Origin of the sequence: Kitasatospora sp. NBC_01250 (assembly GCF_036226465.1) — a bacterium.
Lineage (GTDB): Bacteria > Actinomycetota > Actinomycetes > Streptomycetales > Streptomycetaceae > Kitasatospora.
The window spans coordinates 2,565,178-2,680,520 of record NZ_CP108476.1 but is presented as its reverse complement, the minus strand read 5'-3'; the positions used below and the strand labels follow the sequence as shown (position 1 = coordinate 2,680,520).

General features: G+C 73.2%; 60 protein-coding genes, 3 rRNA genes and 1 pseudogene (2 of these 64 only partly in view). 35 read left to right on the top strand and 29 right to left on the bottom strand.

Translation table 11 applies throughout. The features are described 5' to 3' along the window. Both OG500_RS10925 and OG500_RS10920 read left to right on the top strand, forming a co-directional pair. Positions 1–7,940, top strand: partial view of a type I polyketide synthase gene (locus OG500_RS10925; RefSeq protein ID WP_329579192.1) — the 3' portion only. Its footprint begins 2,554 nt before the window's first position; the window shows 7,940 of its 10,494 coding nt (coding positions 2,555–10,494); the start codon falls outside the window, past its left edge; its stop codon occupies positions 7,938–7,940. Between the two features lie 332 nt (positions 7,941–8,272). After that, positions 8,273–9,856: an IS1182 family transposase gene (locus OG500_RS10920; RefSeq protein ID WP_327071662.1), complete on the top strand. Its 1,584-nt coding sequence runs from the start codon at positions 8,273–8,275 to the stop codon at positions 9,854–9,856. A 59-nt stretch (positions 9,857–9,915) separates the two neighbouring features. On the opposite strand, the gene OG500_RS10915 is transcribed toward OG500_RS10920, so the two are convergent. Continuing rightward, positions 9,916–12,837 (bottom strand): helix-turn-helix transcriptional regulator, encoded by a 2,922-nt coding sequence (locus tag OG500_RS10915; RefSeq protein WP_329579189.1) that lies wholly within the window; start codon positions 12,835–12,837, stop codon positions 9,916–9,918. A 627-nt stretch (positions 12,838–13,464) separates the two neighbouring features. On the opposite strand from OG500_RS10915, the gene OG500_RS10910 reads away from it, so the two are divergent. From OG500_RS10910 to OG500_RS10865, 10 genes are all read left to right on the top strand, one after another. Further along, positions 13,465–18,897 carry a type I polyketide synthase gene (locus OG500_RS10910; RefSeq protein WP_329587489.1) on the top strand — a complete coding sequence of 1,811 codons (5,433 nt, stop codon included), beginning with the start codon at positions 13,465–13,467 and terminating at the stop codon, positions 18,895–18,897. Beyond that, complete coding sequence (locus OG500_RS10905; RefSeq protein ID WP_329579185.1) at positions 18,897–23,660, top strand: type I polyketide synthase; 4,764 nt, start codon at positions 18,897–18,899, stop codon at positions 23,658–23,660. The genes OG500_RS10910 and OG500_RS10905 overlap by 1 nt, the downstream gene beginning before the upstream one ends. 69 nt (positions 23,661–23,729) lie before the next feature. Beyond that, on the top strand, positions 23,730–39,170 hold the full coding sequence (locus OG500_RS10900) for a type I polyketide synthase (RefSeq protein WP_329579182.1): 15,441 nt from the start codon (positions 23,730–23,732) through the stop codon (positions 39,168–39,170). After that, positions 39,167–43,078: a type I polyketide synthase gene (locus OG500_RS10895; RefSeq protein WP_442907020.1), complete on the top strand. Its 3,912-nt coding sequence runs from the start codon at positions 39,167–39,169 to the stop codon at positions 43,076–43,078. The genes OG500_RS10900 and OG500_RS10895 overlap by 4 nt, the downstream gene beginning before the upstream one ends. 245 nt (positions 43,079–43,323) lie before the next feature. Continuing rightward, entirely contained in the window at positions 43,324–44,124 is an 801-nt protein-coding gene (locus OG500_RS10890; RefSeq protein WP_327066350.1) for an ABC transporter ATP-binding protein, read from the top strand. Beyond that, entirely contained in the window at positions 44,124–46,637 is a 2,514-nt protein-coding gene (locus OG500_RS10885; protein WP_329579179.1) for an FtsX-like permease family protein, read from the top strand. Before OG500_RS10890 ends, OG500_RS10885 begins: the two co-directional genes overlap by 1 nt. 414 nt (positions 46,638–47,051) lie before the next feature. Continuing rightward, positions 47,052–48,266 carry a sensor histidine kinase gene (locus OG500_RS10880; RefSeq protein WP_327071500.1) on the top strand — a complete coding sequence of 405 codons (1,215 nt, stop codon included), beginning with the start codon at positions 47,052–47,054 and terminating at the stop codon, positions 48,264–48,266. Then, positions 48,230–48,874 (top strand): response regulator transcription factor, encoded by a 645-nt coding sequence (locus tag OG500_RS10875; RefSeq protein ID WP_327066348.1) that lies wholly within the window; start codon positions 48,230–48,232, stop codon positions 48,872–48,874. Before OG500_RS10880 ends, OG500_RS10875 begins: the two co-directional genes overlap by 37 nt. A gap of 223 nt (positions 48,875–49,097) precedes the next feature. Further along, on the top strand, positions 49,098–52,109 hold the full coding sequence (locus tag OG500_RS10870; RefSeq protein WP_329579176.1) for a non-ribosomal peptide synthetase: 3,012 nt from the start codon (positions 49,098–49,100) through the stop codon (positions 52,107–52,109). A 162-nt stretch (positions 52,110–52,271) separates the two neighbouring features. After that, positions 52,272–52,847 carry a DUF5994 family protein gene (locus tag OG500_RS10865; protein WP_327066346.1) on the top strand — a complete coding sequence of 192 codons (576 nt, stop codon included), beginning with the start codon at positions 52,272–52,274 and terminating at the stop codon, positions 52,845–52,847. A gap of 379 nt (positions 52,848–53,226) precedes the next feature. On the opposite strand, the gene OG500_RS10860 is transcribed toward OG500_RS10865, so the two are convergent. The 3 genes from OG500_RS10860 to OG500_RS10850 form a co-directional block, all read right to left on the bottom strand. Beyond that, positions 53,227–53,598 carry a CBS domain-containing protein gene (locus OG500_RS10860; RefSeq protein ID WP_327066345.1) on the bottom strand — a complete coding sequence of 124 codons (372 nt, stop codon included), beginning with the start codon at positions 53,596–53,598 and terminating at the stop codon, positions 53,227–53,229. 114 nt (positions 53,599–53,712) lie between these two features. After that, positions 53,713–55,236, bottom strand: coding sequence for a DEAD/DEAH box helicase (locus tag OG500_RS10855; protein WP_329579172.1), 1,524 nt, complete (start codon positions 55,234–55,236; stop codon positions 53,713–53,715). A 369-nt stretch (positions 55,237–55,605) separates the two neighbouring features. Next, positions 55,606–55,809: a cold-shock protein gene (locus OG500_RS10850; protein WP_030918248.1), complete on the bottom strand. Its 204-nt coding sequence runs from the start codon at positions 55,807–55,809 to the stop codon at positions 55,606–55,608. Between the two features lie 397 nt (positions 55,810–56,206). Between OG500_RS10850 and OG500_RS10845 the strand changes: the two genes are divergently transcribed. Beyond that, entirely contained in the window at positions 56,207–56,428 is a 222-nt protein-coding gene (locus tag OG500_RS10845) for a hypothetical protein (protein WP_327066342.1), read from the top strand. Here OG500_RS10845 and OG500_RS10840 read toward each other — a convergent pair. The 7 genes from OG500_RS10840 to OG500_RS10810 form a co-directional block, all read right to left on the bottom strand. Then, the gene (locus tag OG500_RS10840; RefSeq protein WP_327066341.1) at positions 56,418–57,737 is read right to left on the bottom strand and encodes an LLM class flavin-dependent oxidoreductase; all 1,320 of its coding nucleotides are present in this window, start codon (positions 57,735–57,737) and stop codon (positions 56,418–56,420) included. The genes OG500_RS10845 and OG500_RS10840 overlap by 11 nt on opposite strands. Next, positions 57,734–58,855, bottom strand: coding sequence for an LLM class flavin-dependent oxidoreductase (locus OG500_RS10835; protein ID WP_327066340.1), 1,122 nt, complete (start codon positions 58,853–58,855; stop codon positions 57,734–57,736). Before OG500_RS10835 ends, OG500_RS10840 begins: the two co-directional genes overlap by 4 nt. Before the next feature lies 1 nt (position 58,856). Next, the gene (locus tag OG500_RS10830) at positions 58,857–59,651 is read right to left on the bottom strand and encodes an ABC transporter ATP-binding protein (RefSeq protein WP_327066339.1); all 795 of its coding nucleotides are present in this window, start codon (positions 59,649–59,651) and stop codon (positions 58,857–58,859) included. Further along, entirely contained in the window at positions 59,627–60,517 is an 891-nt protein-coding gene (locus tag OG500_RS10825; RefSeq protein WP_327066338.1) for an ABC transporter permease, read from the bottom strand. Before OG500_RS10825 ends, OG500_RS10830 begins: the two co-directional genes overlap by 25 nt. A 2-nt stretch (positions 60,518–60,519) precedes the next feature. Further along, positions 60,520–61,587 carry an ABC transporter substrate-binding protein gene (locus OG500_RS10820; protein WP_329579166.1) on the bottom strand — a complete coding sequence of 356 codons (1,068 nt, stop codon included), beginning with the start codon at positions 61,585–61,587 and terminating at the stop codon, positions 60,520–60,522. A 106-nt stretch (positions 61,588–61,693) separates the two neighbouring features. Continuing rightward, a complete protein-coding gene (locus OG500_RS10815; RefSeq protein ID WP_327066336.1) occupies positions 61,694–62,644 on the bottom strand; it encodes a TauD/TfdA dioxygenase family protein in 951 nt (316 codons plus the stop codon). 433 nt (positions 62,645–63,077) lie between these two features. Next, positions 63,078–64,265, bottom strand: a complete 1,188-nt coding sequence (locus OG500_RS10810) for an ROK family protein (protein ID WP_327066335.1) — start codon at positions 64,263–64,265, stop codon at positions 63,078–63,080. A 385-nt stretch (positions 64,266–64,650) separates the two neighbouring features. Between OG500_RS10810 and OG500_RS10805 the strand changes: the two genes are divergently transcribed. The 3 genes from OG500_RS10805 (at position 64,651) to OG500_RS10795 (ending at position 69,948) form a co-directional block, all read left to right on the top strand. Beyond that, positions 64,651–65,985 (top strand): lipase family protein, encoded by a 1,335-nt coding sequence (locus OG500_RS10805; RefSeq protein WP_329579163.1) that lies wholly within the window; start codon positions 64,651–64,653, stop codon positions 65,983–65,985. Positions 65,986–66,177: 192 nt separating this feature from the next. After that, complete coding sequence (locus OG500_RS10800) at positions 66,178–67,653, top strand: lytic transglycosylase domain-containing protein (protein WP_329579160.1); 1,476 nt, start codon at positions 66,178–66,180, stop codon at positions 67,651–67,653. Between the two features lie 123 nt (positions 67,654–67,776). Next, a complete protein-coding gene (locus OG500_RS10795) occupies positions 67,777–69,948 on the top strand; it encodes a hypothetical protein (RefSeq protein WP_329579156.1) in 2,172 nt (723 codons plus the stop codon). Positions 69,949–70,163: 215 nt separating this feature from the next. Here OG500_RS10795 and OG500_RS10790 read toward each other — a convergent pair whose 3' ends face one another. From OG500_RS10790 to OG500_RS10780, 3 genes are all read right to left on the bottom strand, one after another. After that, the gene (locus OG500_RS10790; protein WP_329579154.1) at positions 70,164–71,534 is read right to left on the bottom strand and encodes an MFS transporter; all 1,371 of its coding nucleotides are present in this window, start codon (positions 71,532–71,534) and stop codon (positions 70,164–70,166) included. Between the two features lie 147 nt (positions 71,535–71,681). After that, complete coding sequence (locus OG500_RS10785) at positions 71,682–72,038, bottom strand: ArsR/SmtB family transcription factor (RefSeq protein ID WP_327066315.1); 357 nt, start codon at positions 72,036–72,038, stop codon at positions 71,682–71,684. Between the two features lie 136 nt (positions 72,039–72,174). Next, entirely contained in the window at positions 72,175–73,077 is a 903-nt protein-coding gene (locus tag OG500_RS10780; protein ID WP_329579150.1) for a helix-turn-helix domain-containing protein, read from the bottom strand. A 163-nt stretch (positions 73,078–73,240) separates the two neighbouring features. On the opposite strand from OG500_RS10780, the gene OG500_RS10775 reads away from it, so the two are divergent. From OG500_RS10775 to OG500_RS10745, 7 genes are all read left to right on the top strand, one after another. Next, a complete protein-coding gene (locus OG500_RS10775; RefSeq protein ID WP_329579146.1) occupies positions 73,241–74,479 on the top strand; it encodes an MFS transporter in 1,239 nt (412 codons plus the stop codon). Positions 74,480–74,542: 63 nt separating this feature from the next. After that, positions 74,543–74,764, top strand: coding sequence for a type II toxin-antitoxin system VapB family antitoxin (locus tag OG500_RS10770; protein ID WP_327066312.1), 222 nt, complete (start codon positions 74,543–74,545; stop codon positions 74,762–74,764). Between the two features lie 740 nt (positions 74,765–75,504). After that, positions 75,505–77,026, top strand: a 16S ribosomal RNA gene (locus OG500_RS10765). A 277-nt stretch (positions 77,027–77,303) separates the two neighbouring features. Continuing rightward, positions 77,304–80,423 (top strand): 23S ribosomal RNA (locus tag OG500_RS10760). An 87-nt stretch (positions 80,424–80,510) separates the two neighbouring features. Further along, positions 80,511–80,627: ribosomal RNA gene (gene rrf, locus OG500_RS10755) — 5S ribosomal RNA — on the top strand. The 16S, 23S and 5S rRNA genes sit together here, the layout of an rRNA operon. 326 nt (positions 80,628–80,953) lie before the next feature. Next, complete coding sequence (locus tag OG500_RS10750) at positions 80,954–82,399, top strand: glyceraldehyde-3-phosphate dehydrogenase (protein WP_327066311.1); 1,446 nt, start codon at positions 80,954–80,956, stop codon at positions 82,397–82,399. A 189-nt stretch (positions 82,400–82,588) separates the two neighbouring features. Continuing rightward, the gene (locus OG500_RS10745) at positions 82,589–83,641 is read left to right on the top strand and encodes a TIGR03617 family F420-dependent LLM class oxidoreductase (RefSeq protein ID WP_327066310.1); all 1,053 of its coding nucleotides are present in this window, start codon (positions 82,589–82,591) and stop codon (positions 83,639–83,641) included. Positions 83,642–83,703: 62 nt separating this feature from the next. On the opposite strand, the gene OG500_RS10740 is transcribed toward OG500_RS10745, so the two are convergent. The 4 genes from OG500_RS10740 to OG500_RS10725 all read right to left on the bottom strand — a co-directional run bounded on the left by OG500_RS10740 (position 83,704) and on the right by OG500_RS10725 (position 89,833). Further along, positions 83,704–86,457 (bottom strand): FtsX-like permease family protein, encoded by a 2,754-nt coding sequence (locus OG500_RS10740; protein WP_329579141.1) that lies wholly within the window; start codon positions 86,455–86,457, stop codon positions 83,704–83,706. Beyond that, positions 86,454–87,230: an ABC transporter ATP-binding protein gene (locus tag OG500_RS10735; RefSeq protein ID WP_329579139.1), complete on the bottom strand. Its 777-nt coding sequence runs from the start codon at positions 87,228–87,230 to the stop codon at positions 86,454–86,456. Before OG500_RS10735 ends, OG500_RS10740 begins: the two co-directional genes overlap by 4 nt. A 121-nt stretch (positions 87,231–87,351) precedes the next feature. Continuing rightward, on the bottom strand, positions 87,352–87,870 hold the full coding sequence (locus OG500_RS10730) for a hypothetical protein (protein WP_327066307.1): 519 nt from the start codon (positions 87,868–87,870) through the stop codon (positions 87,352–87,354). A 49-nt stretch (positions 87,871–87,919) separates the two neighbouring features. After that, the gene (locus OG500_RS10725; protein ID WP_329579136.1) at positions 87,920–89,833 is read right to left on the bottom strand and encodes a putative Ig domain-containing protein; all 1,914 of its coding nucleotides are present in this window, start codon (positions 89,831–89,833) and stop codon (positions 87,920–87,922) included. Between the two features lie 466 nt (positions 89,834–90,299). Here OG500_RS10725 and OG500_RS10720 point away from each other — a divergent pair, with 466 nt between their 5' ends. Then, on the top strand, positions 90,300–91,244 hold the full coding sequence (locus OG500_RS10720) for a hypothetical protein (RefSeq protein ID WP_329579134.1): 945 nt from the start codon (positions 90,300–90,302) through the stop codon (positions 91,242–91,244). Between the two features lie 115 nt (positions 91,245–91,359). On the opposite strand, the pseudogene OG500_RS10715 reads toward OG500_RS10720, so the two are convergent. Both OG500_RS10715 and OG500_RS10710 read right to left on the bottom strand, forming a co-directional pair. Then, positions 91,360–91,467: pseudogene (locus OG500_RS10715) on the bottom strand (VapC toxin family PIN domain ribonuclease); the annotation flags it as partial. 50 nt (positions 91,468–91,517) lie between these two features. Then, entirely contained in the window at positions 91,518–91,718 is a 201-nt protein-coding gene (locus OG500_RS10710; RefSeq protein ID WP_329579132.1) for a type II toxin-antitoxin system VapB family antitoxin, read from the bottom strand. A 250-nt stretch (positions 91,719–91,968) separates the two neighbouring features. Between OG500_RS10710 and OG500_RS10705 the strand changes: the two genes are divergently transcribed. The 4 genes from OG500_RS10705 (at position 91,969) to OG500_RS10690 (ending at position 96,568) form a co-directional block, all read left to right on the top strand. Then, positions 91,969–92,328: a hypothetical protein gene (locus OG500_RS10705; protein ID WP_329579130.1), complete on the top strand. Its 360-nt coding sequence runs from the start codon at positions 91,969–91,971 to the stop codon at positions 92,326–92,328. Further along, positions 92,325–94,142: a GMC family oxidoreductase gene (locus OG500_RS10700; RefSeq protein ID WP_327066302.1), complete on the top strand. Its 1,818-nt coding sequence runs from the start codon at positions 92,325–92,327 to the stop codon at positions 94,140–94,142. Before OG500_RS10705 ends, OG500_RS10700 begins: the two co-directional genes overlap by 4 nt. Further along, on the top strand, positions 94,139–95,029 hold the full coding sequence (locus OG500_RS10695; RefSeq protein WP_329579127.1) for a hypothetical protein: 891 nt from the start codon (positions 94,139–94,141) through the stop codon (positions 95,027–95,029). Before OG500_RS10700 ends, OG500_RS10695 begins: the two co-directional genes overlap by 4 nt. Positions 95,030–95,098: 69 nt before the next feature. After that, positions 95,099–96,568 carry an MFS transporter gene (locus OG500_RS10690; protein WP_329579124.1) on the top strand — a complete coding sequence of 490 codons (1,470 nt, stop codon included), beginning with the start codon at positions 95,099–95,101 and terminating at the stop codon, positions 96,566–96,568. Here OG500_RS10690 and OG500_RS10685 read toward each other — a convergent pair. Continuing rightward, positions 96,510–97,139, bottom strand: coding sequence for a TetR/AcrR family transcriptional regulator (locus tag OG500_RS10685; protein WP_327066299.1), 630 nt, complete (start codon positions 97,137–97,139; stop codon positions 96,510–96,512). The two genes, OG500_RS10690 and OG500_RS10685, sit on opposite strands and share 59 nt — an antisense overlap. Before the next feature lie 315 nt (positions 97,140–97,454). On the opposite strand from OG500_RS10685, the gene OG500_RS10680 reads away from it, so the two are divergent. Then, positions 97,455–99,107, top strand: a complete 1,653-nt coding sequence (locus OG500_RS10680) for a hypothetical protein (RefSeq protein ID WP_329579120.1) — start codon at positions 97,455–97,457, stop codon at positions 99,105–99,107. A 129-nt stretch (positions 99,108–99,236) separates the two neighbouring features. Here OG500_RS10680 and OG500_RS10675 read toward each other — a convergent pair whose 3' ends face one another. Both OG500_RS10675 and OG500_RS10670 read right to left on the bottom strand, forming a co-directional pair. Continuing rightward, on the bottom strand, positions 99,237–99,929 hold the full coding sequence (locus OG500_RS10675; protein WP_327066297.1) for a response regulator transcription factor: 693 nt from the start codon (positions 99,927–99,929) through the stop codon (positions 99,237–99,239). Further along, on the bottom strand, positions 99,926–101,215 hold the full coding sequence (locus OG500_RS10670; RefSeq protein ID WP_442789136.1) for a sensor histidine kinase: 1,290 nt from the start codon (positions 101,213–101,215) through the stop codon (positions 99,926–99,928). The genes OG500_RS10675 and OG500_RS10670 overlap by 4 nt, the downstream gene beginning before the upstream one ends. A 214-nt stretch (positions 101,216–101,429) precedes the next feature. Between OG500_RS10670 and OG500_RS10665 the strand changes: the two genes are divergently transcribed. Next, a complete protein-coding gene (locus OG500_RS10665; protein ID WP_327066296.1) occupies positions 101,430–102,158 on the top strand; it encodes an ABC transporter ATP-binding protein in 729 nt (242 codons plus the stop codon). Next, complete coding sequence (locus OG500_RS10660; protein WP_329579116.1) at positions 102,155–104,620, top strand: ABC transporter permease; 2,466 nt, start codon at positions 102,155–102,157, stop codon at positions 104,618–104,620. The genes OG500_RS10665 and OG500_RS10660 overlap by 4 nt, the downstream gene beginning before the upstream one ends. Positions 104,621–104,661: 41 nt before the next feature. On the opposite strand, the gene OG500_RS10655 is transcribed toward OG500_RS10660, so the two are convergent. Together OG500_RS10655 and OG500_RS10650 are read right to left on the bottom strand one after the other, a co-directional pair. Further along, positions 104,662–105,591 carry a hypothetical protein gene (locus tag OG500_RS10655; RefSeq protein WP_329579113.1) on the bottom strand — a complete coding sequence of 310 codons (930 nt, stop codon included), beginning with the start codon at positions 105,589–105,591 and terminating at the stop codon, positions 104,662–104,664. A gap of 78 nt (positions 105,592–105,669) precedes the next feature. Next, entirely contained in the window at positions 105,670–106,041 is a 372-nt protein-coding gene (locus OG500_RS10650; RefSeq protein ID WP_327066293.1) for a DUF4190 domain-containing protein, read from the bottom strand. A gap of 136 nt (positions 106,042–106,177) precedes the next feature. Here OG500_RS10650 and OG500_RS10645 point away from each other — a divergent pair, with 136 nt between their 5' ends. After that, positions 106,178–107,440 (top strand): sensor histidine kinase, encoded by a 1,263-nt coding sequence (locus OG500_RS10645; RefSeq protein ID WP_329579110.1) that lies wholly within the window; start codon positions 106,178–106,180, stop codon positions 107,438–107,440. Further along, complete coding sequence (locus tag OG500_RS10640; protein ID WP_329579107.1) at positions 107,437–108,117, top strand: response regulator transcription factor; 681 nt, start codon at positions 107,437–107,439, stop codon at positions 108,115–108,117. The genes OG500_RS10645 and OG500_RS10640 overlap by 4 nt, the downstream gene beginning before the upstream one ends. Positions 108,118–108,326: 209 nt before the next feature. Here OG500_RS10640 and OG500_RS10635 read toward each other — a convergent pair whose 3' ends face one another. The 3 genes from OG500_RS10635 to OG500_RS10625 form a co-directional block, all read right to left on the bottom strand. Beyond that, the gene (locus OG500_RS10635; RefSeq protein WP_329579104.1) at positions 108,327–110,093 is read right to left on the bottom strand and encodes an ice-binding family protein; all 1,767 of its coding nucleotides are present in this window, start codon (positions 110,091–110,093) and stop codon (positions 108,327–108,329) included. Positions 110,094–110,410: 317 nt separating this feature from the next. Continuing rightward, positions 110,411–110,890, bottom strand: a complete 480-nt coding sequence (locus tag OG500_RS10630) for a hypothetical protein (RefSeq protein ID WP_329579101.1) — start codon at positions 110,888–110,890, stop codon at positions 110,411–110,413. 28 nt (positions 110,891–110,918) lie between these two features. Next, positions 110,919–111,365 (bottom strand): ATP-binding protein, encoded by a 447-nt coding sequence (locus OG500_RS10625; RefSeq protein ID WP_329579098.1) that lies wholly within the window; start codon positions 111,363–111,365, stop codon positions 110,919–110,921. 259 nt (positions 111,366–111,624) lie between these two features. Between OG500_RS10625 and OG500_RS10620 the strand changes: the two genes are divergently transcribed. Further along, the gene (locus tag OG500_RS10620) at positions 111,625–112,521 is read left to right on the top strand and encodes a DUF5753 domain-containing protein (RefSeq protein ID WP_327066287.1); all 897 of its coding nucleotides are present in this window, start codon (positions 111,625–111,627) and stop codon (positions 112,519–112,521) included. Continuing rightward, a complete protein-coding gene (locus OG500_RS10615) occupies positions 112,490–112,711 on the top strand; it encodes a DUF397 domain-containing protein (RefSeq protein WP_327066286.1) in 222 nt (73 codons plus the stop codon). Before OG500_RS10620 ends, OG500_RS10615 begins: the two co-directional genes overlap by 32 nt. Positions 112,712–112,843: 132 nt before the next feature. Here the strand turns inward: OG500_RS10615 and OG500_RS10610 are convergent, their stop codons facing one another. Next, positions 112,844–115,343, bottom strand: the 3' portion of a protein-coding gene (locus OG500_RS10610) for a BTAD domain-containing putative transcriptional regulator (protein WP_329579094.1). Its footprint extends 788 nt past the window's final position; only the last 2,500 of its 3,288 coding nucleotides appear in the window; the start codon falls outside the window, past its right edge — the gene reads right to left on this strand; it ends in the stop codon at positions 112,844–112,846.

Genomic DNA, 115,343 nt, shown 5'->3' with positions numbered 1-115,343 from the left:
GCTCGCTGCGCCGCGAGGAGGGCGGTGCGGAGCGCTTCCTGACCTCGCTGGCCGAGGCGCACGTGCACGGCGTCGCCCTCGACTGGGCGGCGGTCTTCGCCGGGACACCGGTGCGCACGGTGGACCTGCCCACCTACGCCTTCCAGCGCGAGCGGTTCTGGCTCGGCAGCTCCCAGGCGGTGGGCGATGTGACCGCGGCCGGCCTGGTCGCCGCCGGACACCCGCTGCTCGGCGCCTCGGTCACGGTCGCCGACGGCGGCGGCATGCTCTTCACCGGGCGGCTCGCCACCGCCACCGCGCCCTGGCTGGCCGACCACGCGGTGGGCACCGCGGTGCTGCTGCCCGGTACCGCGTTCGTGGAGCTGGCCGTCAAGGCCGGTGACGAGGTCGGCTGCGGCCGGGTGGCGGAACTGACCATGGAGGTGCCGCTGCTGCTGCCCGAGCGCGGCGCGGTCCAGCTCCAGCTCCACCTCGGCGAGCCGGACGAGGCGGGCCGGCGCCCGCTGACCGTGCACTCGCGCCCCGAGGGCGGCGAGGGCGAGTGGACCCGGCACGCCAGTGGCCTGCTGGAGCCCGACACCGCGGAGGCCGGCTTCGACCTGGCGGCCTGGCCGCCGGCCGGTGCGCAGCCCGTCCCGGTGGACGGCGTGTACCAGGCGCTGGCCGAGCAGGGCTACCACTACGGCCCCGCCTTCCAGGGGCTCAAGGCGGCCTGGCGGCGCGCCGAGGAGGTCTTCGCCGAGGTCGAACTCCCGGTGGAGGACCAGCGGTTCGCCCTGCACCCGGCGCTCTTCGACGCAGCCCTGCACGCCGCGGGCCTGGGCGGCGGCCAGGAACCGGAGCAGGCCCGGCTGCCCTTCGTCTGGAACGGCGTCTCGCTGTACGCCTCGGGTGCCAGGGCCCTGCGCCTGCGGATCACCGGCACCGACGCCCTGACCATCCAGCTCGCCGACACCACCGGTTCCCCGGTGGCCTCGGTGGACGCGCTGACCACCCGCGCGGTCGACCCCGCCGCGCTCGGCGCGGCCGGCCGCGCCGACGCCCTGTTCCGGCTCGACTGGCCGCTGCTCGCGGTCCAGGGTCCGGCACCCGAGCACGCGGTGCTCGGCGAGGGCGGTCCGGCGCAGCTGGCGGAGCTGGCGACCGTACCGGAGTTCGTGGTCCTGCCGGTGCGGCAGGACGGGGATCCGGTCACCGGCACCAGGACCGCCGCCGCCCGGGTGCTCGACACCCTGCGGCAGTGGCTGGCCAGCGAGAAGGTCGCCGCCTCCCGCCTGGTGGTGCTCACCAGGGGAGCGGTGGCGGTGGGCGCCGAGGGCGTCCAGGACCTCGCCGCGGCCGCCGTCTGGGGCCTGGTCCGCGCCGCCCAGGGCGAGAACCCCGAGCAGTTCGTCCTGGTGGACGCCGACCGGGACACCACCGTCGAGCAGGCCCTGGCGGCGGTCGCCGCCTCGGGCGAGCCCCAACTCGCCGTGCGCGACGGCAAGGTGCACGTCCCCCGGCTGGCCAGGAGCGTGCCGCAGGGCACCGCAGCCCCCCTCGGCGCCGAGGGCACCGTGCTGATCACCGGCGGCACCGGCGTGCTCGGCGCACTGGTGGCCCGCCACCTGGTGGCCGAGCACGGGGCGCGCCACCTGCTGCTGGCCGGGCGCAGCGGCGTCGCGAGCGAGGACTTCGCCGACCTGGACGCGGAGATCACCGTGGCCGCGTGCGACGCGGCCGACCGCGAGCAGCTCGCCGAGCTGCTCGCCACCGTCCCCGCCGACCGCCCGCTGACCGCCGTGCTGCACCTGGCCGGCGCGCTGGACGACGGCCTGGTCACCTCGCTCACCGCCGAGCGGCTGGACGCGGTGCTGCGCCCCAAGGTGGACGCGGCCTGGCACCTGCACGAGCTGACCGCCGGTCTGGACCTCAAGGCGTTCGTGCTCTTCTCCTCGGCCGCCGGCACCGTGGACGGCGCGGGCCAGTCCGGCTACGCGGCGGCCAACGCCTTCCTCGACGGTCTGGCCCAGCACCGCCGGGCGCTCGGCCTGCCCGGCCTCTCGCTGGCCTGGGGCTTCTGGGAGCAGCGCACCGGGATGACCGCCCACCTGAGCGAGGCGGACGTGGTGCGGATGGCCAGGTCCGGGGTGCGTCCGATCACCACCGCCGAGGGCCTGGCGCTGCTCGACCTCGCGCTGGCCGGGGACCGGGCGCTGCTGGTGCCGATCGGCCTGGACCTGCCCGCGCTGCGCTCGGCGGGCACGCCCTCCCCGGTGCTGCGCGGCCTGCTCCGGCCGGCTGCCCGGCGCACGGCGGCAGCGGCACCCGCGGCACCGGGCGGCGCGCTGGACAAGCTGGCCGCCCTCGGGCAGGCCGAGCGCGACGCGGCCCTGTTCGAGCTGGTCCGCACCCATGTCGCCGCGGTGCTCGGCCACGACCCGGACATGGTGCTCGACCCGCGACGGGCCTTCCGGGACTGGGGCTTCGACTCGCTGACCGCGGTGGAACTGCGCAACCGGCTGGGCCAGGCGGTCGGGCTGCGGCTGCCGGCCACCCTGGTCTTCGACTACCCGGACCCCACCGCCCTCGTCGGCCACCTCAGGACCGAACTCTTCGGCGCCGCCGAGCCGGTCCCCGCATCCGCCGCCGGCGCGCAGCAGGCCGTCGACGAGCCGATCGCGATCGTGGCGATGGCCTGCCGCTTCCCCGGCGGCGTCAGCACCCCCGAGGAGCTGTGGCAGCTGTTGGCGGAGGGCGGTGACGGGATCTCGCCGTTCCCGGCCGACCGCGGCTGGGACATCGAGGGGCTCTACGACCCGGAGCCGGGCAAGGCCGGTCGGACGTACGCCCGCGAGGGCGGATTCCTGCACGACGCCGCCGACTTCGAGCCGGACTTCTTCGGCATCTCGCCGCGCGAGGCGATCGCGATGGACCCGCAGCAGCGCCTGCTCCTGGAGACCTCCTGGGAGGCGCTGGAGCGCGCCGGCATCGACCCGTACTCGGTGCGGGGCAGCGCCACCGGTGTGTTCGCCGGGGTGATGTACCACGACTACGGCAGCAGGCTCAGCAACGCGCCGGAGGACGTGCGGGACTACCTGGGCAACGGCAGCCTCGGCAGCGTGGCCTCGGGCCGGGTCGCCTACACCCTCGGCCTGGAGGGTCCCACCCTCTCGGTGGACACCGCCTGCTCCTCCTCGCTGGTGGCCCTGCACCTGGCGGCGCAGGCGCTGCGCGGCGGCGAGTGCACGCTCGCCCTGGCCGGCGGCGTCTCGGTGATGTCCACCGTGGACACGTTCGTGGACTTCAGCAGGCAGCGCAATCTCGCCGCCGACGGCCGGGCGAAGTCCTTCGCGGACGGCGCGGACGGCACCACGCTCTCCGAGGGCGCCGGGATGCTGCTGCTGGAGCGCCTCTCCGACGCCCGGCGCAACGGGCACCAGGTGCTGGCCGTCATCCGTGGCTCGGCCGTCAACCAGGACGGTGCCTCGAACGGGCTGACCGCGCCCAACGGTCCGTCGCAGCAGCGGGTGATCCGTCAGGCGCTGGCGAGTGCGGGGCTGTCGGCGACCGAGGTCGACGTGGTGGAGGCGCACGGCACCGGCACCACGCTGGGTGACCCGATCGAGGCGCAGGCGCTGCTGGCCACCTACGGCCAGGGCCGCTCGGCGGACCGGCCGCTCTGGCTGGGCTCGGTCAAGTCGAACATCGGTCACACCCAGGCCGCGGCCGGTGTCGCGGGTGTCATCAAGATGGTCCAGGCGATGCGCCACGGCGTGCTGCCCAGGACCCTGCACGTGGACGAGCCCTCCAGCAAGGTGGACTGGTCGGCCGGCGAGGTCAGGCTGCTGACCGAGGCCCAGGACTGGCCCGAGGCCGAGCGCCCGCGCCGGGCGGGGATCTCCTCCTTCGGGATCAGCGGCACCAATGCGCACACCATCATCGAGGCCGTCACCGAGCAGCCCGCCGAGCCGGCGGGCACCGAGGCGCCGCTGCTGCCCGTGCTGATCTCCGGGGCCACCCCGGAGGCGCTCGCGGCCCAGGCGGCGAAGCTGACCGCCCTGGTGGACGCGCCGATCGCCGACCTCGCCTTCTCGCTGGCCACCGGCCGCTCCGAACTCGGCCACCGGGCCGCGCTGATCGCCCGCGACCGGGACGAACTCGCCGCAGGCCTTGCCGCGTTGGCAGCCGGTGAGGCGGCACCCGGGGTGCTGCGCGGCAAGCCGGCGGCCGGCAGGCTGGCCTTCCTGTTCACCGGCCAGGGCGCGCAACGCCCCGGCATGGGCGCGGAGTTGTACCAGCAGCAGCCGGTCTTCCGGCGCGCCCTGGACGAGGTCTGCGGGCAGCTGGACCCGCACCTCGACCGGCCGCTGCGGGAGCTGCTCTTCGATCAGGACGCCGAGCTGCTCGACCGGACCCGCTACACCCAGTGCGCCCTGTTCGCCCTGGAGGTCGCGCTCTTCCGGCTGCTGGAGTCCTGGGGCATCAGGCCTGACTTCCTGGCCGGGCACTCCATCGGCGAGCTGACCGCCGCCCACGTCGCGGGCGTGCTGAGCCTGCCGGACGCCGCCCGCCTGGTCGCGGCCCGGGGCCGCCTGATGCAGGCGCTGCCCGCCGGTGGCGCGATGCTGGCCGTGGACGCCACCGAGGAGGAGGTGCTGCCGCACCTCGGCGCGTCCGTGGGCATCGCCGCCGTCAACGGGCCGAACGCCGTCGTGGTGTCCGGGACCGAGGAGGCGGTGGCCGCCCTGGAGGCCGCCTTCACCCACCGCAGGACCAAGCGCCTGCGGGTCAGCCACGCGTTCCACTCGCCGCTGATGGACCCGATGCTGGCCGAGTTCGCCGAGGTCGCGCGCACCCTCGCGTACGCCCCGCCGAGCGTGCCGATCGTCTCCAACCTGACCGGCCTGCGCGCCACCACCGAGGAGCTGACCTCCCCCGAGTACTGGGTGCGCCACGTGCGCGAGGCCGTCCGCTTCGCCGACGGGATCCGCACCCTGGAGGCGGAGCAGGTCCGCACCTTCGTGGAGCTGGGCCCCGACGCGGTGCTCTCCACCATGGGCGCGCACTGCCTGGCCGACCCCGAGCGCTCGGCCCTGGTCTCCGTGCTGCGCCGGGACAAGGATGAGCCCGTCGCGCTGGCGACCGCGCTGGGCGCGCTCCAGGTGCGCGGCGTCCCGATCGACCGGCAGGGGCTCTACGGCGGTACGGCGGTGCGCCGGATCGACCTGCCGACGTACGCCTTCCAGCGCCGGCGGCTCTGGCTGGAGGACGGACCGTCAGGACCGGGCGAGGCGGCCGGCTTCGGCCAGGCGACGGCCGGGCACCCGCTGCTCGGCGCCGAGCTCAGGCTGGCGCAGAGCGACACCGTCGCGCTGACCGGACGCCTCTCGCTGAGCACCCACCCGTGGCTGGCCGACCACGCCGTCGCCGACGTGGTGCTGCTGCCCGGCAGCGCCTTCGTGGAACTGGCGGTCCAGGCGGGCGACCGGGTGGGCAGCGCGCTGGTCGAGGAGCTGGCCATCGAACGGCCGCTGGTGCTGCCCGCGCAGGGCGGGATCCAGCTCCAGGTGGTCACCGGCGCCCGCGACGACGCCGGGCGCCGCCCGGTCACCGTGCACGCCCGCACCGAGGAGAGCGGTGCCGCCTGGACCAGGCACGCCACCGGCGTCCTGGCCGAGCCGGCCGCGCCGGAACCCGCCGCGCTCCCGGTCTGGCCGCCGGCCGGTGCCGTGCCCGTCGACCTCGACGGCAGCTACGACCGCCTGGCCGACCAGGGGTACGGCTACGGCCCGCTGTTCCGCTGCCTGCGGGCCGCCTGGCGGCTCGGCGAGGAGGTCTACGCCGAGCTCGCCCTGCCCGAGCAGGCCGAGCAGGCCGGCTTCGGCCTGCACCCCGCGCTGCTGGACTCCGCGCTGCACGCCATCGACCTGCTGGACGGCCAGGACCCGACGGTGATGACCCTGCCGTTCTCCTGGGAGGGCGTGACGCTGTACGCGGCGGGCGCCTCGGCCCTGCGGCTGCGGCTCACCCCGCAGAGCACCGAGCAGCTGAGCCTGCAGCTCTTCGACGGCGTCGGCGCACCGGTGGCCGTGGTCAGCGCGCTGCGGATCCGTCAGGTGTCCGCCGAGCAGCTGAACGCGGCCGCGGCTGCCACCGCCGGGGCCACCGGCTCCGGCGACCTGTTCGAACTGCACTGGGAGCCGGTGCCGTTGGCGGCTCTCCCGCAGGACGCGCGGCTCGAACCGGACACCGTGACCATCACCGTCGACGGCCCGGACGAGGCGTACGCCCCGGCCCGGGCGAGCAGGGCCGGGCACCGCGCGCTGGCCGTCCTGCAGCAGCGCCTCGCCGAGGACCGCGCCGAGGGCGCGCCGCTGGTGGTCCTCACCCGGGGAGCAGTGGGCGTGGACGGCGCGCCGGACCTCGCGCAGGCCGGGATCTGGGGCCTGGTGCGGGCGGCGGCCGTCGAACACCCCGACCGCCTGGTCCTGGTCGACCTCGACGAGGACCCCGCCTCCGAGGCCGCGCTCGCGGCGGCGGTGGCCACCGGGGAACCGGAGCTGGCGCTGCGGGCCGGTCAGGCGTACGTCCCGAGGCTGGCCGAGGCCACCGCCACCGGAAGCGTCCGCCCGCTCGACCCGCAGGGCACCGTGCTCATCACGGGCGGCACCGGCAGCCTCGGCCGCCTGCTCGCCCGGCACCTGGTGGGCGAGCACGGCGTCAGGCACCTGCTGCTGACCAGCCGCACCGGCGTCCTGCCGACCGAGCTGGCGGACCTGGCCGCGCTGGGCGCGACCGTGACGGTGGCCGCCTGCGACGCCGCCGACCGCGAGGCGATGGCCGCGCTGCTCGACGCCGTCCCCGCCGAGCACCCGCTGACGGCGGTGGTGCACGCCGCCGGGGTCCTGGACGACGCGCTGGTCTCGGCGCTCACCGACGAGCGCCTGGACGCGGTGCTGCGGCCCAAGGCCGACGCGGCCTGGCACCTGCACGAGCTGACCGCGGGCCTGGACCTGGCCGCCTTCGTCCTGTTCTCCTCGGCCGCCGCCACCCTCGGGGCCGCCGGGCAGGGCAACTACGCGGCGGCCAACGCCTTCCTGGACGCCCTGGCCGCCCAGCGGCACGCGGCCGGGCTCCCCGCGCTCTCGCTCGGCTGGGGCCTGTGGGACACCGGATCCGGGATGGCCGGCTCGCTCGGCGAGGCGGAGCTGCGCAGGCTCTCCCGGGACGGCATCCAGCCGCTGCCGGTCGACCGGGCGCTCGCGCTCTTCGACCGGGCGCTGACCTCGGAGCAGTCGCTGCTGCTGCCGATGCGGGTGCAGCCGACCGAGCAGGCGCCCCCGATGGTCCGCGCGCTGGCCGCCCGGACCCCGGCCCGCCGCACCGCCCAGGCCGGGCCGGCCGCGACCGACCGGCCGCAGCTCACCCCGCTGCCCGAGCGGCTCGCGGCGCTCTCCCCGGCGGAGAGCCGGCAGTTGCTGCTGGAGACCGTGCGCGGCCATGTCGCCGAGGTGCTCGGACACCCGGGTGCCGAGGCGGTGGACCCGGAGCGCGGGTTCGGTGAGCTGGGGGTGGACTCGCTCTCGGCGCTGGAGCTGCGCAACCGGATCAGCGCCGACACCGGCCTGCGGCTGTCCTCCACCCTCACCTTCGACTACCCGACCCCGGTGGCCATCGCCGACCACCTCTTCGACGAACTGGTCGAGGACCTGGACGGTGCGCCGGATGTGGAGGCCGAGGTGATCCGCCTGGAGTCCCTGCTGGAGGCGGCCGTCTCGGTCAGCTCGGTCAACGAGGAGCAGCGCTCCCGGGTGGCCCTGCGCCTGCGGGCCCTGACCGCCAGGTGGACCGGCGACCTGCACCCGGAGCCCGCCGACCAGGGCGGCCCGGAGCTGGACACGGCCACCGCCGACGAGCTCTTCGACCTCCTGGACGACGAGCTCGGCAAGTTCGACTAGCCGGCCCCGGGGCCTGCCCGGCGCAACCCGCCGGGCAGGCCCCGTGCCCCGATCGACCCCCAGCTGTCCCGACCCCCGGCCAAGCCCGTCCCGCCCCCAGCTCATCCCGACCCCGAAGGGAGCCCTCCCGATGCGCCAACGCCGAAGCCGCCGCCGACTGCCCGCAGGGCAGTTCGGACGCGGCGGCTTCGGCGCCTCGCAGCGGTTCCTGGGTCGTGTCTCACAATTCGCGTGCCTGGCGCGAATTGTGAGACACGGCCTAGGAGGCTCGTGAAGATCTTGGGTTCTGGCCTCGCCGCGCGAGCGGCGGGGCCAGACTGTTTCTTGTGGCGATGGGTGAGTGGTCCGGGGAGACGGTCGGGCCGGATGTCTGGGAGACGTGCCGGGGGTTGATCCCGGTGGGCAGCGTGTTCGCGTTCCTGGCCGAGCACCGTGGTGAGTTGTTCCCGGCGGTGATGTTCGCGGACATGTACCCGTCGGCGAACGGGCGGCCGAGCATGCCGCCGCAGATCCTGGCCGCGGCGATCGCGCTGCAGGCCCTGCACGGCCTGTCGGACTTCGAGACGGTCCAGGAACTGCGGTGCGACCTGCGGTGGAAGGCCGCGTGCGGACTGGGCCTGAACGACACCGCGTTCGACCCGTCGCTGCTGGCCTACTTCCGCCGCCGGCTGGCCCGCTCTCCCCGGCCCAACCGGATCTTCGAGGCCGTGCGGGAGGTCGTGCGGGCCACCGGTGTCCTCAAGGGCAAGCACCGGCGGGCGCTGGACTCCACCGTGCTGGACGACGCGGTGGCCACCCAGGACACCGTCACCCAGATCATCGCCTCCGTCCGGGCGGTGATCCGCGAAGTCCCCGGCGCGGATGCGGTCGCGGCCGTGCACTGCACCGCCCACGACTACACCGACCCGGGCAAACCCCGCATCGCGTGGAACGACGAGCAGGCCCGAGCCGACCTCGTCGACGCCCTGGTCGGCGACGCGCTGCGGCTGCTCGGGCACCTGCCCGAGCAACAGCTCGGCGAGAAGGCCGCGAACGCGGTCGGCCTGCTGGCCCTGGTCGCCGGGCAGGACGTCGAGCCCGCCGAGGACTCCGACGGACGCGACGGACGCTGGCGCATCACCCGGGGCACCGCCCACGACCGGATGGTCTCCACCGTCGACCCCGAGGCCCGGCACGTGCACAAGACCCGCACCCACCGGCAGGACGGCTTCAAGGCCCACCTCGCCATCGAGCCCGAGACAGGGTTATACACCGCGGTCGCCCTGCGGCCCGGCGCCGGAGCAGAACACCACGAGGCCGCCGTCGGACTCGACCTGCTCGCCGACGAGGACGCCCCGGTGGACGCCTTCGCAGACACCGCCTACTCCACCGGCGACGCCCGCCAGGCCCTGGAACAGCAAGGGCACCGACTGTTCCTCAAACCCGCCCCACTGCGGGCAGCCGTCCCCGGCGGCTTCACCCTCGACGACTTCACCATCGACACCACCGCCGCCACCGTGACCTGCCCCGCCGGACACACCGTCCCGCTCTCCGACCCCGGCGGCCGCCACCAGCAGCGCAAGGCCACCTTCGCCGGCCTGTGCACCGGGTGCCCCCTGCGCGAGCGGTGCACCAAGGCCAGGGCCGGACGCACCCTGACCATCCGCCCGCACCACGACCTCCTCACCGCCGCCCGCCGCCAGGCCGCCACCGACCCCGACTGGCAAGCCGACTACCGCCGCTGGCGACCACCCGTCGAACGCGCAGTCGCCTGGATCGTCCACCGGGGCAACCGCAGACTCCGCTACCGCGGCACCATCAAGAACGACACCTGGCTCCACACCCGAGCCGCCGCCCTCAACCTCCGCCGCCTGATCAACCTCGGACTCACCCACACCGGCAGCACCTGGCAACTCACCCCGGCAACCAACGCATAACCAGAGGGGCAGCCCGGCCTACGGCCGGACAGCCCCTCAACAAGATCTTCACGAGCCTCCTAGAGCGCCAACCGGCGCCAGAGCGGGGGGAGTTCCTTGGTGACCACGGGGTGCTGGCGGGGCCGGCGATCGCCGGCCGGCCGGTGCTTGGGCAGTGCGGGGATCTGGCGGTCCAGCAGCTTGGACGGCAGCTCGGTGCGGCTGGCGACGTTCAACTTCCGGTACACGCGGGTGAGGTGCTGCTCGACCGTGCTGACCGTCACATGGATGCGGCCGCTGATCTCACGGTTGGTGTATCCGAGCGCGGCCAGGACGGCGACCCGGCTCTCCGCGTCGCTGAGCAGCGAGGCGGAGTCGGCGACCGCGGGGGCCGCGGGGCCGGGGGAGGGGCTGGCCGGGGCGGCGGGCGAGGGGGCGACAGGCGCGTCGGTGGGCACCGGCTCGCTCTGCGGCAGCTCCTCGTCCGCCGGCTGCGGCTCGCCGTCGCCGGTCTCCTCGGCGGCCTGACGCGCCACCAGGCGGGCTCTGGCGTAGTCGCCCAGCTCGTAGTAGGTGGCGGACAGGTCGGCGAAGGCCAGCGCGAGTTCCAGCCGGTCGCCGCAGGTCTGCAGCAGGTCGATCGACTCGCGCAGCAGCGTGGTGCGGTGCCGCGGCTGGCTGGTGCCGGCCAGCACCCGCAGGGCGATCGCCCGCGAGCGGGTGCCCAGCGGGTGGCGCTGCCCGGCCTGCTCCTCCGCCAGCTCCTTGGCGATCCGGGTCTTGCCGATCTGCAGGTTGGCCTGGGCGAGGTCGGTGCGCCAGGGGACCAGCGGCTGCAGGTCGGGGTTGCGCTCGCGCATCAGGTGCCCGCAGGTCTCGAAGTCGTTCAGCGCGGCGAACGGCCGGTCGGTGGAGAGGTAGTGGTGTCCCCGGGCACGCAGGTACTGCACGCCGAAGACGGTGTTGAACATGCCGTCCGGCACCTTGCGCCGCAGCAGCTGTGTCGTGGCCTCGTGCCGGCCCAGGGCCGCGTTGGCGAAGATCGCCGTCGCCAGCGGCAGGCCGATCAGAACCCCCCAGGCCTGGGAGTTGAGCAGTTCGAGCGCCTCGGCGGCCTTGGCCGCCGCGGTGCCCGGATCACCCTGCAGCAGGGCGATCCGGGCCCGGACGCTGAGCAGCAGCGCCTGCCAGGTCGTCCAGCCGCGCCGCACGGAGTCGTTCAGCAGCGCCTCGCAGACCTCGATCGCGGTCTGGGCCTGGCCGGTGACGGCGATGACCAGCAGCGAGACGACCGTCAGTTCCAGTTTCAGGTCACTGACCTGGCCGCTCTGCAGGGCCTCGGTCACCTGCGACACCGACTCGGCGCTGATGTCTCCGCTGGCCAGCAGCGCCACCGTGGCCCACAGGGTGTTCACCTTGCCCGTGGTGGCCCGTTCCAGGGCGGCCATCTTGGCGAGGTCACCGCGGTGGCTGACCCGGGGCACGCCGTAGAAGCAGTGCCGGACGAACTCCACCTCGGCCAGCACATGGGCGTCGCCCGGGTCGAGCGAGGCGGCCAGCGCGGTCACCGCCTCGTCGGCGAGGCCGGTCTCGCCGTGCCAGAGCATGTGCCGCACCACGGTGGCCGCGTCCCGCGTGTCCAGTTCCCCGCCCACCACGCTCCGGTGGAGCGGTTGCAGGTGCGGGGTCACCGCGGCCGGGTTCACCCGCCACTCCGCCCGCGCCAGCGCGGTGGAGAGGGTGTGCCGCTCCTGCTCGTCGGTGGACTCGCGCAGGGCCAGGCGCAGGTAGCCGGTGGACTGTTCGACCTCGTCCGCGGCCAGCGCCTGTTCGGAGGCCAGCCGCAGCACCGACAGGCCCCAGGGCTCCTCGACCTGGCCCGCGGCCATGAGGTGGTTGGTCACCACGGGTGCGGGCGCCCCGTCCAGGTAGAGCAGCCGGGCGATCTCGCCGTGCAGCCGCGAGCGCTCACCGGGGGCGAGGTCGCTCAACACCGCGCTGGCGCCGGCGGGCAGGCGGAACCGGTAGCCGTCGAGCAGACCGATGGAGCCCAGCAGGTCGGCCACGACCTGCACGGCGTCGGGGCTGATCGACAGCAGCAGCGCGGCGGTCCGGGCGCCGGCGTGGTCGCCGAGCGCGGCCAGCGCCCTGGCGACGGAGAGGTGTCTCGGCTCGCCCCGGTAGAGGCAGGCCAGCACCGCCTGCCGGTAGGCGATGCCCGGGACGGGCTCACCGAGTTCGGTGCCGAACTGGGTGCCGTCGTCCAGCAGGGCGTGCACCAGCATGGGGTTCCCGCCGGTCACCTGGTGGTAGGTGGCGCTGAGTTCGGCGGGCAGCGCCCCGGTGGCCTGGGCGGCGAGCATCCGGGTCACGCCCTGCTCGGACAGCGGCGCCAGCCGGACCCGGTGGTGCGGCTGGCGGCTGAGCCCGTCGTGGATGAGCGGGTCCGCCAGCGCGGACTGCTCCCAGCCGGCGCAGACCACGATGATCCGCTTGTTCCTGATCCGCCGCAGGAGGTACAGCAGGGTCTGCAGGGACTGGGTGTCCAGAAGATGGGCGTCGTCGATCACGATGGCCACAGGACGCTCGTGTGCCAACTCCAGGACCGGTCCGGTCACCGCCTGGAGGAGGGTTTCCGGGGCGTATTGTGCGGCGCCGTGGTCCAGTCCAACCGATGCCGCCCGGTAACGGGTGCTTGATGCAGGGTTGACTCCGGCATCAGGCGATAACGAGCCCTCCAGGACTTCTGCCGAGAGCTCGCCGCTGTGCAGGAGTTCCCGGACGGCGCTCATCGGCCGGCGCCGCCCGCGCGCGCAGCCGCTGGCGGTCAGCAGCCGGGCACCGGCCTTGCCTGCGGCGTTCGCGAACTCGTGGAGCAGCTCGGTCTTGCCGATCCCCGGGCCGCCGGTGATGATGACAAGCTGTCCTGCTCCGGCGACGCACTCCGCGAATGCGTCGCGCAGGGTCTCAAGTTCTCGGTGGCGCTCGAATAGGCGCACCATGACCTCCCCCCGTGGCCAGGATTCCTGAAATGAATCCGCAAATGACTTTATCGGGGCAGCCCCGCCCCCACGGGTCCCCTGGAACACTATCTCCGCTGCGCGACGACGACCGGTGGTAACGTGGCAGCGAAATCCGCTCTACATCAAAAATTCATGCCCATGTCACAATGGAAATCGCCTTGCCCTTTCGGGCATTTCGCGTGGCGCGGGCGGCAGTGCTGGCGCTGTTGAATTCTCGGAACTGGTCCAGACCTCCCAGGGGCCGGGCGGGCTTGCCCGGAGTCCCCGGGGCGATCGTGGACTTGTGGCTGCTCAGAGGGGCTCTTCCCGTTCCCCAGAGCCAACTTGACGTTATGTTGGGGCTGCCAACGTTGTCAACATCGGTCTCGCTGGACGGTCCTCGGCGGCGGTCCCTGCAGGTCCGTCGATCGTGGCCGCCACGTCGGCGGCCCAATCGGCGGGTCATTCGGCGTGCTTCGGAAAGCGGCGGCGGGTCCACTCCAGGGGGCAGTAGGGGGATGACCCCGAGACCCCCTGCTCCCTAGCCTCACAAAGGCGGGGGCATGGACCGACGAGCCGGGATCCCGCGTTTCCGAAGGCTTCGATCCCGATCGGATGGCTGCGTTGGTGAACAACGAGGACCGACTGCTCGACTATCTCAGGCGAACCACTTCGGATCTGCGCGAGACGCGGCGCAGGCTGCGCGAGTCGGAGTACCGCGCGCACGAGCCGATCGCGATCGTGGGGATGGCCTGCCGGTACCCCGGAGGGGTCGCCACACCGGAGCACCTGTGGGACCTGGTGGCCGCCGGCGCCGACGCGGTGTCGGACTTCCCGGCCGACCGGGGCTGGGACGTCGAGTCGCTGTACGACCCCGACCCCGCGCGGGCGGGCAAGACCTACGCCCGGACCGGGGCCTTCCTGCACGAGGCCGCCGACTTCGACCCGGACTTCTTCGGCATCTCGCCGCGCGAGGCGCTGGCGATGGATCCGCAGCAGCGGCTGCTCCTGGAGACCTCCTACGAGGCCTTCGAGGACGCGGGCATCGTCCCCGCGGCGCTGCGCGGCTCCCGCACCGGCGTCTTCGTCGGCGTCATGTACAACGACTACGCGACCCGGCTGCTCTCGGTGCCGGACGACCTCGACGGCTATCTCGCCAACGGCAGTGCCGCCAGCGTCGCCTCGGGCCGGGTGGCCTACACCTTCGGCCTGGAAGGGCCCGCCGTCACCATCGACACGGCCTGCTCGTCCTCGCTGGTGGCGCTGCACTGGGCGGTGAAGGCGCTGCAGTCGGGCGAGTGCACGCTGGCGCTGGCGGGCGGTGTGACCGTGATGTCCACCCCCGAGACCTTCATCGACTTCAGCCGGCAGCGCGGGCTGGCCCCCGACGGCCGCTGCAAGGCCTTCGCCGAGGGTGCCGACGGCACCGGCTGGGGCGAGGGCGCGGGCATGCTGCTGGTCGAGCGGCTCTCCGACGCCCAGCGGCTCGGCCACCGGGTGCTGGCCGTGGTCAAGGGCAGCGCGATCAACTCCGACGGCGCCAGCAGCAGGCTCACCGCGCCCAACGGCCCCTCCCAGCAGCGGGTGATCAAGCAGGCGCTGGCGAGCGCCGGCGTCTCCCCGGCCGATGTCGACGTGGTCGAGGCGCACGGCACCGGGACCTCGCTGGGCGACCCGATCGAGGCCCAGGCCCTGCTCGCGGTGTACGGCCAGGACCGGCCCGAGGGCCGGCCGCTGTGGCTCGGCTCGATCAAGTCCAACCTCGGGCACACCCAGGCCGCCGCGGGCGTGGCGGGGGTGATCAAGATGGTGCAGGCGATGCGGCACGGCGAACTGCCCAGGACGCTGCACGTGGACCGCCCCTCCACCCAGGTGGACTGGACGGCGGGTGAGGTGCGGCTGCTGACCGAGGCCCAGGAGTGGCCCGAGAGCGGGCGGCCGCGGCGGGCGGCGGTCTCCTCGTTCGGGATCAGCGGCACCAATGCGCACGTGGTCCTCGAACAGGCCCCGGCGCTCGAAGCGCAGGCCCCTGAGGCGGACGGCGAACCGCAGGCCGCCGAGACGCAGGCCGAGACGCAGGCCGCCGACACCCCCGCGGTGGCCCCCGCGCCGCGGCTGGAGGCCGTCCCGTGGCTCCTGTCGGCGCGCACCCCCGAGGCGCTCGCCGAGCAGAAGCGCCGCCTGCGCGCCTGGGTCGAGGCCCGCCCCGGGCTGGACCCGGCCGAGGTGGCCTGGTCGCTGGCCTGCGCCCGCTCCTCCTGGGAGCACCGCGCGGTGGCCGTCGGCGGCTCCACCGGAGAACTGCTGGACGCCCTGGCCTCGGCCGCGGGCACCGTGGCCGGTCACGGGAAGCTGGCGTTCCTCTTCACCGGGCAGGGCTCGCAGCGCCTCGGCATGGGGCGGGAGCTGTACCGGGCGTTCCCGGTCTTCGCGGCCGCCTTCGACGAGGTAACCGCCCTGCTGGACCCGGAGTTGGAGATTCCGCTTGCCCGGGTGATCGAGGCGCAGCCGCAGCTGCTGAACCGCACCGACTACGCCCAGGCGGCGATCTTCGCCGTCGAGGTGGCGCTCTTCAGGCTGGTGGAGTCGCTGGGCGTGCGCCCCGACTACCTGGTCGGCCACTCGGTCGGCGAGCTGGCCGCCGCGCACGTCTCCGGCGTGCTGTCGCTGGAGGGCGCAGCCGCCCTGGTGCTGGCGCGCGGCGGCCTGATGAGCCGGCTGCCCGCGGGCGGCGCGATGGTGGCGATCCGGGCCACCGAGGCCGAGGTGCTGCCGCTGCTCGGCGAGCAGGTGGGCCTGGCCGCGGTCAACGGGCCGCGCTCGGTGGTGGTCTCGGGCGAGCAGGAGGCGGTGCTGGCGCTCGCCGCCCGGTTCGGGAAGAGCACCCGGCTGACCGTCTCGCACGCCTTCCACTCCCCGCTGATGGAGCCGATGCGGGAGGAGTTCGCCCTCGTCGCCAAGGCGCAGTCGTACGGCGCGCCGGCCATCCCGATCGTCTCCACCGTGACCGGCGCCCTGGCCGGCGCCGAGGAGCTCGGCTCGCCGGACTACTGGGTGGACCACGTCCGCCGGCCCGTGCGGTTCGAACCGGCCGTGCGCGCACTGGCGGCCCTGGGCGTGCGCAGGCTCCTGGAGCTGGGACCGGACGCGGTGCTGACCGCGATGGCGCAGGACTGCCTCGACGGTGACCCGGTGGCCGCCGCGACCATGCGCCGCGACTCGGCCGAGACGCGCGAGCTGCTGGGCGGCCTGGCCCGCCTGCACGCCGACGGCGTGCCGGTCGACTGGGCCGCGCTCTTCGAAGGCCGTCGCCCGAACCGGGTCGACCTGCCGCTCTACCCGTTCCAGCGCACCCGGCTCTGGCTGGAGGCCACCGCCGCCGGCGGCGACCCGAGCGGCCTCGGCCAGCTCCCCGTCGAGCACCCACTGCTGGCCGCGGCGAGCGAACTGCCCGACTCGGGCGGGCTGGTGCTGACCGGGCGGCTCTCCCGCTCCGCCCAGCCCTGGCTGGCCGACCACGCCGTGCACGGCACGGTGCTGCTGCCCGGTACGGCCCTGGTGGAGCTGGCGGTCCAGGCCGGCGACCGGGTCGGCTGCGCCCTGCTGGAGGAGTTGACGCTCCAGGCACCGCTGACCCTGCCGGAGCACGGCGCGGTGGCGGTGCAGGTCGCCGTCGGCGCCGAGGACGCCGGGCGGCGCACGGTCGCGGTGTACTCCCGGCCCGCCGACGCGCCGGACGCGCCGTGGAGCCGGAACGCCGGCGGCCTGCTCGCCGCCGCCGCCGAGGAGCCGCAGTTCGACCTGCGGGTCTGGCCGCCCGAGGGCGCCGAACCCATCGAGCTGGGCGAGCTCTACCCCAGGCTCACCGGGGTCGGCTACGGCTACGGCGAGGTGTTCCAGGGACTGCGCGCCGCGTGGCGGCGCGGCGAGGACCTGTTCGCCGAGGCCGCCCTGCCCGAGCGCGCCCGGAGCACGGCCGCCGCCTTCGGCCTGCACCCGGCGCTGCTGGACGCGGCCCTGCACGTCAACCTGCTCGACCTGGGTGACGGGCAGGCGGTGCTGCCGTTCAGCTGGGGCGGGGTCACCCTGCACGCCGGCGGGGCCGGTGAGGTGCGGCTGCAGGTCGCCAAGGCCGGCTCGGATGCGGTCTCGCTGGCGGTCGCGGACGGCACCGGCGCGCCGGTGGCCACCGTCCGCACCCTGGTGGCCCGCCCGGTCTCGGCGGGGCAGCTGGCCGCCGGACCGGGGGAGTCGCTCTTCCGTCTGGAGCTGGTCCCGCTCGACCCCGCCCCGGCCGAGGCCCTGCCCGCGGACGCCGTGGTCTGCGGCCCCGACGACCTCGGCCTCGGCGTGCCGGTCCACCCGGACCTGGCCTCGATCGAGGCAGCGCCGGGCCTGGTCGTGCTGCCGGCGGCCACCATCGCCGGTGAGGTGCCCGCGGCGGTGCACCGGAGTGTCGGCGACACCTTCGCCGTCCTGGGGGCCTTCCTGGCCGACCGGCGCTTCGACCACTCCCGGCTGGCGGTGGTGATCCGGGCCGATGAGCTCGCCCACGCGCCGCTGGCCGGATTGGTGCGGGCCGCCGAGGCGGAGAACCCCGGCCGCTTCCTGCTGGTGGACACCGACGGCGGCGCGGGCCTGGCCGCCGCGCTGGCCTGCGGCGAGCCCGAGGTCGCGGTGCGCGGGGGCGAGCTGTCGGTGCCCAGGCTCGCCAGGGCGAAGCCGGCGCAGCCGCCGCACTTCGACCCCGAGTCGTACGTGCTGATCACCGGCGGTCTCGGCGGCCTCGGGCAGCTGATCGCCCGTCACCTCGCGGGCGCCCACGGCGTGCGGCGGCTGCTGCTGACGGGTCGGCGGGGCGCGGACACCCCCGGCGCGGCCGAGCTGGCGGCCGAGCTCGAAGAGCTCGGGGCCGAGGTCGCGCTGGCGAGCTGTGACGCGGCCGACCGCGGTCAACTCACCGAGCTGCTGGCCCGCTACCCGGTCGGCGCCGTGGTGCACTCGGCCGGCGTGGTCGACAACGGGATGCTCGCCGCGCTCGGCCCCGAGCAGGTCGAGCGGGTGCTGCGGCCCAAGGTGGACGCCGCCTGGAACCTGCACGAACTCACGAAGGACCGCGAGCTCAGCGCCTTCGTGCTGTTCTCCTCCACCGCCGGTCTGCTGGTCGGCGGCGGCCAGTCCAACTACGCCGCCGCCAACGCCTTCCTGGACGGCCTCGCGGCCCACCGCCGGGCCGCCGGGCTGCCCGCCGTCTCGATGGCCTGGGGCCTGTGGTCCGAGGTCGGCGGCCTGGCCGACCAGGTGGACGCCGCCGACCTGGAGCGGATGCACCGGATGGGCCTGCCTCCGCTGCCCGCCGCCCAGGGCCTGGAGCTGTTCGACGCCGCCCTGGCCGCCGAGGACGCCCTCGTGGTGCCGATGCGCCTGGACGTCGCCGCGGTGCGCGCCAGGACCGACGGCGTCCCGACGCTGCTGCGCGGGCTGGTCCGCGGCGCCACGCGCCGCGCCGCCGGGTCCGCGGCCACCTCCCGCGCCGACGCGCAGAGCGGCTGGCGGGAGCGCCTGGCCCCGCTGCCGGACGCCGACCGCGACCAGCTGCTGCTGGAGCTGGTGCTCACCGGGGTGGCCGCCGTCCTCGGCCACGCCTCGGCCCAGGCGCTCGACCCCGACAAGGCGTTCCAGGAGATGGGCTTCGACTCGCTGGCGGCGGTCGAACTGCGCAACCTGCTCGGCGCGGCCACCGGCCTCTCGCTGCCCGCCACCCTGGTCTTCGACCAGCCGGCACCGGCCGTCCTGACCGCCTACCTCAAGGCCGAACTCGTCCCCGGCCCGGCCGACCAGGCCCGGCTGATGGTCGCCGAGGTCGACCGGCTCGAAGCCGCGCTGACCGCGCTGCCGGACCAGGACGGCTCACACGCCCGGATCACCGCGCGCCTCGAAGCGCTGTTGCGGACCTGGCGGGACACCCACAGCACGGGCGGCGAGGCGCTGGACGACTTCGACACCGCCACCGACGAAGAACTCTTTGCGACGATCGACAACGAATCTGGAGTCCAGTGATGGTAGACCCGGCCAACGTCGACAGGCTCCGCGACTACCTGAAGCGGGCCACCACCGAGCTGGAGCGCACCCGCCGCCGGGTGCGCGAGCTGGAGGAGCTCCACCGCGAGCCGATCGCGATCATCGGGATGGCCTGCCGCTACCCCGGCGGCATCCGCTCGCCCGAGGACCTCTGGCGGATCGTCAGCGAGGGCACCGACGTGGTCTCCGGCTTCCCGGTGGACCGCGGGTGGGACGTGGAGAACCTCTACGACCCCGAGGTCGGCGCGCCCGGCAAGAGCTACGTGCGCCACGGCGGCTTCCTGCACGACGCCGCCGAGTGCGACCCCGCGTTCTTCGGCATCAGCCCCAAGGACGCGCCGGGCACCGACCCGCAGCAGCGGATGCTGCTGGAGACCTCCTGGGAGGCGTTCGAGCGGGCCGGCATCGACCCGCAGTCGATGAAGGGCACCAGGACCGGCGTCTTCGTCGGCCTGATGCACCACGACTACGTGGGCGGCACCATCTCCGGCAGCATCGTCTCGGGCCGGATCGCCTACACGCTGGGCCTGGAGGGGCCCGCGGTCACCATGGACACCGCGTGCTCCGCCTCTCTGGTGGCCCTGCACCAGGCGACCCAGTCGCTGCGCCGCGGCGAGTGCGAGTTCGCCCTGGTGGGCGGCGCCGCGGTGATGGCCAGCCCCGAGATGTTCATCGAGTTCAGCGAGCGGCGGGCGCTGGCGGCCGACGGGCGCTGCAAGTCCTTCTCCGAGGACGCGGACGGCGCCGCCTGGTCCGAGGGCGCGGGCGTGCTGCTGGTGGAGCGCCTGTCGGACGCCCGGCGCAAGGGGCACCGGGTGCTCGCGGTGGTCCGGGGCAGCGCGATCAACCAGGACGGCGCCTCCAACGGCATGACCGCGCCCAGCGGGCCGGCCCAGATCCGGGTGATCCAGGCGGCGCTGGCCGACGCCCAGTTGTCGCCGAACCAGATCGACGTGGTGGAGGCGCACGGCACCGGCACCAAGCTCGGCGACCCGATCGAGGCCCAGGCGGTCATCGCCGCCTACGGGCAGAACCGGCCCGAGGGCCGGCCGATGTGGCTGGGCTCGATCAAGTCCAACATGGGCCACCCGCAGGCCGCCGCCGGCGTGGCGGGCGTGATCAAGATGGTCATGGCGATGCGCCACGGCGTGCTGCCCAAGTCGCTGCACTCCGAGCGCCGCACCTCCGCGGTGGACTGGTCGGCGGGCGACGTCGAGCTGCTGACCGAGGCCCGGACCTGGCAGACCCACGGCCAGCCGCGCCGCGCCGCCGTCTCGGGCTTCGGGATCAGCGGCACCAACGCGCACACCATCCTCGAAGAGGCCCCCATCGAGGAGGCGTCGGCCCAGGATGCGGCAGAGCAGGCGCCGCGCGCCGCCCTGCCGGCCGTGCCCTGGGTGCTCTCCGCGAAGACCGCGGAGGCGGTCAAGGACCAGGCGAACCGGCTGATCGCCGCGACCGAGGACCTCGATCCGCTCGACGTCGGCTTCTCGCTGGCCACCACCCGCGCCCTGCTCACCCACCGCGCCGCGGTGGTCGGCCGCGACCGCGCCGAACTGCTCGAGGGGCTGCACGCGCTGGCCGAGGGCCGGGAGCTGCCGCAGGTCGCCGCCGGCCCCGGCAAGCTCGCCGTGGTCTTCTCCGGCCAGGGCTCCCAGCGCCCCGGGATGGGACGCGAACTGCTGGAGGGCTTCCCCGAGTTCGCCCGCGCCTTCGACGAGATCTGCGCCGAGTTCGACCAGCACCTGGAGCGCCCGCTGCGCGAGGTGGTGCTGGACACCGAGTCCGAGCTGCTGAACCAGACCGTCTTCACCCAGGCCGGGCTGTTCGCCTTCGAGGTCGCGCTCTACCGCCTGCTGGAGTCCTGGGGCATCCGCCCCGACCTGCTCGGCGGGCACTCGATCGGCGAGGTGGTCGCCGCCCACGTCGCCGGTGTGCTCTCGCTGAGCGACGCCGTCACCCTGGTGGCCGCGCGCGGCCGGCTGATGCAGGCGCTGCCCACCGGCGGCGCGATGGTCGCGATCCGGGCGAGCGAGGCCGAGGTCGCCCCGCTGCTCACCGAGGGCGCCGACCTCGCCGCGGTCAACGGCGAGCGCGCGGTGGTCGTCTCGGGCGACGAGGAGGCGGTGCTCGCGGTGGCCGCCCGGTTCGAGAAGACCACCAGGCTGAAGGTCTCGCACGCGTTCCACTCGCACCGGATGGACGGCATGCTGGAGTCCTTCCGGGCCGTGCTCGACACGCTGGAGTTCCACCAGCCGCGGCTGCCGGTCGTGTCCAACCTGACCGGATCGCTCGCCGACGAGCTGACCTCGCCCGACTACTGGGTGCGCCACGTGCGCGAGGCCGTCCGGTTCCACGACGGCGTGCGCACGCTGGCCGCCGAGGGCGTCACCCGGCTGCTGGAGGTGGGCCCCGACTCGGTGCTCACCGGGATGTCCCAGGACATCGTGGCCGAGGTGGTCGCCACCCAGCGCCGCGACCGGGGCGAGGCCGGGGCGCTGCTGACGGCGCTCGGCCGGCTGCACGTCAGCGGCCTGAGCCCCGACTGGTCGGCGCTGTTCACCGGCGCCCGCGTGGTGGACCTGCCGACCTACCCCTTCCGGCGTGACCGGCACTGGGAGAACGCCCCCTCCATCACGGCGGCCAGTGCCCCGGGCCGGGCCGGCGACGAGGGCGCCGAGTTCTGGGAGCTGGTCCGGGAGCAGGACGTGGCCGCGGTCGCCGCCACCCTCGGCGTGGACGACCAGGCCCCGGTGGCCGCGCTCGTCCCGGCACTGGCCTCCTGGTACGACCAGCGGCAGGCCAACGCCACCGTGGACGGCTGGCGCTACCGCGTCGGCTGGCGGATGCTGCCCGGCTCCGAGGACCGCACCGCCGCGTTCCGCTGGCTGGCCGTGGTCTCCGAGGCGCTGGCCCAGGACCCGTGGGTCGAGGCCGCGCTGGCCGCGCTGCGCGAGCGCGGCCACCAGGTCGAGCTGCTGGCCGTGCCCGCGGCCGCGCAGCAGCGCACCGCCCTGGCCGCACTGCTCGACGGCCGCGGTGCGGTGGACGGCGTGCTCTCCCTGCTGGCGCTCGACACCCGGGCGGCCGTGACCGCCGCGCTGGTCCAGGCGCTCGGCGACACCGGGATCGCGGCGAAGCTGTGGGCCGTCACCCGGGACGCGATGGCCCACGAGTCCTCGGCTCGCCCGAGCGGCTTCGCCCAGGCCGAGGTCTGGGGCCTGGGCCGGGTGGCCGCGCTGGAGCACCCCGAGCGCTGGGGCGGTCTGCTCGACCTGCCCGCCGAGCCCGGCCCGCTCACCCTGGCCCGACTCGCCACCGCGCTCACCGCCTACGGCGACGAGGACCAGCTGGTGCTGCGCGAGTCCGGCCTGTTCGCCCGCCGCCTGGAGCACGCGCCGGTGCGGCCCGGTACCCCGTGGCAGCCCACCGGCACGGTGCTGGTCACCGGCGCCACCGGCGCGGTCGGCGCCCGGGTGGCGAACTGGCTGGCCGAGCAGGGCGCCGAGCACCTGCTGCTCACCAGCCGCCGCGGCGAGGCGGCGCCCGGCGCCGCCGAACTGCAGCAGGAGCTGGCCGCGACCGGCACCAAGGCCACCTTCGCCGCCTGCGACGCGGCCGACCGCGAGAGCCTGGCCGCGCTGCTGGCCACCGTCCCGGCCGAGCACCCGCTGACCGCCGTGATCCACCTGGCGGGCGTGCTCGACGACGGCGTGCTGGACGCGCTCACCCCCGAGCGCTTCGCCACGGTGCTGCGGCCCAAGGCACAGGCCGCCCTGAACCTGCACGAGCTCACCGCGGAGCTGGACCTGTCGGCGTTCGTCCTCTTCTCCTCGCTCACCGCCACCGTCGGCGGCGCCGGGCAGGCCAACTACGCGGCGGCCAACGCCTTCCTGGACGCGCTGGCCGAGTACCGGCGCGGCGAGGGCCTGGCGGCCTCCTCGATCGCCTGGGGCCTGTGGGGCGGCGGCGGCATGGCCGACCACGGCGCCGTGCGGGACGCGGGCCGCAGCCTCGGCATCTCCGCCATGGACCCCGACCGGGCGCTGACCGCGCTGCGCCGGGCGCTGGAGGGCGGCGAGACCACGCTGACCGTGGCCGACGTGGACTGGACCCGGTTCGCGCCCGCCTTCGGCGCCGCCCGGCCCAGCCCCCTGCTGGCCGACCTGCCCGAGGTCCAGGGCCTGGCGGCCGGCGGCGGTGACAACGCGGTCCCCGACGGCTTCGCCCAGAAGCTGGCCGGCCTGACCGGCGGCGAGCGCAAGCGCGCCCTGGTGGACCTGGTCTGCACCCAGGCCGCCACCGTGCTCGGCTACGGCGCGGCCGGCGGGATCGAGCCCAGCACCGCCTTCCGCGACCTCGGCTTCGACTCGCTGACCTCGGTGGACCTGCGCAACCGGCTCAGCACCGCCGCCGGGGTGGCCCTGCCGGCCACGCTGATCTTCGACTACGCAACGCCCGCCGCGCTGGCCGAGCACCTCGGCAGCGAGCTGGGCGAGGGCACAGGCGGCTCCTCGGCCGACGCACTGCTGGCCGAACTCGACCGGCTGGAGGCCGCGTTCGGCGACCTGAAGGTCGAGGAGATCGAGCAGGGCCGGTTCACCGCCCGCCTGCAGGCGATGCTCAACGGGCTGACCGAGACGCTGTCCGCCGCCGGCGGCGAGTCGGTCGCGGGCCGGCTGGAGAACGCCTCCGCCGACGACATCTTCGCCTTCATCGACAACGAGCTCGGCACGGCGTGACGACGTGACTGAGAGCAAGCACGCCCCGCACGCCAGGCTGAATCTTTCGCACAGAAGTGGCCACAATCGATGACCAACGATGACAAGCTGCTCGACTATCTCAAGAGGGTCACCGCCGATCTGGCCCAGACCCGGCAGCGGCTGCGCGACGTGGAGACCGAGGAGAAGGAACCCATCGCCATCGTGGCGATGAGCTGCCGGTTCCCCGGCGGCGTCAGCACCCCCGAGGAGCTCTGGCGGCTGGTCGACGAGGGCACCGATGCCATCACGGACTTCCCGGACAACCGGGGCTGGGACGGCGAGGCGCTCTACGACCCCGACCCGGACGCCGCCGGCAAGAGCTATGTGCTGCGGGGCGGGTTTCTGCACGAGGCCGCCGACTTCGAGCCGGACTTCTTCGGCATCTCGCCGCGCGAGGCGCTGCTGATGGACCCCCAGCAGCGCCTGCTCCTGGAGGTGGCCTGGGAGGCGCTGGAGCGCGGCGGCATCGCGCCGGACTCGGTGCGCGGCGCCCGGATCGGGGTGTTCGCGGGCACCAACGGCCAGGACTACCGCGACGTGCTGGCGAAGCTGCCGGAGGACCCCGAGGCGGCGCTCGGCACCGGTGTGCTGGCGGCGGTGATGGCCGGGCGGATCTCCTACACCCTCGGCATCGAGGGGCCCGCGGTCACCATCGACACCGCGTGCTCCTCGGCCCTGGTCGCGCTGCACCTGGCGGTGCAGGCGCTGCGCCAGCGCGAGTGCACGCTGGCGATGGCCGGCGGTGTCTCGGTGATGTCCACCCCGGGCGCGTTCGTCGCCTTCAGCCGTCAGCGCGGGCTCTCGCTGGACGGCCGGTGCAAGTCCTTCGCCGACGAGGCGGACGGCACCGGCTGGGGCGAGGGCGCCGGGATGCTGCTGCTGGAGCGGCTCTCGGACGCGCGGCGCAACGGGCACGAGGTGCTGGCGGTGGTTCGCGGCTCGGCCGTGAACCAGGACGGTGCCTCGAACGGGCTGACCGCGCCCAACGGTCCGTCGCAGCAGCGGGTGATCCGTCAGGCGCTGGCGAGCGCGGGGCTGTCGGCGACCGAGGTCGACGTGGTGGAGGCGCACGGCACGGGCACCACGCTGGGTGACCCGATCGAGGCGCAGGCGCTGCTGGCCACCTACGGCCAGGGCCGCTCGGCGGACCGGCCGCTCTGGCTGGGCTCGGTCAAGTCGAACATCGGTCACACCCAGGCGGCGGCCGGTGTCGCGGGTGTCATCAAGATGGTCCAGGCGATGCGCCACGGCGTGCTGCCCAGGACCCTGTTCGCGGAGCAGCCCTCCAGCAAGGTGGACTGGTCGGCGGGCGAGGTCAGGCTGCTGACCGAGGCCCGCGCCTGGCCGGAGGTCGAGCGTCCGCGCCGGGCCGGGATCTCCTCCTTCGGGGCGAGCGGCACCAACGCCCACACCATCATCGAGCAGGCCCCCGTGGAGGAGGCCGCCGAGCGCGAGCCGGGCAGCGCGCCCTCGACCATCCCGTGGCTGCTCTCCGGGCGCACCCCCGAGGCCCTGCGCGAGCAGGCGCGACGGCTGGCCGCCGTGGCGGACACGCTGGACCCGGTGGACGCCGGCTTCTCGCTGGCCACCACCAGGACCGCCCAGCAGTACCGGGCCGTGCTGCTCGGCCAGGACCGCGAAGCGCTGGTGACCGGCCTGAACGCGCTGGCCGAGGGCGCGCCCGGGGTGCTCCAGGGCCGTACCACCAAGGGGCTAACGGCCTTCCTGTTCACCGGCCAGGGCTCGCAACGCCCGGGTATGGGACGGGAGTTGTACCAGGAGTTCGAGGCCTTCCGGCAGGCCTTCGACGAGGTCTGCACACACTTCGACAGTGGCGACAGCGGCAGCGTCGAGGGCGGTCTCAAGGGCCTGGTCTTCGGCGACGACGCCGAGCCGCTGAACCGGACCGCCACCACCCAGGCCGCCCTCTTCGCGTTCGAGGTGGCGTTGTTCCGGTTGGTGGAGTCCTGGGGTGTGGTGCCGGACTTCCTGGCGGGGCATTCGATCGGTGAGGTGGTGGCCGCGCATCTGGCGGGGGTGCTGTCGTTGGCGGATGCGTGCCGTCTGGTGGCGGCGCGGGGTCGGTTGATGCAGGCGTTGCCGGCCGGTGGGGCGATGGTGGCGGTGCAGGCGGGTGAGGCCGAGGTGCTGCCGTTGCTGACCGAGGGGGTCGGTATCGCGGCGGTGAACGGGCCGCGTTCGGTGGTGGTCTCGGGCGTCGAGGCCGAGGTGCTGAGGGTCGCGGAGTCGTTCGGGAAGTCCAAGCGGCTGAAGGTCTCGCACGCGTTCCACTCGCCGCTGATGGAGCCGATGCTGGCGGAGTTCCGTGAGGTGGTGTCCGGGCTGTCCTACGGCCGGGCGCGTGTGCCGGTGGTTTCCAACCTCACGGGTGCGCTCGCCACCGAGGAGCTGGCGGACCCGGAGTACTGGGTGCGCCACGTGCGTGAGGCCGTCCGTTTCCACGACGGCATCCGGGCCCTTGAGGCCGCGGGCGTCACCCGTTTCGTGGAGCTGGGCCCCGACGCCGTGCTGACCGCGATGGCCCGCGAGTGCCTGGACTCCGAGGAGGCCGTGCTCGCCGCCGCCACCCGGCGCGAGCGCCCCGAGCCGGAGACCCTGCTCACCGCGCTGGCCCAGCTGCACATCGGTGGCTGCTCGCCCGACTGGGGCAGCCTGTTCCAGGGGGCCGCCCGGGTCGACCTGCCCACCACCGCCTTCCAGCGCAGCCGCTTCTGGGTCGAGGTCCCGGCCTCGGTCGGCGACGTCGCCTCCGTCGGCCTGGACTCCACCGAGCACCCGCTGCTCGGCGCGGCCACCATGCTGGCGGACTCGGACGGCGCGGTGCTCACCGGGCGGCTCTCGGTGCGCACCCACCCGTGGCTGGCCGACCACGTGGTCGGCGACCGGGTCGTGGTGCCCGGCACCGCCATGGTCGAACTGGCCATCAGGGCCGGCGACCAGGTCGGCTGCGGCCACCTGGAGGAGCTCACCCTGGAGGTGCCGCTGGTCCTGCCCGAGCAGGACGGCATCCGGGTGCAGGTCACCGTCGGCGCCCCCGACGCCGCCGGCAGCCGCACGGTGAGCGTCTACTCGCGCGCCGAGAGCGTGGCCGCCGACGTGCCGTGGACCCTGCACGCCTCCGGTCTGCTCGGCCGGGCGCCCGCACGTGCGGGCGAACGCCTCACCGAGTGGCCGCCGGCCGGTGCCGAGGCGCTGGAGACGGCCGGCCTCTACGAGCGGCACGCCGCCTCGGGCCTGCACTACGGTCCGACCTTCCAGGCGCTGCACGCCGCCTGGCAGCGCGGTGACGAACTGTTCGCCGAGGTCCGCCTGGCCGAGCGCCCGGCCGCCGACGCGGCCCGGTTCGGCCTGCACCCGGCCGCCTTCGACGCCGCGCTGCACGCGCTCGCCCTGCTCGGCGACGGCTCCGACGACGAGACCGCCCGGCTGCCCTTCATGTTCTCCGGCGTCTCGCTGCACGCGGTCGGCGCCTCGGTGCTGCGGGTGCGGCTGCTCGCCACCGGCGCGCACTCCTTCGCCGTCGACCTGGCCGACGCCACCGGCGCGCCGGTCGCCTCGGTGGCCTCGCTGGCCTCCCGCCCGCTGACCAACCTGCGCCAGCAGCAAGGCCCTTCGAGCGACGCGCTGTTCCGGCTCGGCTGGCACCCGGTCCAGCTGGCCGAGACGGCAGCCGAGACCGACCACCGCCTGCTGCACAGCGTGGCGGGCAACGACGCCGAGGCCGTCCGTGCGGCCGTCCACACGGCGCTGGCCGCCGCGCAGGACGAGGACCCGCGCCCGCTGATCGTGGTCACCCGCGGCGCGCTCTCGCTCGCCGGGGAGGCGGTGGCCGACCTGGCGGGCGCCGCGGTGTGGGGCCTGCTGCGCTCGGCGCAGTCGGAGAACCCCGACCGCTTCGTGCTGCTGGACCTCGACGCGGACGCCGACGCCGAGGCGCTCGCCGCGTCCGTGCTCGCCAGCGGCGAGCCGCAGCTGGCGATCCGCGCCGGCGCGGCCCACGCGGCCCGGCTGACCGCCGCCGAGCTCAGCGCCGAGGCCGCGGCGGAGCTCGACCCCGAGGGCACCGTGCTGCTGACCGGCGCGACCGGCGGCCTGGGCCCGGTGCTCGCCCGGCACCTGGTGACCGCCCTCGGCGCGCGCCACCTGCTGCTGCTCAGCCGGCGCGGCGGCGCGGACGAGCTGACCGCCGAACTCACCGGGCTCGGCGCGCAGGTCACCGTCCGCGCCTGCGACGTGGCCGACCGCGCCGCGCTCGCCGAGGTGCTGGCGCAGGTCCCGGCCGAGCACCCGCTCACCGCCGTGGTGCACGCCGCCGGGCTGCTCGACGACGGCGTGGTCGCCTCGCTGACCCCCGAGCGGATCGACGCCGTGCTGCGGCCCAAGGTGGACGGCGCGCTCAACCTGCACGAGCTCACCGCCGCAGCGCCGCTGCGCGCCTTCGTGCTCTTCTCCTCGGTCGCCGGGCTGGTGGGCGCACCGGGCCAGGGCAACTACGCGGCGGCCAACGCCTTCCTGGACGCGCTGGCCGCCCAGCGCCACGCGCTCGGCCTGCCCGCCCTCTCGCTGGCCTGGGGGCCGTGGGCACCGGTCGGCGGGATGACCAGCGGCCTGGACGCCGCCGACCGGGCGAGGATCTCGCGCGGCGGCATGACCGAGCTGTCCGCCGAGGACGGCGTGGCGCTCTTCGACCTGGCCCGGGCCACCGGGCTGGCGGCGCTGGCCCCGGTGCGGCTGAACCTTGCGGCGCTGCGCGGCCAGGGCGCCGCGCTCGCCCCGGTGTTCCGCTCCCTGGTGGGCCGCACCGTGCGCCGCGAGGCGGTGGCGGTCGAGGGCCCGGAGTTCTCCTTCGCCGACACGATGGCCGAACTCGGCGAGCAGGAGCGGGCGGACGCGCTGCTCCAGCTGGTCCGGGCCCAGGTCGCGGCCGTGCTCGGGCACGCCTCCGCGGAGGCGATCGACCCGGGCCGGGCCTTCCAGGACCTCGGCTTCGACTCGCTGGCCGCCGTCGAGCTGCGCAACGCGCTCACCGCCGGGACCGGCCAGCGGCTGCCCGCCACCCTCGTCTTCGACTACCCGTCGCCCGAGGCCCTGGCCGGCCACCTCGCCACGAAGTTCAGCGGCGTCACGTCCGGTCCGCGCAAGGCCGTTCGGGCGAGCACGGCCCGCACCGACGAGCCGATCGCGATCGTGGGCATGTCCTGCCGCTACCCGGGCGGGGTGACCTCGCCGCAGGAGCTGTGGGACCTGGTGATCGGCGAGAGCGACGCGATCAGCGCCTTCCCGGACAACCGGGGCTGGGACATCGACCGGATCTACGACCCGACCCGCGAGCGCCCCGACACCAGCTACGTCCACGAGGGCGGGTTCCTGCACGATGCGGGGGCCTTCGATGCGGGGTTCTTCGGGATCTCGCCGCGTGAGGCGCTGCTGATGGATCCGCAGCAGCGGTTGCTGTTGGAGGGTTCCTGGGAGGCGCTGGAGGGTGCGGGGATCGATCCGCTGTCGTTGAAGGGCAGTCGGACCGGTGTGTTCGCCGGGGTGATGTACCACGACTACTTCGGCGCGTTCGGCAGTGGCAGCATCGTCTCGGGCCGGGTGGCGTACACGCTCGGGCTGGAGGGGCCGACGCTGTCGATCGACACGGCGTGCTCCTCCTCGCTGGTGGCGCTGCACCTGGCGGCGCAGTCGCTGCGCGGCGGCGAGTCCACCCTCGCCCTGGTGGGCGGCGTCGCGGTGATGTCGACCCCGGACCCGTTCGTGGAGTTCAGCCGCCAGGGCGCGCTCGCCCCCGACGCGCAGTGCCGCCCGTTCGCCACCGGCGCCGGCGGCACGGTCTGGGGCGAGGGCGTCGGCGTCCTGGTCCTGGAGCGTCTCTCCGACGCCCGGCGCAACGGGCACCAGGTGCTGGCCGTCGTCCGCGGCACCGCCGTCAACCAGGACGGCGCCTCCAACGGCCTGACCGCCCCCAACGGGCCGTCCCAGCAGCGGGTGATCGAGCAGGCCCTGGCCAACGCCGGGCTCTCGGCGACCGAGGTCGACGCCGTCGAGGCGCACGGCACCGGCACCACGCTGGGCGACCCGATCGAGGCACAGGCGCTGCTGGCCACCTACGGCCAGGACCGCAGCGCGGACCGGCCGCTCTGGCTGGGCTCGATCAAGTCCAACATCGGCCACACCCAGGCCGCCGCCGGCGTGGCGGGCGTCATCAAGATGGTGCAGGCGATGCGCCACGGCGTGCTGCCCAGGACCCTGCACGTCGACGAGCCCTCCAACCACGTGGACTGGTCGGCCGGCGAGGTCCGGCTGCTGACCGAGGCCCGGGCCTGGCCCGAGACCGAGCGCCCGCGCCGGGCCGGGATCTCCTCCTTCGGGATCAGCGGCACCAACGCGCACACCATCATCGAACAGGCCCCGGCCACCACCGGGCAGCCCGAAGGAGGGACGAGTGCGGCGCCGGCCACGGCCCCGTGGCTGCTCTCCGCGAAGTCCCGGGCGGCGCTGCCCGCCCAGGCCGCACGGCTGCTGGCCTTCGTGGACGCCAACCCCGAGCTCGCGCCCGCGGACCTGGCCCACGCCCTGGCCACCACCCGCGCCCACTTCGAGCACCGCGCGGCCATCGCCGGCGCGGACCGCGCCGAACTGCGCGACTCGCTGGCCGCGTTGGCCGCCGGGCGGACCGCCCCCGGGCTCGTCGAGGGCACCGCCACCGGCTCCCGCCCGGTCTTCGTCTTCCCGGGCCAGGGCTCCCAGTGGCAGGGCATGGCCACCGAACTGCTGGCCTCCTCACCGGTGTTCGCGGCCAGGATGGCCGAGTGCGCCGCCGCCTGCGCGCCGTTCACCGACTGGGACCTGCTGGCCGAGCTGAACGGCCCGCTGGACCGGGTGGACGTCGTCCAGCCGCTGCTCTGGGCCGTCATGGTCTCGCTCGCGCAGACCTGGATCTCGCACGGGGTGCGCCCCGCCGCGGTGATCGGGCACTCCCAGGGCGAGATCGCGGCGGCCGTGGTGGCCGGCGCGCTGTCGCTGGAGGACGGCGCCCGGATCGTCACCCTGCGCAGCCAGGCCATCGCCCAGGACCTGTCCGGCGGGGGCGGCATGATGTCGGTCGCGCTGCCGGTCGAGCAGGTGGAGGAGCGGCTGGCCGCCTTCGACGGGCAGCTCTCCGTCGCCGCGCACAACGGGTCGGGCTCGGTCGTGGTCTCCGGCTTCGTGGACGCCCTGGACCGCCTGCAGGCCCAGCTCAAGGACGAGGGCGTGCGGGTCAAGCGGCTGCCGGTGGACTACGCCTCGCACTCCGCGCAGGTCGAGTCGATCCGGACCAGGCTGCTCCGGACCCTGGCGGACGTCTCGCCGCGCCCCGCCGAGGTGCCCTTCCACTCGACCGTCACCGGCGAGCTCATCGACACCACCGAGCTGAACGCCGAGTACTGGTACACCAACCTGCGCCAGACCGTGCTCTTCGAGCAGGCCGCCGGGGCGGTGGTCGGCAAGGGCCACGGCGTGTTCATCGAGTGCAGCCCGCACCCGGTGCTCACCGTCGGCCTCCAGGAGACCTTCGAGGGCGTGCGGGCGCTGGGCTCGCTGCGCCGCGAGGAGGGCGGCCCGGACCGGTTCGCCGCCGCGCTCGGCGAGGCCTTCGTGCACGGCGTCGCGGTCGACTGGCGACAGGTCTTCGAGGGCCTGCGCCCGCGCCGGGTCGAGCTGCCGACCTACGCCTTCCAGCACGAGCAGTTCTGGCTGGACAGCGTCTCCGGCAACGCCGACGTCACCTCGGCCGGTCTCACCCCGACCGACCACCCGGTCCTGAGCGCGGCGATGACCCGCGCCGACACCGACGGCACCGTCCTCACCGGCCGCCTCTCGCTGGGCACCCACCCGTGGCTGGCCGACCACGTGGTCGGCGGGGAGCTGCTGTTCCCCGGCACCGGCTACCTCGAACTGGCCCTCCAGGCCGCCGACCAGGTGGGCCTGGGCCGGGTCGCCGACCTCACCCTGCACGCCCCGCTGGTCTTCCCCGAGCACGGCGCGGTGCAGCTGCAGGTGGTGGTCGGCGCGGCGGCGGAGTCCGGCCGCCCGGTCGGCATCTACTCGCGCGCCGAGAGCGAGGCCGACGACCAGCCGTGGACCCGGCACGCCGACGGCGTGCTCGCCCAGGGCGGCGCACCCGCCGAGCCGGAGCTCACCCTCTGGCCGCCCACCGGCGCCGAGCCGATCGATCTCGACGGGGTGTACGAGCAGCTCGCCGAGGCCGGGCTCGCCTACGGGCCCGCCTTCCAGGGCCTGCGCGCCGCCTGGCGCCTGGGCCAGGAGGTCTACGCCGAGGTGGCCTTCGCCCAGCAGGTGGACGGCTACGGCCTGCACCCGGCGCTGGCGGACGCCGCCCTGCACGCGGTCGGCCTGACCGGTGTCGCCGCGGACGAGGCGCTGCTGCCGTTCGCCTGGTCCGAGGTGCAGCTGCACGCGACCGGCGCCAAGGAGCTGCGGGTGCGGGTCAGGCCGCTGGGGCAGAGCGGCGCGGTGGAGCTGACCCTCGCCGACGCCGGCGGCGCGCCGGTGGCGAGCGTCGGCTCGCTCGCCCTGCGCCCGATCCCGGCCGAACAGCTCGCCGCCGCCGCCAGGTCGGCGCGGGCGGGCGCGCTCTACCAGGTGGAGTGGATCACCGCGCCGACCCCGGCCGCCGGCCCCGCCCACGAGGCGGTGGTGCTGCGCAGCCCGGCGGGCACGAGTGCGGACGAGGTACGGGCGGCCGTGCACACCGTCCTCGAGCAGTTGCGCGAGCACCTGGCGGGCGAGGCCACCGTGCTGGTGGCCACCGGCGCCGACCTGGCCGGTGCGGCGGTTGCCGGACTGGTCCGTTCGGCGCAGTCGGAGAACCCGGAGCGGATCGTCCTGGTCGAGCTCGACCAGGACCCGGCCTCCGAGGCGCTGCTGCCCGCCGCCCCGGCCGTGGGCGAGCCGCACCTGGCGATCCGCGGCGGTGCCGTCCAACTGCCCCGCCTCGTGCGGGCCGAGGCGGCCGCGGACGACGCGCCGTTGGAGCTCGACCCCGCGGGCACCGTGCTGCTGACCGGCGCGAGCGGTGCACTGGGCACCCTGATCGCCCGCCGGCTGGTCACCGAGTGGGGCGTGCGGCACCTGCTGCTGCTCAGCCGCCGCGGCGCGGCCCCCGAGCTCGTCACCGAACTCACCGAGCTCGGCGCCGAGGTCACCACCGCCGCCTGCGACGTGGCGGACCGCGCGGCGCTGGCCGAGGTGCTGGCGCAGGTCCCGGCCGGCCGGCCGCTGACCGCCGTGGTGCACGCGGCCGGGGTGCTCGCCGACGGCGTGCTCTCCTCGCTCACCGCCGAGCGGCTGGACGCGGTGCTGCGCCCCAAGGTGGACGCGGCCTGGCACCTGCACGAGCTGACCGCCGGTCTGGACCTCAAGGCGTTCGTGCTCTTCTCCTCGGCCGCCGCCACCCTCGGCTCGCCGGGGCAGGCCAACTACGCCGCGGCCAACGCTTTCCTGGACGCGCTGGCCGGCCACCGCCGCCGGCTCGGCCTGCCGGGCCAGTCGGTGGCCTGGGGCCTGTGGGCGCAGGCCAGCGGGATGACCGGCACGCTGGACGACACCGACCTGTCCCGGATCTCCCGGGGCGGCGTGGCGGCGCTGGCCACCGAGGAGGGCCTGGCGCTCTTCGACGAGGCGCTGCACTCCCGGCACCCCGCCGTGCTGCCGATGAAGCTGGAACCGGCCGGACTGCGGGCCCAGGGCGATGCCCTGTCACCGCTCTTCCGCGCCCTGGTGCGCTCCCGGCGCCAGGCCGTCTCCGGCCAGCCGACCGCCGGCGCGGACTCGCTGCGCGGCCGCCTTGCCGCCCTCGGCGAGGCCGAACGGAGGCCGTTCCTGGTGGAGTTGGTGCGCACCCAGGCCGCCTCGGTGCTCGGGCACCGCTCGGCGGAGGCGGTGGAGCCGCACAAGGCCTTCCGCGAGCTGGGCTTCGACTCGCTGGCCGCGGTCGAACTGCGCAACGGCCTGGCGGCGGCCACCGGGCTGCGGCTGCCGGCCACCCTGGTGTTCGACTACCCCAACCCCGTCGAGCTGGCCGGCTACCTGCTCGACCAGCTGGTCGGCAACCTGGCCGCCGTGGCGGTGCAGACCGCGCCCAGCGGCGCGGACGACGAGCCGATCGCGATCATCGGGATGAGCTGCCGCTACCCCGGCGGCGTCAACTCGCCCGAGGACCTGTGGCAGCTGGTCGTCGGCGAGGTGGACGCCATCGGCGAGTTCCCCACCGACCGGGGCTGGGACCTGGAGTCGCTCTACGACCCGACCCTGGACCGCCCCGGCACCAGCTACGCCAAGCACGGCGCGTTCCTGTACGACGCCGGCGACTTCGACGCCGACTTCTTCGGCATGGACCCGGAGGAGGCGCTGGTCACCGACCCGCAGCAGCGGGTGCTGCTGGAGACCGCCTGGGAGGCGCTGGAGCGGGCCGCCATCGACCCGGCCTCGCTGCGCGGCAGCGCGACCGGGGTGTTCGCCGGCGTGATGTACCACGACTACTTCGAGAGCTACGGCTCCGGCAGCGTGGTCTCGGGCCGGGTGGCCTACACGCTCGGCCTGGAGGGGCCGACGCTGACGGTGGACACCGCCTGCTCCTCCTCGCTGGTGGCGCTGCACCTCGCGGTGCAGTCGCTGCGCCAGGGCGACTGCACCCTGGCCCTGGCCGGCGGGGTGACGGTGATGGCCACCCCGGGGACCTTCGTCGAGTTCAGCCGGCAGCGCGGCCTGTCCCGCGACGGGCGCTGCCGCCCGTTCGCGGACGCCGCCAACGGCACCGGCTTCGGCGAGGGCGCGGGCGTCCTGCTGCTGGAGCGGCTCTCGGAGGCCCGCCGCAACGGCCACCAGGTGCTGGCCGTGGTGCGCGGCACCGCGATGAACCAGGACGGTGCCTCCAACGGCATCACCGCCCCCAACGGTCCCGCCCAGCAGCGGGTGATCCGCCGCGCGCTGGCGGCGGCGGGCGTGCCCGGCGGCGAGGTCGACCTGGTCGAGGCGCACGGCACCGGCACCACGCTGGGCGACCCGATCGAGGCGCAGGCCCTGATCGCGACCTACGGCAGCGAGCACACCGAGGAGCGCCCGCTCTGGCTCGGCTCCATCAAGTCGAACATTGGACACACCCAGGCCGCGGCCGGGGTGGCCGGTGTGATCAAGATGGTGCAGGCGATCCGCCACGGGGTGCTGCCCAAGTCCCTGCACGTGGACGAGCCGTCCCGGCACGTCGACTGGACGGACAGCCACGTCCGGCTGCTCACCGAGTCGTTGTCGTGGCCCGCGTACGACCACCCGCGCCGGGCCGGGATCTCCTCCTTCGGGATCAGCGGCACCAACGCGCACGTGGTGATCGAGGCCGCCCCCGAGCAGGAGCCCGCCGCAGCAACCGCGCCGCAGCAACCGGACCTGCAGGCCCCGCTGCTGCTCTCGGGCCACAGCCCGCAGGCGCTGCGCGAGCAGGCCGAGCGGCTGGCGGGCCACCTGGGCGAGCGGGCCGAGCTCGATCCGCGCCAGGTCGCGGCGGCGCTGGCGAACACCCGCAGCCACCACGCCCACCGGGCGGCGGTCAGCGGCGCCGACCGGGACGAACTCCTGCGCGGCCTGCGGGCGCTGGCCGAGGGGCAGAGCGTGCCGAGTGTGGCGCTCGGCACCCCGGCAGCCGGTCGCACCGCGTTCCTGTTCTCCGGTCAGGGCTCGCAACTGGTCGGCATGGGAGAGGAGTTGATCGAGACGTATCCGGCCTTCGCGGCCGCCTTCGAGGAGGTGCGCGAGCAGCTGGACCCGCTGCTGGAGCGGCCGCTGCGCGAGGCGCTGTCCTCGGCCGAGCTGCTGGACCGCACCGAGTACACCCAGCCCGCCCTGTTCGCGCTCGAAGTCGCGCTCTTCAGGCTGCTGGAGTCCTTCGGCATCCGCCCCGACCTGCTGGCCGGGCACTCCATCGGCGAGTTCGCCGCCGCCCAGGTGGCCGGGGTCTGGTCGCTGGCCGACGCCGCCCGACTGGTCGCCGCGCGCGGCCGGCTGATGCAGGCGCTGCCCGCCGGCGGTGCGATGGTGGCGGTCAAGGCCACCGAGGCCGAGATCGAGCCGCTGCTGACCGAGCGGGTGAGCATCGCGGCGGTCAACGGGCCGAGCTCCGTGGTGATCTCGGGCGAGGCGGCGGCGGTGCGGGCGATCGCCGAGCGGTTCGAGCGGACCAGGGAGCTGACGGTCAGCCACGCCTTCCACTCGCCGCTGATGGAGCCGATGCTGGCGCAGTTCCGCGAGGTCGCGGCCGGGCTGGAGTACCACCCGCCGCGGATCGCCGTCGTCTCCACCCTGACCGGTGCACAGGCCTCGGCCGAGGAGCTGTGCTCGCCCGAGTACTGGGTGCGCCACGTGCGCGAGGCGGTGCGCTTCGCCGACGGCGTGCGGGCACTGGAGGAGGCCGGCGCGCGCCGGTTCGTCGAGATCGGTCCGGGCGGGGTGCTCACGGCGCTGGCCGCCGAGAGCCTGAGCGGCGAGGCCGCGCTGATCCCGCTGCTGCGCAAGGACCGGCCGGAGCCGGCCGCGCTGCTCACCGCCCTGGGCGCCTTCCACGTCCACGGCGGCACGGTGGACTGGGCCCGGCTGCTGCCCACCGTCGGCACGGTCGAGCTGCCGACGTACGCCTTCCAGCGCCGCCGGTACTGGATGGCGAGCGAGCCGGCGGGCTACCGGGCGACGGCCGACCACCCGCTGCTGGGCAGCGCCGTGGACCTCGCGGGAGGCGAGGGCACGCTGTTCACCGGACGGCTCTCGCTGCAGAGCCACCCCTGGCTGGCCGATCACGCGGTCGGCGGAGTGGTGCTGCTGCCCGGCGCGGCCTTCGTCGAGATGGCGCTGGCGGCCGGCGCGGACCTCGGGGCCGGCGCGGTCGAGGAGCTGACCATCGCCGAACCCCTGCTGCTGCCCGAGCAGGGCACGGTCCGGCTGCAGTGCACCGTGCGTCCGGCCGACGAGGGGACCTGGACGTTCCAGGTGTACTCCCGCACGGCGGACGGCGAGCCGTGGACCTCGCACGCCACCGGGCTGCTGCGGGTCGCTTCGGCCCCGGCGCCCGGCACGCCGCAGGCCTGGCCGCCGGCCGGTGCCGAGGCGCTCGACCTGACGGGCACCTATGAGCGCCTGGCCGAGCTCGGCGCCGAGTACGGCCCGCTGTTCCAGGGGCTGCAGGCCGCCTGGCGGCTGGGCGAGGAGGTCTTCGCCGAGGTCGAACTCCCGCTGGAGGCCGACCGGTTCGGCATCCACCCGGCGCTCTTCGACGCCTCGCTGCACGCGATCGGGCTGCGGGCGGGGGCGGCGCAGCGGATGAGCCTGCCGTTCGCCTGGAGCGGGGTCGAGCTGTACGCGGTGGGCGCGCGGGCGCTGCGGGTGCGGATCGGCCCGGCCGGCCCGGACGCGGTGCGGATCGAGCTCGCCGACGGCGCCGGTGCCCCGGTGGCCCGGGTGGAGTCGCTGGTGCTGCGCGAGGTCGCGGTCGACCGGCTGGCAACGGCCGGCGGCAACGACTCGCTCTTCGCCCTGGAGTGGACCCGGCTCACCGGCGGTGCAGCGCACTCGGGCGGACACTGGGCGGTGCTCGGTACGCACCGGCGGCGGCTGCTGGACGCCTTGGCGGCCCAGGTCGCCACGGTCAGCACGGTCGCCGACCTGGACGAGCTCGCGGCGCTGGCCGACCCGGTGGACGTCCTGGTGCTGCCCTTCGCGGGCGGTGACGATCCGCGGGCGGTCCACGAGGGCCTGGCCGCGCTCCTCGGCCGCCTGCAGTCCTGGCTGGCCGACGAGCGGTTCGCGCAGGCGACCGTGGCGGTGGCGACCAGCGGCGCGGTCTCCCAGGCCGGTGAGGACGTCACCGACCTGGCCGCCGCGGCGGCCTGGGGGCTGATCCGCACGGCGCAGTCGGAGAACCCCGACCGGATCGTGCTGATCGACCTGGACGACCACGACGCCGACGACGAGGCCGACCCGGGCTGGCACCTGCTGCCGGCCGCCGTCGCCTGCGGCGAGGCGCAGCTCGCGGTGCGCTCGGGCGTGCTCCACGCACCGCGGCTCACCAGGGCGGCGAAGGCCGTGCTGGACGCCCCCGTCGAGTGGAGCGGCCGGGTGCTGCTCACCGGCGGCACCGGGGCCCTGGGCCGCCTGGTCGCCCGTCACCTGGTCACCGAGCACCGGGTGTCGAGCCTGCTGCTGCTCAGCCGGCGCGGCGAGGCGGCACCCGGCGCCGCCGAGCTGCACGCCGAACTCACCGGCCTGGGCGCCGAGGTGGCCATCCTGGCCTGCGACCTGGCCGACCGGGAGGAGCTGGCCACCGTGCTGGCGCGCTACCCGGTCTCCGCGGTGGTGCACTCCGCGGGCGTGCTGGACGACGGGATGCTCGCCTCGCTGACGCCCGAGCGGCTGTCCGCCGTGCTGCGGCCCAAGGTCGACGCGGCCTGGCACCTGCACGAGCTGACCAAGGACCGGCAGCTGTCGGCGTTCGTGCTGTTCTCCTCGGCCGCCGGCCTGCTCGGCAGCCCCGGGCAGGCGAGCTACGCCGCCGCCAACGCCTACCTCGACGCCCTGGCCCTGCACCGCAGGGCGGTCGGCCTGCCGGCCACCTCACTGGCCTGGGGCGCCTGGTCGGGCAGCGGCGGCATGGCCGACCGGCTCAGCGAGGCCGACAGCCGCCGGATGGCCCAGTCCGGGGTGGGCAGCCTCGGCGAGGAGGCCGGTCTGGCGCTGTTCGACGCCGCGGTCGGCCGGGCGGAAGCCGTCCTGATGCCCGCGCAGCTCGACCTGGCGGCCCTGGCCCAGGGCAACCGGGTCCCGCCGCTGCTGAGCCGGCTGGTGCGCTCCTCGTCCTCGCGGCGGGTGGCGCAGGCCGCCTCCACGGCCTCGGCCGCGCTGCGGCGCAGCCTGGCCGAGCGGGTCGGCGAGGAGCGGACCGCGCTCCTGCTCGACCTGGTCGGCACCCAGGCGGCCGCGGTGCTCGGGGTCGCCGAGGTGGCCCTGGACCGGGCGTTCAACGAGCTCGGCTTCGACTCGCTGACGGCGGTGGAGTTCCGCAACCAGCTCAACGAGGCCACCGGGCTGCGGCTCTCGGCCACGTTGATCTTCGACTACCCGAACCCGGTGGTGCTGGCCCAGCACCTGGAGGCCGAACTGGCCCCGGCGACCGGCCCGGAGGCAGGACCCGGCGGCGAAGCCCAGGAGGCCGCGGTGCGCCAGGCGCTGGGCGCGATCCCGCTGGCCCGACTGCGGGACGCCGGCCTGCTGGACAGCCTGCTCGAACTGGCCGGACTGGCGGCCGAGTCCGCCGCCGGGTCCACGGACGACGACGGCGCGAGCGGCACGTCGATCGACGCGATGGACATCGAGAGCCTGATGAACCTGGCCCTCGACGACCTCGGCGGACAGGAGGAGGAACTGTGACCCAGAACCCGGACACCAGGATGGTCGACGCCCTGCGGGCGTCGCTGAAGGAGACCGAGCGGCTGCGGGAGCAGAACCGCAAGCTGACCGCGACCCTGCGCGAGCCGATCGCGATCGTGGGCATGTCCTGCCGGTACCCGGGCGGGGTGGCCTCGCCGCAGCAGCTCTGGGAGCTGGTGACCGAGGGCGGGGACGGCATCACGCCGTTCCCCACCGACCGGGGGTGGGACGCTGACCTCTACGATCCGCAGCCGGGCCTTACAGGGAGGTCCTACACCGCCGAGGGCGGGTTCCTGCACGAGGCGGGGGCCTTCGATGCGGGGTTCTTCGGGATCTCGCCGCGTGAGGCGCTGTTGATGGATCCGCAGCAGCGGTTGCTGTTGGAGGGTTCGTGGGAGGCGCTGGAGGGTGCGGGGATCGATCCGCTGTCGTTGAGGGGCAGTCGTACCGGTGTGTTCGCCGGGGTGATGTACCACGACTACTTCGGTGCGTTCGGCAGTGGCAGCATCGTCTCGGGTCGGGTGGCCTACACGCTCGGGCTGGAGGGGCCGACGCTGTCGATCGACACGGCGTGCTCCTCCTCGCTGGTGGCGCTGCACCTGGCGGCGCAGTCGCTGCGCGGTGGCGAGTCCACCCTCGCGCTGGCCGGCGGGGTGACGGTGATGGCCTCGCCCGGCACCTTCGTGGAGTTCAGCCGCCAGCGCGGGCTCTCCCCGGACGGCCGCTGCAAGGCGTTCGCGGAGGGCGCGGACGGTACCGGCTTCGCCGAGGGCGTCGGTGTCCTGGTACTGGAGCGTCTCTCCGACGCCCGGCGCAACGGGCACCAGGTGCTGGCCGTGGTCCGTGGTTCCGCGGTGAACCAGGACGGCGCCTCCAACGGCATCACCGCCCCCAACGGTCCAGCCCAGCAGCGGGTGATCCGCCAGGCGCTGGCCAGTGCCCGGCTGTCGGCCGCCGACGTCGACGTGGTGGAGGCGCACGGCACCGGCACCACGCTGGGCGACCCGATCGAGGCGCAGGCGCTGCTGGCCACCTACGGCCAGGACCGCAGCGAGGACCGGCCGCTCTGGCTGGGCTCGGTCAAGTCGAACATCGGTCACACCCAGGCGGCGGCCGGTGTCGCGGGCGTCATCAAGATGGTGCAGGCGATGCGCCACGGCGTGCTGCCCAGGACCCTGCACGTGGACGAGCCCTCCAGCAAGGTGGACTGGTCGGCGGGCGAGGTCAAGCTGCTGACGGATGCTCAGCCGTGGCCGGAGGTCGAGCGTCCGCGCCGGGCCGGGATCTCCTCCTTCGGGATCAGCGGCACCAACGCCCACGTCATCCTCGAACAGGCCCCGCCTCCGGCCCAGGAGCAGGCCGAGCAGCAGGCCGACCCCGACGCGGCGCCGCCGATGGCCCTGTGGCCGCTCTCCGCCCGCACCCCGCAGGCGCTGTCGGCCCAGGGCGAGCGGCTGCGCGCCTTCGCCGCCGACCGCCCCGAGCTGGAGGCGGGCGCGGTGGCCAGGTCGCTCGGCACCGAACGCGCCGTCTTCGAGCACCGGGCCGCCGTCCTCGGCCCGGACCGCGACGGACTCCTCGACGGGCTGGGGGTGCTGGCCGCCTCGGAGAGCTCGCCGTCGGTGCTGCGCGGCCGGGCCCGCACGGGGGTCAAAACCGCCTTCCTGTTCACCGGGCAGGGCGCCCAGCGGCTCGGGATGGGCGCCGAACTGCGGGCCCACTACCCGGTCTTCGACGAGGTCTTCGACGAGCTGAACGAGCAGCTCGGGGTCGGTACCGCCGAGGTCCTCTTCGGCACCGACCCCGACCGGGTCGATCGGACGCTCTATGCGCAGACCGGTCTCTTCGCGTTCGAGGTGGCGTTGTTCCGGTTGGTGGAGTCCTGGGGTGTGGTGCCGGACTTCCTGGCGGGGCATTCGATCGGTGAGGTGGTGGCCGCGCATCTGGCGGGGGTGCTGTCGTTGGCGGATGCGTGCCGTCTGGTGGCGGCGCGGGGTCGGTTGATGCAGGCGTTGCCGGCCGGTGGGGCGATGGTGGCGGTGCAGGCGGGTGAGGCCGAGGTGCTGCCGTTGCTGACCGAGGGGGTCGGTATCGCGGCGGTGAACGGGCCGCGTTCGGTGGTGGTCTCGGGTGTCGAGGCCGAGGTGCTGAGGGTTGCGGAGTCGTTCGGGAAGTCCAAGCGGCTGAAGGTCTCGCACGCGTTCCACTCGCCGTTGATGGAGCCGATGCTGGCGGAGTTCCGTGAGGTGGTGTCCGGGCTGTCCTATGGCCGGGCGCGTGTGCCGGTGGTTTCCAACCTCACGGGTGCGCTCGCCACCGAGGAGCTGGCGGACCCGGAGTACTGGGTGCGCCACGTGCGCGAAACCGTCCGTTTCGAGGACGGGATCCGCACGCTGGCCGGGGCCGGCGTCACCCGCTTCGTGGAGCTGGGCCCCGACGCCGTGCTGACCGGGCTCGCCAGGAAGAGTGCCCGGGCGCCGGGCACGGTGTTCGTCCCGCTCGGGCGCCGGCTCGGCTCGGAGAGCGCCGCCCTGCTGACGGGGTTGGCCAAGCTCTACGTGGACGGCCTGTCCCCCGACTGGCAGGCGGTCTTCCCCGGCAGCGGGCGGGCGGCGCTGCCGACGTACGCCTTCCAGCACCAGCGGTACTGGCTGGCGGCGGACGTCCCGTTGACCGTCGGCGCGCTCGACACCCCCGACCAGCAGGCCTCGGAGGCGCAGGCGCAGGCGCAGGCGCAGGCGGTACCGCTGCGCGCCCGCCTCGCCGGCATCGGCGAGTCCGAACAGCAGGAGCTGCTGGTCGAGTTGGTCCGCGCGCAGAGCGCCGCCATCCTCGGCCACTCCTCCGGCGAGGCGATCGAGCCGGAGGTCGGCTTCCTGGAGGCCGGGATGGACTCGGTCTCCGGCACGGAGCTGCGCATCGCGCTCTCCGCGGCCACCGGGCTGGCCCTGTCCGCCGGTGTGGTCTTCGACCACCGCACCCCGGCCGACCTGGCCGCCCACCTGCGGACCGAGCTGGCCCACGCCGGGCCCGGTGCTGCCGAGAACACCGCGGACGCCGTGGACGCCGAGGACGCCGCCGCGGACCTGGAGTCGATCAGCGGACTGCTGCGCCGGGCCGCCACCGAGGGCCGGATGATGAAGGGCATGGCGCTGCTCGACGCGGTCGCCGAGATCCTGCCCGCCTTCTCCTCGGCGGCCGAACTGGAGCGCCTGGCCGAGCCGGTCCGCCTGGCCCAGGGGGAGCGGGGCCCCAAGCTGATCTGCTTCCCCTCCCCGATGGCGCTCGGCGGCGCCCACCAGTACGCCCGGTTCGCCTCGCACTTCCGTGGCCGCCGCGAGGTGGTGGTGCCGCCGGTGCCGGGGTTCGGCCCCGGGGAGGCGCTGCCGCGCTCGGTGGACGCCGCGGTCGAGGTCTTCGTCGAAGGCGTGCTGGCCGCGGCGGCGGGGGAGCCCTTCGTCCTGCTCGGCTACTCCTCCGGCGGCCAGTTCGCGCACGCCACCGCCGAGGTGCTGGAGAAGGCGGGAACCCCGGCGGCCGGGGTCGTCCTGCTGGACACCTATCTGCCGGACGGCGAGGGCCAGGACGAGCTCTGGCCGCAGATGTTCCGGGGCATGCTGGACCGGGAGTCCTCCTTCGGCCGGTTCAGCGCCGCCCGGCTCGCCGCGATGAGCCGCTACAGCGACCTGATCGTGGACTGCCTGCCGGGTGCGCTGTCGGCCCCGGTGCTCTTCGTCCGCCCGGCGCAGTCCTTCACCGACGCGCCCGGCACCGAGGAGTGGCGTGCCTCGTGGAGCGGCGAGCACCTGCTGAAGGAGGTGCCCGGCACCCACTTCACCATCCTGGAGGAGTCGGCGCCGGCGGCGGCCGAGGCGGTCGACGCCTGGCTGTCGACCCTCGGCAGCTGACCACGACGCACCGGCCCCCACCGTCAGGGGGCCGGTGACCAGGGGCGCGGAGCCACCGGTTCCGCGCCTCTTGCTGTTCCCGTTGCTGTTCCCGGAAGCGGCCTGCGGTGGTGGTGGAACCTCCGCACCGAGGTAGAGAAACCTCTACCTCGGATACGCCAAGCAATGCCAATGTGCCGGGCCGCCGCCGCTTCTACCGTTGATATCAGTTCGCGTGAGGTGTGACTAACCGGGTGGGAGTTCCAGTGCAGACTCAAGAGAACGGTCAGCAGACGGTGGCCGTCCGGCTGGAAGCGGTCGAGAAGATCTACGGCAAGGGCGACAACGAGGTGGCCGCGCTCAAAAGACTGAGCATGACCTTTGACACCGGCAGTTTCACGGCCGTGATGGGCCCCTCGGGATCGGGCAAGAGCACCTTCCTGCACTGCGCCGCCGGTCTGGTCCAGCCCACGTCGGGCAGGGTGCTGGTCGGTGACACCAACCTCGCGGACCTGGACGAGGTGCGGCTGACCAAGCTGCGCCGCGACCGCATCGGCTTCATCTTCCAGTCGTTCAACCTGCTTCCGGCCCTGACGGTCATGCAGAACATCGTGCTGCCGCTGCAGTTGGCCGGTAAGCGGCCGAACAAGAACCAGATCCTGATGGTGGTCAACCGGGTCGGTCTGGCCGACCGGCTCGACCACCTGCCCGGCCAGCTCTCCGGCGGCCAGCAGCAGCGCGTGGCGATCGCCCGCGCCCTGGTGACCCGGCCCGCGGTGGTCTTCGCCGACGAACCGACCGGTGCGCTGGACACCCGCACCGCCGCGGCCGTGCTCGGCCTGCTGCGCGAATCGGTGACCGCCGGCGGCCAGACCCTGGTCATGGTCACCCACGACCCGGTGGCCGCCTCCTACGCCGACCGCGTGGTCTTCCTCGCGGACGGCCGGTTCGTCGGCGAGATGTACCAGCCGACCGCCGAGGCGGTCGCCGCGCGGATGACCCGGCTCGGCGCCTGGGACGACGAGAACATCGCGCCCTCCTCGACCCTGTCGGGGGGTGGCCGCTGATGTGGCTGCTGGCGCTGCGCACACTGAAGTTCCGTAAGACCGGGTTCATCGCCACCTTCGTCGCGATGTTCCTGGGCGCCGCGATCGTGATGGCCTGCGGCGGCCTGATGGAGACCGGCGTCCGGATGGCGGCCCCGCCGCAGCGGCTGGCCGGGGTGCCGATCGTGGTGACCGGTCAGCAGACCTACGACTCCACCGCGCTGACCGAGCGCAACCGGATCGACCCGGGGGTGCTCGACACGGTCAAGGCCGTTCCCGGCGTCGGCAGCGCGATCCCCGACCTGTCCTTCCCCGCGACCGTGGTGGTGGGCGGCAAGGCGGTCGACGCCGGCTCGCAGGGGCACACCTGGACCAGCGCCGGGCTGACCCCCTACACGCTCGCCCAGGGCGCGGCCCCGGGCAGCGGCCAGGTGGTCCTCGACTCGAAGCTGGCGGCCGACTCGGGCGCCGCGGTCGGCTCCAGCGTGCAGCTGACCGTGCACGGCGCCCCGCGGACCTTCACGGTCTCCGGCGTCGCCCAGCAGAACACCGGCGGGACGATCCAGCCGAGCCTCTTCTTCTCCGACTCCCAGGCGCAGCAACTGGCCGGATCGGACGGGAAGTTCGACTCCATCGGAGTGCTGCCGGCGCCCGGCGTCCCCGTCGCGACGCTCAAGCAGGCCGTGAGTTCGGCGGTCAGCGGCAAGGCGATGGTGCTCACCGGCGAGCGGCGCGGCCTGGCCGACCTGCCGGGCACGCTCTCCAGCCAGCAGACCGTGACCATCCTGGCGGCGGTCTTCGGCAGCTGGGCGGTGCTGATCGTGATGTTCGGCGTCGCCTCCACGCTCGGACTCTCGCTCCAGCAGCGGGCGCACGAGATGGCCCTGCTGCGGGCGATCGGCACCACCTCCCGGCAGGTGCGCCGGATGATCCTCGGCGAGACCGCCGTGCTGTCGGTGCTCGCCACCGCCCTGGCGATCGCCCCCGGGTTCGTCATCGGCAAGCTGCTGTACGGGCAGCTGACCGGCAACGGCGTGGTCTCCAAGCAGATCGCCTTCCACCAGGGCTGGATCCCGATCACGGCCGGCGCGTTCGCGGCGATCGCGGCGGCCGTCGGCGCGGCGCTGTTCGCGGGGCGCAAGGCCGCCAGGACCAAGCCGGTCGCGGCGCTGGCCGAGAGCACCCTGCAGACCAAGTGGCTCACCACCACCCGCCTGCTGCTGGCGCTGTTCTTCATGGTCAACGGCGTCATGCTGTCGGTCATCACGGTCACGGTGATGACCGACGGGCCGACCCTGGCGAGCACCGCGGGACCGGCCTCGGTCCTGTTCGCGATCGGGGTGGCCCTGCTCGCCCCGGGGATCACCAAGGCGATCGTGGTGGCGGTCAGCTGGCCGGTGCGCGCGCTGTCCGGGCTGTCCGGGTACATGGCGCTGCGCAACGCCACCACCAACAACGTCCGGATGGCGGGCGCGGTGGCGCCGATCGTGCTGCTGATCGGTGTCGCCACCGGCACCCTGTACATGCAGTCCACCGAGGACCACGTCTCCGCCAAGAGCTACTCGAGCAACGTGCTGGCCGACTACGTGCTCGACTCCTCGACCGGCGGCTTCGCGCCGGGTGTGGTCGGCTCGGTCCGCTCCATCCCGGGCGTGGCCGGCGCCTCCGAACTGGTCAGCTCCGTCGGCTTCGTGGACGCCGCCGGCAGCGGCAACACCATGGACCTGCGCGGCGTCTCGGCCGACGGCGTCCAGCAGACCATCGCGCTCGACTCGCTGACCGGGTCGATCGGCGACCTGCGGGGCAACACGGTGGCCCTGTCGGACAAGCAGGCGAAGAACTTCGGCGTCCACATCGGGGACAACCTGAAGATCCACTTCGGTGACGGCACCGCCGCCGACCCGAGGGTCGTGGCCACCTACGCCGACAACCCCCAGGAGGAGTACCTGCTGCTGCCCTCCGACGTGCTGGCCCCGCACACCACCGCCGGGCTGCCGACCAAGATCCTGGTCCGGGCGGACGCCAACGCCGACCTCGGCCGGATCCAGTCCCACCTCGACAGTGTGGCCGCCGCGGTGCCCGGCACCGCGATCGCCGACCGCTCCACGCTGACCAGCTCCAACAACCAGATCCAGCAGATCCTGGTCGCCTCGAACTACACCATCGTCGCCATGATCGTCGGCTACGCGGCGATCACCGTGATCAACACCCTGGTGGCGGTGACCCGCAAGCGCCAGGGCGAGTTCGGCCTCCAGCGCCTGACCGGCGCCACCAAGGCCCAGGTGCTGGGCATGCTGAGCGTGGAAGGCGTCCTGGTCGCCGTCATCGCGACCGTCCTGGGCACCATCGCCTCGGCGACCACGATCGTCCCGTACAGCCTGGTGAAGGCCCACTCGGTCCTGCCGCAGGGCTCGATCGGCATCTACCTCGCGATCGTCGGCGGCGCGCTCGTCCTGATCTTCGGTGCGACTCTGCTCCCCTCCTGGCGGGGGATGCGGACTCCGCCGATCGAAACGGCCAGGTCCCCCGCCTGACCGGCACGCCGGGGCCGTTCCTCCGTTCACCCCCGGACGGAGGAGCGGCCCCGCAGCCGTGTTCCGGGACCTGTCGGTCGGTCAACTCGTCACGGCCCGTTGCGTTTGAGTAACGTGGTGCTCATCAGAAACCCGCTGTCACGGATGGACGATCGCTCAGGTGTGCTTCGCTTACCGCCCTTCCTCGGACCCGTCCACCGACCGAGCCGCGGATCCGGTGACCCGGCCCGGGTTCCGCCGGGCCGCCTCCCGCCGTGTCACAGCCCGCTGCGTCACATCCCCCTGCTCCATATTCCCTTGGGCGGACCCGTGCGAGTCCCGGTGAGCATCAGGAACGGCCTGCGCGAGTTCCCCGCCCGACTCCGCCGGGCCGGCGCCGACCTGGTGGTCGGGGTGCTGATCGCGCTGGGCGCCATGCTCTCCGTCTGCCTGTTCCTGGTCACCACCTACTTCGTGGGCCTGTTCGTCATCGGCATCGGCGCGGTGATGCTGCCGATCGTCACCAAGTGGGTCCGCTGGCTGTGCAACGCCAACCGGCGCGCGGCCGCCCGGTCGGGCGTCGAGATCGCCGTTCCCTACCGGCCGGAGCCCAAGGAGTTCGAGAAGGACATCGTCGGCTGGATCCGCCGCTGCAAGTGGATCCTGACCGATCCGGCCACCTGGCGGGACCTGCTCTGGCTGCTGCTCAACTCGGTCGTCGGCATGATCGGGTTCCTGCCCGCCGCGGTGCTCTACTACGTCCTCGAAGGGCTCGCGCTGGCCTGCGGCCTGTGGCGGCCCATCCTGCGGGCGCAGGGCACCGGGCGCGAGTACTTCTTCGTCCCGGTCCAGAGCCAGCCCACCGCCCTGCTGGCCGCGCTGGCGGCAGCGGCGCTCTTCGTCGTCTGGGCGTGGTACAGCCCGGTCTTCCTCACCGCGCACGCGTACTTCACCCGCCTGCTGCTCGGCCCCACCGAGAGCTCCCGGCTCGCCGTCCGGGTCCAGCACCTGGCCGAGACCCGCTCCGGCGCCCTGGACGCGGCCGCCGCCGAACTGCGCCGGATCGAACGCGACCTGCACGACGGCGCCCAGGCCAGGCTGGTCGGCCTCGGCATGACCCTCGGGGCGCTGGAGCGCCACCTCGACACCGACTCGGAGGAGGTCCGCAGACTGCTGCTCGACGCCCGCACCTCCTCCGTCTCGGCCCTGCGCGAGCTGCGCGACCTGGTGCGCGGCATCCACCCCCCGATCCTCGCCGAACGCGGCCTGGCCGACGCGCTGCGCGCCCTCGGCCTGGCCAGCCCGCTCCAGGTCGAGGTGACGGTGAGCATCCCGGGCGAGGTGCCGCCACCGCTCGAGTCCGCGCTGTACTTCGCGGTGTCCGAGCTGCTCACCAACGCCCTGAAGTACTCCGACGCCGAGCACGTCGAGGTCAGCGCCTGGCACGACGGCGCCGTGCTGCACGCCTGGGTCGTCGACGACGGCCGCGGCGGTGCCGACGCCACCAGGGGAACCGGTCTGCACGGCATCCGCCGGCGGCTGGCGACCTTCGACGGAACCCTCGACATCAGCAGCCCGCTGGGCGGTCCGACCGCGATCAAGATGGAGATACCGTGCGTGTTGTCCTCGCCGAAGACCTCTTCCTCCTGAGGCAGGGGCTGATCCAACTCCTGGGCGCCTACGGCTTCGAGACGGTGGCGGCCGTCGACAACGGCCCCGACCTGCTCGAAGCCGCCGCCACCCATCGCCCCGACATCCTGATCGTCGACGTCCGGCTGCCGCCGACCTTCACCACCGAAGGCCTCAAGGCCGCCCTGCAGGCCAGGCGCGAGATCCCCAAGCTCCCGATCCTGGTGCTCTCCCAGCACGTCGAGCAGATGTACGCCCGGGAGCTGCTCGCCGACGGCACCGGCGGCATCGGCTACCTGCTCAAGGACAGCGTCTTCGACAACGAGCAGTTCATCGACGCGATCCGCCGGGTCGCCGCCGGCGGTACCGCCATGGACCCCGCCGTGGTCTCCCAGCTGATGGTGAGCCACGCACGCGACGAACCGCTCGGCGCACTCACCGCACGCGAGCGCGGCGTCCTGGAACTGATGGCCGAGGGCTGCTCCAACACGGCCATCGCACAACGCCTGTTCATCACCGAGGGCGCGGCGGCCAAACACATCTCGAACATCTTCGTCAAGCTCATGCTGCCGCCGGACAGCGACAGCAACCGACGCGTCCTGGCGGTCCTCGCCTACCTCAACGCCTGACCCGATCACCGGCGGTCGGTAGGGGGGACCAGGGGTACCTCGCGGCGGGGGCGAAGTCATAGCGTCCGAAGGGAGCGGAGCGCGGCGCGACGTCGGTCGGGCCATGGACAAAAAAAGAGTGTGATCAGTTTTGAGAATTCAGACCGGTAGCAGCTCGAGATCGAGATCATCGCAAGCTCTCGCCCCGTCCGGGGGCCGGCCCTACACGCGTGCCGTCTCGCCCATGGAGTGGGTCTTCCTGGGCATGGGGCCGGGTCACTGTGTGGCCCACGTGGTCGAGGGCGACGGCAGCCTGACGCTCGATCAGCTGATCTGGGCGGTCGAGATCGCCGCGCAGGCGTCGCCCGGGATGCGGCTGGTGCGCGAGGGCAAGTGCTGGGTGGACCGGGGGACGGCGCCGCCCGTCGTGCGGCTCGACGCCGCCGCCGGCCTGCTCGACGCGCCCGCCCTGCAGCGCCCGCTCGACGCGGGCAGCCGGACCTGCGAGGTGCTGCTGGCCCCTGGAAGCCGCTCCACGGTGGTGTTCCGCGCCTTCCACGGCATCACCGACGGGCGCGGACTGCTGCAGTGGGCGGCGGACGTGTTCCGGGTGCTGCGCGGCGAGGAGCCGCTGGGCGCGGACTCCCGGCTCAACGACAGCGAGCTGATCCAGGGGCTCGACCGGCAGGGCGGACTGCCGCCGGCCCAGCCCAACCCGAAGCTGGAGTGGCCGCCGCTGCTCGGCCGCCGCTCGCCGGGCTCCTCCGGCGTGCTCTGGCGCCGCCGCACCGTCGACGGCCGCCACCCGGCGGCGACGGCCAAGGTGGCCGCGGCCCTGGCGCAGACCTACGGCTCCGGGGGCGGGCGCTTCTTCGTCCCCGTCGACCTGCGCCGGCACCGTCCGGAGCTGCGTTCCACGGCCTCGCTGGCCCGTGCGGTGCAGTTGCAGGTCGAGGCGGGCGACGGCTGGCCGCAGGTGCAGCAGCGGCTGCTCACCCTGCTCGCCGCGGACGCCGAGCTGGCCCCGCAGTTCGCCGACTCGGTCCTGCGCACGCCGCTGCCGGTGATGCGCCTGGTCAACGCCGGGATCGACCGCTTCGCGGCCAAGAAGAACCAGTACAACAGCCTGGCCTACCTCGCCCACCTGGGCAACGTCGCACTGGCCGACTTCAGCGCCGGGGACTTCCAGGCGGCGGCGGTCTATCCGCTGGGCACCACCGGCCCCGGCGGTCCGCTGGAGGTCAACCTGCTGGAGAGCGCGGCCCGCACCGAGATCACCGTGGCCTGGCACGACGGCCCCGGCCTGGCGGAGCGGGCCGAAGCCGTGCTGGACACCATCGAGGAGGCGCTCTCCCCGCGCGAGCACCGGCAGTGGGAGGGGAACCGCACCGAGCGCCCGCTGCCCTCCCAGCGCTCGGTGGTCGAACTCTTCCGGGAGCAGGTCGAGCGCACACCGGAGCGGATCGCGCTCAGCGGCCCCGAGGGCGAGGTCAGCTACGCGCAGCTGAGCCGCCGCGCGGACGCGGTCGCCGCGGCGCTGCGCGAGCGGGGCGTCGGCCCCGGTGACGTGGTCGGGCTCCTCGCGGGCCGCACGGTCGCCGCGGTCGCCGCGGTGTGGGGCGTGCTGCGGGCCGGCGCCTGCTACCTCCCGCTGGACACCCGGCACCCGGACGCGCGCCTGTCCGACCTGCTGACCGACGCCGGCTGCACCTACTGCCTGGTGGAGAAGCCCTACGACACCCGCGGGTGCGTGCAGTCGGGCTGCAAGCCGCTGCTGCTGGACGACCTCGCCGTGGACGGCGCCGCACCCGAGGACTGGCAGGACGTCGTCACCGACCCCGAGGACCTGGCCTACATCATCTACACCTCGGGCTCGACCGGTCGGCCGAAGGGCGTGCAGATCGAGCACCGGAACCTGGTCAACTACGTCCACTGGGGGATCCGCGCCTTCGACGTGGACGCCGACACCCGGCTGCCGCTGCTGACCTCGCCCTCCTTCGACGTCACGGGCACCTCCGTCTACCTGCCGCTGCTGGCGGGCGGCCAGGTGATCCTGATGCCGGAGGACCCCAACCACCTCTCGCTGCGCCGGCTCCTGACGGAGTCGGGTGCCAACGCGCTCAACCTGACCCCCTCCCACCTCGACCTGATCGGCCAGCTCGACCTGTCACCCACCGGGTACCGCACGGTGATCGTGATCGGCGAGCAGCTGCGGGTCGAGGTCGCCGCCCGGGCCCAGCAGATGTTCGGCCCCGACTGCCGGATCATCAACGAGTACGGGCCCACTGAGGCCACCATCGGCTGCACCGCGCACACCTTCGACGCCGAACTGGACGGCGGCACCGCCGTGGTGCCGATCGGGCGGCCCGCGGACAACACCACGGTGCACCTGCTCGACGCGGACGGCCGCTTCGTCGCCCCCGGCGAGACCGGCGAGATGTACCTGGGCGGTGTCCAGCTCGCCCGCGGCTACCTCGGCCGCCCCGAGCTCAACCGCGAGCGCTTCGTCCACCTGGCCGACGGCAGCCGCGTCTACCGCACCGGCGACCTGGCGCGGGTCCTGCCGTCGGGCGAGATCGAGTGCGTGGGACGGATCGACGACCAGGTCAAGGTGCGCGGTCACCGGGTGGAGCCGGCCGAGGTGGCCCAGGCCCTGGAGGACCACCCGGCCGTGGACCGCGCCGTGGTGGTCGCCCGCAGCCGGGCCGGGCGGTCGGGCAACGCCCTGTACGGCTACGCGCTGACCAACTCGCCCGTCACGGCGGAGGAGTTGGCCGGGCAGCTGGCCGCGGTGCTGCCCTCGTACATGGTCCCCGCCGCGATCACGCTCGTGTCGGAACTGCCCTACACGGTGAGCGGCAAGGTCGACGTCAAGGCCCTGCCCGACCCGTTCGCCGACGAGTCGCCCGGCACCGCCCCCGCCGGCACGGCACCGCTCACCCCGATGGACCCGACCGAGCAGGCGGTGGCCGACATCTGGGCCCGCACCCTGCAGGCGGACCGCTCCCGGCTGGAGACCCAGTCCGACTTCCACCACCTCGGCGGGGACTCCGTGTCCCTGCTCGGCATGCTCGCGGCCGTCTGCCGCGAGGTGCTGAGGCCGGACCAGGAGGCCGCCTTCATGGCCGAGTTGCCCCGGATCCTCGCCGAGCCCACCGTGGAACGCGTGGCCGCCCTGGCCCATGCCGCCTGCGGCGGCGACGTCGACCACGCTCTCGTCGGCGGACACAGTGTGACGGGTGGCGCCCCTCGGTGAACCGAGGCGAACGCCGGGCCGACAGGTGCTCCGCGCGGGCCTTGCGCGGAGTAACCTGGAGATCACCGAAGGCACCTCGTATGCCGGCACCGGACACTGGCGTCGTCTCCGGCGAACGGCTCTGCCGGCTCGCGTCCGCGGGCCGGGGACAGGTCCTTCATCATGACCGTGACTCTCGATCGTGCGACTGCGATGCGGTCCGCCGACTCCGCCGCCCGGTTGTCGCTTGCGCCTGACGGCGTACGGCCCGGCCGCCTGGACGGTGCCTGGTGGCCCCGATCGCGTGACCTTCTTCTCGAACTCCCCTCTCTTGCAGCGGAGTTGGACAAGCGGTGGAGTCGGCTCACCCGGATCACCGTGAACCCGGCGCAGTGGCTGGCCTTCCCGCGGCAGATCCCGGTGGTGGGGCACACCGTGCACGTGGGCTGGTTCGACGAGGAGCAGAACCAGGACATGGTCATGGTTCGTTCCTACGACCCGCTCCGACTCGACCTGCTGGTCGTCCCGCCGTCCACGGACGCCGTCGAGGCGGCTCGGCTGATGTCCGAAGCGGCCGACCCGGCCAGTACCCGCACCGCACACGCCCTGATCGCCGCCGGGAACGACGGCGCCGCAGGGCGCGAAGCCCGCTCGGGCTTCCTGCCGTCGACCGCCGAGGCGGTCGGTGGCCCCGGCGGGGCCACCGACCGCGCGCGCGTCGCCCGGGCGCGGGCGGCCGCGTGGCCCGGCCCGCGGTAGCCGGGCCGGGCACCAGCTGGACCGGTGGCTGGACCGCATCGCGAACGGCCCTGTGGGACAGCGCAATTAGTTGACCGGCTGCCAGGAATGCGGGTCGCGCGGAGTACCCTGGACAGTGCCGGAAGACTTTCCGGCAGAGCGATTCTTGGAGGTGCATATGGGATTCGGTAGGACAGGATCGCTGATTCTGCACCTCGTGACCACGAACTTCGTGCCCGGCTGTGACAGCGGGAAGTAGACAGAATCCTCACGTGGTCCGCGCGGTGCGGGGTCAACCCTCCGCCCCGACCGGCGTTCACGCTGGTCGCAGGCCGTTTCCGCAGAGCTGCGGAGACGGCCTCTGGTGTGTGCCGCTGCTCTGGTGTGGGCCGCGTGGTCGCTACACGCTGAGCAGGCCGACGACGTGGCCGTCGTGGTCCACCACCGGCCAGCTGGCCAGACCGCGGGAGCGCATGGCGGCGACCGCGTCGGTGGCGGGCATGTCGGCGGTGGCGAACGGGGCGCGGTCCAGCACGATGTTGCGCACCGCGGTGCGCTCGGTGTACCAGGACCGGTTCTGGAACGGCGCGAGGTGAATACGGGTCAGCAACCCGGCACAGCGGCCCTCGTCGTCGCGGACCAGGACGTGGTCCGCACCGGAGCTCTGCAGGATGTCCATCGCCGTGTCGACCATGACGTCGTCACTGATCTGCAGTTCCGGGTGTTCCATGAGGTCGCCGACCGTCGCGGGGCGTTCGAGGGTGATGCTCATGAACGGGCTCCTTCGTGTCTCTCCCGCCAGTGGTGGCGGCGATCAGGCGCACGGACGGGTGGGACAGGTGCGGACAGCCGTGACGGGTGCGCGGGGCCGGCCCGCGCACCCGCTCTACGCCGCGAGGGTGACGCGCCTGGACGACGCGCCGCGGGAGCCGCTGCGGGAGCTGCCGGCGGTCGCCGGGTTGCGCCCGGCGTGCGCGGGGCGGCTGCGGCGGTTGCGTCCCGTGGACGCGCTGCGGCGGGGCCGCTCGACGACGGGGTCGGGGATCACCACGGGGATGCCGGTGGGCACGCGGGCGCCGGTGATCCGCGCGAGCTCCTCGTCGCCGGCGGTGACCCGGGTGGATTCGGGGGTGATGCCGGCGGTGGTCATCATGCGGGCCATCTCACGGCGTTGGTTGGGCAGGACGAGGGTGACGACGGTGCCGGACTCGCCGGCCCGGGCGGTGCGTCCGCCGCGGTGCAGGTAGTCCTTGTGGTCGCTCGGCGGGTCCAGGTTGACGACCAGGTCGAGCCCGTCGATGTGGATGCCGCGGGCGGCGACGTTGGTGGCGATCAGCGCGGTCACCGCGCCGGTGCGGAACTGCTCCAGGGTGCGGGTGCGCTGCGGCTGGGACTTGCCCCCGTGCAGGGCCGCCGCCTTCACCCCGGTGGAGAGCAGGTGGTCCACCAGGCGGTCGGCGCCGTGCTTGGTGTCGGTGAACATGATCACGCCGCCCTCGCGCGAGGCGATGTGCGCGATCGTGGCGTCCTTGTCCCGGCTCTGGACGTGCAGGACGTGGTGCTCCATGGTGCTGACCGTCGCGGCCGAGGGGTCCACCGAGTGGGTGACCGGGTCGGTGAGGAAGCGCCGCACCAGGCGGTCGACGTTGCGGTCCAGGGTGGCGGAGAAGAGCATCGTCTGGCAGCCCTCGGCGACCTGGTCGAGGAGCTCGGTGACCTGGGGCAGGAAGCCCATGTCGGCCATCTGGTCGGCCTCGTCCAGCACGGTGATGCCGACGCCGTCGAGCTGGCAGTCGCCGCGCTGGATCAGGTCCTTGAGGCGGCCGGGGGTGGCCACCACGACCTCCGCCCCGCGGTTCAGCACCTGGGCCTGGCGGCCGATCGACATCCCGCCCACCACGGTCGCCATCCGCAGCCGCACGGCGTGTGCATAGGGGGTGAGCGCCTCGGTGACCTGCTGCGCGAGCTCGCGGGTGGGCACCAGCACCAGGGCCAGCGGCCGGCGCGGCTCGGCCCGCTGGCCGGCGGTGCGGGCCAGCACCGCGAGACCGAACGCGATGGTCTTGCCGGAGCCGGTGCGGCCGCGTCCCAGCACGTCGCGTCCGGCCAGCGAGTTCGGCAGCGTCGCGGCCTGGATCGGGAACGGCGAGGTGACGCCCTGGCGGGTCAGCACCGACAGCAGCGCCTTGGGCATGTCCAGTTCGTCGAACGACTCGACGGCCGGCAGCGCCGGGGTGGTACTGACCGGCATCGCGAACTCGCCGCGCGGCGACGAGCTCTGGCGCCCTGGACGCCCCTGGCGCCCGCCCCGGCCGGACGGCCGTTCGGCGCCCGCCGAACGGGAGCCCTGGAAGGCGCTGCCGGAGCGGGAGTTGGCGTTCTGGTAGGAGGATCGAGTGGAACGATTCATGCGAAAACCTTCCTCGGGGCGGCACGTCACGAGGAAGGCTCCGCGGCGCGGGGCGCCGGCGGAGGCCGCAAGGGAACGGGCCGGAAGTACGACGGGTGAAGCGTGGACGGCAGAACCGTGCGCCACGTCACCTGCGGTCGGCGCTCACCGACCTGGGCGGGAGCGAAGACCTCGAACCGTGGGATGTCACGGCAGGGCGGCGCCGATCCGGACGCGGCGCTGGGCGTCTCGCGTGGGGATGGCCGCCGGTGGCGGAGGCAGGGGGCCTGAACGGCCGGGGCTGCGTGGTGACGCAATGCCGAGGGGCCCGCACCGGGCATGTACGCGGTGCGGGCCCCTCGCTGCTAGGCGGGTGCCGTGGCAGTAGAACTACAGCGGGCGAATGTTCTCGGCCTGCGGGCCCTTCTGGCCCTGGGTGACGTCGAACTCGACCTTCTGGCCCTCGAGCAGCTCACGGAAGCCGTTGGCGTTGATGTTCGAGTAGTGGGCGAACACGTCAGGACCGCCACCCTCCTGCTCGATGAAGCCGAAGCCCTTTTCCGCGTTGAACCACTTCACGGTGCCATTTGCCATGGAAAAATCTCCTTCAAGGGGCTGTTCGAAACACGCACAGTGCTTGCTTCGAGTCGCCGCGATGAGCACCCACCCGGGGAAGAGCCGGGAAACAAAAATGCACCTGCGAAACATCAGCAGGCGCACACAAAGTTCATGGGAACCACTACTGCAACTACGACGACTCTAGCAGGCCCAGGCCCGCAGCGGTGGATTATCCGGCCCCGGGTTTCGCGGCCGCCGTTCTCCCCGGCCGTCGCCCCCTGGGCGTCGGGGGCGTCAACGCGCCGTGCGGACAGGGAGGTTGAGGGCATGCAGCGCCCGCTGCGGCCGGCATCGGCGGTTCTCCGGGGCCCCAGCCGAATTCGTGACCTTCGGAACGACCCGGTCCCGGGATTTACGGCGCATACTGGCAGTGATGACGAAATCAGCAGCAGTCCGGAGAGTCCTCCCCACCAGCCCCTTCAAGGCCCGGGTCGAGGCACCGCCCAAGCAGTTCGCCGTGGGCGACCGCGTCACCCACGACAGCTACGGCCTCGGGCGGGCCATCGGTGTCGAAGGCGACAGCGCGGTGCTCGTCGACTTCGGATCGCGCCAGGTGCGCATCACCCAGCCGTACGCCAAGTTGTTCAAACTCTGAACTGGTTCGCCGGGCGGGGCAGGCCGTAGTGCTCGCGCAGGGTGCCTCCTCGGTACTCGGTGCGGAAGAGCCCGCGCTCGCGCAGGATCGGCAGCACCTTCGCCACGAACACCTCCAGTCCGGAGGGCAGGACCGCGGGCATCACGTTGAACCCGTCGGCCGCACCGTGCTCGAACCAGTGCTGGATCGTGTCGGCCACCTGGACGGGCGTGCCGGTGAAGGTGCGGTGGCCGCGGCCACCGCCGAGCCGTGCGATGAGTCGGCGCACGGTCAGGTTCTCGCGCTGGGCCAGTTCCACGATCAGCGTGTAGCGGCTCTTGGCCCCCTCGACCTCGTCCTCGGTGGGGAGGTCGTCGGGCAGCGGTTCGTCGAAGCGCAGCCGCTCCGGCTCCACCTTGAGCAGCGTGGCGAGCTGCTCGCGCGCGTAGTGCGCACTGATCAGCCGGTCCAGTTCGGCCTCCAGCTCGCGGGCCTCGGCCTCGGTGTCGCCGATCACCGGGACGATGCCGGGCAGGATCTTGAGGTGCCCGGGGTCGCGTCCGGCGGCGACCGCGCGGCGCTTGACGTCAGCGTAGAACGCCTGCCCCTCGTGGAGCGTCGGCTGCGCGGTGAAGACCGCCTCGGCCCACCGGGCGGCGAACTCCTTGCCGCTCTCCGAGGAGCCGGCCTGCACGAGCAGCGGGTACCCCTGCGGCGAGCGGCGCACGTTCAACGCCCCCTCGACCCGGAAGAACCGGCCGCGATGGCCGGCCGGGCGGACCCGGTCGGCCAGCGCGTGCACGCCGGCGGCCTTGTCCGCCACCAGCGCCCCGTCGGCCCAGCTGTCCCAGAGCTTGGTGGACACCTCCAGGAACTCCGCGGCCCGCTCGTAGCGGGTCCGGTGCAGCGGCTGCCCGTCCAGGCCGAAGTTGCGGGCCGCCGCGTCACCCGCGGTGGTGACGATGTTCCAGCCCGCGCGGCCGTTCGACAGGTGGTCCAGCGAGGCGAACCGCCGGGCCAGGTTGTACGGCTCGTTGTAGCTGGTCGAGGCGGTCGCGATCAGCCCGATGTGCGTGGTGCCCGCGGCCAGGGCGGCGAGCAGCACGGTCGGCTCCAGCTTCCCGGACGGCCGGCGGCCGGGGTCGCCCCAGAGCACCGGGCTGTCGGCGAGGAACACCGAGTCGAACTTCGCGTCCTCGGCGAGGCGGGCCAGCCGCTGGTGGAAGCCGAGGTCCAGGTCGGCGGCCGGGTCGGACTGCGGCAGCCGCCAGGACGCCTCGTGGTGCCCGGTGTCGTGGATGAACAGGTTGAAGTGCAGCTGCTTGCTCACACGTGATCCTTCGTGCGGTCGGAGTGCGGTCGTTTCGGGACCTGCGCGGGGGTCGTGGCCGGCCGCAGCAGCGGGAGGAGTTCGTCGCCGATCCGGGCGATCTCCTCCTTGTACGGCGTGTCGGAGAGCACGAAGTGCGTCACCCCCAGCTCGCGGTACTTGCGCAGGGCGTCGGCGACCTGCCGCGCCGAGCCGACCAGCCACGTGGTCCCGGCACCGCCGCCGCCGTACCGGCCCGGCGCGGTGTAGAGGCAGTCGTCCAGGACCTCGCCCCGGTCCGCCAGGTCGAGCAGCCGTCGCTGGCCCACCGCCGGCCGGCGCAGGAACGCCGCGGCTTCCTGCCCTCCCTGCCGCGCCATGCGGGCCACCCGCTGCTCCGCCTCGCGCCACGCCTGCTCGGCCGTGTCCCGGACGAGGGTCGTCACGCGCAGCCCGAACTCCAGCGGCCGGTGCCGGCGCTCGACCGCCGCGCTGAGCGCCCGGAGCCGGTCGATCCGTTCGGCGACGCCGTCCAGGGGCTCGCCCCAGAACAGCTGGACGTCGGCCTCCCGTGCGGCGACCTGCTCGGCGGCGCCGCTCGCGCCGCCGAAGTACAGCCGCGGATGGCGCCCCTGCTCGGCGCCCCACGGCCGCGGTCGCAGGGCGGAGCCGTCCACCCGGTAGTGCTCCCCGTGGAAGGTCACCTCGTCCTCCTGCCACAGGCGGCGCACCAGGTGAAGGAATTCGAGCGTGCGCTGGTAGCGGCGGGCCGGGTCGAACTCGCCGTCGCCGTAGGCGGCGGCGTCGTCCAGGCCGCTGACGACGTTGACCAGGACCCGGCCGTGGCTGAGCTGATCGAGGGTGGCCGAGGCCGCGGCGAAGTTCGCGGGGTGCCAGTACCCGGGCCTGATCGCGATCAGCGGCTTGAAGGCCGTCGTGCGGGCCGCGAGGGAGGCCGCGACGGTGAAGGTGTCCGGTCGCCCCCAGCCGGTGCCCAGCAGCGCCCCGCCCCAGCCGTGCCGCTCGGCTGCGTGCGCGAGTCCGGTCGAGTGGTCGAGCGTGCCCCAGCCCTCGCGCGTGTTGTCGCCGCGGTGCCCGGGTTCGACCGTGTTCGGGATGTACCAGAGGTGTTCGCCCATCTCAGTTCTCCGCTCCGTGGTCGGTGGATCCGGCCCGTGCGGTGGCGGGTTCGCCGTCGGGTCGTACGCCGAGGGCGGCGAGCAGCCGCTCGCGGTACTCGCCCAGGCGCGGGTCGCGGTAGGAGCGGGGGTGGGGCAGCTCGACGGCCAGGTCGACGGCGATCCGGCCGTCCTCCAGGACGAGGACCCGGTCGGCGAGCGCGGCGGCCTCGTCGACGTCGTGGGTGACCAGGAGCACGGACGGGTGGTGGCGTTGCCACAGCTCGCGCAGCAGGGCGTGCATGCGGATCCGGGTGAGCGCGTCGAGGGCGCCGAAGGGCTCGTCCGCGAGCAGCAGTTCGGGCTCCCGGACCAGGGAGCGGGCGAGGGCGGCCCGTTGCTGTTCGCCGCCGGAGAGCTGGCCGGGCCAGGCGCGCTCCCGGCCGGCCAGGCCGACCTCGGCGAGCGCGGCTCGGCCGCGGGCGGCTGCGTCGCGGCCCTCGGCGTCCCGTCCGGGGGTGCCCAGCAGCACGTTGTCCAGCACGCGGCGCCAGGGCAGCAGGCGGGAGTCCTGGAAGACCACCGACACCCGTTGCGGGGTGACGAGCCGCCCGCTGCCGGCGGTGTCGTGGTCCAGGCCGGCGACGGCGCGCAGCAGGGTGCTCTTGCCGGAGCCGGAGTGGCCCAGGAGGGCGACGAACTGGCCGGGCGGGATCTGCAGGTCGATGCCGTCGAGCACGGTGCGTCGGCCGAAGGAGCGGGTCAGGCCGGTGAGGTGGACGGCGGGAGAGGTCAGCTGCTCAGCGATCGGCGCCATGCCAGGACCCTCCTTTCCAGGAGACGGACGGCGGAGTCGGAGGCGAAGCCGAAGACCGCGTAGATGAGCAGCCCGAGGACGATGACGTCGGTCCGGCCGTAGTTCTGCGCCTGGAACATCAGGTAGCCGAGGCCGTTGGTGGCGTTGATCTGCTCCAGGACCACCAGGGAGAGCCAGGAGCCGGTGACGGCGAGTCGCAGACCGACGAAGAAGCCGGGCAGTGCGCCGGGGAGGACGACCTGCCGGACGAACTGCCAGCGGCTCAGTCGCAGGACCTCGGCGAGCTCGACGTAGCGGGCGTCGATGCCGGCCAGGGCGGCGTGCAGGTTGAGGTAGACCGGGACGGAGACGACGATCGCGATGATGACGATCTTGAACGTCTCGCCGATGCCCAGCCAGAGGATGAACAGCGGGATCAGGCCCAGCGTGGGCACGGCGCGGCCGACCTGCACCGTGCCGTCGATCAGGGCCTCGCCGATCCGGCTCAGCCCGGCGGCCAGCGCCAGCAGCACACCGGCCAGCAGGCCGATCGTGAATCCCTGCACGGCACGCCGGAGCGAGGTGGCCAGATCGGTGCGCAGCGTCCCCGTGGCCCACAGGTGCGCCCCCGTGTGCAGCACGGTCCAGGGCGCGGGCAGGCTCCGCGGGTCCAGCAGCCCGGCCGCGCTGGCCCCGGCCCACAGGGCCAGCAGGAGCAGCGGCCCCAGCAGCCGGGCGCAGCGGCGGCGCCGGCCCGGCGCGAGCCTGCGGGTCCGGTGGTGCCCGGTGGTCGCCCCCGGGCCCGGGGCGGGCCCGGTGGTCGGGCCGGGCGCGGTGCGGGGCCGCTCGGGCGCCGCCACCACGGCGGTCGACAGGTGTTCGGCCATGGTCAGCTCCGGTACTCGGCGGGCACGGCGGCGGACGCGAGGTGCTCGAAACGGCGGTCGAAGAGCGCCTCGGCCTGGAAGGACTTCACATAGCCGCCCTGGGCGAGCAGGTCGACGGTCTGCTGCTCCCAGGCGATCGCCTCGTCCCAACTCGGCGGCAGCAGCGGCTTGTTCGTCAGTGTGGTCACCTGCTGGGCCTGGCTGAGGCTGATGTTCTGGGTCTTGACGTAGTACTCCTGCTCCCAGACGGACGGGTTCTCGTAGACCCAGACCAGGCCTTTGGCCCAGATGGGGACGAAGGCCGCGACCGCCGCCGCCCTGGCGGAGTCGGCGAGTACGTCGGCCGGGGCCCAGAGCAGGTTGAGCAGGTCCACCACGTCGGTGGGGATGGTGTGCGCGCCGTCGGCGGCGTAGCGGTTGAGGTAGGCGGGGGCCTGGGAGACGGCCAGCGGGGCGATGTCCACCTGGCCGGCCTCCAGGGCGGTGAGGAACTGGTCGCTGGTCAGCGGCACCAGGTGGACGTCGGAGTCCTTCAGCCCCGCCCCGCGCAGGGCGCGCAGCAGCACCACGCCCTGCGCCTGGCCCTGGGAGAAGGCCAGCTTCCGGCCCGCGAACTGGGCCACCGACTGGATGTCGCTGTGCGGCTTGGTGGCGAACAGGTAGGACGGCTTGCGGGTCAGGTCGACGGCCACGATGCGGGCGTCGTAGCCCTGGAACTGCGCCTGGATCGGCGGGATGCCGGCGTTGTTGGCCAGGTCGAGGGAGTCCGCCCGGAAGGCGTTGATGACGTCCGGCCCCGCCGCGATGTTCGGCCAGGACGGGACGGTGAAGGGAATCTGCTTGATCAGGCCGGAGAGCTGGAGCTGGAGCTGCTCGGCGCCGAGCGCGGAGGCGATGCGCAGGCCGGTGCCGGCGGGCACCTGGGTGGGCAGCGGCGCGCTGCTCGACAGCGCCGGGCCGCTGGCCCGGGCGGTGGCGCAGGCGCTGAGGCCGAGCGCGGCGCCTGCGCCGAGCAGGGTCCGCAGGAAGAGCCTTCGGTTCGGGGCGGGGACGCCCTGGAGCAGGGACACGGAGGTGCGGTTCCTTCCGGACGGATGCGAAGGGGGTGGGGCGGGCCGCCGGACGCCGCGTGGTGCGGGGCACCGGGCGCGGGGCCGGCGGCCGTGCGGCGCAGCGTCAGGAGGCCACGGCGACGCGGTGGTCGGCGGTGAAGGGGCGTCCGGCGACGAGCTCGGACTCGCGTCCGTCCGGTCCGACCGGGGTGTCGCCGATCAGCGTGACGCGGTGCAGGCGCCGTTCGACGTCCAGGTGTTCCAGGTCGCGCGGGGCCAGGTGGGCGGTGACGCGGTTGTCCCAGAAGGCGACGTGGCCCGCCTCCCAGCGCAGGCGCACCGTGTACTCGGGCCGGGTGATCTCGGCGTGGAGCAGGTCGAGGATGCGCCGGCTCTCGACCGCGGTGACGTCGACGATGTGGCTGGTGAAGACGGGGTTGACGAACAGCGCGCGCTCCCCGGTCTCCGGGTGCACCCGCACCACCGGGTGGACGGCCACCAGCAGGTTGTCGTTGATCCGGCGGGCGTACTCGCCCTCGCCCTCCACCGGCCGGCCGCCGCCGTAGCGGTGCTCGGCGCGCAGGGTGTCCACGAAGGCCCTGACGGGGGCGGACAGCCCCTCGTACGCGGCGACGAGGTTGGTCCAGTGGGTGTCGCCGCCGACCTCCGGGACGGTCTCGGCCCGCAGGATCGACCCGGCGGGCGGGTTCACGGCGGCGGTGACGTCGGTGTGCCAGCCGTCGACGTAGCTGTACTGGCGCTTGCGGTACTCGTCGCGGAAGTTCTTGCCGTAGCGCTCCTCGAAGCGGCGCGGGTCGACGGTGAAGATCTCCGGGTGCGCCTGCGGCGGGGCGTCGTCGTGCGGGTGGGCGTAGGTGAGCTCGCCGAACTGGCGCGCGAAGGCGATCTGGGCGGCGTGGTCGAGGTGCTGTCCCCGGAAGAAGACGACCTTGTGGCGGTGGAGCGCCTGCTTGATGGTGTCGACGGCCTCGGCGGGCAGCGGCCGGGCGAGGTCGACGCCGTCGATGTCGGCGCCGATGTGACCGGCGACGGGACGGACGGAGGGCGTGCTCATGCTGGCGGGTCCTTTCGGTGGTGGCTGGTCGGCCGGGCGGGTGCCACGACCCCGCGGCAGCGCAGCGCAGGGCAGGGCAGGGCAGGGCAGGGCACGGCCGGGCGGTGGCACGGTGGCACGGTGGCACGGCGGCACGGCGGCGCCGGGGTACGGCGGGGTCACCCGGCAACGGCAGCGGGAACAGGAACGGGCTGCGCGCGGCCGTCAACGCCGCGCGGCACCCGCGCCGGAGCGCCTCGGCGGAACTCCGGTCAGCAGCCCCGACAGCCCAGCCCGGCGAAGTGGTGCGCGCGGAAGGCGTTCACGGGGAGCCGCTGTGCGGCTGCCCGGATCGTGGCCCTGTGCTGCGCGTCCATGGCTGCAGTCTGCTGCCCGGACGACCACCCGGACAATGGTTTCCAGCGGCGCGGAAGAAACCCCACCGGACGGCCCCTCACCTGACGCCGCCGACCGTGCGCAGGGCCAGTGGGTCCTGGTAGACGGCGGCGAGCACCGGCACGGCCGCCGCCACCGCGAGCGTGTCCGCGCCGAAGGAGCCGGCCCGCACCAGATCGCCGGCGCCGCCCAGCTCGCGGCCCACCTCGGCCAGCAGCCGCGGCAGTTGGAGCGTGACGGCCTCGGTCAGCACCACGGTGTCCGGGCTGATCACGTCGAGCATCGGGCGGACGGCGCGGGCGATCATCCGGAGTCGGCTGCGGCACAGCTCCACGGCGCGCGCCTCGCCCGCGGCCGCCGCCCCCAGCAGCAGGGGCAGGTCGGGGTACGGGGTGATGCCGTCCGCGGCGGCACGCTCGGCGATGGTGCGGTCGGCCACGGTGACCTGGAGGCAGCCGGTGCGCCCGCACGGGCACGCCGCCGCCGACCCGGGAACGGGCAGGTGGGCGATGCCGCCGGCGCCGTACCCGCGCCCTCGCAGCAGGATCCCGCCGGTGGCGATCGCCGCGTCCACGGCGTTGCCCACGAACAGGTGCACCAGGACGCCCTCGCCGGCCCGGCCGAAGAGCATCTCCGCCCGGGCCAGCGCCCGGGCGTGGCCCTCCACATGGACGGGCAGCCGGACCGCCCGCTGCAGCGCCCGTCGCAGCGGGACGTCGCGCCAGCCCAGCGCGGCGTTCTCGACCAGCACCCCCGCGTCCGGATCCACCCGGCCGCCGGTGACCACGCCGAGCCCGAGGACGGAGCGCCCGTGCACGTGCCGCCCCAGGAACCCCGGCAGCCGCGCGGCGACCTCCTGGAGCACCGCGCCCGGATGCGGCCCCCGCGGCACGTGCTCGGCGGCGAGGACCCGCCCGCGCAGATCGGTGAGCGAGAAGGTGAGCCGCGGAATGGCGATGTGCACGCCCGCCGCGACGTGGTGCGAGGTGTCGATGTCGAGCGGGATCCGGGGGCGGCCCGGCCGGGGGCGCTGCGCGGGCTCCGGCGGCTGCCAGACCAGTCCCATCGCGAGCAGGTCGGCCGCGTACCGGGACACGGCGGCCGAGCTCAGCCCGGTCTCCCTGCCGATCGCCGTGCGGGCCAGCGGCCCCTGGTCCAGGACGGCCCGCAGCACGGCGGTCGCCCCGTCCGGCCGGTCGGTGCCGGGCTGGTGCGGGCCCGGCGTCGCGATGAGCGCTGGCAGCATCGGTGATCCTTCGTCCGGAGTCGGCCACGAGGCGGCGTGGTAGCCCGGGGACCCAGGGCTACCGGCTGCGGGGACACTTCGACGACGTCATGTGCCGAATGCTCGCAAGCACCGCCGGACCGGTCAATGGACCAGCGTTACGGGCCCGTGGCCGTTCTGCGAAGCCCGCCGAGGCACCGGGCCCGACGCTGCTCGCGGGGCTGCCCGCGCGCGGCTGGACCGGGCAGGTGCGACGGACGGGAGGGGCCGCGGGCAAGGCGAAACGCGGTCCCTTCACCAAGTGCCCACACGTTGCCGTGTCATCTCTCTGTACGGATCTTTTACCCGCAGGTAACTTACTGGGCAGTCAGGAGTGGTACCCGTCACACGATTCCGGGGAGCAGCCATGTACAGAAGACCTGTCCGACGCCTGGCCGTCGTCGCCGCCGCCGTCGCGGCCATGGCCTCGGCCGCCGCCCCGTGCGCCTCGGCCGCGGCGAGGAGCAGCGCCGCCGGTGACTCCTTCTACGCCTACGACGGCAGTGCGCCGCTGGCCTCCTTCGCGCCGGGCACCGTGCTCAAGACCCGGACGCTGCAGTACCACATCGAGGGCATCCCCACGCCGGTCAGCGCGATCCAGCTGCTCTACCGCACCACCGACGCCCAGGGGCGGCCGGCCGCCAACGTGACCTCGGTGGTGCGCAGCATCACGGGCAACAGCACGAAGGCCGTCTCCTACCAGTCGTTCTACGACTCCCTGAACCCGCAGGACGGGCCGTCCCGCGCCATCGCCGGGAACGTGACCCTGGGCGGCACGATCGCCAACTTCGAGTCCGCGGCCCTCTCGGCGCTGCTGCTGCAGGGCGACAACCTCGTCATCCCGGACACCGAGGGCCAGTCGGCGGACTTCGCGGCCGGACCGGAGTACGGCTTCAACACGCTGGACTCGATCCGGGCCGCGGTCAACTCCCCGTCGACCGGCCTGAGCGGCGCGACCAGGTTCGGCCTGATGGGCTACTCCGGCGGCTCCATCGCCACCGACTGGGCAGCGGCGCTCGCCCCGAGCTACGCGCCCGACGTCAACAAGAAGCTCACCGGCTTCGCCGAGGGCGGGGTGCTCGTCGACCCGGCGCACAACCTGAAGTACGTCAGCGGGTCGCTGGTCTGGTCCGGCGTCATTCCCATGTCGGTCATCGGGGTCTCCCGCTCGTTCGGGATCGACCTGACGCCGTACATGAACAGCTACGGCCGCCAGATCTACGACCGGCTGCAGAACGGCTCGCTCCTCGACGCGCTCGGCCACTTCCCCGGTCTGACCTGGCAGCAGATCGCCAAGCCCGAGTACGCCGACCCGGACTCGGTGCCCGCGTTCGTCGATGCGGTGAACAGGATCAACCTGGGGTCGGCCCCCACCCCGACCGTTCCCGGCTACATCGCGCAGGGCGACGGCGGCGTGCTGGAGGGCACCTTCGCCAGCCCGTCCGGCATCGGAACCGGTGACGGCGTCATGGTCGCCGGAGACGTGCGGGCCCTGGCCGACCAGTACTGCGCCACCGGCAACAACGCGATCAGCTACGACCAGTACGACCTGCTCAGCCACCTCGGAACCGCGCCGGCCTGGGCCCTCAAGGCGGCGTCCTGGCTCAACGACCGCTTCGCGGGCAAGCCGGCCCCGTCCGACTGCGGAGACATCCCGGCGGGCAACTCGCTCGCGCCGGAGCGGACGGTTCCCGCGTCCTGACGGTGCGGCACCGGCGCGAGAGGCCGGGAGAAGGGCACGGGGCGGCCCCCGCTGTGCGAGGGCGTCACCCCAGCGTGGTCTGATGCGTATGCCGACTGACTGTTGTGGAACCTGATGGGCGGTCGGTTCGTCCATGGACTGACCGCAGGATCATCGGAAGGAGTTCACGTGGCCAGGTGGATACGTAAACGCGTGCTGACGCGGACGGCCGGGACGCTCGTCGCCCTCGCTGCCGCGGCGGCGCCGTCGGCGCCCCTGACCCTCGCCTCACCAGTGGCGTTCGGTGTGCCGGCGTCCGCCGCGGCGGGCGGGCAGCCGCCGGCGGACGGCGGCGGCCCGCGGGTGCTGCCGCAGCCGCCGGGGGTGGTGGCCGGATCGCCGTTCGCGGCGCCGGGCACCGTGCTGCCGGGCGGGAGCGGGGCCGGGAACGGCGCGGGGACGTCGAGCACCGTTCCGGTGACGCCCGCGACGTCGCTGTCGGTGGGCGGGGCGCGGCTGCCGGCCACGGTGTTCGCCGCCTACCGCAGCGCCGAGACGTCGCTCGCCGGCAGCGACCCCGGCTGCCACCTGCCGTGGCAGCTGCTGGCCGGCATCGGCCAGGTGGAGTCGGGTCAGGCGGACGGTGGCGCGGTCGACGCCTCCGGTACGACGTACACGCCGATCCTCGGTCCGGCGCTGGACGGGACCAGCGGCTTCGCCGCGATCCCCAACAGCACCAGCGGCGCCTACGACGGCAGCGGTTCCTGGGCCCGGGCCGTCGGTCCGATGCAGTTCCTCCCCTCCACCTGGGCGACCTGGGGTGCCGACGGCAACGGGGACGGCAAGGCCGACCCCAACAACATCTGGGACGCGGCGCTGGGCGCCGGCCGCTACCTGTGCGCGGGCGGCCGCGACGTGTCGGTGCCGGCCCAGCTCGACCGGGCGATCCTCAGCTACAACAACTCCACCGACTACCTGAACACGGTGAAGAGTTGGATGGGCTACTTCCAGACCGGCGCCCTGACCGTGCCGGACCTGCCGGCCGGACCGGGCCCGGTCACGGTGCCGCTGCCCGTCGGCGGCGGATTGTTCACGGTCGTGCCCGCGAGCCGGCCTTCGGCCTCCTCGGCCCCCTCGGCCCCCGCGACCCCGATCCCGGCCGGTACCCCGGCGGGCACACCGTCGGCCTCGCCGACGCCGAACGCGCAGCCGTCGCCCGCGGCGCCCACCGCCTCGCCCACCCCGGCGTCGCCGTCGGCCTCCGCGTCGCCCAACCCGGCGGCCTCGGCGTCGGCTTCGGCCTCGCCGACCCCCGCGCCGTCGGCCTCGCCGACGCCGTCCGCGAAGCCGTCGCCCACGACCCCCGCCTCGCCGTCGCCGACCGGGTCGCCCTCGCCGTCGCCCACCGCCTCGCCGACCGGCACCCCGAGCCCGGCGCCGACCGGCTGCCCGACGCCGACGGCCGGCGCGTCCGCCTCGCCGAGCCCGTCGCCGACCGGGACACCCTCGCCGGCGCCGACCCCGTCGCCGAAGCCCTCCGGGACGCCGACGCCCTCCGCGTCCGCCACCCCGGGCTCCCCGGCGCCGTCCGGCAGCCCCTCGCCGAGCTGCGGGTCCCCCTCGCCGGCTCCCACCGCCACCGCGCCGACGAGCTCCCCGAGCCCGTCGCCCTCCGCGTCCGCGAATTGAGCAGGGCGACCGTGACGTGAGCAGGGCGCCGGGCGCCGCGAGCAACGGCTCGCGGCGCCCGGCGCGCCCGGTGGTCCGAAAACCCGGGTGCGAGGCCTCAGGCGGCTCTGGGATCATGCCCGGATGGCCCTCCGTCTCGAACCGCTGGTCGTCCGGCACACCCACCGCCTCCCCGCGCCCACTGCGCCCGCCGGCCAAGGCGCCGTCGCAGCACGGCAGTTCGACGCCGCGCTGCTGTCCGTGGGCTTCAAGCTCTCGGCGGCGCTGCTGGAGCGGCTGTCGGGGCTGAGCGAGGAAGCGGTCGTCGCCGTCGCCGCGCGCACCCTGGCCACCGTGCGGGAGATGGTCGGTGACCATGTCGAGCACAACGTCTACTTCGTCGACTTCCCGGCCAACGTGCCGGACACCTTCGACTTCTGGATGCGGTGCATCGCCGAGGCGCTGGCGGACGACGTCTCGCGCGCGGGCACGCCGGCGCAGCTCGGCACCGGTGCGGTCGACCTGCTGACCCTCCCGTCGTACGGCAGCTACGCCCACACGTACGCCGAAATGCTCGCCGCCCACGGCGAGTTGATCGCCGCCGCGGGCGACCGCCTGACGGTCCTGCACCCGGGCGGCACGCTGGAGGACGAGGTCACCGCGCTGTACCTGGCCCTGGCGGGCAGCACGACGCCGCTGGGGGAGGAGGCGCTGCGCGACCTCGGTGCGCTGGCCGGGCACTGCGTCGACGGTCCCCAGCCCGCGGCGATACCGGTCCGGGAGAACCGGGCCGTGGTCAACCTCGCCCGGCTCGACGCCGGTGCGCCGCTGCTGCTGGACACCGTCACCGATGTGCTGCGGCTGGCCTGCGCGCTGTCGGACGGTGACGTGACCCTGTTGGAGCCGACCCGGTTCCGCTCGCTGTCCCGCCCGGTCCGCCGCGCCCTGCTCGCCGGGCTCGACGCGGTGGTCGCCGCGGCTCCCGCCAAGCTCGCCGACGTCAGCGCGCACCGGGAGGCGTTCAAGCGCCTCGGTGAGCGGCTGCACCCGCACGAGTACCCGCGCTGGCCGCACGCCGCCGAGGTGTTCGCGGTGGCCCGGGGCGAGCAGCAGGTCCGCTCCTTCGACAGCCGTGTCGAGGAGCTCTTCGCCGCGCAGGACGTGACCGGGGCGGCACGGCTGCTGACGGCCGCTCCGGGCAGGCTGTTCCGCGCCCTGGACCGGCTGCTGCGGGCCTGCCGCACCCAGGACGAACGCGATGCCGTGGTGGCCGCCGCCGAGCAGGTCGCCCCGCAGGTGGCCGGCCGGGTGCTGCTGTCGGTCCGTGAGTACTTCCACAACCGGCCGCGGCAGCCGGGCGAGCGCCGCGTCTTCGTCAACCGCCGTGGCCGTGGCTGGGTCACCGCCGACACCCGCCCACCGGTGCTGCCGCCCGAGTGCGAGCGCCTGATCGCCGCGCTGGACGCCGAGCTGCGCCGCCGTCTGCCGGCGCCCGGGCACCTGCTGATCGACCCCGACATCCTCGACGTCGCGCTCCCGCTCAGCGGCAACGCCACGGCCGCCGGCCTCGGCGTGCTGCCCCGGGGCTCGCTCTCCCCGGTCGACGGCGACCTGCTCCGGTTCTTCGTGTACTGGAAGCAGACCAGCCGCACCACCGACTTCGACCTGTCGGCGCTGCTGCTCGACGCCGAGTACGGGACGGTCGGCTGGCTCTCCTGGACCGAGCTCACCCAGGTCGAGGGCGAGCACTCCGGGGACATCACCGACGCGCCCGACGGCGCCTCGGAGTTCATCGACCTGCGCCTGGGTTCCGTGCGCGGCGACTTCATCGTCCCGCAGGTCAACGTGTACGCGGGCGAGGGCTTCGATGAGGTCGAGGAGTCGTTCTTCGGCTTCATGCTGCGCGAGGCCGAGCAGCAGGGCCGCCCGTTCGAGGCGCGCACCGTGCGAATGAAGTCGGAGCTGCGCGGTCCGGGCCGGGTCGCGCTGCCGCTGGTGTTCCTGCGCGGGGCCGACGGCAGCTGGCGCGCGAAGTGGCTGCACCTCCATCTGCAGGGCGACCCGCAGGCCAACCAGGTCGAGGGCAACCAGATGTCGGTGGCGACGCTGGTGCGCGGCATCGTCGAGCGCGACCACCTCACCGTCCGCCACCTCACCGACCTGCTGGCCGAGCGCGCCACGGCGACCACGCTGTGGGACGGCACCACGGTCCCGAAGGGCCCGGTCACCTACGTCGGCCTGGGTCGCCCGCAGGGGCTGCACCCGGACTCGGTGGTCGTCACGCCGGAAAACCTGCGCGACCTGATCCCCGGCTGACTGCTAGCGTTGCCCCCGGCGAGGCCATGGGGGGACTTCCTTCTCACACCTCACTTGCAGCTAGTCCGTCCGCTTTCCTCGCCGCTGACCGCAGGACGACGCCGGGGTGCCCGATGGCACCCCGGCGTCGTCCTGTCGACCTGTCGTCAGCGGATCGGGTCCGCGCAGGCGTTCCAGCGCGGCGGAAGGACCGCCGGACAGGCCCTGGCCCCGGTTCAGCCGGCCGCCGCCCGCCGCGCCACCGGGTGCGGCCAGCTGTGGTGGTGCCGGTCGATGACGTAGTGGTGGCCGTGGCTCCAACTCCCGGTCGGCGTGCGGCGGGCGCCGGCGAGGTGCGGGTGGCCGGCGGGCAGGTCGGTGTGGAGGTGGGGCAGCGCCCCGGGATCGTGGCGCGGCCAGAGCAGCACGGCCCCGCCGGCCGCGGCGAGCGCGAGGGCGCCGAGCACGAGGGCGGTGGCGCGCAGGCCCGCCGCGGCGGCGACCCAGCCGGCCAGCGGGTAGGTCAGCAGCCAGCAGGAGTGCGAGAGGGAGAACTGGGCGGCGAAGGCGGCGGGCAGGTCGGCGTCGGCGGCCGAGCGGCGGACCACCCGCCCGCCCGGGGTGAGCACGGCCGAGCTGCCCGCGCCGATCAGCGCCCACGCGGCCAGCAGCGCCGCCCAGGACCAGCTGCCGGGGGCGGCGGCGGTGAGCGCGGCGACGCCGGCCAGGACGAGGGGCAGCGCGAACGCGGCGGGCAGCATCACGGCCCGGTCGCTCACCCGGTGCAGCAGACGGGGCATCAGCAGGGCGGTGGCCATCGACCCGGCGCCGTAGGCACCGAGCGCGAGGGAGACGTCGCCGGCGGGGCGGTGGAAGTGCTCGCGGACCAGGACGACCGTGTTGACGAAGACGATCGCGCCGGCCGCGGCGACCGCGAGGTCGAGCGCGAGCAGGGCGCGCAGCCGCGGAGTGGCCCGGTACAGCCGTGAGCCGAACACCGCCTTGGTGTAGACGCCGCCGGTGCGCTCGACCGGGGGAGCCTTCGGCAGCACGGCGGAGGCCACCAGGGCGGCGGAGGCGAGGAAGCCGATCACCGTGCCGGTGAAGAGCCAGGCGTAGGAGACGGCGGTCAGCAGCAGCGCGGCCAGCGCCGGGGAGAAGAGCGACTCCAGGTCGTAGGCGAGCCGGGACATCGACAGCGCCTGGGTGTAGTCGCGTTCGGCCGGCAGCACCTCGGGGATGGTGGCCTGGAAGGTCGGGGTGAAGGCGGCGGAGGCGGCCTGGAGCAGGAAGACCGTCAGGTAGACCTGCCAGACCTGGGTGACGAACGGCAGGGCGAGGGCGACGCCGGCGCGGGTGAGGTCCGTCGTGACCATCAGCGCCCGCCGCGGGACGCGGCCGGCGAGCGCGCCGGCGAGCGGTGCGATCGCCACGTAGGCGACCATCTTGATCGCCAGCGCGGTGCCCAGTACCGCCGAGGCGTCGTTCCCCGCGATCCGGTAGGCCAGCAGCGACAGGGCCACCGTCGCCAGGCCGGTGCCGACCAGGGCGACGACCTGTGCGGTGAACAGGTGGCGGTAGGTGCGGTTGCGCAGCACGGACAGCATCGGTCGCGCCCTCGGGTCGGCGATGGTGACCTGGTCAGCATAGCCAACGTGTGCGTACCTGCGCACGTGTGGGGCGAAGCTCGCGGACCCTCGCCCGTGCCGCAGCGCGGGCGAGCGGAGCGGTCGGCGAAGAGGTCGGCACAGGGGTCAGTCGTGCGGCGGCAGCGAGCCGATCTGGTGGTCGGCGACGTTCAGCGCCTCGTCGACCAGGCGGCGCAGGTGGCCGTGGCGCAGCGAGTAGACGACGCGGCGCCCGTCCTTGCGGGTCGAGACGAGCCCGGCGAGGCGGAGCTTGGCCAAGTGCTGGGAGACGGAGGGGCGTGCGGCCCCGGTGGCCTCGGTGAGCGTGGTCACGTCGGCCTCCCCGCGGCCGAGCCGCTCCAGCAGGGCGAGCCGGGTGCGGTCGGCGAGCAGCGCGAGGATCGAGGCGGCGACCTCCAGGTGATCGCCTCTGCGATGCTGCTGCGAGCCGTGTGCATCTGCTGCCGGTGTGCGCTCGTCCATCCGGCCATCGTAGAGGTGCCCGGGATTGCGCAGGTGCGCACATGTCAGGGCATCCCGGTCAGGGGTGCACCTCTCGCAGCCGGCCATCGCGACGCGCAACGCCTGCCTGCGGCGGGTCCTCTCCTGACGGAGCCGGTCAGCGGCCTGTCCCGGTGGCCCGCCCGTCCGCTCGGCGTGCCCGTTCCCCGCGTGCCCGTTCCCCGCGGGGCGGGCGCGCGCCGGTGTCCTGCTCGGTGAGCGTGCGGAGCAGCGCCAGGGCGTCGGCACTGGGGCTGCCGGGCTCGGCCGAGTAGACCAGCAGTCGCTGGCCGGGGGCGCTGGAGACGGTGAACGACTCGAAGTGCAGGTACATCTCGCCGACCTGAGGATGCCACAGCGGCTTGTCGTCACTGGTGCACGGCCGGACGTCGTACCTGGCCCACAGACTCGCGAACGCGGGGCTGCGCAGCGACAGTTCACCGATCACCTGGGCGATCCGCGGGTCGTCCGGGAACGGCGCGGACTGCGCCCGCAGGTTGCTGACCATGCTGCGGGCGGCGCGGTCCCAGTCACGGTAGAACCGGCGCCCGGCAGGATCGAGGAAGAGCATCCGCAGCTGGTTGTCGACCCGGGCGAAGTCGCTGTAGAGCTGCCGGGTGCCGTGGTTGGTGGCCAGGATGTCCAGGGCCGGGCTGACGATGCAGGCCGGCAGGCCCAGGAAGTGGTCCATCAGGCGCAGCAGTTCGGGGCTGACCGTGGTCACGGGCGCGGCGACGGCCGGCGGCGCCGGCTGGGCGAGCCGGAACAGGTGCGCGGCGCTGTCCGGGTCCAGCTGCAGCGCGCGGGCGACGGCGCCCAGCACCTGCTCCGAGGGGTTCCGCTCGCGGCCCTGTTCGAGGCGGGTGTAGTAGTCGGTGCTCACCCCGGCGAGCAGCGCGACCTCCTCGCGGCGCAGGCCCTTCACCCGGCGCGAGGTGTGCGACGGCAGGCCCGCGCGCTCCGGCGGCACCAGGTCGCGGCGGGCGCGCAGGAAGTCACCGAGCTCGGTTCCCTTCGTCATGCGCCCCACCGTAGCGGGCCGCCCGGCACCGGACCTGGGTGTGGCGCACCCAGGCTGACGGGGGGTGCGGCGCACCCTTCCCCATCCGGGCGGCCCTGCCTAGCGTCTGTTTCCGGAAGCGCCTGTTCGAAGAGCGCTCGCACGCAAGGAAGGTCGAAGAGAGATGCCCCAGCCCGCACCAGGGCCCGCGCCGACCGCAGCGCAGCAGATGAACCCCGCCACGACCCTGGTCCTGGCGGTGGCCTGCGGCATGACCGTGGCCAACCTCTACTACGCGCAGCCCCTGCTCGAACTCGTCGCCCACTCCTTCGGCGTCGGTCAGGGCGCGGCCACCACGGTCGTGACGCTGACCCAGGCCGGATACGCCCTGGGCCTGCTCTTCGTCCTGCCGCTCGGCGACCTGGTGGAGAACCGCCGACTGGCCACCCGCACACTCCTGGTGACGGCGACGGCCCTGCTGCTCGCGGCGGTGAGCCCGGTCTTCGGGCTCTTCCTGGCCGCCTCGGTGCTGGTCGGCACGACCTCGGTCGTCGCGCAGGTGCTCGTCCCGCTCGCCGCCCACCTGGCCCCGGCCGAGCAGCGCGGCAGCATCGTCGGCCGGGTCATGAGCGGCCTGCTGCTGGGCATCCTGCTCGCCCGCACCGTCTCCAGCCTGGTCGCCGACCTGCTGGGCTGGCGGGCGATCTACCTGCTGTCCGCCGTGCTGATGATCGGGCTCAGCCTGGTGCTGCGCCGGCTGCTGCCGACCCGCACCCCGGAGCACCGGGCCGGCTACCGCGCACTGCTGGCCAGCCTGGTCACGCTGGCCCGTCAGGAGCCCGTGCTCCGTCGGCGAGCGCTCTGCCAGGCGACGATGTTCGGCTCCTTCACCGCCTTCTGGACCGCGATCGCCTACGAGCTCGTCGACGAACACCACTTCGGCCAGGTCCAGATCGCCCTCTTCGCCCTGGTCGGCGCCGGCGGCGCAGCCGCGGCACCGGTCGCAGGGCGGCTCGCCGACCGCGGCCACGGCCGCAGCGCCAGCGGCGCGGCCCTGCTGCTCGCCGCCTGCTCCTTCGCCCTCGCCGCCGCCGGCCGCCACAGCGTGCTGCTGCTCGCCCTGGCCGCAGTGCTGCTCGACTTCGCGGTCCAGGGCCACCAGGTGATGAGCCAGCACGAGATCTACGCCCTGCGCGGCGATGCCCGGGCCCGGATCAACACCGTCTACATGACCACCGTCTTCGCCGGCGGCGCCGCCTCCTCCGCCGCAACCGGCGCCCTGCACGCCGCCTACGGCTGGACGGGCGTCTGCACCCTCGGCACCGCGCTCCCGCTGCTCGGCCTCCTGCTGTGGGCCCGCGGCCAGTGGAGCAGGGCAGTCGACGTGCCCAGCGGTGCGGCTGCGCGCGCAGCCGCACGGTGATCTACCGACCGTGCAACCAGCCTGACATCCTTGATGCACAGCTTGACAGTAAGGAGATGTCCGGTGGCCAGGACTGTGATCGACGTGGACGGAGCCCTCCTCGCGGACGCGGCTCGGGCGCTCGGCGCGGCGACGAAGACGGAGACGGAGACGGTGAGGTCCGCCCCTCGCGAGGCGCTGGAGACTCGGCGGCGGGCGCTCGCTCTTCATCGCCTTTGCACCACTGCGGCGGACGGAGCCTTTGACCTGGAGCTGCTGGAGAACAAGGGGAACTACCGCGGATGAGTGCGACTGCACAGTGAGTGCGGTGACCGCCGAGCTCCAGGCCTCTGCTGCACGGAGGCCGCGACTTCGACCGCATCGCTGCGGCGCCTGTCGCTGGCGGGGTGCTGCGTCAGGTGGGGGACTTGCTTCTGGGGCTGGGGAGGTCTAGTGTTTCCAAGTCGCTCGGCAGGGAGCACCGGACACGCATCGGCGCGGACGGTCCCGGGGCGGCCACTCTCCTGAAACACCATCCCGGCAGGGTCGTCGGCTGTTGGCGTGCCGCTATTCGCACGCTTATGCGGCTGGCTTTCTTTGTCGTGCCGGTATTTCGGCGAGTGGGCCGGATTCGCTTTTCGGAGCGGGGCTGGGCTAAAGTTCAACACGTCGGACAGGCCGTCAGGTCGGTTACGGCGAAGGCCTCTTGAGGCCGAGCGGTGCGGAAGACCTGGTAAGGTTGGAAACACCGAGAGCGAGTCGGGAAACGCCGAGAGGCGGGTCTGATAAGCTCGAAGAGAAGAAAGAACGAAGCGCCCGGAGGGGCCACGGAAGTGGCTGCAAAGGAAGCGTCCGTTCCTTGAGAACTCAACAGCGTGCCAAAAGTCAACGCCAGATATGTTGACATCCCCGGCCTTGGTCTTCGGACTGGGGTTGGAGATTCCTTTTGAAGTAAAACACTAGCGAGGACGCAGTGCGCGAGACCACCCTATTCCGGTGGTTGTCGTGCCGCTCGACGCGGGTGTCGACCCGATGACGGGTAAACATTCACGGAGAGTTTGATCCTGGCTCAGGACGAACGCTGGCGGCGTGCTTAACACATGCAAGTCGAACGGTGAAGCCCTTCGGGGTGGATCAGTGGCGAACGGGTGAGTAACACGTGGGCAATCTGCCCTGCACTCTGGGACAAGCCCTGGAAACGGGGTCTAATACCGGATACGACCTTCCTCTGCATGGGGGTTGGTGGAAAGCTCCGGCGGTGCAGGATGAGCCCGCGGCCTATCAGCTTGTTGGTGGGGTAATGGCCTACCAAGGCGACGACGGGTAGCCGGCCTGAGAGGGCGACCGGCCACACTGGGACTGAGACACGGCCCAGACTCCTACGGGAGGCAGCAGTGGGGAATATTGCACAATGGGCGAAAGCCTGATGCAGCGACGCCGCGTGAGGGATGACGGCCTTCGGGTTGTAAACCTCTTTCAGCAGGGAAGAAGCGCAAGTGACGGTACCTGCAGAAGAAGCACCGGCTAACTACGTGCCAGCAGCCGCGGTAATACGTAGGGTGCGAGCGTTGTCCGGAATTATTGGGCGTAAAGAGCTCGTAGGCGGCCTGTCGCGTCGGATGTGAAAGCCCGGGGCTTAACCCCGGGTCTGCATTCGATACGGGCAGGCTAGAGTGTGGTAGGGGAGATCGGAATTCCTGGTGTAGCGGTGAAATGCGCAGATATCAGGAGGAACACCGGTGGCGAAGGCGGATCTCTGGGCCATTACTGACGCTGAGGAGCGAAAGCGTGGGGAGCGAACAGGATTAGATACCCTGGTAGTCCACGCCGTAAACGTTGGGAACTAGGTGTTGGCGACATTCCACGTCGTCGGTGCCGCAGCTAACGCATTAAGTTCCCCGCCTGGGGAGTACGGCCGCAAGGCTAAAACTCAAAGGAATTGACGGGGGCCCGCACAAGCAGCGGAGCATGTGGCTTAATTCGACGCAACGCGAAGAACCTTACCAAGGCTTGACATATACCGGAAACGGCTAGAGATAGTCGCCCCCTTGTGGTCGGTATACAGGTGGTGCATGGTTGTCGTCAGCTCGTGTCGTGAGATGTTGGGTTAAGTCCCGCAACGAGCGCAACCCTTGTTCTGTGTTGCCAGCATGCCTTTCGGGGTGATGGGGACTCACAGGAGACTGCCGGGGTCAACTCGGAGGAAGGTGGGGACGACGTCAAATCATCATGCCCCTTATGTCTTGGGCTGCACACGTGCTACAATGGTCGGTACAAAGGGCTGCGATACCGTGAGGTGGAGCGAATCCCAAAAAGCCGGCCTCAGTTCGGATTGGGGTCTGCAACTCGACCCCATGAAGTTGGAGTTGCTAGTAATCGCAGATCAGCATGCTGCGGTGAATACGTTCCCGGGCCTTGTACACACCGCCCGTCACGTCACGAAAGTCGGTAACACCCGAAGCCGGTGGCCTAACCCTTGGGAGGGAGCCGTCGAAGGTGGGACCAGCGATTGGGACGAAGTCGTAACAAGGTAGCCGTACCGGAAGGTGCGGCTGGATCACCTCCTTTCTAAGGAGCACACGGCCGGATGCGAGCGAATGTCTCGCACGGTTGCTCATGGGTGGAACGTTGACTATTCGGCACACAGGGTTGGTTGTTTCCTAGTACTGCTTCGGCGTGGAACGGTTACGGGTGATCTGGTGTGTCGGGCACGTTGTTGGGTCCTGAGGGAACGAGTAATCGTTGTCTCAGTGCCGGTCCCACGGACCGACCTGGTGTTTGCCGGGTTGTGTAGGTGGGTGTCTGGTCGTTGTTTGAGAACTGCACAGTGGACGCGAGCATCTGTGGCCAAGTTTTTAAGGGCGCACGGTGGATGCCTTGGCACTAGGAACCGATGAAGGACGTGGGAGGCCGCGATAGGCCCCGGGGAGCTGTCAACCGAGCTTTGATCCGGGGGTGTCCGAATGGGGAAACCCGGCAGTCGTCATGGGCTGTCACCCATACCTGAACACATAGGGTATGTGGAGGGAACGCGGGGAAGTGAAACATCTCAGTACCCGCAGGAAGAGAAAACAACCGTGATTCCGGGAGTAGTGGCGAGCGAAACCGGATGAGGCTAAACCGTTGTGGTGTGAGACCCGGCAGGGGTTGCCACTTCGGGGTCGTGGGAAAGTTCTTCGGTCGTCTGCCGGCGATCGGGTGAGTCAGAAACCGTATGGGTAGTCGAAGGACATGCGAAAGGTCCGGCGTAGAGGGTAAGACCCCCGTAGACGAAACTTGTACGGCTCACTTGAGCTTCTCCCAAGTAGCACGGAGCCCGAGAAATTCCGTGTGAATCTGGCGGGACCACCCGCTAAGCCTAAATATTCCCTAGTGACCGATAGCGGATAGTACCGTGAGGGAATGGTGAAAAGTACCGCGGGAGCGGAGTGAAATAGTACCTGAAACCGTGTGCCTACAAGCCGTGGGAGCGTCGTTGGTCAGCTTGCTGATCAGCCGTGACTGCGTGCCTTTTGAAGAATGAGCCTGCGAGTTTGCGGTGTGTAGCGAGGTTAACCCGTGTGGGGTAGCCGTAGCGAAAGCGAGTCCGAATAGGGCGGTTGAGTTGCATGCCCAAGACCCGAAGCGGAGTGATCTAGCCATGGGCAGGTTGAAGCGCGGGTAAGACCGCGTGGAGGACCGAACCCACCAGGGTTGAAAACCTGGGGGATGACCTGTGGTTAGGGGTGAAAGGCCAATCAAACTCCGTGATAGCTGGTTCTCCCCGAAATGCATTTAGGTGCAGCGTCACGTGTTTCTTGCCGGAGGTAGAGCACTGGATAGGCGATGGGCCTTACCGGGTTACTGACCTTAGCCAAACTCCGAATGCCGGTAAGTGAGAGCGTGGCAGTGAGACTGTGGGGGATAAGCTCCATGGTCGAGAGGGAAACAGCCCAGAACACCGACTAAGGTCCCTAAGCGTGTGCTAAGTGGGAAAGGATGTGGAGTCGCAGAGACAACCAGGAGGTTGGCTTAGAAGCAGCCACCCTTGAAAGAGTGCGTAATAGCTCACTGGTCAAGTGATTCCGCGCCGACAATGTAGCGGGGCTCAAGCACACCACCGAAGTCGTGTCATTCACAGAATACGCCCAACGGCGCTGTGGATGGGTAGGGGAGCGTCGTGTGCCGGGTGAAGCGGCGGAGGAATCCAGTCGTGGACGGTATACGAGTGAGAATGCAGGCATGAGTAGCGATACAAGAGTGGGAAACTCTTGCGCCGATTGACCAAGGGTTCCTGGGTCAAGCTGATCTGCCCAGGGTAAGTCGGGACCTAAGGCGAGGCCGACAGGCGTAGTCGATGGACAACGGGTTGATATTCCCGTACCCGCTTTGAAGCGCCAACGCTGAACCTCTGAATGCTAAAGCCGTGAAGCCGGCCCGGAGTCTTCGGACAATGGGACGTGGTGGAGCCGCTGATCCAACAGGGTATTAGGTGAGCGATGGGGTGACGCAGGAAGGTAGTCCAGCCCGGGCGGTGGTTGTCCCGGGGTAAGGGTGTAGGACGCAAGGTAGGCAAATCCGCCTTGCACATAGTCTGAGACCTGATGCCGAGCCGATTGTGGTGAAGTGGATGATCCTATGCTGTCGAGAAAAGCCTCTAGCGAGTTTCATGGCGGCCCGTACCCCAAACCGACTCAGGTGGTCAGGTAGAGAATACCGAGGCGTTCGGGTGAACTATGGTTAAGGAACTCGGCAAAATGCCCCCGTAACTTCGGGAGAAGGGGGGCCGGAACTGGTGGAGGCACTTGCTGCCCGAGCTGGGGCCGGCCGCAGAGACCAGCGAGAAGCGACTGTTTACTAAAAACACAGGTCCGTGCGAAGCCGTAAGGCGATGTATACGGACTGACGCCTGCCCGGTGCTGGAACGTTAAGGGGACCGGTTAGCTCTGATTCGTCGGGGCGAAGCTGAGAACTTAAGCGCCAGTAAACGGCGGTGGTAACTATAACCATCCTAAGGTAGCGAAATTCCTTGTCGGGTAAGTTCCGACCTGCACGAATGGCGTAACGACTTCTCGACTGTCTCAACCATAGGCCCGGTGAAATTGCATTACGAGTAAAGATGCTCGTTTCGCGCAGCAGGACGGAAAGACCCCGGGACCTTTACTATAGCTTGATATTGGTGTTCGGTTCGGCTTGTGTAGGATAGGTGGGAGACTTTGAAGCGGCAACGCCAGTTGTTGTGGAGTCGACGTTGAAATACCACTCTGGTCGTGCTGGATGTCTAACCTGGGTCCGTGATCCGGATCAGGGACAGTGTCTGGTGGGTAGTTTAACTGGGGCGGTTGCCTCCTAAAGAGTAACGGAGGCGCCCAAAGGTTCCCTCAGCCTGGTTGGCAATCAGGTGTTGAGTGTAAGTGCACAAGGGAGCTTGACTGTGAGACCGACGGGTCGAGCAGGTGCGAAAGCAGGGACTAGTGATCCGGCGGTGGCTTGTGGAAGCGCCGTCGCTCAACGGATAAAAGGTACCCCGGGGATAACAGGCTGATCTTCCCCAAGAGTCCATATCGACGGGATGGTTTGGCACCTCGATGTCGGCTCGTCGCATCCTGGGGCTGGAGTAGGTCCCAAGGGTTGGGCTGTTCGCCCATTAAAGCGGTACGCGAGCTGGGTTTAGAACGTCGTGAGACAGTTCGGTCCCTATCCGCTGTGCGCGTAGGAGTGTTGAGAAGGGCTGTCCCTAGTACGAGAGGACCGGGACGGACGAACCTCTGGTGTGCCAGTTGTCCTGCCAAGGGCATGGCTGGTTGGCTACGTTCGGGAGGGATAACCGCTGAAAGCATCTAAGCGGGAAGCCTGCTTCGAGATGAGCACTCCCACCTCCTTGAGAGGGTAAGGCTCCCAGTAGACGACTGGGTTGATAGGCCGGATGTGGAAGCCCTGTAAGGGGTGGAGCTGACCGGTACTAATAGGCCGAGGGCTTGTCCTCAGTTGCTCGCGTCCACTGTGTTGTTCTGAAACAACGACCCCCGCCAGGGAAAGAACGGGCGGGTTGCGGTCGACAGTTTCATAGTGTTTCGGTGGTCATAGCGTGAGGGAAACGCCCGGTTACATTCCGAACCCGGAAGCTAAGCCTCACAGCGCCGATGGTACTGCAGGGGGGACCCTGTGGGAGAGTAGGACGCCGCCGAACAATCATTCAGAGAAAGCCCCGCCCCGGGAGACCGGGTGCGGGGCTTTTTCGCGTTCGCCCCCCGCTCTTGTCGGCCGGCGATACGGAATCGGCAATGTGTTCCTCGCCACGGTCCGCGGATCTCCGCGGCGGCCGGCTCGAATAGCCAACTCGCCTTCCCTGGGCGGTTGTTGTGCTGTTCCTGGGTGCCGCTGGCCTTCGGCACAGGGGCTCGCAACGGCTCTCGGAAGGGGGAGATGCGCAGCTCAGGGTGGGTCCGCTCGAACGGGCGCGCGGGCCGCTGGCTAGCATGGTGGCACCCTCCCAGCTCGAGAGATGGACCCCCTGTGACTGTCAATGAAGACGTGTTCACTAACTGGAAGAACCGCGAGGAGATCGCGGAGTCGATGATCCCGATGATCGGGAGACTGCATCGGGAGAGGGACGTCACCGTCCTGCTCCACAGCCGTTCGCTGGTGAACAAGTCTGTGGTCAGCATCCTCAAGACGCACCGGTTCGCCCGCCAGATCGCCGGCGAGGAGCTCTCGGTCACCGAGACCCTGCCGTTCCTGCAGGCCCTCACCGTGCTCGACCTCGGCCCCTCCCAGATCGACATCGGCATGCTCGCCGCCACCTATAAGAGCGACGACCGCGGTCTCTCGGTGGAGGAGTTCACCGCGGAGGCGGTCGCCGGGGCGACCGGCGCCAACAAGCTGGACCGCAGTGAGCCGCGCGACGTCGTGCTCTACGGTTTCGGCCGGATCGGCCGCCTGCTGGCCCGTCTGCTCATCGAGAAGGCGGGTTCGGGCAACGGCCTGCGGCTGCGCGCCATCGTGGTGCGCAACAGCGGCGGCGAGGACCTGGTCAAGCGCGCCTCGCTGCTGCGGCGCGACTCGATCCACGGTCAGTTCAACGGCACGATCACCGTCGACGAGGCCGACGACAAGATCGTCGTGAACGGCCACGAGATCAAGGTGATCTACTCCAACGACCCGACGACCGTGGACTACACGGCCTACGGGATCAAGGACGCCATCCTGATCGACAACACCGGCCGCTGGCGCGACCGCGAGGGCCTGTCGAAGCACCTGCAGCCCGGCATCGCCAAGGTCGTGCTGACCGCGCCCGGCAAGGGCGACGTGCCCAACATCGTGCACGGCGTCAACCACGACACGATCAAGCCGGACGAGCAGATCCTGTCCTGCGCCTCCTGCACCACCAACGCGATCGTCCCGCCGCTGAAGGCGATGGCGGACAAGTACGGTGTGCTGCGCGGCCACGTGGAGACCGTCCACTCGTACACCAACGACCAGAACCTGCTGGACAACTACCACAGCGCCGACCGCCGTGGCCGTTCGGCGGCGCTCAACATGGTCATCACCGAGACCGGCGCCGCCTCCGCCGTCGCGAAGGCGCTGCCGGACCTCAAGGCGACGATCACCGGCAGCTCGATCCGTGTCCCGGTGCCGGACGTCTCGATCGCGATCCTGAACCTGCAGCTCGCGCAGGAGACCAACCGCGAGGAGGTCCTCGACTACCTCCGCAACGTGTCGCTGACCTCGCCGCTCAAGCGCCAGATCGACTTCATCAGCGCGCCCGACGCGGTGTCGAGCGACTTCATCGGCTCGCGGCACGCCTCGATCGTCGACGCCGGTGCCACCAAGGTCGAGGGCGACAACGCGATCCTCTACCTGTGGTACGACAACGAGTTCGGCTACTCCTGCCAGGTGATCCGGGTCGTCCAGTACGTCTCCGGGGTCGAGTACCCGACCTACCCGGCTCCGCTGGTCTGAGCCGCACCGAGGTAGCCGCCCTGCGGTAGCACGACGAACGGCCGCCGGCCCGGGACGCCTCCCGGTCCGGCGGCCGTCGGCTTCGGCTGCTCGCCGGGATCCGGCGGTGGGCCCGCCGCCGGGGCCGGCGGAGCGGACGTGCGAGGGTACGAGGGCATCCGTGCCGCTCTCCCAGGAGGATCCGACCCGATGGACGACCGTCCGACCCCCGCCTTCCGGCTCGACGCGACCGCCGCCGGGCGCCCCGCCGGGATCCTGGCCGCCGCCGAGCAGGCCGAGCAGTGGGGCATGGACCGGCTGGTGGTCGCCGAGACCGCCCACGACCCGTTCCTCCAACTCGCCCGCGCCGCGGACCGAACCAGCACCATCGAGCTGGCCACCGGGGTCGCGATCGCCTTCGCCCGGACCCCGATGACGCTGGCCTACCAGGCCTGGGGACTGCACGAGGCGTCCGGCGGGCGGGCCGTCATCGGGCTGGGCTCGCAGATCAAGCCGCACATCGAGCGCCGCTTCGGCATGCCGTGGGACCGGCCCGCGGCGCGGATGCGGGAGTACGTCCACGCGGTGCGGGCGATCTGGCACAGCTGGCAGACGGGCGAGCGGCTGAGGTTCCGCGGCGACTTCTACACCCACACGGTGATGACGCCCGCCTTCGCCCCCGAACCGGTCGCCGCCGGTGTGCCGCGGATCCTGCTGGCCGGGGTCGGCCCGCTGATGACCCGGACCGCGGGCGCGGTCGCCGACGGCTTCATCAGCCATCCCTTCACCTCGGTCGACTACCTGACCGAGCGGGTGCTGCCCGGGGTGCGGGCAGCCCGCGCCGAGGCCGAGCGGGCGGGCGCCGCCTGGACCGGGCGCCCGTTCGAGATCGTCGGCAACGTGCTCACCGCGACCGGGCGCACCGAGGAGGAGCTGCGGGCGAACCGGGCCCTGGTGCGCGAGCGCCTCGCGTTCTACGCCTCCACCCCCGCCTACCGTCCGGTGCTGGAGCAGCACGGCTGGCTCGACCTGCACGAGGAACTGCACCGCCTGTCGACGCGCGGGCGCTGGCAGCAGATGGCCGAGGCGATCGACGAAGAGGTCTTCGAGACCTTCGCGGTCGCCGGACCGGTGCCCGAGGTCGCGGCCGAGATCCACCGCCGGTACGCCGGGCGGGCCACCCGGATCTCCGCCAGCCTGCCCGAGGAGGCCGACCAGAGTCTCGGCCTGGAGGTGCTCGCGGCGCTGCGCGAGCTGGGCTGACCGGCGCAACGCCCCGAGGGCCGCGCACCAGGTCGGTGCGCGGCCCTCGGCAGTGCTGTCGGTCAACTGGCCCGGCGGCCCAGCGGGATGCGGGAGCTGGTGGTGGCCGCGGCCACCAGGCCGGCGACCAGCGGGAGCACCAGCACGACGAGCAGGATCAGGCTCCACGGCGTGAGGATCGGCGTGTGCACGCCCTGCGATCCGGAGTACGCCAGGTCGCGGGCCCGGCGCAGGGCGACGGCGGGGACGTACCCGCTCAGCGTGCCCAGCACCGCGCCGACCACGGCGATCAGGCCGCACTGCAGGCCGGCCAGGGTGCGCCGGATCCGCGGCGGAGCGCCGACGGCGGCCAGGGTGGCCTGGTCGGGGCGGGAGTCCGCGGCGGCCAGCCCGGTGGCGATGCCGGCCGCGCCGAGCACCACCAGGACCGCGAAGCCGGTCAGCGCGAGGGTGACCAGGTCGCTCTTGGACTGGAAGCCGCGCTCGACGTCCAGCTCGGCCGACGCGTTGATGCCGTTGACGGCGGCCGTCGCCCGCTGCTGGTCCTTCTCGGTGGGCGCGGCGGCCGGCAGCCACACGGACTTCGCGGAACGCAGCTGCAGGTGCAGCTGTTCGACCGTCGCGGGGCTCACCAGTCCGGTGCCGTAGGCGGCTTCGACGGGGTTGTCGACGAGCAGCGCGTCCAGGCTGACCTCGTGCTGGCTGGGCTGGACCGACTGGCCGGGCTGCACCGGCGCGCCGATCGCGCCCAGCAGCACGAGGGTCACCTTGCCGTCCTTGATGTAGCCGGGGTCGAAGACCACGGCCTTGCCGCCGGCCAGCGCGGCCTCGGCGGCGGGGTCGTGCAGGCCGAAAAGGTTGTGCAGCGCGGTGGCGTCGCCGGCCAGTACGCGGGGGAGGCCGCGGTTCTGCTGGCCGGGGGTGTCGGGCTTGAAGGTGACGTCGCTGCTGCACTGGTCGCAGAAGGCGTAGGTGACCTGCGCGATGTCGGCGCGCTGGCCCAGACCGGGCAGCTGTTCCTCGACAGTGGTGCGCATCCGCGGCACGGTCGGGTCGTCGTTCGTGAGGCTGAGGGTGACCGCACCACTGGGCGCAGCGGCCCGGTACTCGGCCTTGGCCTGGGCATCGCTGCTGGTCGTGTAGACGCCGACGGCCACGGCGCCGGCCACGGCCGCCATCATCGCCGCGACGGCGGGGGCGGTGCGGCCGCGGTGGCGGGCCGAGTCGCGCAGCGCCAGCCGGGGGCCGAGCGGCAGGTGGTGGGCCAGCCGGCCCAGCAGGCTGACCAGCATCGGGGTGCAGAGGAGCAGGCCCAGTTCGGCGGTGACCGAGCCGCCGAAGACGGCCAGGGTCCGTGCGTCGTAGGAGCCGAGCACCAGCCGGTTCGCCTGGGCGACACTGGCGCCCAGCAGGGCCGTCGCGGCGCCGGCGAGCACCATCAGCGCGCCCAGCAGGGTGATCCGGCGGCCGGCGGGCTTGACCCTGGTGGTGCCGCGGAGCGACTGGACGACGTCCTGGCGGGCGGCCTGGACGGCCGGCAGCACGGCGGCGAGCAGCGCGGTGACCAGCCCGACCACGGCGATGCCGAGCAGGTCCAGCGGGTGCAGGTCGAGGTGGCCGAAGCGGCTGCCGGCGGTCTGCTCGAACCACGGGCGCAGCACCGCCACCAGGCCGGTACCGAGCAGCACACCGGCGGCGGCGCCGACCGTGCCCAGCACCACGCCCGCGCCCAGCACCACCGCGCCCACCTGGCTCCGGTCGCCGCCGGCGGCGGCCACCAGGGCGAGTTGGCGGCGGGAGCGGCGGGCGCCGACGGCGAAGGCCGGGCCCGCCAGCAGGGCGGTCTCCAGCAGCGCCATGCCGGCGACGGTGGCCACCACGACGGCGGTGAAGCCGCTGCCGGGCAGGGTGAACTGGAAGCGGTAGTAGGGGACGGCCGAGCGGGGCGGCGGGTTGAGCGCGACGCTGCGCGAGGTGACGGTGTAGCCGTAGCGGTTGAACTCCTGGACCTTGTTCCAGTCCAGGCTGTCCCCGGCGGGCAGCTGCACCAGCCAGGCCGGTACGTCGATCGTGTCGCCCGGGTCGGCGACGGCGGCCGCGAAGTCCTTGGGGGCGGGCTGGGCGTCCTTCAGCGGTGTGATCACCTCGCCGGGACGGCCGATCAGCGCCACCTTCGACAGGTCGCCCGGGTACTCCACCACGGCCGTCAGCGTGTACGGCTGCTTCTCCAGGCCCTTGAGCGTGGTGGTGGACCCGAGGGAGAGACCCGACTGGTTGAGGAAGTCCTGGGTGACCGCCGCCTGGAACGGGGCGTTCGGGGCGTGGCCGCGGACCACGTTGAGCCGACCTGACCAGAGCGAGCCGGTCAGGTCGGCCTCGCCGGTGGCGGTGGCGAACAGCCCGTCGCGCGAACTGGCGGTGGCCTCGGGGCCGGGGGCGGCGGGGACCAGCCGGCTGCCGGCGGGCAGCAGGCTGGTGATCAGCGCGGCCGGGTCGGTGCGCAGGCTCTTCGCCACCTCGGGCGTGGAGGCCTGGTCGGCCCCGCTCGGCACGTACCGGGTCCCGTCGTCGGCGAACGGGGCCTGCTGCACCGCGCTGCCCGGTGCGGGGTAGCTGATCAGTGCGTCGGCGGTGCCCATGACGCGGGCCACCCGCTCGCCGGGGTCGAGTTGGGCGCTGCGGTAGACCACGTCGGCCCCCGCGACGCCGATCACCGGCAGCGCGATCATGGCGAGCACCAGGGCGCTGCGGCCCTTGGCGCGCAGTGCGTCGCGGCGGGCGATCCGCAGGGCGAGCTTCAGCGAGGTGAGGTTCACTGTGCCGCCCCGAATCCGCCGGCCAGCTCGTTGGCCAGGGCCAGCAGCGTCGCGGCGTCCTGCTGCCCGACCTCGTCGACCAGCAGGCCGTCGCGCAGGAAAACCACCCGGTCCGCCCAGGCGGCGTGCCGGGCCTCGTGGGTGACCATCATGGCGGCCGCCCCCGCGTCGCAGCGGGCGCGCAGCACGGCCAGTACGGCTTCGCCGGTGGTGGAGTCCAGTGCGCCGGTGGGCTCGTCGGCCAGCACCAGGCGGCGCTCGCCGATCAGTGCGCGGGCGATCGCCACCCGCTGCTGCTGGCCACCCGACATGTCGTCGGGGAAGCGGTCGGCCAACTCGCCGATGCCCAGCTCCTCCAGGGCGGCCAGCGCCTCGTGACGGGCGTTGCGGGTGGCTACCCGGTCGAGCTCGCGGGGCAGCATGATGTTCTCCGCCGCGGTCAGCGCGGGGATCAGGTTGTAGTCCTGGAAGACGTAGCCGACGGAGCGGCGGCGGATCGCGGCCAGTTGGCCCCGGCTCAGCACGCCGAGCGGCTGCCCCTCCACCAGGACCCGCCCGCTGGTCGGGCTGTCCAGCCCGCCGGCCAGCGTGAGCAGGGTGGACTTGCCGGAACCCGAGGGACCCATCACGGCGACGAACTCACCCGGATGGACCCGCAGGTCCACACCGCGCAGGGCGTGCACCTCGGCGGCGCCCTGGCCGTGGACCCGGCTCACCTGCGCCAGGTGCAGCACCGGCTCGGTGGCGCTCCTGGTCGGTTCGATGTGCAACAACGTTCCCCCTCTTTCCGGGATTTCCCTGCGGCGGGCAGCGCTCGGTCCCGCTGCATACCTGGTATGTATACCCGGTATGCAGCGGCACCTCAAGCGACGCCCTGCCCGATCGGGCAGGGCGTCAGCGCATGTCGTGCGCCGCAGGGGTGGCGGGGGAGATGACGACGGTGACCGTGAAGTCGGCCTGTCCGGGGCGGCACCGCACGGCCTCGCCACAGCTGGTGCGGGTGCTGGTCAGCCGCACGGTGGCGGCGGTGGCGGCTCCCCGGGCGAGGAAGTCGGCGGTGACGGTGCCGCAGCCGGAGCCCGGACGGCAGCCCGGGCCGGTCGAGGGGGCGGAGCTTGCGGCGGCGACCGGCGCCAGCCGGTCGGGGGCCGAACTGCGCGGCGCGGCCCAGAAGGTGCTGTGCAGCACCAGGCGGACGGTGGCGCCAGCGGTCACGGTGACCGAGCCGCCGTCGGCCTGCTCGCTCAGCACGACGAGCGAGCGGCTCGGAGTCGGGAGGGTGGGGGCCGGCTGGGTGGGAGCGGGGGAGCCGGCGCAGCCGGCCGTGGCCAGCAGGGCGGCAAGGAGGAAGTGCCCCCGGGAGATCCCGGGGGCACCGCCTGCTTGTCGGGCTGTGCTGCGGGGGCGGGCCACGGCCCCCGCCCCCGCAGGTTTTTGGGTTCGACTCACCTGGTCCGCTGGATCAGCTGGTGGTGATCGCCGTGTCGTCCAGGACGAAGCTGGTCTGCTGCGAGGAGGAGTTCTCCACGCCGGTGAACTTCAGCGTCACGGACTGACCCGCGAAGCTGGAGAGGTCGAAGGTCTTCTGCACATAGCCCGAGTTGGCGTTCAGGTTCGAGTACGTGGCCAGGGTGGTGGAGCCCGCCGCGACCGTCAGCTTGTCGGCGGCGGTGGTGCCGGTCTTGGCGGTGTCGATGTGCAGCCAGAAGGTGAGCGTGGCGTGGCAGCCGGTCGGGACCTTCACGGTCTGCGACAGGGTGTCGGTGTGCGAGGCGCCGTAGCCGTCCAGCCAGGCGTCCCAGGAGCCGGAGTGGGCGGGCTCGGAGCTGGTGTCGTTGTTGATGACACCGGCGGTGGCGGTCCAGGGCGAGGCGCTGCCGGTCTCGAAGCCGGGGTTGCCGAGCAGCTGGCTAGCGGTGCAGCCGCCGCCGCCCGAGGTGGACACGGTCCAGGAGAACGAGGCGCTGCCGGCGGCGCCGGTCGAGTCCTTGGCGCTGACCGTCACGCTGGAGGTGCCCGCGGCGGTCGGGGTGCCGGAGATCAGGCCGGTCGAGGAGTTGATCGACAGGCCGGCCGGCAGGCCGGTGGCCGAGTAGGTCAGGGTCTGGCCGGAGCCCGAGTCGGTGGCGCTGATCTGCAGGCTGGCCGCCGTGCCGACGGTGCTGCTCTGACTGCCCGGGTTGCCAACCGTCACGGTGTTGCCGGTCGAGCCGCCGCCCACGATCGGGTGCGAAATGGCGCACGCGTTGGTGTCGTTGGACCAGCTGGCCTGCTCGGCGAAGGTGCCGGTGCTCATGGAGACCATGGCGGCGCCGCCCGCGGTGCCGGGCGCGAGCCAGGCGCACTCGTCGGAGTTCTCCTGGCCGTTGTAGGAGCTGCCGCTCTGCTGGTTGGTCCAGCCGCCGGCCGGATACATGTCCGACATCATCTCGTGCCACTCGTGGCCGAGCGTCATGGTCCAGCCGTCAAGGGTGCCGGGGGAGTTGACGAAGCCGACGCCGCAGCCCTGGCCGGAGTCCATGTTGTACGGCTGGTTGCTGAACGCGATGTCGCCGTAGGGCGAGTTGACCGCGCCGCCGGTCAGCGAGCTGTCACCGGTGTAGTCGTGCCAGGCGCAGTACTGCCCCTGGTAGTTGTCCGGGTTGGTGCCGGTCGGCGACATGATCACGTAGTACGTGTGCCGGTTCGAGGCGGCCGTGGTGTTGCCGAAGTGGGCGGCCGCGTTGACGGCCTCCTGGCCGAGCTGGTTGCCCGAGGCGGCACTCGGCGAGGCGGCCGATTTGTCGTACCAGACGCCGGAGAGCACGCCGCCGGCCTGGTAGGGCACGAAGCTGGCGTTCGAGGGACAACTGGTCGCACCGGTGGCCACGTTGGGGCCGTCGCACCACTGGGTCAGGTCGGCCGACCAGAGCTCGTTGCCGGTGCCGATGCCCTTGAACATCTGCTGGGCGGCCTGGGCGGCGCCGTCCGCGTCACCCGAGAAGGTGGCGTTGCCGTTGGAGTCGGTGCCCTGGGTGCCCCACTGGGAGCCGTAGAACACCAGGTAGACCTGCGCGTGGCCGTCATTGACCCCGACGCCGTCGACCCCGCCACCGTAGGAGAGCGTCTCCGGGCCGGTCGCCACGTTCGGGGTGGCCTGGTTGGCCGCCCACGACTTCATCTTGGCGCTCTGCTGGATGGTCGGGATGACACCGTGGCGATAGGCGTGCTGGTACGACGGGTTGTACGGGTTCGCGGCGCTGCTGGCCGGTGATGCGGCCGGTGCGGCCACCGCCTGGGGTGTGGCGGCGGCGAGGATGACGCCGGTGAACAGGGACAGCGACGCGAGGCCGGTGAGGGCTGCTCGGGCCGTGCCGCGCATGCGGGGGGTGCCCATGTGTGGGGGAGTCCTCTCTGCTGCAGATCGCCCGTCGCCGGTCGGCTGGGGCGGTCGGCTCGTGGGAACAGGGCAGCTGGGCGCGCGGTGCTTCCTGTCAGGAGCCCTCGCTCCGGGCGGAGTTGACGCCGAAAGCGGCGCACGACGGCGGGCGTCGCGCGTCAGGGATGGGGGAGCGATCGCCACGAAGGGTCGGCCTGACCGCGGCCTGACAGGGTGGTGCGCCGTTGCTGGCGTGTAGCAAAACAGAGTTGGCGGACACCGGTCAACGGATCGAGCGGTACGGCGGCGGCGATGGCCGACATTCAGAGGCTTCTGAGAAGTTGGGCCCGCCCGGGGGCCGTCGGGGGCTGATGGCGGCGCAGGTTCAGAGCATTCTCAGAGGAAGGGAGATCTGTCGGGGCGTCGGATGCCACGCCACTATTGGCAGGGCCACGCCGACCCCGTTCCAGGAGGCCACCCCCACATGCGCGTTCGCCCCTTCAGCAGCAAGGCCCGGGCCCTGGGCCTGCTCTCGCTCGCGGCGCTGTGCGCCGGTTCGTTCGCCGAGGCCGGCTCGGCCGCCGCGGCCCCGGTCGCGGGGCACCACGGGGCCAAGCCGATCCACCGGCAGGCCGAACCGGCGGCGCAGGCACAGGCGGTGAGCAACACGCTCAGCGTCGGTTCGGCGGGGACGCAGGGCGTGGTGTCGCCCAAGCCCAAGGTGTACCTGGTCTTCTGGGGCTCGCAGTGGTCCAAGGACCCGGCCGGGGTCGCCCCCGACCTGCAGAGCCTGTTCAAGGGCCTGTACGGGAGCAAGGACACCTGGGGCACCATCCTCGACCAGTACTGCGAAGGCGTGGCCAAGGGCACCACCACCTGCGGGAGTTCGGGCACCCACGTCAGCCACCCGAGCAGCACCCCGCTGGCCGGCACGTGGTTCGACAACTCGGCCGCCGCGCCTGCCAGTTCCACTGCCGCACAGATCGCCGCCGAGGCCGCCAAGGCGGCGGCGCACTTCGGCAACACCACCCAGGCGCCCAACCTGAACGCCCAGTACGTGGTGGTCTCGGCGACCGGCACCCACCCGGACGGCTTCCCGAACAGCGGCTTCTGCGCCTGGCACGACTTCACCACCTCGTCCTACGGCAAGCTCGCCTACACCAACCTGCCCTACGTCCCCGACACCGGCGCCGGCGGCTGCACCACCTTCACCGACGGCCGCCTCCTGTCGGGCCTGGAGTCCACCGAGACCCACGAGTACGCCGAGACCGTCACCGACTTCTGGCCCAGCATCGGCTGGAACGGTGGCAACGGCGAGATCGGTGACGAGTGCGAGAACATGGACGCCTACGTGACCCTCACCACCGGCACCTTCGACCTGCAGGGCCTCTGGTCGAACAGCGCCAACAAGTGCGTGACCAAGGGCTGAGGGCGCCCCGCCGCCGTCGACGGGCGGCCGAGCACCCGCACCTGCCCGGCGTGGGGGCCGGGCAGGTAGGGGGTGGGCAGGTGGGGGGTGGGCACGGTGCGGCTGCGGGGCGGGCTCAGTCCGCGCTGCCCGAGGGAGCGACCCGGCGGGTGGGCTGCCCGGTGATCGCCGCGATCATGTCGTAGTCGCCGTCATAGTGCAGGACGGTGACCTGGTGCCGTTCGTCGCCCCAGCGGGCGAGGGCCGATTTGTCGATCAGGTAGCGCTCCCTGCTCACGTGACCGACCGCTCGCCCGGTTCATCGAGGAGGTTGAACTCGCCGCTTGCGATGCCGTCGGCGAGTGCTGTCCGCCGTGCGAGCTTCACGGCCTCGCGCAGGGTGGCGTTCACAGTGGCGACCTTGGTCGCGGTGCCGAAGAGCTGCTGGGCCTCGGCGAGGAGGTCGTCGTCGAGGTCGATGACGGTGCGGGTCATGGTCACTCCGCTGGTAGCCAGGAGGGTCGTGATCAATGAACTGGTGATCAAGATATCGAGGATTGCCCGGAGGGCTCGCTGGGGCAGGTGCTGTCGAGAGAGGGATTGGTTGCCGCGATAGCACGAGTGTGGGTGCTATTTGGAGTTATGGCATTCAATTCACTCGATCGGGTGCGGAGTGCATGGGGTGATCGGGTGGGTGGGTAGCTTCGGGCCGCCAGGGGGAGTGCGGGCCGGAGGGGGCTGAGTGGTGGCGTCGATCGATGAGTTCATAGCCGCGTCGGCGGAGTTGACCGGGTTCGGTGGTGCGGAGCTGTGGGCCACCGGGATGGCCGAGGTGTACTGGGCGGTGGTGCTGGAGGAGGCGGGGGCGGCGGCGGTCGGGCGGCTGGTGGCGGAGCCGTTGGGGGAGGGGGAGCGCGAGTTGGCGCGGGCGGTGGCCGGGCTGTGGTACCTCGGGAGCTGGTCGGTGGCGGGCGGGGTGCCGGTCGTGGTCTCGTCGGCGGCCTATGAACGGGGCCTGGTCTGGCGGGCGTTCGGTGGGCAGGCGCCCGGGACCGGCCCGCGGGGTCACGGCAGTTGGACCGTCGAGCCGGAGCGGTCGCGGTGAGCGCGCCGGAGGCCGGGCGGTGGGACGTGATCGTGGTCGGCGCCGGGTTCGCCGGGTCGCTGGTCGCCCAGCGGCTGGGCGACCAGGGCTGGCGGGTCCTGGTGCTGGAGGCCGGCCAAGGGGAACCGGAGGGGGCGGCGGGGCACCGGGCCGCGGTCGAGGCGTACCGCTCGGCGGCGGTGAAGGTGCCGAACGCGCCCTACCGGACGACCGCGGCGGCGCCGTCGCCGAGTGTGCTGGACCTGTCCGGCCGGGCCGAGGGCGGCTACCGCTCGGACGGGTACGTCGTGCAGCGCGGTCCGCTGCCCTACGCGAGCGGCTACCTGCGCGCCAACGGCGGTACCGGGCTGGCCTGGACGGGGCTCGCGCCGCGCATGCACCCCGAGGACTTCCGCGCCGGTGACTTCGGGCACGGCCGCAACTGGCCGATCGACTATGCCGAGTTGGAGCCGTACTACCGGGCCGCCGAGCGCGAGATCGGGGTGGCGGCCGATGTCGCGGAGCAGCGCGAGGCGGTCGGCCTGCCGTTCCCGGACGGCTACGCGTTCCCGATGCGGGCGATCCCGCGCAGCCACCTGGACCAGGTGCTGGCCGACGCGCTGGACGGCAAGTGCGTGCAGGACCCGGCCGAGGAGGTACCGACCCCGCTGCGGGTGGTCGGCACCCCGCACGCCCGCAACGGCCTGCCCAACCCGGGCTACCAGCTGGAGGGCAACCTCTGCTCCGGGCACGCCAGTTGCGTGCCGATCTGCCCCGCCCAGGCGAAGTACACCCCGTTGCGGACCCAGGCCCGGTGGAGCGCTTCGGTGACCCTGGTGACCCGGGCCGTGGTCTCCCGGGTCCGGATCGACGGCAACGGCCGGGCCACCGGCGTGGAGTACCGGACCTACGAGGGCGACGACCATCCCACCGGGATCGCCGAGCGCCGCGCCGACGCCGCTCTCGTGGTGCTGGCCGCGCACGCGATCGAGAACGCCAAGCTGCTGCTCGCCTCCGGGGCGGCCAACAGCAGCGACCAGGTGGGCCGGAACCTGATGGACCACCCGGTCCTGCTGACCTGGGGGTTGATGCCCCAACAGGTCGGCGCCTACCGCGGCCCCGGCTCGACCTCCGGCCTGGAGGGCTTCCGGTTCGGCGCGGCCCGCGCCCGCCGCGCCCCGTTCCGGGTCGAGATCGGCAACTGGGGCTGGACCTGGGCGCTGGGCCCGCCGGACCTGCGGGTGGCCGAACTGCTGCGCAGCGGGGGAGCGGCGGGCCGCGGGCTGTTCGGCCCGGAGCTGCGGCGCACCCTCGGCGACCGGATCGGGCGCGAGATCGCGTTCCAGTTCGAGATGGAGCAGGAGGCCGACCCCGCGAACCGGGTCACCATCGACCCGCGCCACCGCGACGCGCTGGGCAACCCGCGCCCGGTGCTCCACTACGACCTCTCGGAGTACGTCAAGCGCGGCATCGTCGCCGCGAAGGCCGTCTCCGACCAGCTCTTCGCGCTGCTGGGCGCGCAGGACCACACCCGCTTCGAGCCCGGACCGGCCTGGCCGGGCTACTTCGAGTACCAGGGCCGGCCGTACGCCTACCGGGCCGCCGGGCACGGCGCGGGCACCCACATCATGGGCGACTCGCCCGCCGACTCGGTGGTCGACGCGTGGCAGCGCTGCTGGGACCACCCCAACCTGTACGCCGTCGGCTGCGGCAGCATGCCCACCGTCGCCACCTCCAACCCCTCGCTCACCATGGCGGCCCTGGCTCTGCGCAGCGCCGAACGGATCCACCACGACCTGCAAGGCCTCGCCCGCGAAGGAGCCCTGTCCCCGTGAACCAGAGCCCGAGCCACAACCCCGCCCCGTACCCGGGCCCGGAACTGCCGCCGGTCCCGGAGCCCTATCAACTCCCGTTCCATTACGGCGCTCTGCACAACATCGGGATCGACTGGCTGGTCGAACCGGCCCCCGTGCGGGACGTGCTGGCCGAGCACCACCCCGGGCTGGTCGCCGCCGAGTTCGACGGCCGGGCCTGCGTCTCGGTCAACTACCAGCTCTACTTCGCCCAGTACCCGAACGGCGGCGGGATCACCCAGGAGATCGAGGTGAACATCATCGCCCACCCGGCCGCCGCGCTCGGCCGGCTGCCCGCGCTCGGCTACCAGCAGTACGCGCACGGCTTCGACCAGACCAAGCTGCTGGGCATCGCCCGGATCCACGTGCTGTGCGACAACCCGCTCGCGATCGACGCGGGGTCCCGGCTCTACGCCGAGCCCAAGTACCCGGGCTGGTTCGAGACCACCATGCCCTCGCTCAACGGCCCGGCGCGGCAGCGGAGCTGGTCGGTCAGCTGCAAGCGGGCGGGCTTCACCGCGGACGGCGGCGGCATCGTGCGCGAGGAGCACCCGCTCTTCTCCTTCGAGGCCGACCTGGCCGGGCTCACCGCGGAGCCGGTCAACAACACGCCGATCACCGGCTACGGCACCGATCCGCGCGAGGGCCTGCTGGCCGGCCCGATGAACGTCTACCAGCCGTACCAGCACCATGCGCTGGACGCGGGCGCCGCCGACCGGGTGCGCCTGACGGTCGCCGACCCCGACAGCGGCGTGGGCCACCACCTCGCCGAGCTGATCGGCCAGGCGCCCGCCGCGGGCGTCTGGAGCTACCAGTCGCCGCCGGTGGCCGCGCACAACCGGCCGTACTACGTGCCGGCGAAGGACTGACGACGGGGGCCACCGGCGGGCCCCGCCCGGTCCCTTGCCGACATACGTACTAGTAGGTATGTTCGGCGCATGGTCACCACACGCACGGACGTCACCAGGTCACGACGGGTCGTCGACTCCGCCGCGCGCAGGCGGGGACTCGGCCTGGCCGGGCTCTGCCTGGGCACGGCGCTGATCGTGATGGAGGCCAACGTGGTGAACGTGGCCGTCCCGGCGATCCGGGCGCAGCTGCGCGCCGGAGCCGCGGCGGGCCTGTGGGTGGTGGACGCCTACACGCTCGTCCTCGCCGCCCTGCTGCTCTCCGCGGGGCGGCTGGGGGACCGGATCGGTCCGCGCCGCGGCTACCTGATCGGCCTGGGCGTCTTCGGCGCGGCCTCGGTGCTCTGCGCGCTCGCGCCCGGCGCCGCCCTGCTCGTGCCCGCCCGCGCCCTGCAGGGCGCCGGTGCCGCGCTGCTCGCGCCCGCGCCGCTGACCCTGATCGCCCACGCCTGTCCGGGGCCCGCCGAGCGGGCCAGGGCGGTGGCGGTCTGGGTGGGCGTCGGTGGTGTCGGCATGGTGGTCGGGCCGCTGCTCGGCGGCCTGCTGGTGGACACCCTGGGCTGGCGCAGCATCTTCGTCCTCAACGTCCCGGTGGTGGCGGTGACGTGGTGGCTGGTGCGGCGGTACGTCGAGGAGCTGCCGAGGCGGCCGGTGGCGTTCGACCCGGCCGGCCAGCTGCTCGCGGTGCTCGGGCTGACCGCGGTGGTCTGGAGCCTGGTCACCTCCGCGCGGGCCGGCTGGGGCTCGCCGACCGTGCTGCCGGTGCTGGCCGGCGGCCTGCTCGCACTGCTCGGCCTGGTCGTCGCGCAGCTGCGCCGCGGGCGCCGCGGCCACGACGTCCTGCTGCCGCCGGCCGTCCTGACCGCCTGGCCCGTGCAGGCCGGACTGCTGGGCGGCGCGGTCTACAACTTCACCCTGTACGGCATGCTGCTGGTCCACACCTTCGCTTTCCAGCAGCTGCGGCACTACTCCGCGCTGCGCACCGGGCTGGCCTTCCTGCCGCTGACCCTGGCGGTCACCGCCGGCGCGGGCCTGCTCGGCGGACGGTTCACCGAGCGGCGCGGTCCACGCACCGCCCTCGCCACCGGGATGGGCCTGTCCGCCGCCGGGCTGCTGGTGCTGGCCCTCGGGGTGCGGCACACGCCCTACCCGGTGACCGCCGCCGGCTTCGTCCTCTTCGCGCTGGGCCTGGGCCTGTCGGCGCCCGCCCAGACGCTGGCGGTCCTGGCCCACGCCCCCGAGGAGCACCGGAACATGGCCTCCAGCACGCTGAACGCCGCCCGGCAGACCGGCGGCGTGCTCGGCGTCGCGCTGCTGGGCGCCTTCGTCGCGCCGGACGTGGCGGCGAGGACGCCGGTCGCGATGGCGCTCGCCGCGGGCTGCTGCGTGGGCGCGGCGGTGACGGCGCTGCGCCGGATACCCGCCCGGGGCAGTGGCCCGCTCAGCGGGGTCGGGGCGGCTGCCGCAGCGCGGCCAGGGTCTCCTGGTAGCCGCGGATGAGGGCGGACAGGCCGGCCTCGAAGGCGAGTTCGCGGTAGTTCGGCGGGGCCTGCAGCATCGGTTCGAGGCCCGGCGGGAGCTGCTCGGTGGGCAGCGGGAGCTCGCAGGCGGTGTCGACCAGGGCGAGCGCGGAGCCGCTGAGGAAGTACTCGAAGGACTGCACGAGCGGCACCAGGTGCTCCTCGGGCCAGCCGGCCTCGCGCAGCACCTCGAACGCCTCGGCGTAGCTGTGCAGTGCGGGCAGCGAGCGGACCGGGCGGCCGGTGAGCAGCGGGATGGTGTGCGGGTGCGCGGCGATCGCGGCGCGGTAGGTGCGGGCCCAGCTGTCGAGGGCGGCCGTCCACGGACGGATGCCCATGTCGAGCTCCATCTCGGCGAGGATCAGCTCGCGGATCCCGTCGACGATCTCGTCGCGTCCGGAGACGTGGTTGTAGAGCGAGGGGCCTTTGACGCCCAGCCGGGCCGCGAGCCGCGGGGTGGAGAGGGCGCCGGGTCCCTCCTCGTCGACCAGTGCGAGGGCGGCGCGCAGGATGCCCTCCCGGGTCAGCAGCGAGCGCGGGGGTCTGCCCATCGTCGGGTCCCTTCGCCGGCGGCCCGTCGGGCCGTCAGAAGTGGTGGTGGCCGCGAGTTGTAGGGCCAAGTGCCGATTAGTGTACGGTCGCACTGGCAAAACTACTGGCTCTAGTTTTAGGGGGGCGCCAGGGGCTTGCGCGGCGGTGGTCCCGACGGCGGCGGGACGGTCCGGCGCGGGGCAGGCCACCGGTCCGCTCCGGTAGTCGAGCTGCACTGACACGGGACGGCACGGCTTCCCGGCGCCGTCAGTGACGGGCTGTCAGGGCCCCGCTCCCGTTCTCCCCGACCGTTCTCGCCGAAGGTGACCCTCCGCTTGTCCATGCGCACCCTCGCGCTGTCCGCGCTCGCCGCGTCCGTCGTGCTCTCGCTCAGCGCCTGCGACCCGACGACGCCCGCAGCCCCGTCAGCCGACCCCACCGCCGCGGCCGCCCTGGCCGCGACCGTCCCGGCCGGCGGCACCCTGCCGGTGACCCCGGACCCCGGCGGCACCGCGCCGGTGACCCTGGTGGTGCCGGCCGGCGCCCAGTCACCGGCCGCGCCCACCGCCGCCGCTACGCCCAAGGCTCCCGCCGGAGCCTCCCCCGCCGCCCGGACCAGTGCGCCCGGCACCCCGGCGGCGACCGCGGCCGGCTCCGCTCCGTCGGGTCGGCCCGCCACGGTCGGCCAGGCCAACCTCACGCTGGACTCCTACGACAAGCAGACCGGCAAGGTCGTGCTGGCCGCCGCCGACAACGCGGCCCAGGGCAGCACCGGACAGGGCAGCACCGGCCCGAGCGCCTCGGCCACCGCCTCGGCGCCGGCCAGTGCCTCGGCCAGTGCTGCCTCGGCCCCGGCGTCCGCCCAGGCCTCGGCGCCTGCCTCGGGGGCCGCCTCGGCCGTGCCGTCGGCCACCGCCTCGGCCTCGGCCGTCGCCGCCGTCCGCCCCGGCCAGCTGATCGACAGCCCGCCCTCGGCCGCCGCGCCGCAGGGCGCGCTGCTCGCGATCACCGACGTCAAGCCGGTGGCCGGCGGGAAGGTCGAGGCGAGCACCCGCCCGGCGGCCATCTCCGAACTGCTCGGCCAGGCCCAGGCCGACATCCGCACCGCGCTCGACCCGCACAACATCCAGGTCACCCCGCAGGTCAAGGACCTCAAGGTGTCCTACACCGCCACCTCCGGCGGCGGCAGCGGCGGCGCCTCGGCCGCGCTGAAGCTGGACGCGAACGACAACGTCCCGCTGCCCGGCGGCGCCAAGGCCACGCTCACCGGCTCGATCGAACTCGACCCGAGCGTGGACTTCAGCTACCAGGGCGGCGTCCTCAGCCTGCAGCAGGCCAAGGTCGGCTTCGACCTCGGCGCGCACGCCGACTGGCACGTCACCGCGGGCCTGACCGCCGCCACCGGGCCGGTGAAGATCCCGATCGCCACGCTCGCCGCCACCCCGACCGTGATGGTCGGCGCGCTGCCCGTGGTGATCACCCTCAACCTCACCGTCTACGCCGAGATCAGCGCGGACGGCACCGTGACCGTCGACGCCCAGCAGAGCGTGGACGGCACCTGGGGCGTCCACGCCGACTACACCAGGGCGGGCGGCTGGACGGGCGTCACCGACCCGGGCAGCACCACCGTCTCCCCGGTGCGGGCCACCTTCACCGGCAACGCCGCGGTGCGCACCGGCCTGGTCGCCGACGGCTCGGTCGCCCTCTACGACGCCCTGGGCGTGAAGGCCACCATCGAGCCGTACCTGCGCGCCACGGTGAACGGCCGGGTCACCCTGGACGGCAGCGGGACGACGCCGACCGTGGACGGCAAGGCGGGCCTGTACGGCGGGCTGAACGTCACCGGGGACGTGCTGGCGCGGATCGCCATCCTCGGCACCCCGCTGCTGGAGAAGGACCTGCCGTTCCAGCTCTACCAGCACGAGTGGCCGATCGTGACCCGGCAGGCGGGCACCGGGACGGGCGGGGCAGCGGCGCCCAAGGGCTGACGGAGCGTCGGTGCGGCGGCCGGCCGGGGCGCTCCCAGGCCCTGGGCCGTGTCTCACAATTCGCGTCGGATCAGCGCGCGGCGTTGGGCGCCCGGCGTCGCGCGCCTGGCGGGAAGTGTGAGACACGGCCTAACCCGCCGCCGCGCCGCCGCCCACGCTGACCAGGCCCGTCTCGTAGGCGACCACCACCGCCTGGGCCCGGTCGCGCAGGTTGAGCTTGGCCAGGATGCGGGCCACGTGCGTCTTCACGGTGGCCTCGGAGAGCGTGAGGTGGGCGGCGAGTTCGGCGTTGCTCAGGCCGCGGGCCAGCAGGCCCATCACCTCCAGCTCGCGCGGGGTCAGCGCGGCCAGATCGCGGTGGACCGCCGCGGCCGCCGGGTCCTTGCGGGCGAAGCGCTCGACCAGGCGGCGGGTGATGGCGGGGGCGAGCAGCGCGTCGCCGCCGCGCACCATCCGCACGGCGCCGGCCAGGTGCTCGGGGCTGACGTCCTTGAGCAGGAAGCCGCTGGCGCCCGCCGAGAGCGCCGCGTAGACGTACTGGTCCAGGTCGAAGGTGGTCAGGATGATCACTCGGGGACCGTCCGGGCCGCCCGGTGCGCCGGCGCCGACGATCCGCCGCGTCGCCTCCAGGCCGTCCATCTCCGGCATCCGGATGTCCAGCAGGACCACGTCGGGCCGGGTGCGGCGGACCGCCTCGACGGCCTCGACGCCGGTGGCCGCCTCGGCCACCACCTCGATGCCCTCGGACTCCAGGATCATCCGGAACCCGGTGCGCACCAGCGCCTGGTCGTCCGCGACGACCACGCGCAGCGGCTCGGTCACAACGCCTCCAGGGGTATCAGTGCGCGCACGCGGTAGCCGCCGGAGACCCGGGGACCGCTGGTGAGGGTACCGCCGTAGACGGCGAGGCGTTCGCGCAGGCCGAGCAGTCCGCGTCCGTTGCCGCCGGCCGCGGACGGGCCCGGGCGTCCGCCGGTGTCGCAGACCTCCACCCGCAGCCGGTCCGCGCCGTACTCGACGACGACCTCGGCGGCGGCGCCGCTCGCGTGCTTGACCGTGTTGGTCAGCGCCTCCTGCACCACGCGGTAGGCGGCGAGTTCGACGCCCGGCGGCACCGCGCGGCGCGGCCCCAGCACGGTCAGCTCGACCGGCATCCCGGCCTGCCGCACCCCGGTGACCAGGGCCTCCAGCCGGCCCAGGCCCGGCTGCGGGGCCAGCTCGGCGTGCGCGGCCGGATCGGCGGCGCCGTCGCTGTCCATCGTCAGCAGCCCCATCACCTGGCGCAGTTCGGCCATCGCCGCCCGTCCCCCGGTCTCCACCGCGAGCAACGCCTCGCGGGCCCGCTCGGGGGAGGTGTCCATGATCTTGCGGGCGGCGCCGGTCTGGATCACCATCACGCTCACGTTGTGCGTCACCACGTCGTGCAACTCGCGGGCGATCCGGGCGCGTTCGTGCTCCACCGCGCGCTGCAGCGCCGCCACCTGCTCGGCCTCCAGGGCGGACAGCCGCCGGTGCCCCTCGTCGACCCGGCGCCGCCACATCCGGATCTCGTAGGCCACCGCGAAGACCGGCACCAGCACCAGCAGCGCGATCACCGCGTGGGGGAACTGCGGCAGTTGGGCGCCGTCGAACAGGTACACCAGCACCCCGGCGGCGACCGGCAGGCTGGCCAGCGTGGCCGTGCGGTGCGGGCCGTGGGCCGCGGCGCTGTAGGCGGCGACGATGCAGAGGACCCCCGCGCAGTAGGCGATGTCGCCCGAGTCGTGCCGGATCGGCGGCGTCAGCACCAGCACCGCCCAGAGCACCGCCAGCGGGTAGCGGCGGCGCAGCGCCAGCGGCACGGCGGCGAGCGGCACCAGCAGGGCCGAGCCGCTCCAGGCGGAGAGGCCGCTGCTCATCGGGTTCATCAGGTAGTGGACACCGGCCAGGGCGAGGGCCAGCGCGAGCACGGCGTCGAAGACCCGGGCGCGCCGGGTGGGCGCGGGCGGTGGTGCGGCGCCCGGGCCCGGCAGGATCCGCCGGACGGGCCCCAGGGTCCGCTCGGCCAGCTCGCGCAGTTCGCGCAGTCGTGCGGCCGCCGGTGGGCTCGTCAGATGATCATCCGTCACCTGAGCATTGTGGGGGAGAGCGCCGTCCCGGTACATCCGCCCGGGTGTGGTTTCCCGCTGCACCGCTCGACTACATCGCAAGGATGACACCGCGCCGCATGCGCCTGGCGCGGTAGCGCAGATGCCCCGGCCGGGCGACGTGCCGCAGCCGTCCCCGCTCCTACCTTCGTGGTGGCCGCCAGGCCGGCGGACGGACGTGTCGAGGGAGACGACGATGACCACCACACCGGTGATCGAACTGAGCGGTGTCAGTCGCTGTTACGACCAGGGGCGCGCGGCGCTGGACGAGGTGTCGCTGACCGTGCGGGCCGGGGAGTCGGTGGCGATCCTCGGACCCTCCGGCAGCGGCAAGTCCACGCTGCTCAACCTGATCGCCGGTCTCGACCGGCCCAGTTCGGGCACCGTCACGGTGGACGGCGTGCGGGTGGACCAGCTGGGCGAGGCCGCCTCGGCGCGCTACCGGCGGGCCAGGATCGGCATGGTCTTCCAGTTCTTCAACCTGCTGGACGATCTGACGGTCGCCGACAACGTGGTGCTGCCGGCCGAGTTGGCCGGCCTGGCGCGGGGCGAGGCGCGGCGGCGGGCGGCCGAACTGCTCGACGCGCTCGGCATCGCCCGGCACGCCGCGGCCCGGCCGGCCCGGCTGTCCGGCGGCGAGCGCCAACGGGTCGCCGTGGCGAGGGCGTTGATGAACCGGCCGGCGCTGCTGCTGGCCGACGAGCCGACCGGCGCGCTGGACTCCGCCGCCGGCGAGGAGGTCAAGGCGCTGCTCAACGAGCTGCACGCGGACGGCCAGACGATCGTCACGGTCACCCATGACCTGACCCTGGCGCAGGCCTGCGCGACCCGCACCGTCACGCTCGCCGACGGCCGGGTCGCGGGCGACGTGACCACGGCCGACGGTCGGGGCGCCGGCGACGCCACCGGGGCGGTGGCCCGATGAGCGGCCTCGGCAGGGTGGTGCGCTCCGGGGTGCGGCGGCGCCGGGTCCAGAGCGCGGTGACGGGGCTGGCGACCATGATGGCGGTGACCGTCTCGGTGCTCGGCGGATCGCTGCTGGTCGCCTCCGACGGCCCGTTCGACCGGGCCTTCGCGGGCCAGCACGGCGCGCACCTGGTCGCGCGGTTCGACGCGGGGCGCGCGGGCTCCGGCGGCGGGGGACTCGCCGCCTCCGCGCACGCCGCGGGTGTCACCGCCGCCGCCGGGCCGTTCGCGACCGCGACCCTCGATCCGCACGGCGGCCCGGAGCTCCAGCTGCCCGCGGGCATGAGCCTGTCGCCGATGACGGTGGTCGGCCGGGCCGACCCCGGCGGCCCCGTGGACGACGTGACGCTGCTGCGCGGCAGCTGGGCCTCGGCCCCCGGCCAGATCGTGCTCGCCGACGACTACGCGAGCCCGATCCGCGACCTGGGCACCACCCTGGACTTCCCCGCGCTGCCCGGCGATCCGCGGCTGACGGTGGTCGGCGTCGCCCGCTCGGTGAGCCAGAGCGCCGACGCCTGGGTGGCCCCGGCCCAGCTCCCCGCGCTCACCACCCCCGCCGCGCCCGGCGGCTACCAGATGCTCTACCGCTTCGCCGCGGCCGGCAGCACCGCTCAGATCGCCGCCGACCGCGCCGCGGTGACCGCGGCGACGCCCGCCGGTGCGCTGACCGGGGTGCAGTCCTGGCTCAACACGGCGCAGGGCAGCAGCCGCAACACCGCGCTCTTCGTGCCGTTCCTGATCGCCTTCGGTCTGCTCGGCGTGCTGATGTCGGTGCTCATCGTGGGCATCGTGGTGTCCGGCGCGGTCGGCAGCGGCACCCGGCGGATCGGCATCCTCAAGGCGCTGGGCTTCACCCCTGCCGAAGTGGTGCGCGCCTACATGGCCCAGGCGCTGGTCCCGGCCGCGATCGGCACCGCGGTCGGCGTGGTCGCGGGCAACCTGGCGGCCGTGCCGGTGCTCTCCGCCACCGCCGACGCCTACGGCGGCACCAGCGCGGGCGTCGCCCCCTGGGTCGACCTCGCGGTGATCGCCGGTGCGCTCGGCCTGGTCACCCTCACCGCCTGGGCCGCCGCCCTGCGGGCCGGCCGGCTGCGCACCGTGGACGCGCTCGCCGTCGGGCGCACCGCGCGGGCAGGCCGTCGCACGGAGGGCCGGGCCGCCGCCCGGGCCGCCCGCGTGGCGGCCCGGCTCCCGCTGCCGCGGCCGGTCGGCCTCGGCCTGGCCCAGCCCTTCGCCCGGCCCGCCCGCACCGCCGGGATGGTCGCGGCGATCGTCTTCGGCACCGCCGCCGCCACCTTCGCGGTGGGCACCGGCGCCTCGCTGAGCTGGGTGCAGGCGGCGAAGAACCACGACAACGCCGACGTCACCGTCGACGCTTACCGGCCGCCGCCGGGGGGTGCGGGGGCTGCGGGGTCCACTGGAACTGCTGGGGCTGGAGGGGCTGCTGGGGTCTCCACGCCGGGCGCCGCCGGGGCGCACCCCGCGGCGGACCCCGCCGCGGTGGCCGCCGCCGTCCGAGCCGCCGTCAACGCCCAGCCCGGCACGCTGAAGTACTACGGCACCGCCGAGACCGACGTGACGGTGGCCGGGGTGGCCGGCACCACCAGCGTCTTCACCTTCAGCGGCGACGCCTCCTGGGCCGGGTACCGGATGGTCGCCGGACGCTGGTTCACCGCTCCCGGCGAGGCCGTGGTGCCGTCCACCTTCCTGACCGCCACCGCCGGCCGGCTCGGCGACACCGTCACGCTGGAGGACCACGGCAAGGCGATCCCGGTACGGATCGTCGGCGAGGTCTTCGACCCGCACACCCAGACCAACGAGGTCCTCACCGACGCCGCCACCCTGGCCCCCGCCGAGCCCCGGCCCCAGCCGGTGAGTTACTCGATCAAGCTGAAGCCCGGTACCGGCGCGGTCGGTTACGCCACCGCCCTGAACACCGCGCTGACCCCGCTGGGCCTGACCGCCGACAGCGCGCAGGGCCGCAGCGAGAGCGGCACCATCGTCGCGATGGACGCGCTGACCGGCCTGCTCACGCTGATGCTGGTCGCCGTCGCGGGTCTGGGCGTGCTCAACACCGTCGTCCTGCAGACCCGCGAACGGGTCCGCGAGATCGGCGTGGCCAAGGCACTGGGCATGACCCCCGGTCAGACCGTCGCCATGGTCCTCGCCTCGGTCACCCTGGTCGGCCTGGTCGGCGGCGCCGTCGGTCTGCCGCTGGGCCTGGCCCTGCACGCGGTGACGATGCCCGCGATGGGGCGCAGCGCCGGTCTCGACTTCCCGCCCGCGCTGATCGACGTCTACTCGGACGGGCAGCTCGCGCTGCTCGGCCTGGGCGGCCTGCTGATCGCGGTCCTCGGCGCGCTCCTCCCGGCGGGCTGGGCGGCCCGGACCCGGACGGTGACGGCGCTGCGCACGGAGTGACAGCGGATCGGGGGCGGGGCGGGGAACGGTTGCTTCCCCGCTCAGTCGCGCGGGCGGCGCTCCACGCCGCGGGTGCTCGCCACCGCCGCACAGCCGAGCAGGCCGAGGCCCAGCGCCGCGGGCAGGCCCCACACCAGGCCGGCCTGCTCCAGCGAGGCCGAGTCCGCCAGCACCGGCCGCAGCGGGGAGTCGCCGCCAGGCCTGTAGTAGACGCCGACCGGGGCGCCGTCGGGCGCCGGGCAGGAGCCGGTGGTGCGCAGCGCCTCGGTGTAGTTGTCGGGCAGCTCCACGTAGCACTGCTTGTACGAGGTGTTGTGGCTGCCGGTGTCGGTCTCCTCGTAGGCGATGTGCGCGACCCCGCGGGAGCCGAGCACCATCACCGCCACGGCCCCGGTGGAGGCGGTCGCGTAGCAGAGCGCGAGCGCGCCCAGCACGTAGGTCACCTTCACCGCGCGCGGCGCGCTGCGCCGGCCGTAGACCAGCCGGCGCACCGCCAGGAACCAGCCGACGACCAGTGCGAGGCCGCCGATCACCATCCCGATGCCCAGGTCCAGGATGCCCAGCACCGCCTGCAGGACGACCAGCAGCAGCACCACCGCCCAGCCCACCGCGGCCCGCACCGGGGTGCGCAGCCGGTACTGCTGCTCCTCGGCCTTGGCCTTGGCCTCGGTCCGGGCGTCCAGGTGGTCGAGTCCGTGCCGGGTCAGCTCCCTGCGCAGGATCGTCGCGGGCTTGTCGCTCGCCAGCCGCCACACCTCGCCGACCCGGGCCACGTCCGCGACGGTGGGCCGCTCGCCCGGGCACGCGTCGGTGAAGCAGCGCAGCACGCTGCGCACCTGCGAGACGCCGTACGTGCTGCGGCTCAGCCCGTAGAGGCGCTTCAGGTCGAACCCGACCTGGGCCAGCTGCCCGCGCTGAGCCTTCGTCAGCTCCGGCAGCCCAGGCGAGAGCCATTCGTCCGCAATACCCACAAAAGCCCCCCGTTTGTACTCGGAGCGGACCCTACCGCACAGCGGTCCGGCCCCGGCCAAGCCCCCCCGGGCTGCCGGTCAGTGACCGGAGAGCTGCTGGTGCACGCACTGGGTGTACTGCCGGAAGCTGTCGGGCTGGTAGCACTTCTGCGTCCTGTCGGCGTACCAGACCGCGAAGAACGCGAGCAGCACGGACACCAGGATCGCGAGGAACGAGGTCACCAGACCGGTGACGGCCAGGCCCCTGCCGACGCCGCTGCGCCGGGCCCTGGCCAGGGCGACGGTGCCCAGGACCAGGCCGACGAGCCCGAACACGCCGCCGACGAAGACGATCGAGCTGATCATGCTGACGATGCCCACCACCAGGGCGGCCACGGCCGGACCGTTCCGTTCGCTCGCACGGACCGGGCTCGGTACCACCGTCGGCATGTCGATCTCCTGCGTGTACATCGGCTGTCCTCTCGTCACCTGACCTGGAGACGATCTTGGCGTCCTGGGGCGCTGGTGCGCATCGCGGGAAGGCGGGAGCCGGTCCTCCCCCGATCGGGGGAGGGCGCCGGTGTGCCGCCCCGTCATACTGGCGATCATGATCAGGGGAATCCGGCCGCTGCTGCGCGGCTCGACCTACACGGGCGTGCTGTTCGCCGCTGCCGGCGCGCTGGTTGCTGTGCCGCTGCTGCCCTTGGCGATGGCGCCGGCGCTGGCCTGGCGGTCGGGTCCGTACGGGGTCCGGGCCGTGCTGACCCTGGTGGTCTGGGCGCTGCTGATCGCCGTGATCGGGCTGTTCCGCGGCACCCGGCGGCTGCTGGTCGCCGGTGCCCGTCGGCTGTTGCGGGTGCCGCTGCCGGAGGTGGTGACCGTCCGCCGTCCGCCGGTGGCCGGTTCGGTGCCGTCGGCCGCCGACCGCTGGCGGACCCCCCTGTGGCTGGTGCTGCACGTCGCGCTGGGGTGGGCGGGGGGCCTGGCGAGCATGGTGCTGCTCGGGCTGGGCGTGAGCCTGCCGGGGAACTGGCTCTCGGGTGAGGCTCGGCTGAGCTGGAGCGGTGGGTCGTTCCGGCTGACAGGCGCCTGGAGCTGGGTGGTGGGGATCGTCTTCCTGCTGCTCGTACCCGTGGTCTGCGCGGTGGTTGCGGGCGCGCTGCGCCGGCTGGCAGCACCGCTGCTCGGGCCGTCCTCGGCCGAGCGGCTCGCACTGGCCGCCGAGCGGGAACAGCAGCTGGCCGAACGCAACCGGCTGGCCCACGAGTTGCACGACTCGATCGGGCACACGCTGACGGCGGCCACGATCCAGGCCGCCGTGGCGGGCGAGGTGCTAGCCGCCGACCCGGCGGCAGCGCGGGCCGCCCTGCGCAGCATCGAGGAGTCGACCCGGGCCGCCCTGGAGGACCTGGACTACGTGCTGGGCGTGCTGCGCGAGGAGGAGCCGGGCACCGCGCCGACCCGGACCCTGGCCGACCTGCCCGAACTGCTCGACCGGCTGCGGCACGCGGGCGCGGTGGTCGAGCCGCAGCTGTCGGGCGAGTTGACGCAGGTGCAGGGCACCCTCTCGCGGGCGGCGTACCGGATCATCCAGGAGGGGCTGACCAACGCGCTGCGGCACGGGACGGGCGGCCCGATCGAGGTCCGGGTGGCGGCGTCGCGGGACGGGCTGGAGATCGGCGTGGTCAACCGGGTGGGGTCCGCTGGTGCCGGCTCGCGGGCGTTCCCGACCTCCGGGCACGGTCTGCCCGGGCTGGCCGAGCGGGTGCGGCTGCTGCACGGGGAGTTCGCGGCCGGCCCGGAGGCCGGTCCGGACGGGGCGGCGCACTGGCGGCTGGCGGTCCGGCTGCCCGTCCGGTTGTCGGCATGACCGACGCTGCCCTTCCTCCTGTCACCCTCCTGATCGCGGACGACGACGAGGTGACCCGCAGCGGTCTGCGCATGCTGCTCGCCGCTCAGCCGGGGATCGCGGTGGTCGGCGAGGCCGCCGACGGCGTCGAGGCGGTCGAGCAGGCGCGGCGGCTGCGGCCGGACGTGGTGCTGATGGACGTGCGGATGCCGCGGCTCAACGGCCTGGAAGCCACCCGGCAGCTGCTGACCTCCGACGACCTGCCCGACCCGCCGAAGATCGTGGTGATCACCACCTTCGAGAACGACGGCTACGTCACCGCTGCGCTCAGCGCCGGTGCCAGCGGCTTCGTGCTCAAGCGGCGCCCGGTCCGGGAGATCGCGGAGGCGGTCCGGGTGGTCGCCGCGGGCGAGGCGATCCTCTTCCCCGCCGCCCTGCGCCGCATGGTCGCCGCCCGCCCCCTCGGCTCCGCCGCCGCCCTGCCGAACGCGGCACTGACCGGACGCGAGGAGGAGGTGCTGCGCCTGATGGCCACCGGCCGGTCCAACCCGGAGATCGCCGACTCGCTCACGGTGAGCCTGGAGACGGTCAAGACGCACGTCGGCAACGTCCTGACCAAGCTCGGCGCCCAGAACCGCACCCACGCCGTGGTGATCGCCTACGAGTCCGGCCTGGTGGTCCCGGGCTTCGCCGGCTGAGGGCGGGCTCTCTCGGCGTGGGGCAGGGGGAGAGCAGATCCGCCAAGTCCTGAGACCGGCTGGCCAGTTCGGGGGAGCACGTGCCGATCAGGACGGACCGGGCACCGCGGGCCCGCGGAGAAGAGCCCGCCGGCCGACGCGCCAGTCCGCCGGCGGTGGGTGGGGGCGGACCGTCGGTCGGAACCTGCCCGATGGTCCACCCCGATGGGTCAATGCCGTCGACCGGCTCTCCGCCCCTGGCTTCTCCTCACGAGGACGAGGGCCAGGCATCCCAGAGCCAGCATGGTCAGCGAGCCGGCTGCAATGTCGGCGGCCATGCCTGCACCGGTTGCAGCGAGCGCGCCCGGCTTCTTCGGGTGCTGCCCGTTGCCACCCTGGTCGTGACCGCTGGGGACCGTCGCGTGGTTGCCCTGATCGTGACCGCCGGAGCCCTTCTCGTGATCACCCTGTCCAGGGCCTACTTGGCCGTGATCGCCGTGATCGCCGTGGCCGCCGTGATTCCCCGGAGTCTCGGGAGGTCCGGCGGGGCCAGCAGGCCCGGCGGGTCCGGCGGGTCCGGCCGGACCGGGGGCACCGGGAGCGCCGGGGGCGCCGGGGGCTCCGTTGGGGCCGGGAGCACCGGGAGCGCCGGGGGCGCCGGGAGCTCCGTTGGGGCCGGGAGCACCAGGAGCGCCGGGGGATCCGTTGGCGCCCGGCAGGCCGTTGGGGCCGGGGGATCCGTTGGCGCCGGGAGCACCGGGGGCGCCTGGAGCGCCGTTGGGGCCAGGAGCGCCGGGGGATCCGTTGGCACCTGGGGCACCGTTGGGGCCGGGGGATCCGTTGGCGCCGGGGGCACCTGGAGCGCCGTTCGGGCCGGGCGCGCCAGGAGCGCCGGGAGAACCGTTGGCACCGGGAGCACCGGGAGCACCGGGAGCACCGGGAGCACCGGGAGCACCGGGAGCTCCAGGCGCACCGTTCGTGCCGGGGGAGCCGGGCGCACCGTTAGGACCGGGCGCACCGGGAGCTCCCGGCGAGCCGGGCGCGCCAGGCGCACCGTTGGGGCCGGGCGCGCCAGGAGCGCCGGGAGAACCGTTGGCGCCGGGGGCACCGGGAGCGCCGTTCGGGCCGGGAGCACCGGGAGCACCGGTCGGGCCGGGTGAGCCGGTCGGGCCGGCGGGCCCGCTGGGTCCGGCCGGTCCGGAGGGGCCGGCGGGGCCGCTGGGTCCGGCCGGTCCAGGCGGGCCGACGGTGCAGGCCGCTCTCGTGATGGTGTTGGTGTCCAGCGTGACCGCGCCGTTGCGCGCCAGGGCCCGGCCCTCGATCACGGTGCCGGTCTGTGCCGCGATGGATGTCAGGGCCAGGATGTTGCCCTTGAAGAAGGAATTGGTCCCGATCGTGGCGGAGCTCCCCACCTGCCAGAACACGTTGCAGGCCTGCGCCCCGTTGACGAGACTGACGTTGCTCGCCGAGCCGGTGATCAGGGTCGAGGCGATCTGGAAGATGAACACCGCACTGGGATCGCCCTGGGCGTCGAGCGTCACCGTCCCGGTCAGTCCCAGCGGCCCGGTGGACTTGTAGACGCCGGGCGTCAGTGTCAGCCCGACCAGGTCACCCGCGACGTTGGCCGTGGGTGCTCGGCCGGCCGCGTCGTTGTACGCGATGACCAGGTCCGACTGTGCCTGCAGGGCGGGCGCGTCAGCGACGTGCTGCGCGCCGTTGACGATGCCCGGCGGAAAGCCCGTGACCGAGGAGCCCGGGCTGAGGCCCAGGTCGCCGTTGATCACACTGGGCCCCGTGTTGGTGACCGTTGAACCGCCCAGAACCGCGTAGCTGGTGTCGGTCCCCAGCTCCACGGGTGCGTCCGCGGCGTGCGCGATGCCGGGTTGAAGCACGCCCGTTGCCAGCAGCGCCAGGCCGGGAAGCAGAACCAGGGCCTCCTTGAGCCGGGTGCGTCTACGCCTTCGGCAGGGGGCGGACACGATGACATCCACTGTCATATGAGCAAGACCTTTCTTGCCGCCGTTGAACTCGGACTCCCAGGTGGGGAGGCTCCGAGCTGACGTGGTGAGCTCTGGTCAAGCCGCAGGGTGCCGGTCGGCGCGTCGAGCCGGTTCGCGGACTCACCGGACGGGAGATCGCTCGGCCTTTGCCTGCCGGGGCAGTGACGTTCCATCGCTCACTCGTACGTACACTAAAGGCCTCATGAGTTTGATGGTGTGTTAAAAATCCAAACGGGTTCATAGCTGATCTGAAGATGCGTCAGAAGTCGGATCCGTGCGCATGGCCGTGCGGCTGGGAGGAGCATCCGGGGAGGTCAGAGGCCGAGGATCTCGCGAATCAGGTCGAGCTTGTCCTCCGGGGAGAGATCCTGCGGCCGACCGGTGAGCAGCCCGTTCAGGACTGCGGGAACATCGCAGTCATCAGGTTCCTGGATGGCGCAGATGATTTGACAGCGGAGGCCGCCGTCCCGCGCGAACACCCAGAGTTCCTGGTCCTTGTGCGGCTTGTCGTTCCTCGGCGACAGGCGCCAGGAGGGGAACCAGCCGAGCCCCTCCAGGGTCAGGCTCTCCGCCGCCTCCGCCAGGACATGCCTGCCGAGCCGTCCGTAGCCGAGTTCCTCGCGCAACTCTCCGAGGGTGGTCCTGAACAGGCCGCCCGTGGCATGACAGCGCTCGGCCAATGTGATGGGGGTGCCATCCTCGCCCGTGTGCGGACGTTCGTCGTGCAGATTCGTTAATGCGCCCATATCCGGGCAAACGAGGAGGTCTGCGCAAACGATGTGCCTGTGCCCCATCTGGGCGCATCCGGCGGTGCCAGGGCGATCACCGCCGGCGGCAGGGCTGTCCCGCCGCCGGGTCGGGGGAGCAGACGCACCAGACCTGTTTGCCGACGCCCTCGCGCGGACCCCAGCCCCAGGCGTCGGCGAGTGCCTCTACCAGGAGCAGGCCTCGGCCCGACTCGCCGTCGGTGCTCTTGCGTGGTTGCGGTACCTGGTCGGAGGCGTCCTCCACGGTGATCCACAGCTGCTCCTGGTCCACCTCCAGGCGCAGTCGGATCCGCTGGTCGCTCCTCGTCGCGTGGACGACTGCGTTGGTGACCAGCTCGCTGACCAGCAGCTGCCCCTTGTCGCTGAAGCGTTCGCCGCCGCGCACGCCTGACAGGAAGCTGCGCAGCAGCCGTCTGGCTGCGGCCGGAGAGTGGTCGGACTTCGCGAGCCAGGTCGGCTCCATGGTGCGGGCGAGGGGGAGGTGGTCGAGCGTTTCCGGCATGGCGAAACTCCCTGTGCGGCACGGCTGTTGAATGAAGCAGGCGCGAGAGAAGGGCGCCCTGGGGGACGGCCGGACGCGGGCACGGGGATGCCCGGTGACGAACCGTCATGATCACGGTCTGTCGTGGTGTTATCCACTCCGAGTAGCATCCTCTTGGAAGTAACTATGGTGCAAGTCCCTACTTTGGGAACCTGTTAAAGATTGTTGTCCTGGTCGCGGGAGGGCAGACTTACGAGCCACACCCGAGGGGAGGTCCATCGTGCCCGTGAACAGGAATCCGACTGTCCGTCAGCGGCGGCTCGCCCGAACGCTCAAGGAGCTTCGAACTGCCAAGCGGTTGACTCTCGCTCAGGCCGCACAGCAACTCGCTTGCGCCGAAAGCAAGATCAGCCGGATCGAGGCGGCGCAGTCCGGGATCAGGATCGTCGATCTACGGCTTCTGCTCGATCTGTACGGAGTCCATGATCCAAGTGTGCGGGGTGGCTTGGAGGCGCTGTCACGCGAGGGGCGGCTGCGTGGCTGGTGGGACCGCTACTCGGAGACGCTGTCTCCGCTCTACGCCGACTACATCGCGCTGGAAGCCGACGCCTCGGATGCCTACAGCATTCAGACCCTCCTCGTACCCGGTCTCTTGCAGACCGAGGACTACACCCGTGCCGTGGTCCGTGCGCAGATAGAGGATGCGACCCCGGAGCAGGTCGAAACCCTGACCAAGGTTCGTCAGGAGCGCCGTTCGGTACTCACCCGTGAGGTGCCGTTGCGCCTGTGGGTGGTGCTCTCGGAGTCCGTGCTCAAGCATCAGATCGGCGGGCCGTCGGTGATGCGTGATCAGCTCGGTTCTCTCGTGGTCGCCTCCGGACAGCCGAACATCAGCATCCAGGTCCTGCCAGAAGCCTCGGAGATCCACGCTGCCCTGTTCGGCCCGGTCGTCGTGCTGAGCTTCCCGGAGACGACCGAGACGGATGTCGCGTATGTGGACAGCCTGCTCAGCACGCTCTACATCGAAGAGCCGGACGAGGTGCTCAAGTACGCCACGCTGTTCCGCCGTGCTCTCGCGGAATCGTTGTCACGCACCGAATCAGTCGCGCTGATCGAGCGCATCGCAAAAAGGAATGGTCTAGATCATGACGAGCAATCTTCCCCTGACTGCCGCTGAGGATCGGATCGAGTGGCGCAAGTCCTCGTTCTCAGGGGCTCAGAGCGACTGTGTGGAGACGGGCCGCATGGGCACGGGAGGCATGGCGGTCCGCGATTCCAAGGACCCGCACGGCCCCGCGCTGGCCTTCGCGGGGGAGGAGTGGCAGGCGTTCGTGGCGAGCGTGCGGGGTGACGGGCGTCTCCGGTGAGCTTCCCTTCCGCGCCCAGCGTCCCACGGCCGGCGCCGTGCCGATCAGGCACTCGATGTCGGTCGGGAAGCCGACGAGGGTGTGGGCGGTCAGGCACCGGAGGTTCCGGCCGGACCTCCCGCTGACCGGGCCTCAGTCCCCGGCGCCACCCGGGGCAGCAGAACCGGCGAGGGTGACGGCCGCCAGCTCCCGCACCGCCGCCGGCGTCGCCGGGGTCAGGCCCGCCGTTCCCGAGGTCACCGCGGCGCCTGCGCGGGCTGCCTCGGCGTAGTGGTCGCCGAGGGCGGTGCGGGTGGCGGCTTCAACTCTGGGGGCGTCGGGGCGGGAGAGGTCGGGGCCGCCGCGGACCGCGTGGGCGGCGGCGAGGAGTCGGGCGGCCTGGGAGGGACTGCCCTGGCGCAGCGCCTGGTCCGCGAGGCCGACCAGGGTCTGGGCGATGGTGGGGGCGTGGCCGGCCGTCAGGGCGAGGTCGAGGGCCGTGCGGCGGTGGGTGCGGGCGGCCGTCAAGTCGCCGTCCGTGGCGTCGAGATGGGCCAGTGAGTCGAGCAGCATCGCGCGGAACACCGGGTGCACGACGATGCTCCGGGTGATCTCGTCGGCCCGGGCCAGCTCGGCGCGGGCGTCGGCGGTGCGGCCGGACCAGCGGGCGATCTCGGCCGTGGAGTGGGCCAGTCCGGCGAGCGCGTCGGTCCAGGGCAGCGTGCGGGCCTCGCGCTCGGCCTGCGCCAGGACGGAGGCACTGCCCACCCGGTCGCCGAGCAGCCAGCGCAACTCGGCCTGCCGGCCCTGGGTGTGCAGGCGGTCCTCGATGCCGCCGAGTTCGGTGGTGACGGCGATGGCCTGCTCGTACAGGTCGACCGCGGCGGCGTGGTCGCCGCGCCGGGCGATGAGGTCGGCCAGCACGCTCAGCGCGAAGGAGATGCCCCAGCGTTCGCCGATGGCGCGGAACCCGGCCAGCGAGGCGCGGATCCGGTGCTCCGCCTCGGCCGGTGGGCCGCCGATGTTGAGGAGTGCGCGGGCGCCCTCCAACCGGGCGGAGGCAAGGACCCAGGGATCCTCGTCGGCGGCCTCGTCGGCCAGTTCGTCCCAGACCCGGACCACCGCGCCGGGCTCCTCGTCGCGCACCAGCAGCTGGTTGAGCGGCCGGGCGAAGCGCACGATCGGGTTGCGGCTGCCGGTCAGTTCGGCGAGCAGCTGGGCCTCGTGCAGGAGCTCGACGATCTGGCGCTCGTCGCCGAGCCCGGCCATGGCCAGCATCACGGTGACCGCGCAGGCGACGGCCCGCGCCTCGTCCTGCTCACCGTCCGGCAGTGCCAGCGCCCGGGCGGCCAGTTCGGCGCCCTCGGCCTTATGGCCGCTGAGCCACCAGTACCAGCCGCAGCCCGCCACCAGCCGCACCGCCGACCGGGCCTCGCCCGCCGCGAGCGCACCGCGCAGGGCGGCGGTGAGGTTGTCGTGGTCGGCGGCGAGCAGGGCCAGCCACTCCAGCTGCTCGGCCCGGTGCAGGTACGGGTCCGCCCGTTCGGCCAGTTCGGCGAACCAGTCGGCGTGGGCGCGGCGCACGGTCTCCCGTTCGCCGGCCTCGGTCAGCTTCTCCAGGCCGTACGCCTTGATCGTCTCCAGCATCCGGTAGCGGCCGTCGCCGGTGGCGACCAGGAGCGACTTGTCGGTGAGCGAGCTGATCAGGTCCAGGACGTCGGCCTGGTCGACTTCCTGCTTCAGACCGCTGCCGGCGCGGTCCGCGCAGACCTGCTCGGCCGCCTCCAGGGTGGCGCCGCCGGCGAAGACGGCCAGTCGGCGCAGCAGGATCCGCTCCGCCTCGCTGAGCAGCTCCCAGCTCCAGTCGACCACCGCGCGCAGCGTGCGGTGCTGGCGCGGTGCGGTGCGGGCGCCGCCGGTCAGCAGCCGGAACCGGTCGTCCAGGCGGGCGGCCACCTGCTCGGCGCTCATCGTGCGCAGCCGGGCCGCGGCCAGCTCGATCGCCAGCGGCATGCCGTCCACCGCGCGGCAGATCCGGCCGACGGCCGCCACGGTCTGCTCGCTCACGGTGAAGCCGGAGCCGGCGGTGGCCGCCCGGTCCTCCAGCAGTCGCACGGCGGGGGAGCCCAGCGCCTCGGCCACCCCCGCGTCCGGCGCGGGCAGCGCGAGCGGCCGCACCGGCCAGAGCGCCTCGCCGGTCAGGCCCAGCGGCTCGCGGCTGGTGGCCAGGATCCGCAGCCCCGGGCACTCGCCGAGCACCTGGTCGACCAACTCCGCGGCGGCCTCGATCAGGTGCTCGCAGTTGTCCAGCAGCAGCAGCGTCTCGCGGGAGCGCAGCACGGCGCGCAGGCGGTCCAGCGGCGTCCCGCCCGCCTGCGCCTGCTCGCGCGGGCCCAGTGCGGCGAGCACGGCCTGCGGCAGGTCGGCGCCGTCGGTGAGCGGCGCCAGCTCCACCAGCCAGACGCCGTCCGGAAACCGGTCGAGCAGCGGGCGGGCAGCCTCGATCGACAGCCGGGTCTTTCCGGCGCCGCCCGGCCCGGTGAGCGTGGTGAGCCGGTGCTCGCCGACCAGCCGGCTCACCTGGGCGAGGTCCTCCTCGCGGCCGACGAAACTGGCCAGCCCGGCCCGCAGGTTGGTCAGCGGCCCGCGCGGC

Bases quoted from the DNA above. Each gene is read 5' to 3' on its own strand.
- OG500_RS10625 (WP_329579098.1), bottom strand. From the start codon at position 111,365: ATGCCGGAAACGCTCGACCACCTCCCCCTCGCCCGCACCATGGAGCCG.
- OG500_RS10775 (WP_329579146.1), top strand. From the start codon at position 73,241: ATGCCCCAGCCCGCACCAGGGCCCGCGCCGACCGCAGCGCAGCAGATG.
- OG500_RS10885 (WP_329579179.1), top strand. From the start codon at position 44,124: ATGTGGCTGCTGGCGCTGCGCACACTGAAGTTCCGTAAGACCGGGTTC.
- OG500_RS10860 (WP_327066345.1), bottom strand. From the start codon at position 53,598: ATGAGCATCACCCTCGAACGCCCCGCGACGGTCGGCGACCTCATGGAA.
- OG500_RS10665 (WP_327066296.1), top strand. From the start codon at position 101,430: ATGACCACCACACCGGTGATCGAACTGAGCGGTGTCAGTCGCTGTTAC.
- OG500_RS10710 (WP_329579132.1), bottom strand. From the start codon at position 91,718: ATGACCCGCACCGTCATCGACCTCGACGACGACCTCCTCGCCGAGGCC.
- OG500_RS10850 (WP_030918248.1), bottom strand. From the start codon at position 55,809: ATGGCAAATGGCACCGTGAAGTGGTTCAACGCGGAAAAGGGCTTCGGC.
- OG500_RS10870 (WP_329579176.1), top strand. From the start codon at position 49,098: ATGGAGTGGGTCTTCCTGGGCATGGGGCCGGGTCACTGTGTGGCCCAC.
- OG500_RS10855 (WP_329579172.1), bottom strand. From the start codon at position 55,236: ATGAATCGTTCCACTCGATCCTCCTACCAGAACGCCAACTCCCGCTCC.
- OG500_RS10810 (WP_327066335.1), bottom strand. From the start codon at position 64,265: ATGCTGCCAGCGCTCATCGCGACGCCGGGCCCGCACCAGCCCGGCACC.
- OG500_RS10785 (WP_327066315.1), bottom strand. From the start codon at position 72,038: ATGGACGAGCGCACACCGGCAGCAGATGCACACGGCTCGCAGCAGCAT.
- OG500_RS10905 (WP_329579185.1), top strand. From the start codon at position 18,897: ATGGTAGACCCGGCCAACGTCGACAGGCTCCGCGACTACCTGAAGCGG.
- OG500_RS10745 (WP_327066310.1), top strand. From the start codon at position 82,589: ATGGACGACCGTCCGACCCCCGCCTTCCGGCTCGACGCGACCGCCGCC.
- OG500_RS10650 (WP_327066293.1), bottom strand. From the start codon at position 106,041: ATGTACACGCAGGAGATCGACATGCCGACGGTGGTACCGAGCCCGGTC.
- OG500_RS10795 (WP_329579156.1), top strand. From the start codon at position 67,777: ATGGCCCTCCGTCTCGAACCGCTGGTCGTCCGGCACACCCACCGCCTC.
- OG500_RS10635 (WP_329579104.1), bottom strand. From the start codon at position 110,093: ATGACAGTGGATGTCATCGTGTCCGCCCCCTGCCGAAGGCGTAGACGC.
- OG500_RS10615 (WP_327066286.1), top strand. From the start codon at position 112,490: ATGACGAGCAATCTTCCCCTGACTGCCGCTGAGGATCGGATCGAGTGG.
- OG500_RS10660 (WP_329579116.1), top strand. From the start codon at position 102,155: ATGAGCGGCCTCGGCAGGGTGGTGCGCTCCGGGGTGCGGCGGCGCCGG.
- OG500_RS10805 (WP_329579163.1), top strand. From the start codon at position 64,651: ATGTACAGAAGACCTGTCCGACGCCTGGCCGTCGTCGCCGCCGCCGTC.
- OG500_RS10830 (WP_327066339.1), bottom strand. From the start codon at position 59,651: ATGGCGCCGATCGCTGAGCAGCTGACCTCTCCCGCCGTCCACCTCACC.
- OG500_RS10835 (WP_327066340.1), bottom strand. From the start codon at position 58,855: ATGGGCGAACACCTCTGGTACATCCCGAACACGGTCGAACCCGGGCAC.
- OG500_RS10725 (WP_329579136.1), bottom strand. From the start codon at position 89,833: ATGGGCACCCCCCGCATGCGCGGCACGGCCCGAGCAGCCCTCACCGGC.
- OG500_RS10880 (WP_327071500.1), top strand. From the start codon at position 47,052: ATGCTCTCCGTCTGCCTGTTCCTGGTCACCACCTACTTCGTGGGCCTG.
- OG500_RS10920 (WP_327071662.1), top strand. From the start codon at position 8,273: ATGGGTGAGTGGTCCGGGGAGACGGTCGGGCCGGATGTCTGGGAGACG.
- OG500_RS10630 (WP_329579101.1), bottom strand. From the start codon at position 110,890: ATGGGGCACAGGCACATCGTTTGCGCAGACCTCCTCGTTTGCCCGGAT.
- OG500_RS10915 (WP_329579189.1), bottom strand. From the start codon at position 12,837: ATGGTGCGCCTATTCGAGCGCCACCGAGAACTTGAGACCCTGCGCGAC.
- OG500_RS10815 (WP_327066336.1), bottom strand. From the start codon at position 62,644: ATGAGCACGCCCTCCGTCCGTCCCGTCGCCGGTCACATCGGCGCCGAC.
- OG500_RS10690 (WP_329579124.1), top strand. From the start codon at position 95,099: ATGGTCACCACACGCACGGACGTCACCAGGTCACGACGGGTCGTCGAC.
- OG500_RS10845 (WP_327066342.1), top strand. From the start codon at position 56,207: ATGACGAAATCAGCAGCAGTCCGGAGAGTCCTCCCCACCAGCCCCTTC.
- OG500_RS10900 (WP_329579182.1), top strand. From the start codon at position 23,730: ATGACCAACGATGACAAGCTGCTCGACTATCTCAAGAGGGTCACCGCC.
- OG500_RS10780 (WP_329579150.1), bottom strand. From the start codon at position 73,077: ATGACGAAGGGAACCGAGCTCGGTGACTTCCTGCGCGCCCGCCGCGAC.
- OG500_RS10865 (WP_327066346.1), top strand. From the start codon at position 52,272: ATGACCGTGACTCTCGATCGTGCGACTGCGATGCGGTCCGCCGACTCC.
- OG500_RS10825 (WP_327066338.1), bottom strand. From the start codon at position 60,517: ATGGCCGAACACCTGTCGACCGCCGTGGTGGCGGCGCCCGAGCGGCCC.
- OG500_RS10720 (WP_329579134.1), top strand. From the start codon at position 90,300: ATGCGCGTTCGCCCCTTCAGCAGCAAGGCCCGGGCCCTGGGCCTGCTC.
- OG500_RS10640 (WP_329579107.1), top strand. From the start codon at position 107,437: ATGACCGACGCTGCCCTTCCTCCTGTCACCCTCCTGATCGCGGACGAC.
- OG500_RS10685 (WP_327066299.1), bottom strand. From the start codon at position 97,139: ATGGGCAGACCCCCGCGCTCGCTGCTGACCCGGGAGGGCATCCTGCGC.
- OG500_RS10790 (WP_329579154.1), bottom strand. From the start codon at position 71,534: ATGCTGTCCGTGCTGCGCAACCGCACCTACCGCCACCTGTTCACCGCA.
- OG500_RS10645 (WP_329579110.1), top strand. From the start codon at position 106,178: ATGATCAGGGGAATCCGGCCGCTGCTGCGCGGCTCGACCTACACGGGC.